This window comes from Ferdinandcohnia sp. Marseille-Q9671, from assembly GCF_976954385.1.
On sequence record NZ_CDRJTA010000001.1, the window covers coordinates 2,074,609 to 2,189,951 of the forward strand.

General features: G+C 38.3%; 95 protein-coding genes, 2 pseudogenes and 2 riboswitches (1 of these 99 running past the window's edge). Of the genes and pseudogenes, 25 read left to right on the plus strand and 72 right to left on the minus strand.

The features are described from left to right. Positions 1 to 588 carry the 5' portion of a carbohydrate ABC transporter permease gene (locus ACWNMY_RS10335; protein WP_449538143.1) on the minus strand. Its footprint begins 273 nt before the window's first position, so the window shows 588 of its 861 coding nt (coding positions 1–588); it begins with the start codon at positions 586 to 588; the stop codon falls past the left edge of the window. A gap of 350 nt (positions 589 to 938) precedes the next feature. Next, the gene (locus ACWNMY_RS10340; RefSeq protein WP_449538144.1) at positions 939 to 2,246 is read right to left on the minus strand and encodes an ABC transporter substrate-binding protein; all 1,308 of its coding nucleotides are present in this window, start codon (positions 2,244 to 2,246) and stop codon (positions 939 to 941) included. Positions 2,247 to 2,681: 435 nt separating this feature from the next. Here ACWNMY_RS10340 and ACWNMY_RS10345 point away from each other — a divergent pair, with 435 nt between their 5' ends. The 3 genes from ACWNMY_RS10345 to ACWNMY_RS10355 all read left to right on the plus strand — a co-directional run bounded on the left by ACWNMY_RS10345 (position 2,682) and on the right by ACWNMY_RS10355 (position 5,851). Next, a complete protein-coding gene (locus ACWNMY_RS10345) occupies positions 2,682 to 3,257 on the plus strand; it encodes a TetR/AcrR family transcriptional regulator (protein ID WP_449538145.1) in 576 nt (191 codons plus the stop codon). 94 nt (positions 3,258 to 3,351) lie between these two features. Beyond that, positions 3,352 to 5,574 (plus strand): YhgE/Pip family protein, encoded by a 2,223-nt coding sequence (locus ACWNMY_RS10350; protein ID WP_449538146.1) that lies wholly within the window; start codon positions 3,352 to 3,354, stop codon positions 5,572 to 5,574. A 118-nt stretch (positions 5,575 to 5,692) separates the two neighbouring features. Next, entirely contained in the window at positions 5,693 to 5,851 is a 159-nt protein-coding gene (locus ACWNMY_RS10355) for a hypothetical protein (protein ID WP_449538448.1), read from the plus strand. A 100-nt stretch (positions 5,852 to 5,951) separates the two neighbouring features. On the opposite strand, the gene ACWNMY_RS10360 is transcribed toward ACWNMY_RS10355, so the two are convergent. The 5 genes from ACWNMY_RS10360 to ACWNMY_RS10380 form a co-directional block, all read right to left on the minus strand. After that, entirely contained in the window at positions 5,952 to 6,908 is a 957-nt protein-coding gene (locus ACWNMY_RS10360) for an L-threonine 3-dehydrogenase (RefSeq protein WP_449538147.1), read from the minus strand. 35 nt (positions 6,909 to 6,943) lie between these two features. After that, positions 6,944 to 8,134: a glycine C-acetyltransferase gene (locus ACWNMY_RS10365; RefSeq protein ID WP_449538148.1), complete on the minus strand. Its 1,191-nt coding sequence runs from the start codon at positions 8,132 to 8,134 to the stop codon at positions 6,944 to 6,946. A gap of 255 nt (positions 8,135 to 8,389) precedes the next feature. Then, positions 8,390 to 9,547 (minus strand): anhydro-N-acetylmuramic acid kinase, encoded by a 1,158-nt coding sequence (locus tag ACWNMY_RS10370; RefSeq protein WP_449538149.1) that lies wholly within the window; start codon positions 9,545 to 9,547, stop codon positions 8,390 to 8,392. A gap of 19 nt (positions 9,548 to 9,566) precedes the next feature. After that, entirely contained in the window at positions 9,567 to 10,613 is a 1,047-nt protein-coding gene (locus tag ACWNMY_RS10375) for a serine hydrolase domain-containing protein (RefSeq protein WP_449538150.1), read from the minus strand. Between the two features lie 13 nt (positions 10,614 to 10,626). Next, complete coding sequence (locus ACWNMY_RS10380) at positions 10,627 to 11,577, minus strand: GNAT family N-acetyltransferase (RefSeq protein WP_449538151.1); 951 nt, start codon at positions 11,575 to 11,577, stop codon at positions 10,627 to 10,629. A 407-nt stretch (positions 11,578 to 11,984) separates the two neighbouring features. On the opposite strand from ACWNMY_RS10380, the gene ACWNMY_RS10385 reads away from it, so the two are divergent. Then, complete coding sequence (locus ACWNMY_RS10385; RefSeq protein ID WP_449538152.1) at positions 11,985 to 14,621, plus strand: glycosyl hydrolase family 18 protein; 2,637 nt, start codon at positions 11,985 to 11,987, stop codon at positions 14,619 to 14,621. A 60-nt stretch (positions 14,622 to 14,681) separates the two neighbouring features. Here the strand turns inward: ACWNMY_RS10385 and ACWNMY_RS10390 are convergent, their stop codons facing one another. From ACWNMY_RS10390 to ACWNMY_RS10435, 10 genes are all read right to left on the minus strand, one after another. Then, complete coding sequence (locus tag ACWNMY_RS10390; protein ID WP_449538153.1) at positions 14,682 to 15,656, minus strand: N-acetylglucosamine kinase; 975 nt, start codon at positions 15,654 to 15,656, stop codon at positions 14,682 to 14,684. 65 nt (positions 15,657 to 15,721) lie between these two features. Continuing rightward, entirely contained in the window at positions 15,722 to 16,591 is an 870-nt protein-coding gene (locus ACWNMY_RS10395) for a MurR/RpiR family transcriptional regulator (protein ID WP_449538154.1), read from the minus strand. A gap of 154 nt (positions 16,592 to 16,745) precedes the next feature. Further along, positions 16,746 to 17,693 (minus strand): GNAT family N-acetyltransferase, encoded by a 948-nt coding sequence (locus ACWNMY_RS10400; RefSeq protein WP_449538155.1) that lies wholly within the window; start codon positions 17,691 to 17,693, stop codon positions 16,746 to 16,748. 1 nt (position 17,694) lies between these two features. Next, a complete protein-coding gene (gene murQ / locus ACWNMY_RS10405) occupies positions 17,695 to 18,609 on the minus strand; it encodes an N-acetylmuramic acid 6-phosphate etherase (RefSeq protein WP_449538156.1) in 915 nt (304 codons plus the stop codon). Between the two features lie 13 nt (positions 18,610 to 18,622). Then, complete coding sequence (locus ACWNMY_RS10410; RefSeq protein ID WP_449538157.1) at positions 18,623 to 19,771, minus strand: exo-beta-N-acetylmuramidase NamZ family protein; 1,149 nt, start codon at positions 19,769 to 19,771, stop codon at positions 18,623 to 18,625. Between the two features lie 59 nt (positions 19,772 to 19,830). Continuing rightward, positions 19,831 to 20,445 (minus strand): YesL family protein, encoded by a 615-nt coding sequence (locus ACWNMY_RS10415; protein WP_449538158.1) that lies wholly within the window; start codon positions 20,443 to 20,445, stop codon positions 19,831 to 19,833. 204 nt (positions 20,446 to 20,649) lie between these two features. Beyond that, the gene (locus ACWNMY_RS10420; RefSeq protein WP_449538159.1) at positions 20,650 to 22,248 is read right to left on the minus strand and encodes an extracellular solute-binding protein; all 1,599 of its coding nucleotides are present in this window, start codon (positions 22,246 to 22,248) and stop codon (positions 20,650 to 20,652) included. Between the two features lie 112 nt (positions 22,249 to 22,360). Beyond that, entirely contained in the window at positions 22,361 to 23,284 is a 924-nt protein-coding gene (locus tag ACWNMY_RS10425; protein ID WP_449538160.1) for a carbohydrate ABC transporter permease, read from the minus strand. Positions 23,285 to 23,297: 13 nt separating this feature from the next. Then, a complete protein-coding gene (locus ACWNMY_RS10430; protein WP_449538161.1) occupies positions 23,298 to 24,275 on the minus strand; it encodes an ABC transporter permease in 978 nt (325 codons plus the stop codon). Positions 24,276 to 24,381: 106 nt separating this feature from the next. Further along, positions 24,382 to 25,092 carry a PIG-L deacetylase family protein gene (locus ACWNMY_RS10435; protein WP_449538162.1) on the minus strand — a complete coding sequence of 237 codons (711 nt, stop codon included), beginning with the start codon at positions 25,090 to 25,092 and terminating at the stop codon, positions 24,382 to 24,384. A gap of 698 nt (positions 25,093 to 25,790) precedes the next feature. On the opposite strand from ACWNMY_RS10435, the pseudogene ACWNMY_RS10440 reads away from it, so the two are divergent. Then, positions 25,791 to 27,088 (plus strand): annotated as a pseudogene (locus tag ACWNMY_RS10440) (IS3 family transposase); the annotation flags it as partial. Between the two features lie 85 nt (positions 27,089 to 27,173). On the opposite strand, the gene murQ (ACWNMY_RS10445) reads toward ACWNMY_RS10440, so the two are convergent. The 7 genes from murQ (ACWNMY_RS10445) to ACWNMY_RS10475 form a co-directional block, all read right to left on the minus strand. Next, complete coding sequence (murQ, locus tag ACWNMY_RS10445; protein ID WP_449538163.1) at positions 27,174 to 28,085, minus strand: N-acetylmuramic acid 6-phosphate etherase; 912 nt, start codon at positions 28,083 to 28,085, stop codon at positions 27,174 to 27,176. 74 nt (positions 28,086 to 28,159) lie between these two features. Further along, on the minus strand, positions 28,160 to 28,780 hold the full coding sequence (locus ACWNMY_RS10450; protein ID WP_449538164.1) for a YesL family protein: 621 nt from the start codon (positions 28,778 to 28,780) through the stop codon (positions 28,160 to 28,162). 37 nt (positions 28,781 to 28,817) lie between these two features. Next, positions 28,818 to 29,714 (minus strand): carbohydrate ABC transporter permease, encoded by an 897-nt coding sequence (locus ACWNMY_RS10455; RefSeq protein WP_449538165.1) that lies wholly within the window; start codon positions 29,712 to 29,714, stop codon positions 28,818 to 28,820. A 12-nt stretch (positions 29,715 to 29,726) separates the two neighbouring features. Next, positions 29,727 to 30,686, minus strand: coding sequence for an ABC transporter permease (locus tag ACWNMY_RS10460; RefSeq protein WP_449538166.1), 960 nt, complete (start codon positions 30,684 to 30,686; stop codon positions 29,727 to 29,729). 66 nt (positions 30,687 to 30,752) lie between these two features. After that, positions 30,753 to 32,366 (minus strand): extracellular solute-binding protein, encoded by a 1,614-nt coding sequence (locus ACWNMY_RS10465; RefSeq protein WP_449538167.1) that lies wholly within the window; start codon positions 32,364 to 32,366, stop codon positions 30,753 to 30,755. Positions 32,367 to 32,457: 91 nt separating this feature from the next. After that, positions 32,458 to 34,068 (minus strand): beta-N-acetylhexosaminidase, encoded by a 1,611-nt coding sequence (nagZ, locus tag ACWNMY_RS10470; protein WP_449538168.1) that lies wholly within the window; start codon positions 34,066 to 34,068, stop codon positions 32,458 to 32,460. Positions 34,069 to 34,094: 26 nt separating this feature from the next. Continuing rightward, positions 34,095 to 35,972, minus strand: coding sequence for a family 20 glycosylhydrolase (locus ACWNMY_RS10475; protein WP_449538169.1), 1,878 nt, complete (start codon positions 35,970 to 35,972; stop codon positions 34,095 to 34,097). 304 nt (positions 35,973 to 36,276) lie between these two features. Between ACWNMY_RS10475 and ACWNMY_RS10480 the strand changes: the two genes are divergently transcribed. Continuing rightward, positions 36,277 to 37,650 (plus strand): dipeptidase, encoded by a 1,374-nt coding sequence (locus tag ACWNMY_RS10480; RefSeq protein WP_449538170.1) that lies wholly within the window; start codon positions 36,277 to 36,279, stop codon positions 37,648 to 37,650. A gap of 160 nt (positions 37,651 to 37,810) precedes the next feature. Further along, complete coding sequence (locus ACWNMY_RS10485) at positions 37,811 to 38,518, plus strand: YwaF family protein (RefSeq protein WP_449538171.1); 708 nt, start codon at positions 37,811 to 37,813, stop codon at positions 38,516 to 38,518. A 112-nt stretch (positions 38,519 to 38,630) separates the two neighbouring features. Here the strand turns inward: ACWNMY_RS10485 and ACWNMY_RS10490 are convergent, their stop codons facing one another. From ACWNMY_RS10490 to ACWNMY_RS10505, 4 genes are all read right to left on the minus strand, one after another. After that, positions 38,631 to 39,575 (minus strand): aminoimidazole riboside kinase, encoded by a 945-nt coding sequence (locus ACWNMY_RS10490; protein WP_449538172.1) that lies wholly within the window; start codon positions 39,573 to 39,575, stop codon positions 38,631 to 38,633. A 398-nt stretch (positions 39,576 to 39,973) separates the two neighbouring features. Continuing rightward, a complete protein-coding gene (locus tag ACWNMY_RS10495) occupies positions 39,974 to 41,419 on the minus strand; it encodes a glycoside hydrolase family 32 protein (protein WP_449538173.1) in 1,446 nt (481 codons plus the stop codon). A 50-nt stretch (positions 41,420 to 41,469) separates the two neighbouring features. After that, a complete protein-coding gene (locus ACWNMY_RS10500) occupies positions 41,470 to 42,873 on the minus strand; it encodes a sucrose-specific PTS transporter subunit IIBC (RefSeq protein WP_449538174.1) in 1,404 nt (467 codons plus the stop codon). 137 nt (positions 42,874 to 43,010) lie between these two features. Then, entirely contained in the window at positions 43,011 to 43,997 is a 987-nt protein-coding gene (locus ACWNMY_RS10505) for a LacI family DNA-binding transcriptional regulator (RefSeq protein ID WP_449538175.1), read from the minus strand. Between the two features lie 253 nt (positions 43,998 to 44,250). Here ACWNMY_RS10505 and ACWNMY_RS10510 point away from each other — a divergent pair, with 253 nt between their 5' ends. Beyond that, positions 44,251 to 45,084 (plus strand): GNAT family N-acetyltransferase, encoded by an 834-nt coding sequence (locus ACWNMY_RS10510; RefSeq protein ID WP_449538176.1) that lies wholly within the window; start codon positions 44,251 to 44,253, stop codon positions 45,082 to 45,084. A 40-nt stretch (positions 45,085 to 45,124) separates the two neighbouring features. Here ACWNMY_RS10510 and ACWNMY_RS10515 read toward each other — a convergent pair whose 3' ends face one another. The 4 genes from ACWNMY_RS10515 to ACWNMY_RS10530 form a co-directional block, all read right to left on the minus strand. After that, positions 45,125 to 45,598 carry a GNAT family N-acetyltransferase gene (locus ACWNMY_RS10515; protein ID WP_449538177.1) on the minus strand — a complete coding sequence of 158 codons (474 nt, stop codon included), beginning with the start codon at positions 45,596 to 45,598 and terminating at the stop codon, positions 45,125 to 45,127. Positions 45,599 to 45,613: 15 nt separating this feature from the next. Next, positions 45,614 to 46,441 carry a tryptophan 2,3-dioxygenase gene (kynA, locus tag ACWNMY_RS10520; protein ID WP_449538178.1) on the minus strand — a complete coding sequence of 276 codons (828 nt, stop codon included), beginning with the start codon at positions 46,439 to 46,441 and terminating at the stop codon, positions 45,614 to 45,616. Positions 46,442 to 46,723: 282 nt separating this feature from the next. Next, positions 46,724 to 47,173 carry a threonine/serine exporter family protein gene (locus tag ACWNMY_RS10525; RefSeq protein ID WP_449538179.1) on the minus strand — a complete coding sequence of 150 codons (450 nt, stop codon included), beginning with the start codon at positions 47,171 to 47,173 and terminating at the stop codon, positions 46,724 to 46,726. 86 nt (positions 47,174 to 47,259) lie between these two features. Continuing rightward, positions 47,260 to 48,003, minus strand: coding sequence for a threonine/serine exporter family protein (locus ACWNMY_RS10530; RefSeq protein ID WP_449538180.1), 744 nt, complete (start codon positions 48,001 to 48,003; stop codon positions 47,260 to 47,262). Between the two features lie 282 nt (positions 48,004 to 48,285). On the opposite strand from ACWNMY_RS10530, the gene ACWNMY_RS10535 reads away from it, so the two are divergent. Continuing rightward, a complete protein-coding gene (locus ACWNMY_RS10535) occupies positions 48,286 to 49,953 on the plus strand; it encodes a glutamine--tRNA ligase/YqeY domain fusion protein (protein ID WP_449538437.1) in 1,668 nt (555 codons plus the stop codon). 46 nt (positions 49,954 to 49,999) lie between these two features. On the opposite strand, the gene ACWNMY_RS10540 is transcribed toward ACWNMY_RS10535, so the two are convergent. Next, positions 50,000 to 51,718 (minus strand): ABC transporter ATP-binding protein, encoded by a 1,719-nt coding sequence (locus tag ACWNMY_RS10540; RefSeq protein ID WP_449538181.1) that lies wholly within the window; start codon positions 51,716 to 51,718, stop codon positions 50,000 to 50,002. A gap of 319 nt (positions 51,719 to 52,037) precedes the next feature. Here ACWNMY_RS10540 and ACWNMY_RS10545 point away from each other — a divergent pair, with 319 nt between their 5' ends. Then, positions 52,038 to 54,125 carry a hypothetical protein gene (locus ACWNMY_RS10545; protein WP_449538182.1) on the plus strand — a complete coding sequence of 696 codons (2,088 nt, stop codon included), beginning with the start codon at positions 52,038 to 52,040 and terminating at the stop codon, positions 54,123 to 54,125. Between the two features lie 38 nt (positions 54,126 to 54,163). On the opposite strand, the gene ACWNMY_RS10550 is transcribed toward ACWNMY_RS10545, so the two are convergent. The 3 genes from ACWNMY_RS10550 to ACWNMY_RS10560 are packed head-to-tail and all read right to left on the minus strand — an operon-like array spanning position 54,164 to position 57,705. Further along, positions 54,164 to 56,026 carry a PTS fructose transporter subunit IIABC gene (locus ACWNMY_RS10550; protein WP_449538183.1) on the minus strand — a complete coding sequence of 621 codons (1,863 nt, stop codon included), beginning with the start codon at positions 56,024 to 56,026 and terminating at the stop codon, positions 54,164 to 54,166. Positions 56,027 to 56,041: 15 nt separating this feature from the next. Continuing rightward, positions 56,042 to 56,953, minus strand: a complete 912-nt coding sequence (pfkB, locus tag ACWNMY_RS10555) for a 1-phosphofructokinase (protein ID WP_449538184.1) — start codon at positions 56,951 to 56,953, stop codon at positions 56,042 to 56,044. Next, positions 56,950 to 57,705, minus strand: coding sequence for a DeoR/GlpR family DNA-binding transcription regulator (locus tag ACWNMY_RS10560; RefSeq protein WP_449538185.1), 756 nt, complete (start codon positions 57,703 to 57,705; stop codon positions 56,950 to 56,952). The genes pfkB and ACWNMY_RS10560 overlap by 4 nt, the downstream gene beginning before the upstream one ends. A gap of 151 nt (positions 57,706 to 57,856) precedes the next feature. Next, a riboswitch (guanidine-I (ykkC/yxkD leader) is annotated at positions 57,857 to 57,968 on the plus strand. A gap of 65 nt (positions 57,969 to 58,033) precedes the next feature. Here ACWNMY_RS10560 and ACWNMY_RS10565 point away from each other — a divergent pair. Together ACWNMY_RS10565 and ACWNMY_RS10570 are read left to right on the plus strand one after the other, a co-directional pair. Next, the gene (locus tag ACWNMY_RS10565) at positions 58,034 to 58,375 is read left to right on the plus strand and encodes a DMT family transporter (RefSeq protein WP_449538186.1); all 342 of its coding nucleotides are present in this window, start codon (positions 58,034 to 58,036) and stop codon (positions 58,373 to 58,375) included. Further along, on the plus strand, positions 58,375 to 58,689 hold the full coding sequence (locus ACWNMY_RS10570) for a DMT family transporter (RefSeq protein WP_449538187.1): 315 nt from the start codon (positions 58,375 to 58,377) through the stop codon (positions 58,687 to 58,689). Before ACWNMY_RS10565 ends, ACWNMY_RS10570 begins: the two co-directional genes overlap by 1 nt. A gap of 95 nt (positions 58,690 to 58,784) precedes the next feature. Here the strand turns inward: ACWNMY_RS10570 and ACWNMY_RS10575 are convergent, their stop codons facing one another. Then, positions 58,785 to 59,690 (minus strand): LysR family transcriptional regulator, encoded by a 906-nt coding sequence (locus ACWNMY_RS10575; RefSeq protein ID WP_449538188.1) that lies wholly within the window; start codon positions 59,688 to 59,690, stop codon positions 58,785 to 58,787. 178 nt (positions 59,691 to 59,868) lie between these two features. On the opposite strand from ACWNMY_RS10575, the gene gdhA reads away from it, so the two are divergent. Beyond that, positions 59,869 to 61,248, plus strand: a complete 1,380-nt coding sequence (gdhA, locus tag ACWNMY_RS10580) for an NADP-specific glutamate dehydrogenase (RefSeq protein ID WP_449538438.1) — start codon at positions 59,869 to 59,871, stop codon at positions 61,246 to 61,248. Positions 61,249 to 61,326: 78 nt separating this feature from the next. Here gdhA and odhB read toward each other — a convergent pair whose 3' ends face one another. Together odhB and ACWNMY_RS10590 are read right to left on the minus strand one after the other, a co-directional pair. Next, positions 61,327 to 62,592 carry a 2-oxoglutarate dehydrogenase complex dihydrolipoyllysine-residue succinyltransferase gene (gene odhB, locus ACWNMY_RS10585; RefSeq protein WP_449538189.1) on the minus strand — a complete coding sequence of 422 codons (1,266 nt, stop codon included), beginning with the start codon at positions 62,590 to 62,592 and terminating at the stop codon, positions 61,327 to 61,329. Beyond that, on the minus strand, positions 62,589 to 65,429 hold the full coding sequence (locus ACWNMY_RS10590) for a 2-oxoglutarate dehydrogenase E1 component (protein ID WP_449538190.1): 2,841 nt from the start codon (positions 65,427 to 65,429) through the stop codon (positions 62,589 to 62,591). The genes odhB and ACWNMY_RS10590 overlap by 4 nt, the downstream gene beginning before the upstream one ends. Before the next feature lie 698 nt (positions 65,430 to 66,127). Here ACWNMY_RS10590 and ACWNMY_RS10595 point away from each other — a divergent pair. Then, the gene (locus tag ACWNMY_RS10595) at positions 66,128 to 66,820 is read left to right on the plus strand and encodes a Crp/Fnr family transcriptional regulator (protein ID WP_449538191.1); all 693 of its coding nucleotides are present in this window, start codon (positions 66,128 to 66,130) and stop codon (positions 66,818 to 66,820) included. Positions 66,821 to 67,003: 183 nt separating this feature from the next. Here the strand turns inward: ACWNMY_RS10595 and ACWNMY_RS10600 are convergent, their stop codons facing one another. The 13 genes from ACWNMY_RS10600 to ACWNMY_RS10660 form a co-directional block, all read right to left on the minus strand. After that, positions 67,004 to 68,317: a murein hydrolase activator EnvC family protein gene (locus tag ACWNMY_RS10600; RefSeq protein WP_449538192.1), complete on the minus strand. Its 1,314-nt coding sequence runs from the start codon at positions 68,315 to 68,317 to the stop codon at positions 67,004 to 67,006. A 302-nt stretch (positions 68,318 to 68,619) separates the two neighbouring features. Continuing rightward, the gene (locus ACWNMY_RS10605; protein WP_449538193.1) at positions 68,620 to 68,829 is read right to left on the minus strand and encodes a hypothetical protein; all 210 of its coding nucleotides are present in this window, start codon (positions 68,827 to 68,829) and stop codon (positions 68,620 to 68,622) included. A gap of 18 nt (positions 68,830 to 68,847) precedes the next feature. After that, on the minus strand, positions 68,848 to 69,555 hold the full coding sequence (locus ACWNMY_RS10610; protein ID WP_449538194.1) for an aspartate/glutamate racemase family protein: 708 nt from the start codon (positions 69,553 to 69,555) through the stop codon (positions 68,848 to 68,850). Positions 69,556 to 69,590: 35 nt separating this feature from the next. Beyond that, on the minus strand, positions 69,591 to 70,376 hold the full coding sequence (locus tag ACWNMY_RS10615; protein ID WP_449538195.1) for a C39 family peptidase: 786 nt from the start codon (positions 70,374 to 70,376) through the stop codon (positions 69,591 to 69,593). An 80-nt stretch (positions 70,377 to 70,456) separates the two neighbouring features. Next, positions 70,457 to 72,304 carry an asparagine synthase (glutamine-hydrolyzing) gene (gene asnB, locus ACWNMY_RS10620; RefSeq protein WP_449538196.1) on the minus strand — a complete coding sequence of 616 codons (1,848 nt, stop codon included), beginning with the start codon at positions 72,302 to 72,304 and terminating at the stop codon, positions 70,457 to 70,459. Positions 72,305 to 72,367: 63 nt separating this feature from the next. Next, positions 72,368 to 73,948 carry a Mur ligase family protein gene (locus ACWNMY_RS10625; protein ID WP_449538197.1) on the minus strand — a complete coding sequence of 527 codons (1,581 nt, stop codon included), beginning with the start codon at positions 73,946 to 73,948 and terminating at the stop codon, positions 72,368 to 72,370. A gap of 95 nt (positions 73,949 to 74,043) precedes the next feature. Beyond that, entirely contained in the window at positions 74,044 to 75,222 is a 1,179-nt protein-coding gene (locus tag ACWNMY_RS10630; RefSeq protein ID WP_449538198.1) for a carboxylate--amine ligase, read from the minus strand. A gap of 627 nt (positions 75,223 to 75,849) precedes the next feature. Next, the gene (locus ACWNMY_RS10635; RefSeq protein WP_449538199.1) at positions 75,850 to 76,617 is read right to left on the minus strand and encodes an NRDE family protein; all 768 of its coding nucleotides are present in this window, start codon (positions 76,615 to 76,617) and stop codon (positions 75,850 to 75,852) included. A 505-nt stretch (positions 76,618 to 77,122) separates the two neighbouring features. After that, on the minus strand, positions 77,123 to 78,823 hold the full coding sequence (gene acsA, locus ACWNMY_RS10640) for an acetate--CoA ligase (RefSeq protein WP_449538200.1): 1,701 nt from the start codon (positions 78,821 to 78,823) through the stop codon (positions 77,123 to 77,125). Between the two features lie 15 nt (positions 78,824 to 78,838). Continuing rightward, on the minus strand, positions 78,839 to 79,558 hold the full coding sequence (locus ACWNMY_RS10645) for an ABC transporter ATP-binding protein (protein WP_449538201.1): 720 nt from the start codon (positions 79,556 to 79,558) through the stop codon (positions 78,839 to 78,841). A 20-nt stretch (positions 79,559 to 79,578) separates the two neighbouring features. Next, entirely contained in the window at positions 79,579 to 80,409 is an 831-nt protein-coding gene (locus ACWNMY_RS10650; protein ID WP_449538202.1) for an ABC transporter permease, read from the minus strand. A gap of 50 nt (positions 80,410 to 80,459) precedes the next feature. Next, a complete protein-coding gene (locus tag ACWNMY_RS10655; protein WP_449538203.1) occupies positions 80,460 to 81,455 on the minus strand; it encodes an aliphatic sulfonate ABC transporter substrate-binding protein in 996 nt (331 codons plus the stop codon). A 139-nt stretch (positions 81,456 to 81,594) separates the two neighbouring features. Then, on the minus strand, positions 81,595 to 83,394 hold the full coding sequence (locus tag ACWNMY_RS10660) for a PLP-dependent aspartate aminotransferase family protein (RefSeq protein ID WP_449538204.1): 1,800 nt from the start codon (positions 83,392 to 83,394) through the stop codon (positions 81,595 to 81,597). Between the two features lie 116 nt (positions 83,395 to 83,510). Continuing rightward, a riboswitch (SAM riboswitch) is annotated at positions 83,511 to 83,620 on the minus strand. Between the two features lie 349 nt (positions 83,621 to 83,969). Here ACWNMY_RS10660 and ACWNMY_RS10665 point away from each other — a divergent pair. Next, positions 83,970 to 84,473, plus strand: a complete 504-nt coding sequence (locus tag ACWNMY_RS10665) for a DoxX family membrane protein (RefSeq protein ID WP_449538205.1) — start codon at positions 83,970 to 83,972, stop codon at positions 84,471 to 84,473. 44 nt (positions 84,474 to 84,517) lie between these two features. Here ACWNMY_RS10665 and ACWNMY_RS10670 read toward each other — a convergent pair whose 3' ends face one another. Beyond that, a complete protein-coding gene (locus ACWNMY_RS10670) occupies positions 84,518 to 84,667 on the minus strand; it encodes a hypothetical protein (protein ID WP_449538206.1) in 150 nt (49 codons plus the stop codon). Between the two features lie 99 nt (positions 84,668 to 84,766). Between ACWNMY_RS10670 and ACWNMY_RS10675 the strand changes: the two genes are divergently transcribed. Further along, the gene (locus ACWNMY_RS10675; protein WP_449538207.1) at positions 84,767 to 85,684 is read left to right on the plus strand and encodes an aldo/keto reductase; all 918 of its coding nucleotides are present in this window, start codon (positions 84,767 to 84,769) and stop codon (positions 85,682 to 85,684) included. A gap of 37 nt (positions 85,685 to 85,721) precedes the next feature. Here the strand turns inward: ACWNMY_RS10675 and ftsZ are convergent. After that, positions 85,722 to 86,672: pseudogene (gene ftsZ / locus ACWNMY_RS10680) on the minus strand (cell division protein FtsZ); the annotation flags it as partial. A 197-nt stretch (positions 86,673 to 86,869) separates the two neighbouring features. Between ftsZ and ACWNMY_RS10685 the strand changes: the two are divergent. Continuing rightward, complete coding sequence (locus tag ACWNMY_RS10685) at positions 86,870 to 87,865, plus strand: LysM peptidoglycan-binding domain-containing protein (protein ID WP_449538208.1); 996 nt, start codon at positions 86,870 to 86,872, stop codon at positions 87,863 to 87,865. Between the two features lie 36 nt (positions 87,866 to 87,901). Here the strand turns inward: ACWNMY_RS10685 and ACWNMY_RS10690 are convergent, their stop codons facing one another. From ACWNMY_RS10690 to ACWNMY_RS10715, 6 genes are all read right to left on the minus strand, one after another. Beyond that, positions 87,902 to 88,612: a GntR family transcriptional regulator gene (locus tag ACWNMY_RS10690; protein ID WP_449538209.1), complete on the minus strand. Its 711-nt coding sequence runs from the start codon at positions 88,610 to 88,612 to the stop codon at positions 87,902 to 87,904. A gap of 170 nt (positions 88,613 to 88,782) precedes the next feature. After that, positions 88,783 to 89,787, minus strand: a complete 1,005-nt coding sequence (locus ACWNMY_RS10695) for a DUF3231 family protein (protein ID WP_449538210.1) — start codon at positions 89,785 to 89,787, stop codon at positions 88,783 to 88,785. A gap of 100 nt (positions 89,788 to 89,887) precedes the next feature. Then, on the minus strand, positions 89,888 to 90,937 hold the full coding sequence (locus tag ACWNMY_RS10700; RefSeq protein WP_449538211.1) for a lactonase family protein: 1,050 nt from the start codon (positions 90,935 to 90,937) through the stop codon (positions 89,888 to 89,890). 189 nt (positions 90,938 to 91,126) lie between these two features. Further along, positions 91,127 to 91,993, minus strand: a complete 867-nt coding sequence (locus ACWNMY_RS10705) for a Cof-type HAD-IIB family hydrolase (protein ID WP_449538212.1) — start codon at positions 91,991 to 91,993, stop codon at positions 91,127 to 91,129. A 208-nt stretch (positions 91,994 to 92,201) separates the two neighbouring features. Continuing rightward, positions 92,202 to 93,545: a branched-chain amino acid transport system II carrier protein gene (gene brnQ / locus ACWNMY_RS10710; RefSeq protein ID WP_449538213.1), complete on the minus strand. Its 1,344-nt coding sequence runs from the start codon at positions 93,543 to 93,545 to the stop codon at positions 92,202 to 92,204. Positions 93,546 to 94,104: 559 nt separating this feature from the next. Continuing rightward, positions 94,105 to 94,770 (minus strand): phosphatase PAP2 family protein, encoded by a 666-nt coding sequence (locus tag ACWNMY_RS10715; protein WP_449538214.1) that lies wholly within the window; start codon positions 94,768 to 94,770, stop codon positions 94,105 to 94,107. Between the two features lie 135 nt (positions 94,771 to 94,905). Between ACWNMY_RS10715 and ACWNMY_RS10720 the strand changes: the two genes are divergently transcribed. After that, on the plus strand, positions 94,906 to 95,607 hold the full coding sequence (locus ACWNMY_RS10720) for a metallophosphoesterase family protein (protein WP_449538215.1): 702 nt from the start codon (positions 94,906 to 94,908) through the stop codon (positions 95,605 to 95,607). Here the strand turns inward: ACWNMY_RS10720 and ACWNMY_RS10725 are convergent. After that, on the minus strand, positions 95,595 to 96,521 hold the full coding sequence (locus ACWNMY_RS10725; protein ID WP_449538216.1) for a LysR family transcriptional regulator: 927 nt from the start codon (positions 96,519 to 96,521) through the stop codon (positions 95,595 to 95,597). The two genes, ACWNMY_RS10720 and ACWNMY_RS10725, sit on opposite strands and share 13 nt — an antisense overlap. 118 nt (positions 96,522 to 96,639) lie before the next feature. Between ACWNMY_RS10725 and ACWNMY_RS10730 the strand changes: the two genes are divergently transcribed. From ACWNMY_RS10730 to ACWNMY_RS10740, 3 genes are all read left to right on the plus strand, one after another. Then, positions 96,640 to 97,830, plus strand: coding sequence for a coenzyme F420-0:L-glutamate ligase (locus ACWNMY_RS10730; protein WP_449538217.1), 1,191 nt, complete (start codon positions 96,640 to 96,642; stop codon positions 97,828 to 97,830). A 140-nt stretch (positions 97,831 to 97,970) separates the two neighbouring features. Next, on the plus strand, positions 97,971 to 98,120 hold the full coding sequence (gene sda, locus ACWNMY_RS10735; protein WP_449538218.1) for a sporulation histidine kinase inhibitor Sda: 150 nt from the start codon (positions 97,971 to 97,973) through the stop codon (positions 98,118 to 98,120). A gap of 102 nt (positions 98,121 to 98,222) precedes the next feature. Further along, complete coding sequence (locus ACWNMY_RS10740) at positions 98,223 to 99,083, plus strand: mechanosensitive ion channel family protein (RefSeq protein ID WP_449538219.1); 861 nt, start codon at positions 98,223 to 98,225, stop codon at positions 99,081 to 99,083. Positions 99,084 to 99,135: 52 nt separating this feature from the next. On the opposite strand, the gene ACWNMY_RS10745 is transcribed toward ACWNMY_RS10740, so the two are convergent. From ACWNMY_RS10745 to ACWNMY_RS10755, 3 genes are all read right to left on the minus strand, one after another. After that, complete coding sequence (locus ACWNMY_RS10745) at positions 99,136 to 100,404, minus strand: cytosine deaminase (protein ID WP_449538220.1); 1,269 nt, start codon at positions 100,402 to 100,404, stop codon at positions 99,136 to 99,138. After that, positions 100,394 to 101,647 (minus strand): cytosine permease, encoded by a 1,254-nt coding sequence (gene codB / locus ACWNMY_RS10750; RefSeq protein WP_449538221.1) that lies wholly within the window; start codon positions 101,645 to 101,647, stop codon positions 100,394 to 100,396. The genes ACWNMY_RS10745 and codB overlap by 11 nt, the downstream gene beginning before the upstream one ends. Before the next feature lie 383 nt (positions 101,648 to 102,030). Next, positions 102,031 to 102,609 (minus strand): uracil-DNA glycosylase, encoded by a 579-nt coding sequence (locus tag ACWNMY_RS10755; protein WP_449538222.1) that lies wholly within the window; start codon positions 102,607 to 102,609, stop codon positions 102,031 to 102,033. A gap of 151 nt (positions 102,610 to 102,760) precedes the next feature. Here ACWNMY_RS10755 and ACWNMY_RS10760 point away from each other — a divergent pair, with 151 nt between their 5' ends. Then, positions 102,761 to 103,231 (plus strand): hypothetical protein, encoded by a 471-nt coding sequence (locus ACWNMY_RS10760; RefSeq protein ID WP_449538223.1) that lies wholly within the window; start codon positions 102,761 to 102,763, stop codon positions 103,229 to 103,231. An 82-nt stretch (positions 103,232 to 103,313) separates the two neighbouring features. Here the strand turns inward: ACWNMY_RS10760 and ACWNMY_RS10765 are convergent, their stop codons facing one another. From ACWNMY_RS10765 to ACWNMY_RS10775, 3 genes are read right to left on the minus strand one after another with little or no spacing between them, the layout of a single operon-like run. Next, entirely contained in the window at positions 103,314 to 105,155 is a 1,842-nt protein-coding gene (locus tag ACWNMY_RS10765) for an ABC transporter ATP-binding protein (protein ID WP_449538224.1), read from the minus strand. After that, on the minus strand, positions 105,152 to 106,891 hold the full coding sequence (locus ACWNMY_RS10770; RefSeq protein ID WP_449538225.1) for an ABC transporter ATP-binding protein: 1,740 nt from the start codon (positions 106,889 to 106,891) through the stop codon (positions 105,152 to 105,154). The genes ACWNMY_RS10765 and ACWNMY_RS10770 overlap by 4 nt, the downstream gene beginning before the upstream one ends. Before the next feature lie 11 nt (positions 106,892 to 106,902). After that, a complete protein-coding gene (locus ACWNMY_RS10775) occupies positions 106,903 to 107,367 on the minus strand; it encodes a PadR family transcriptional regulator (protein WP_449538226.1) in 465 nt (154 codons plus the stop codon). 425 nt (positions 107,368 to 107,792) lie between these two features. Here ACWNMY_RS10775 and ACWNMY_RS10780 point away from each other — a divergent pair, with 425 nt between their 5' ends. Next, positions 107,793 to 109,193 (plus strand): purine-cytosine permease family protein, encoded by a 1,401-nt coding sequence (locus ACWNMY_RS10780; protein ID WP_449538227.1) that lies wholly within the window; start codon positions 107,793 to 107,795, stop codon positions 109,191 to 109,193. Between the two features lie 85 nt (positions 109,194 to 109,278). On the opposite strand, the gene hprK is transcribed toward ACWNMY_RS10780, so the two are convergent. Together hprK and ACWNMY_RS10790 are read right to left on the minus strand one after the other, a co-directional pair. Further along, entirely contained in the window at positions 109,279 to 110,214 is a 936-nt protein-coding gene (hprK, locus tag ACWNMY_RS10785; protein WP_449538228.1) for an HPr(Ser) kinase/phosphatase, read from the minus strand. A 119-nt stretch (positions 110,215 to 110,333) separates the two neighbouring features. After that, on the minus strand, positions 110,334 to 111,188 hold the full coding sequence (locus tag ACWNMY_RS10790; RefSeq protein ID WP_449538229.1) for a sulfurtransferase: 855 nt from the start codon (positions 111,186 to 111,188) through the stop codon (positions 110,334 to 110,336). A gap of 227 nt (positions 111,189 to 111,415) precedes the next feature. Between ACWNMY_RS10790 and rluF the strand changes: the two genes are divergently transcribed. Further along, positions 111,416 to 112,123, plus strand: a complete 708-nt coding sequence (gene rluF / locus ACWNMY_RS10795) for a 23S rRNA pseudouridine(2604) synthase RluF (protein ID WP_449538230.1) — start codon at positions 111,416 to 111,418, stop codon at positions 112,121 to 112,123. Positions 112,124 to 112,233: 110 nt separating this feature from the next. Here the strand turns inward: rluF and ACWNMY_RS10800 are convergent, their stop codons facing one another. After that, positions 112,234 to 112,590 (minus strand): nucleotide excision repair endonuclease, encoded by a 357-nt coding sequence (locus tag ACWNMY_RS10800; protein ID WP_449538231.1) that lies wholly within the window; start codon positions 112,588 to 112,590, stop codon positions 112,234 to 112,236. Between the two features lie 272 nt (positions 112,591 to 112,862). Here ACWNMY_RS10800 and ACWNMY_RS10805 point away from each other — a divergent pair, with 272 nt between their 5' ends. Further along, on the plus strand, positions 112,863 to 113,267 hold the full coding sequence (locus tag ACWNMY_RS10805; RefSeq protein ID WP_449538232.1) for a cupredoxin domain-containing protein: 405 nt from the start codon (positions 112,863 to 112,865) through the stop codon (positions 113,265 to 113,267). An 83-nt stretch (positions 113,268 to 113,350) separates the two neighbouring features. Here ACWNMY_RS10805 and ACWNMY_RS10810 read toward each other — a convergent pair whose 3' ends face one another. Together ACWNMY_RS10810 and ACWNMY_RS10815 are read right to left on the minus strand one after the other, a co-directional pair. Further along, positions 113,351 to 113,941 (minus strand): hypothetical protein, encoded by a 591-nt coding sequence (locus ACWNMY_RS10810; RefSeq protein WP_449538233.1) that lies wholly within the window; start codon positions 113,939 to 113,941, stop codon positions 113,351 to 113,353. Between the two features lie 12 nt (positions 113,942 to 113,953). Beyond that, on the minus strand, positions 113,954 to 115,126 hold the full coding sequence (locus ACWNMY_RS10815; protein ID WP_449538234.1) for an Alp7A family actin-like protein: 1,173 nt from the start codon (positions 115,124 to 115,126) through the stop codon (positions 113,954 to 113,956). Positions 115,127 to 115,343: the final 217 nt, after the last annotated feature.

The window sequence follows — 115,343 nt, forward strand, 5'->3', positions numbered from 1 at the left end:
CTTAAAACGTTGGAAGCTATTTGCACCATCAATTTCAGCAGCTTCTAGTAGCTCTTGTGGAACACTTTCTAAATAAGAAATATAAATAATCATGATATAACCAGCCATTTGCCAACTCATGAGAATGACTAGTGCCCAGAAACCTGTTGTGTCCGTTGATAACCAGCCTTTGAAAGCCATAATACCAGTCAAGTCTCCGATGCTCGCAAATACCTTCATGAAGATAAATTGCCAAATGAACCCAAGAATAAGTCCGCCAATTAAATTCGGCATGAAAAAGATTGTACGTAAAATATTATTTGTCTTTAACTTTTGTGTAACGAGTAAAGCTAATGAAAGTCCAAAAAAGTTAATAAGGAAGATAGATATGACAGAGAACTTAATAGTGAACCATAATGAATCTCTGAATTCTTGATCTTGTATTAACTTCTGATAATGTTCTAGTCCTACAAACTCGGTAATCTTAATTCCATTCCAGTTTGTAAAAGAGTAATAGGTTCCAAAAATTAATGGTGTGATTACAACAACTCCAAGTGCTAACAGGGTTGGGGCTAGAAATAACCAATACCATAGATTCCGGTTTCGCATAGTATAATACCTCCAATTAATCGAAATCCCGAAACTTTCTTAATAGGGAAGGAGGCACACACTCGCCTCCGCTTTTCTATTTTGTCTAGCTCCGGCTCGTAGCGACTAGCGAGACTTCCCTCGCCCTCCGTACGATAAGCTCAACATCGGCTCGCTTTGCTCACCGTGTTTCCTTTATCTCCATAAGGAACACAGACTAAGTTCGCCACGTCCTGTGGCAACGTCTGTGTGACCTACATCGTGTAGGCCTCAGTCTGTACGTCGCTATACACTCGCCTCCGCTTTTCTTGTTATAAAACTAGAAAACAAAGCAACTTGTGTGCCTTGTTTTCTATTTTTTTATCTATCTATTATTTTCTTGTGTCTTCCCACGAAGCTTTAGATTCCTTCACAAGGTCATCCCAGCTCATTTCGCCGCTAATATATTTTTGGATATTCGTACCAAGTTGTTGCTCTCCCCAACCAGTTGGATAACCCATGAATACCCAAGGAATTGTTCTTCCTTCTGTTGAATACTCATATACTGCTTTTCCTAGTGGATCAGAAACCTTCGTAGCGTCAAATCCTTCATAAGCAGGAATAAATTTAAAGTCTTCTAATACTGTTGTTTTACCTTCTTCAGACGTATATAACCAATCTAAGAAGTCCTTAGCTGCTTTTACTTCTGCATCGTCTTTATTGCTATTTACAGCCCAGTACATTGGAATACCTACTGGAATTGAGTCTTCTTTATAGCCTTCTACCGGAATTGGTAAAATACTTACACCGTTGTTCGCAAGCTCTTCATCAATACCTGCGATAGAACCATATACCCAGTTACCTTGTTGAATCATTGCTACTCGGCCTGTTGAGAATAATTCTTCTACTTGCATTGCATAGTCTAAGCTTACAGTTGGTTGAACAGAATACTCATTTTGTAGATCTAACACTTTCTTAAATGCATCACCATATTCAAATTCTACTGAACTAGAATCAAAAGTTTCTAGTACATTACCATCAAATTCTGGAGATAAGAATGTGTTTGAAAGATGTAAACCTGTTACCCATTTTTCTTTTCCTGGTAACGCAAATACTGCATCTAAACCTAATTCATCCTTCTTGCTATCTAATGTTTTAACTGCATCTTCTAAAGCAGCTAATGTAGTAATTTCATCTGGATTAATCCCAGCTTCTTCAAATACTGCTGTATTGTAAATCAGACCATATCCTTCTTGGTTAAAAGGAAGTCCTAATACTTTGTCATCCTTAGTAACTCCGTCAAGAGTTCCTTCTAATGCAACACCAGCCGCTGCTGTATCTGAAAGATCAGCTAAACTATCGTTCCAGTCTGCTACGTCCTGTGGTCCACCAATGTTATAGATTGTTGGCTCTTCACCTGAAGCAAATTTAGAGCGAAGTGCTGCACCGTAATCTTCTCCGCCACCAACAGTTGTAATGTTAATCTTTACACCATCATTCGCTTCTTCATATTGCTTTGCTACTGCCTCAAATTGCTCTTTGAATTCTACTTTGAATTGGAAGATATCAACTGTTACTGCATCCTTTGAATCGCTTCCACTATCTTTTGAACCTTCTTCATTTGAAGAGCATCCTACTAATGCAACACTTACCAAGAATAGTAGTGCCAAAAATGCAGGAACAAGTTTCTTTGCCTTCATTTGTAAAACCCCCAATTTTCATTTTTGAAAAGATGTAATCGTGCACGTTTTAGGAAACCGTTTGCATTAAAATGGGTAATTTTGTCGAAAATACTACTTTTTACTCCGAATTAATCAAACGCTTTCAAACTGAGATGCAGAAGAAAACTCATTGATGGTAAAGGATTCTGAACTACTTGAAATATCTCTGCTAACTTTGTGCAAACGATTGCATTACTCTTACAAGATTTATATTAGCATGGGCAAAAAAAAATTACAACTAAAAAAATGTAAACGTATTTAAAATTGTAAAACAATAGATAATCCCTCCACATCTAAATCTCTGCTAGAAGAATTTTGTACTTGCAATGGTTTATTTGATATGATATATTTCTCAATGCTAATTAAATGACCAGATTTCTCATTCGGTCAAAAATAATAAATATGGGGTGGTCAATGGTGGCAATTGATAGGAGACAGTTAATTATCGAAGCTGCTACAAAATCATTCTCTTTATTCGGGTACAAGGCGACAACAATGGACCAAGTTGCGAAGCTCGCCAACGTTGGAAAGGGTACAATCTATACCTTTTTTAAAAACAAAGAGGAATTATTTGATGAAATCATTAGTACCCTGATTCGCGATATGAAAGCTGTGGCCGAAGAAGCAATGGACAAAAACAATACGTTTTTTGAAAATGCACACCGGGTACTTTTTCAATTGCTTGAATTTCGGAAGTCCCATCAATTAACGATTAAGCTTTTTCAGGAAGAAAGAGATATTGGGACACAAGCGGTTGTAGAGGTGGTACAACGCGTCGAGCAAGCCATTATTAACTATATGAGCGGCATCATTCAAGAAGCTATTGATCGCAATGAAATCAAACCCTGTAATCCTGAAATAACAGCATTTGTGATGTTAAAGCTGTATGTTTCCTTAATCTTTGACTGGGAACGAAATCATAAGCCATTAGCAAAAGAAGAAATCTCAAATCTATTTAAGCTGTACTTTTTTAATGGGTTAGAAAAATAATCATACCTTGGGTCCTCAAGTAGAGTACCCATCTTATTTGGTTTAAAATGACCAAATGAACAAAACGGTCAATTATTAGGAGGTTGAAAATAGTATGAAGGGATCTTCCTTTATAGCTGAAGTAAAACAAATTCTATCAAATCGAAAAGTTCTCATTCCAATTTTAGCTGTTGCCTTTGTTCCGGTACTTTATGCTGGAATGTTCCTTTGGGCATTCTGGGATCCATATGACCATATGGAAGACTTACCGGTAGCTATCGTAAACGAGGATGCAGGAGCTGAATTTGAAGGGGACCAATTGCAGCTTGGAAAAGAGTTAACTGATAAGCTCTCAGTTAATAACACCTTTGATTTTCACTTTGTTTCAAAGGAAGATGGATATAAGGGGCTTGAAAATAGGGATTATTATTTATTGGTTGAGATACCTAAAGATTTTTCAACGAATGCAACTACGTTGTTAGATAGCAACCCTCAAAAATTAGAACTACATTATGTACCAAATGAAAGCACAAACTTTTTATCTTCACAAATCGGAGAAACAGCGATAGAAAAAATTAAAGCAGAAATCTCTAAAAACGTCACAGCCACCTATGCGCAAACCATGTTTGATAAGGTTAAGAGTGTAGCTGATGGTCTTACTCAAGCAGGTGAGGGATCTGAACAACTTGCGGAAGGGGTTGCTCGATTACATGACGGTTCAAAAACTTTAGAAGAAAATTTAAAAGTGCTAGCTTCCAAATCAGTTGAATTTACAGAAGGTGTGGAAAAAGCGTCATCCGGTGCAAGCGATCTTGCCACTGGTACAGACCAAGTAAAAGCTGGACTTAGTGAAATGAACGAAAAACTTCCCTCTTTAATAGATGGAACCAATCAAGTTCAAGATGGGGTTACTCTAATGAAGGAAGAGCTTCCGAAGCAAATAGCTGAAAGCATATCAACTCAGCTTAACGACAGTGTTAGCAAGGTTGATCAAGGCATTGATGAGCTTGAAACAAAACTTAACACCGGCCTATCAACTCAACTTACAAATGGGATAGCAACCTCTCTTTCTGGTCAGCTTGCTGATCAAATGATTGAGTCTCAAACGCAACAAATGGGGCAACTTAAAGCTTCACTCGAAAGTAAATTAGGAAGCGAACAAGCTTCAGCTATAATCCAACAAATGTCTCAAGGACAGCCATCGAAAGAGCAGCTACAACAGCAACTTCAACAGCAATTGACAGAACAACTTGAACCTGGCATCACAGCAGGCGTTGCAAATGGATTAAATCAAGGATTCACTGAGTTCAAAACCGGACTTCACCAGCAATTCGGTGCCGCTACAGCCGGTCTAGAGGATCAATTACTATCTCAAACCAGCCCTTCCTTTAATCGCCTATCGGCTGGACTTCAAGAGATAAATGAGGGGCAAGTCAGCCTACAACAAGGAGTTAGCCAATTATATAACGGATCCATTGCACTTAACAGTGGCGCTCAGCAATTAACATCAGGAATGGGGCAATTAACAAATGGTTCTGGTCAGCTACAAGATGGGGCTGGAAAGCTTGCAGAAGGCTCGAAGGAACTAGATGAAGGTACAGTTCAACTTGTTGATGGTTCGAATGAACTTGCCGATAAACTAACAGAAGGTGCTGAGCAGGCAAACTCTGTTAAAGCTACTGACGAAACGTACGATATGATGGGAGAACCCGTTACTGTGAAAAAACAAGAAATTAACACAGTACCGAACTATGGAACTGGGTTTGCACCATACTTTATCTCCCTCGGTTTATTTGTTGGGGCTTTGCTTATGTCCATCGTATTTAAACTTAAAGAACCTGTTGTTCAACCCAAAAATGCATTCCGCTGGTTCATTAGCAAGTTTGGTGTATTAGCAATTGTCGGTATTGTTCAGGCAATCCTAGTTGATATGATTTTAATTGTAGGCCTAAAAATTGAAGTCGCAAGTACCCCATTGTTCTTTGTAACTTCCCTTATCACAAGCTTTACCTTCTTAGCCTTAATTCAAATGCTTGTGACTATGATGGGTGACCCTGGTCGTTTTATTGCGATTATCGTTCTCATTTTACAATTAACAACAAGTGCTGGAACGTTCCCACTTGAGTTAATTCCGAATGCATTACAGCCAATCAGTACAACGTTACCAATGACTTATTCAGTTCAGGCATTTAAGGCAGTTATATCAAGTGGTGACTTTTCCTATATGTGGCACAACAACGCCATACTTTTAAGTTATATGGTTGCCTTTATGATTATTACAATTGGGTATTTTGTAGCAAAAATAAAAAAACAAAACGTACAGGTTGAAATGAATTAATTAGTAGATGTGTAGCTAGGGATATCGAGTCCCTAGCTTTTCTAGTAACAGACGAATAGTAACAGGAAACTAACTAAATAATAAATGTTACTTCTATTAAAAATTGAGGAGAGATATTTTGTCACTAAGTCGTCAAGCAAAAAAGAATAATAGTTCTACTATACAAACAGATGTTGCAAGAACAGATCCACAAAAGGTTAAACAGGAAATCCAAAAGGATATAAGCCAAGGACAAGGTGCCATGACTTCCCGAGAAGCAGGCGGAATGCGTGATTGAAAAACCACTTTTTAGTGGTTTTTATTTTTCTCTATCTATATTTCCGAAAATAAAAAAGGAGTATGAATTCCTCCCAGAATTCATACTCCCCCAATTATAATCATGCCTCTTTTACAAGTTTTACACTTAATTTATCAAGCATATCCTTTGTCATTGTTTCAAGATTGTATTGTGCCTTAAAGCCCCATTCTTCCTTAGCGGCAGTAGCATCAATTGAATTTGGCCAACTTTCAGCAATTGCTTGGCGTACAGGGTCAACCTCATAGTTCATTACAAACTCAGGTATATGCTTCTTAATTTCTGCTGCGATTTGCTCTGGTGCAAAGCTCATTGCCGTCACATTGAAGGCATTTCGATGTTTTAACTTGCACTCGTCAGCCTCCATCAGATCAATTATTGCTGTAAGTGCATCAGGCATATACATCATATCCATATACGTACCTTCGGCAATATAGGATGTGTAACGTTTATTTTTAAGTGCTTCATAATAAATCTCAACCGCATAGTCCGTTGTACCACCACCGGGTGGTGTCACGTACGAAATTAATCCTGGGAAGCGTAGCCCCCTCGTATCGACACAAAACTTATGATTATAGTAATCACATAGCAATTCACCTGATACCTTATTCACACCATACATTGTCGTGGGACGTTGAATGGTATCCTGTGGTGTACCATCTTTTGGTGTAGAAGGACCAAAGGCTCCAATTGAACTTGGCGTAAAAAATTTACAACGAAGCTCACGTGCAACCTCTAATGCATTCACAAGACCACCCATATTTAGATTCCAAGCAAGCAACGGTTTTGCTTCAGCCGTTGCAGATAACAGTGCTGCTAAATGGATAAGCGTGTCTGCATCGTACTTTTTCGTGATATCAAACATAGCCTTCGCATCAGTGACATCCAACAGTTCAAACGGACCAGAATGTACAACCTCACAATCCAACTTGCGTATATCTGTAGCAATGACATTGTCTGCTCCATAAATCTCGCGCATTTTGGTTACAAGCTCTGACCCGATTTGTCCAAGAGCCCCCGTTACAACGATTTTCTCCATATCTATTCCCCCAAGTTGGTCCCATGACCATCTTATTAGATAATGTTCATTTCCTTACCTACATTTACATAAATAGCAACCGCCTGATCAAGCATTTCCTTCGTATGTGCCGCTGTAGGCATATTACGTACCCGTCCTGTTCCTTGAGGCACAGTTGGGAATACGATTGATTTTGCGTACACGCCTTCTTCATTTAGCCTTTTACTAAATTCTTGCGTTTTCACTTCTTCACCAATTATTACGGGTGTAATTGGAGTCTCACTATGACCAATATCAAAGCCACGTGCTTTTAACTCCTTTTTAAAGTAGTTTGCATTTTCCCAAAGCTTATCATGGAGCTCTGTGCTTTCCATTAGAATATCAATGGCTTTTGTAGCAGCTACCACATCTGCTGGTGGCAATGCTGTTGAGAAAAGGAATGGTCTGCTTCGTACCTTTAACCAATCAATTAGCTCCTGTTTTCCAGCGACATACCCTCCTACAACACCAATTGCTTTCGAGAGAGTACCAATTTGGAAGTCAACCTTATCTGAAAGCCCGAAATGTTTAACAGTTCCAGCACCCTTTCCTAGTACACCTGAACCGTGAGCATCATCAACATATGTAATTAGGTTGAATTCTTCAGCTATTTCAACGATTTCAGGTAACTTCGCAACATCTCCATCCATGGAGAATACGCCGTCAGTGATGACCATCACTTTTTTATATAATCCAGATTCAGTTGCTTCTTTTGCCTTCGCACGCAAGTCATCCATATCTGAGTGGTTCACACGGATAATTTTCGCTTTAGAAAGTCGGCAACCATCAATAATAGACGCATGGTTTAATTCATCAGATAGAATGGCATCATTCTTATCCATCACAGCTGAAATTGCTGCCATATTACAGTTAAATCCTGATTGATAGGCAATCGCTGCTTCTGTATGTTTAAATTCAGCAAGCTTTTCTTCTAGTTTTACGTGAAGGTCGAGTGTCCCGTTAATTGTTCGAACAGCACCCGCTCCTACTCCATATTCTTTAATTGCTTCTAGGGCAACCTCTTTTAAGCGGTTATCTGTCGCTAAGCCTAAGTAGTTGTTAGAGGATAGGTTAATCAGTTCTCTTCCATTGATTTTAATGATAGGTCCGTTTGCACCTTGAAGAGGATCAATTACATTGTAGAGACCTTTCTTCTTCAAATCCTCCAAGTTTTCATGCAAAAATGAGTCTAATACCTTCGACATCATAATCCTCCTTTGTCTATTTACAAAAAACAACTGTATTTGTCAGGAATACAAACGCACTCTTAAAAATCCTTTTATATCAACATTTATACTTCATACTTTAACATATTATTCATGAAATGTTTATACCCAGTGGACACTTTTTCTTATTATTATTATATTATTTGTTACTTTTGGTTTTGTGATTCGACTTTTGGTTATTTTTGGTCAAATAAATAAAAAAAGACCATAATTGGCCTTTTAGTTAAAGCGATCTATTTACCATGCCATCTTCCCCATCACCACACCATTTTTTGCACCTGTAGCGGATGGTAGATTGTTTGTTCTTTTTTGATAGCATTGATAGCCAAGTAATGCAAATGCAATTGCCTCCTTTGCTTCCGCTGGAACCCCAACCTCATCGGAACTCCTAACATTAATTTCTACCGGGAGATGGTGTGCCATTCTGTCCATGAGGGTCCGGTTAAATCTTCCTCCACCACTTACAAGGACCTCTTGTAAATCACAACTTTTCTGGTGCCTCCTAATATCATTTGAGATTGTAATAGCGGTAAGTTCTGTAATGGTTGCAATTTTATCTACATTCGCAATTGATTCTGCATCTCGCCATATTTTTTGGGCAAATTCTCTTCCGAACAGCTCTCTACCCGTACTCTTAGGAGGTGATTGCTTAAAATACGGATGCTCCAGCAGTTCCTGTAGCAACGTTTCATTTATTTTCCCTTTCGCTGCAAACCTCCCATTATGGTCATACGTATGTGCGCCATCTGTAGCCCACTCTGTAAACATATCGATTACCATATTCCCTGGGCCCGTATCATATGCAATGACGTCCTCTTCTTTCCCGTTTTTTGGAAGAATGGTTACATTCGATATCCCACCTATGTTTAAGAGAACTCTTCCAAACTCCTTTTCTTGAAAGAGGACGTAGTCAACATAAGGAACTAGAGGTGCACCTTGACCACCAGCTGCCATATCACGTGTTCGAAAATCACCGACAGTCAAAATACCTGTTCGCTCCGCGATTACACCAATATCGCCTATCTGAAGGGTAGAAGTGATTTTCCTTTCCTCTATCTCAATCGGGTCAGGCTGGTGATATATGGTTTGTCCATGTGAGCTGATTAGTAAAATATCATCATGTGACATGCCAGATTGACGAATAACCTTTGTTGCTGCTTCCGCGAACATTTCTCCTAATAGCATATTCATCACAGATATATCTTCTAATCTAGCTTTACTAGGATCACATAAATGTAGAATTTTTTGCCGGATTTCTCTAGAGAAAGAGTCCGAAATAAACCCTACGTTCCTTACACTTGGCTTATGACCATCTGTTATCTCTACCAAAGCCGCATCAATGCCATCTAATGACGTACCCGACATTAAGCCCACAACATAATCTTGTTTCGGCATCTGATCTACCCTTTCCATCTTAAAAGTATGAACGTATGATAGTATGTAATCTTGGTCGTAGACGTACTATATGCGAGTGGCGCCCGAAGTGAACACGATTCGTTAAAAGAAGGACAGTCAGATTTACTTTAGAATCAAACCAAATACTAGTACCCGTGAAACCTGTGTGACCATAGGAACCTTCTGAAAACAAATCTCCACAAGAGGAAAGAACGGGACTTTTTAAAATCCATCCCAGCCCTCTGTACTCATTATCAAAGGGTGTGTAGTTTTTTCTAGATAATTCGAGAACAGCCTCAGACAGGATTTTTTTCCCTTTGTACATTCCGTTGTTTTCTATCATTTTGGCATATTTTTGAAGGTCCTGTACGGTTGAAAACAATCCAGCATGACCGCTAATTCCGCCCATTGATTCTGTATTATCGTCATGAACAATTCCACATTTATATTGCTTCCATTTCTCACTATATTCTGTGGCCGCATACCTTTCCTTTGTAAATGTTGGGTTAAAACCTGTTTCAAACATCTCAAGTGGGTCAAACAACTCTTTCTTTACAAAGCTTTCAAACTTTTGCTCAGTCACTTTTTCAATAATTCGATATAGAGTAATCAGTCCTAAATCACTATAAATGACCTTCGTACCAGTTGCTACTTCAAGCGATTCATCATAGATGCGTTGGAGAATTTGATCTGTTGACAAGTTCTCTGCATAATACTGCCTATGCGCAGGAAGACCTGATGTATGCGTTAACAAATGTCGGAGCGTAATAGACTCTTTCCCGTTTTTTGAAAACTGCGGTAGGAAAAAGGCAACTGAGTCATCTAACCGAATTTCTCCTTGGTCAATAAGCTTTAATAGAATAGGTAATGTCGCGACCACCTTTGTTAAAGAAGCTAGGTCGAACACAGTGTCTTTCCTCATCGGCAATACGTTTGGATATACAGCACTATTTCCAATAGCCTCCTCTAGAAGAAGTCCTCCATTATGAGAGACACTAATCACAGCGCCAGGAATATGTTGTAAATCAATTTCCTTTTGAAGAAATTCAAGAACTTTCTCCTTCATGTCCATACCTCCCTTATATCTTCTTAAAGTAAGAGTGATAGCTTTTACAAACCTCAAACCCTAGTTTATTATAAAAGCTCACCAATCCCGTCCAGTCTATCACGATGTCAGTAACATGACGCTTGTGCAAATAAGAAACAGCTGCTTCCACAATGAAAAGTCCGTACCCATGTTTTCGCTCAGTTGGATCTATACCAAGAGGGCCAATACCACCCAGTTCTTGTCTATATAACGGTGACCAGTATACATTTTGTGCTATCTCTGGTGATTTGGAATCATTAATTCTGCAAAAACCGATAATCTGGTTCTTCTTTTTTAAAAGAACAAACTCTCTACCTTGGCCACCCGTTTCGAAATATTTAATCGCCTCATATTCCCATCTTCCTGGAAAACAACGTTTCAAAAAGGATAAAAATTCTTCTTTCTCTTCTAATTTTAAAAGGGAATGCTCCACTCCTTCTTTTGAGGGAGTTTCTCTTGTATGTCTTTCACTATGACAGTCTAAATCATATTCCGTTGAGCTTGGTATGTAGCCACGCTTTTCAAACCAGGTACGTACTGCTTCATAATGGAGTGGAATACCCGGAAAATAATGATATGTATCTTTTCCAAGCCAAAGATGAGTCATTCCGCTTTCTTTTAACTTGTGTTCGGCATGCTGTAGCAGCTTCTCTCCAATGCCTCGATTACGATAGTTTTGGTCAACAAGTAGAACTTGAATCCAACCTGTTTCTTTCCCAATACCTACATCTATTTTATCCTGCCATCTCTTTGAAACCACAAAACCTACTACTCGATTCTCATCATTTATTGCAATAAGTGAACCATCCATAAACACATTACAATCATCAAAGCTATTTTGTTTGAATAATTCTTTTCTCATCGGAAAATCGATACCTATTTCCTGATTCCAAAGACTCACTAACTCTTCCAACCTATCACTATTCCAACTCTCATATTTCATAGATTAATCTCCTTTATAAAAATTTATATAGGATTGACTTGTTGTTATGAACAGTACAGGCGAAATTTGGTTTCACCCACCATCTATTTATATGTTATCACAATTAAAAAATACTTTAAATAAAATAATAATTTAGTACTACGTTAATATTATTGAAACAATAATTCAATGGTGGTACACTTGATTTACATGAAGGGCTATCGTCCCTTTCATGAGACATAGCTAAATAGGATGATAGATACACAGGAGGTGATTGTATAAGGAATAGTAGAACAAATTGAAAGGACATCCTGTTATAACAGCCACGACAAGTTACTGCATTATTCCCTCAAGATTACACACAAGAGCTATTTACCTTTCAACACAAAATTCTAATTCAGCACTTATTACTAAGGAGATGAAGATATTTGACTAAATTTTCCGGAATTTTTATTCTTTTTATCGTTATTTTCGGAAGCGTTTTCACAAATGTGTATGCACAAGATAAAAATACTACCTCCACATCTTATATTGATGTTACTACAATCGAGGAAGGCGGAAATTCAGTAAAGGGCAGTGCTACGATAACTGCTATTCCCGATTCGACGAAACAGGTTGTAAGTGCACAGTTTTTTGCAAAGGCAATTAATGAGGCCGAAACAACTTATTACCCCTATGCAAAATTGTCTAAGGCACCCTTCACTTGGAGTTGGGCTACCGGAGACCCTTGGGTACCAGATGGAGAATATAGCTTACGAGTCGATTTCACTTATGCTTCTGGAGAAGTTGAAACCGTCACAAGAAACATTTTTGTCAAGAATTATGCGGAGCCTACCTCCCCTGCATCACCTAAAGACTTAATAGTCACATCTCGATCAACTTCAACTGTAGATTTGAGTTGGACGGCATCCACTTCTACCAAACTATTTAACTATGAAGTCTACCATAATGGAACCAAAGTTGGTGAAACAACAAATACTTCTTATGAAGTTGCGGGTCTTGCTGCTGAAGATCTACATGACTTCAGAGTAAAGGCAAAAGACATATACAATAATGTCTCTATTGATGACAATACCATTTCCGTCTTAACAAGCGATACCATCCAATCCCAGCCTTTTATTAGTGAAATCAACGCTCCGGAACCAAATGGCGCTACACCTAGAAGTGAAGGATATTCCGGATCGATCAATCTATCGGTAGATATTGAAGATTCTAGTGTTGAAAGTGTTGAATTCTTTGTAAAAACAACTGCAGCACCTGAAAGTGCGTACTGGAAATTCCCTGTAACAAAGAAGGATGGTGATATGTATAATGTTAGCTGGGATACAACATCTGCACCTGAGGGTACTGCAATTATTAAAGCAGTTGCTACGGATTCAAATGGTCAAAAAACAACCGTAACAAGAATATTCCTTGTGGATAATGTGATTGAAGGCTATGTTCCACCACAATGGGACCCTGCTGATACACCACCACAAAACTACATCATCGCATATTTAGCTGGCTGGGCAACACTAAGCGGTTTTGATATTATGCATGATTTAGATGCTAGTAGATTGACACATGTAAACTATGCGTTCGGACTTGTTGGCACAGATCATAAAATTAAGATGAGTGACCCAGTCAATGACCCTATCAATTTTGGAGAACTTCGTAAATTAAAGGAAAAGTATCCACATTTAAAAACAACAATTGCAGTCGGTGGCTGGGGTGGTTCTGCGAACTTCTCTGAAGCTGCAGCAACCGAAGAAGCTAGAACTATTTTTGCTGATAGTTTAGTAGACTTTATCATTGAACATGGGTTTGATGGCGTTGATTTAGATTGGGAATACCCGGTAAGCGGTGGAGGACCAGGTACATACCCTAACCCAGCTGACAAGGAAAACTATCCTCTTCTTTTAGAAAAGATTCGTGAAAAGCTAGATGAACAAGAAGAAAAGGATCGAACTCACTACACATTATCGATCGCTGGAGCTGCTAATACAGGCTTCGTGAACAATACACAGCTTGGGTTATCTCAACAATACTTGGATTATGTTCAAATCATGACATATGACATCCATGGAACATGGGAACCTCTTGCTGACCTTAACGCTCCTTTGTATGATGATAACGGTAGAACCTGGAGTGTAGATAAGGCTGTAACTGCCTATTTAGATGCAGGTGTACCAGCAGAAAAAATCGTCATGGGTACTCCGTTCTACGGGTATCGTTACAATGTAACCTCAAGCGAAAACAACGGGTTAGGTCAACCATATGAAGGAAGTGGTTCAGCAACATATAGCCGTATTATTCGTGATGATTATTTGAATAATGGATATGAGCGCTTCTGGGATGAAGGTACGCAGACACCTTATCTATTTAACGCAGAGGAATCGATTTTCATATCCTATGATGATCCGGAATCACTAACGATTAAAGCGGAATACATTCGTGAACGTGGGCTTGGAGGAGCTATGATTTGGGAAGTTAGCCAGGATCATGGTGTCGATTTATTAGATTCTCTTTACCAGGTACTAAAGAATCCTATTGATCCTTCTGAAATTGGGTTAGAGAAGATTACGATGACGGTTTCTAAGGAAACACTTCTGCAAAACTCGCATGAAGAGGTTAATCTCCAAGGTACTCTTGCTAACCGGAAAGAGGCAGATTTAACGGGCGCAGAGATTCAATGGTTCATATCAAACTCTGAGGTTGCAGACATCGAAAATGGTACACTAACTGCAAAAAATGCGGGAACAACTGACATCTATGCAATTGTTACCCTTAATGGTAAAGAAATTCAAACAGATGTCATTACGATAATAGTTGAAGTAACAGCTGCATCAATGATTGAACAAATTGTTAGTTTGGAACAAAACGGAGTAATTGAACATTCATTATTCAAACAGTTAACAAATAAACTTAAAACAGCACAGCACCACTACCAAAAGGGACATATCAAACAAGCAATCAAACATTTAGATGACTTCCAAAAACACCTCAGTAAAGGTAAAGCTTATGACGAAGTAAAAACCATGCTAGAGAGTAATGTAAAGGCACTTGAAGTAGCGTATTCTAAGTAATTTTTCGGGAAGAGAATAACAAAAGGTTTTCTAGATTCACAACCTAGAAAACCTTTTGTTTTACCTATTCTTACTGAACCTTTCTATAAAACCACTGTTAACATCTACTCCCTCTTCAAGTAAACCAGCAATCACTGCACCACCAACAGGTTCAATACCCGGTCTAACTAGCTTTGTATGAAGGCCACCTCTCTTCAATACCCCCTCTATCGGCTCCTTAAATAAATCAAGACGATTAAAAAGGCCACCTGCCAGTACTACCGGTATCTCACTCTTTCGCTCCTGTTCGGTAAATAGCTTCTCAATCAAACACGATACCGATTCACCTATATGGACTGCATTCTTTCGTATAATTGCTTGTGCTACTGAATCTCCATTATCTGCTGCTGCAAATACATATTTACTTAAAGAAGCTATCAACTCTTTGGGGTTTATCGCTTGATAGATGGTATGTATAATATCGGGAAGCTTTTGCACTTGAAAATGTTCACAAAGTAATGACTCGATCTGAGTAGAATGACTTAATCCATCATAAGCAGTAAAGGCTGACTGCAACCCCTCACTACCTACAGCAAAACCACTGCCCCCCTCACCGAGTAAATATCCCCAACCACCAACACGATCGAATTCCCCTTCCGAGTTAAGCCCCAATGTAATGGAACCTGTACCTGCAATCTGGACAATTCCTGGCTTTCCTAAAGTCCCTGAATATAACGCAGTGATTGCATCATTGTTCACCGTTACTGGAATCGACTCAGGTAATAAAGATTCTAGTAGCTGTTTCATCTCTTTACGTGCTGATGGGTGATCAACCCCGGACATCCCTGCATACACCCTCTTTATCTGTAAAAAGACAGCATCACTTTGACTTTTTAATGTCTCTAGAAGGCGGCCTAGTTCAAGCTTTAAGTCCTCCTTCTTTACATTATTTGGATTAGATGCACCTACTGTTGCTTCTGCAAGTACCTCTCCAGTCTCGCTTGCAATGACTCCTTTTGTCTTTGTTCCACCACCATCAATTCCTAAAATAAACATAATTTTAGCCTCCTTTTCGAAAAAAAGACTAACCCATACACGAGTTAGTCCTTTTACTTGTTTACTTAACTGTTCTTTTTATTACGGCTCATTAAGAACTCCACAGCTTCTCGTGTTGCATTCAAATGCATAATCGTATCATCATATTGTAACGAAGCTACGCACATAAAGAGGATATCTATCACTTGTAGCTGCGCAATACGAGAGGATGTTGCACCACTTCTAAAAGTAGTCTCCTTGGTAACAGACGTATATAATTTAATATCCGCATAATTCGTAACTACCGGACTCCCATACTTTGTGAGACTGATTGTAGTTGCTTGTTTTTCTTTTGCAAGTTGCAGTACTCGAGCAACCTCTTTTGTTTCCCCTGAAAAGGAAATTCCAACAACAACATCATCGCTTTCTGCATTTGCAACTTGTGTAGCCGCCATGTGCATATCTGCAAAGGCGTAAGCTGTTTTATTTATTCTAAGAAACTTTTGCTGTGCATCCTGGGCAATGATGCTTGACGCCCCGACACCAATAAAATGGATTTTCCTTGCATTCCTCACTACCTCAATAGCCTTCTTTAGCTCATCAACGTTTAGTAATTCAGCAGTTTCACGAATTGTTTGGATACTATTATTTGTCATTTTTTCAATAACGGATTCAATGGATTCATTTGGTTCGATATCACTAAATCCAGTATTAGTTGTTTTCTGTAGATCTCCTGCAATTCGTAGCTTTAAATCCTGGAATCCCTTAAGGTTAAGTGATTTACAAAGCCTTATGACTGCTGCACCACTCGTTGAACTTCTCTTACCTAGTTCATTTGCAGTTAATGAAATTGCCTCCTGAGGGTTATCAATAATATAACTAGCAATTTTCTTTTCAGAAGGTGGTAATAGCGGTAGCATCTCTGTGAGAATTACAAGTCCTCCATTTGTTGCCATACATGTATCAGCTCATTTCTTTTTATCTAGTACGTTATTTGATAAAGATCTCATCCATTACTATTATAATGTCAATTTTACCGGGCAAGTGTCCCATAGAAATTATATACTATTTCCGCTTACATCCTCTAGTAGTAAAGGTTACAATTACTGCTTAAATATCCTTTTTCATCACATGAAATGTACGTGTAATGTTGAAACCTGTTTTTTTATAGAGATATCCTGCTGACGTCTTTTCTCCTGTCCATAGGAACCACGCGCCATGTAAACTTTCTGCCTTCATATTATGTAAGCATAGATGCAATAAAATTTTCCCTAACCCTTTGCCTTGTTGTTCTGGATCAACACCAAACGGCCCAAAGCGATCAGGTACTTGTTCGTATCCACCATAAATACAGAATCCAACAATTTTGCTGTCCTGTCTTGCAACGAGAATCCGTTCCATTGGCAAGCCTTGCAGAACACCCTCACGAATTGCCCTACCCCAATCCGGGTTAAATGCCACATTTGCGAATTGAATCACATCATAAAGGTCTTTATCCTCGGCCTTAGAGAACGTATAACCTTCAGCTTCCCTTTCTTTGACAAGGTTTCTTATTTCATCTGAAAGCTTGAAATCTACTAAATTGCGATCCATTGCTATTGGGGAGTAGAGTCTCGCAAACCCTTGGCTTTGTAAGAATTGATAGGCTTCTGGATATGCATCCTCATCAATACCAGGCATAATATAATTGGGAGCATATGATGAAAAGAAGACGTGTTTCCGATTATTTTCCTGTAAAAATTCAATAGCCTCTTTCATCAATTGAGCTCCAACACCTGTTCTTTGATGCCCTTTGTCTACGAAAAAGAAAGGAATCCATCCGTTATCAGGTTCTAAGTCTGTGCCATACATCGGTAAAAGTCTTCGAACCGCATACACACATCCTACTAATTTATTATTTTCGTACGCTAGCCTCATTCCTTGCGGATCAAAGTTTGCGTCGAGTAGGACGAGATTACGGAACCGTTTAGACGTAATAGGATCTTTCCAAAGAGTTTGATTCCAAAGTTCGACGATTTGTACTTCATCACCTGATTGATAATATCTATATAATACCATGTTAATTCACTCCCCCATTTGCAATATCAATGGCCTTGCGAACAAATCCATTTGCTGATTGAATATACCCTTTTGCCTGTTCAAAGGTTGCACCTGTTTTAATCATGACAATAGCTGGTTTCACCTCATAGTTCGTAATTTCCAGCATCTCTTCAGCTTTACTATATGGTACACCCGTAATCGTTGATACAATACTTTTAGCCCGCTCCTGAAGTTTAATATTACTAACCTTTAAATCTACCATAAGGTTTTCATATACTTTTCCCACCTTTATCATGGTTGAAGTTGTAATCATATTCAAAATCAGTTTATGAGCCGTTGCTGCCTTCATCCGAGTTGATCCCGTTACTACCTCTGGGCCAGTTTCAACCTCAATGGCAATGTCCGCATGCTCGCTAATCTTTGCATTCTTATTACTTGTAAGACTAACGGTCTTAGCACCAACCTGTTTTGCGTACTGAAGAGCCCCAATTACGTAAGGTGTTCTACCACTTGCAGCAATCCCTATTACCACATCAATACTTGTTAGATTTCTTTCTTCTAGATCCTTAGCACCTAGTGTACTGTCATCTTCTGCACCTTCCACTGCTTTAATGAACGCATTTTCCCCTCCAGCTATAATAGCTTGCACAAGATCTGGGGGAGTGCTAAAAGTTGGTGGACATTCAACTGCATCAAGAATCCCAATTCTTCCACTCGTACCGGCTCCTATATAAAATAACCTTCCTCCGCGAATTAAAGATTGGTAGACCGTTTCAACAGCCGATTCCACTTCTGGTAACACATCTTCTACACGGTAGGCAACGGTCTTATCCTCATCGTTAATGGTTTTTAAGATTTCCATCGTAGACATCGTATCGATATGTGCGGAGTTTTGGTTTCTCATTTCTGTCGTTAGCGTTGATATATTTGTCATATAGTTATCCATCCTATTTATACAAGAGATATGGTTCTCTTTGTTTTTTGAAAGAAGCTACCTGCACTTCACACCCCTCCAAGAATGCACGTGAAGTTCCTTGCAGAATATGATCCCGTAACTTTTTTGTTCCTGCCAGAAGATCAAAAAAGTATTTACCATCACTCGTACTACTAAAACTGAAATCATTTGGATACATTTCAGCTATTGTTTCTATAAGTAAAATTCCTGCTTCCAAAGAATGTAATTTTCGTCTCTCAGCTACATGCAATTGTATTCCGCCACATATTTCATCTTTATGCTTCTGATAGGTAGGAATAAACGATGTAGGGCGTGCTATCACGCCTGATACCATTTTTTGATTAAAAGCCTTTGCTATTTTATGACCATCCATAAATGGTGCACCAACATATTCAAAGGGCCTAGTTGTACCTCTGCCTTCTGAAAGATTTGTACCCTCTACAAGACATGTTCCGGGATATAATATAGTCATATCGATATTCGTTGTATTAGGAGAAGGGGGTACCCAAAATAAACCAGTTTCATCATGGTACATATGTCTATTCCAAGCTTGCATTGGAATGACAGTTAATTCGCAATCATATCCAAATTCATGTTTAAAGAGTAAAGCGAGTTCTCCTACGGTCATACCGTGTCTGTTTGGGATTGGAAGTAATCCAACAAATGATCTGACATTCTCTTCCACCAGATTACCTTCTGTTTCCACACCTGAAACAGGATTTGGTCGATCTAACACTACAAATTCTTTTCCTAGCTCCGCGCATGCTTCCATTACATATGCCATTGTATAAATGAATGTATAATACCTTGAACCGATATCCTGAAGGTCAAAGACGACAACATCAACAGGGTCCAACATTTCTTTACTAGGTTTTCTACTTGCACCGTACAAACTATATACAGGTAAGCCCGTATACGGGTCTATTGACGACTCTACCTTCTCGCCTTCCTTCACATCTCCACGTATACCATGCTCTGGGGCATACAAAGCTACTAACTTAATGTCTGCATGTTCATAAAAAAGGTCAATTGAAGGAACGAGGTTTTGGTTGACACCTGTTATATTGGTTACAAGCCCAATCCGCTTACCCTTATACCTCTCAAATTGACTCTCTAAAAAAACATCTAATCCAATCTTCATTAAATCACTCCTTCCAATTCTGTTTCTCTAACTTGAGCTCAAATTTTCCTGTGTAGTCATTATTGGGTCTCTTCTTTCGGAAATGATTTAATGGAAATCCACATCAGCACATAGCAAAGTATGGAACCACCAAAATAAATAGTTAAAATAGGAACCATACGTAATAGTGTGAGGACCAAAAGACTACCTGTTACCATCATTAGCGTTTGTAAAGGACGGCCAATGGCCATGATCAATGCATATTTAATATATTCCAAGGTTTTAAACTGATAATGAACGAAAATCGGAAAAATATAGAGTAGAACTATAAAATATAGCAAAAAAAGAAATAAAAATAAGAAAGATAGTAACTGTGTAATGACTCCCTCAGACGATTGGAAGAATCGAAGGTCAAGATACAGCAATGCACCAATTAACACCAGTACATAACCAATTACATTTGACTGTATAAATTCAGTCTTGTAATTCTGCCAAAATGTTTTAAATATCGGAACGTCCTTTTCACCGAGCATCCATTTCCGCACAACAGAAAACATCGCGGCTGTTGCTGGAAAGAAGCCGAGAAGTAGGACTCCTACTAAAGAAAAGGCAACCCAAAGCACATTTATATATAAAACTCGTGTAATTACCTCCGCTATTCTATATACCTTCCAAATCAATCCCTCGAAACTCATTACATTCACCTCAAAAGAATGTGCCTTAATTGGGACAAGGGGACCTGTCCCTCTGACCCATTTTACATAGTTTTTCAGTGTCTAGCTTCAGGCGCCATCGGCTCGAGGTCATAAGCCAAACGCTTCGGAAGGTAAAATGCACCTTCTGTCAGCGCTTGTCTTATGCTTGTCGCCGATAGACGGGCGCCTTGCGCTTTTCATATATTATTTAGCTTCAGCCCAACGGTCATATGCTGCTTGGTTGATCTCAGCTAATTCATCTGCACCTAGTTGTTTTAATGTTTTTACAAAGTTATCCCATTCGCCATCAATTGCTGTTTGACCAGAAACGAACTTTGCTTCCATTTGTTCAAGATAAGACTCTAAATCTGGTAAAATCGTATTAATTCTAGCTTGCTCATCTTCTGTGAAATACACTTGTGGGAAAGGTACTTCCGCATATGGTAAGTATTCCTCTTCAATCCATCCAGAAATTAAGTGAATGGTTGGATTATCCTCTTTTGCGAAAAATTCTTGTTCTAATACCATTGGAACTGGAGTACCAGCACCCGGAGCATGCTGTGCATTAGCTTGAGTTGTGTTCATGCCTTCCGGAGCCAATAGCTTCCAGTTTCCATTATCATCCCATTCCCAGTTCTCACCTTCCACACCTAGACGTGCAAGGTATGTACCTTCTTCAGAATACATATGATCTAACCAGCGCATAGTTGCTTCTGGATGTTCATTGTCAGATGTAATAGCAGCGCGCCCTCTCTTAATTTCGGAAAGCTTTGTCATAAGCTTATTGCTATTTAAATCACTTGTTAATGGTGGTAATAATGGATAATTTGACCCTAATGCAGGATCAGCATAGCCTACCATTACAATTGGCCACGTTGGGAATACCCCTACTTGGTCTGCTGCTCCCTTCGCCACATATTGTTCCCATGTATGAGAGAATACTTGTTGGTCGAGAAGCTTTTCAGAATATAAACGGTTTAAGTATTTTAAGTATTCCTTATACCCATCTTGAACGAACGCATAACCAACTTCACCGTCATTTTCAAAAATTCCACCTTGTTGGTTAATTCCAAAAGCCGGTAAGAAGTGATATCTAAGTTCTGCGACACTTGAAGCAGTTAATGGGATTTCGTCTGCTTCACCATTGCCATTCATATCAGTTTCTTTATATTTTTTTAATAACTCGTAAACCTCTTCTGTTGTATCTGGTCTTTCTTCAATACCTAATTCCTTAAGCCAGTACCCATTCATCCACATTATTGGTGTTTGAGAGGTTGTAGATGTATCAATACCTGGTAATGCATAAATATGTCCATCTGGAGCCGTGATAGACGATTTTAAATCTGGGTATTTTTCCATTACCTTTTTAAGATTTGGCGCATATTGGTCAATAAGATCTTCAAGTGGAGCTAACATCCCTTGTGAACCATAGTCTACCTCTTCAGCTGCCGTAAAGTTACCACCAAAAAAGACATCTGGAAGCTGCATACTTGTAAATGCTAATTGTTTTTGTTGTGGATATTGATCTGATGTTGACGTTCTATATTCAAAATCGATATTTGTAAGCTCATTCATCTTCTTGAAGAAGTTCATATCTCCCCAGTTTGGTTGAAGGGGGGAGCTCTGTCCCATCATTTCTAACTTCAGTGGTTCCGTAACGATAGGATATCCAGTGTCGTTGAGATTCTTCGGAGCTTCTTTTTTACCTGATGCCTCTTCTTTGTTTGAACAAGCTCCTAAAAGTAACCCTGAAGCTAAAAGCATTGTACCTGTGGCAATTGATATTTGCTTTTTAAATTTCACAAACAATCCCCCTTAAATGTTCAGTAAGTTGTAATAGACTCATTCATTTATTCAGTAACACTATACATTTTTCTTGACCCTCACCCCCTATTTAATCGTCTGATGCATTTGGTTATCCTTTAACAGAGCCTATCATGACACCCTTTAAGAAGAAGCGCTGTAGGAATGGGTAAGCAATTAGAAGTGGAGCAGCAGATACAATCATAACCGCGTATTTTACGACACTAGCAATTCGCGCTTGTTCTCCAATCGCTTCTACATTTCCACCTTGCATCATTAGTTCTGTTGCGATTTCTTGCTGTATTAAAATTTCCCTTAAAATAAGCTGAAGTGGGAAAAGTTCTCGATCCGTTAGGTAAATAAGTCCTGCAAAGTATTGATTCCAGTGGCCAACTCCGTAGAATAACGCCATTACTGCAATGATTGGAGCCGATAATGGCAGTACAATTTGAAAGAATGTTCGGAACACTGATGCGCCATCGACCTCTGCTGCTTCCTCTAATCCCCTTGGAATGGTTACCTTAAAGAATGTCATCGTCACGATAATATTCCACACGGAGGCTGCGCCAGGTATGACCATCGCCCAAATGGTATTAACCATTCCTAAATCTCGTACTAATAAGTATGTTGGGACAAGACCACCATCAAAGAACATCGTAAAAATTAACATTGCCATAATAACACCTTTACCCACGAGCTCAGTACGAGATAGTGCATACGCACAAGGTAGAGTGACAGCTAGGTTAATGAGTGTGCCTAATAGTGTATAGAATATGGTGTTACGATAACCAACCCAGATTTCTTTGCTTTCAAAGACCCTCTGAAATCCTTCAAACGTAATATCCTTTGGAAATAGCCACATCTCACCCGAATTTACAAAACTCGGATTACTAATTGAGGCACTGACGATATAGATTAGTGGGTACATGATAATAATGATGAAGAACCAAACGAGAATCTTATTGCAAATATCGAATAGTCGATCCGACCTAGTTTCAATTATTTTGTTTTTCTTGTTCTGACTCTTGATTTTCATGCTGGATACTCCTTTACCATAGACTTGTACCCGTTCTTCTTGCGAGTCTATTAAATACGATTAAGATAATAAAGTTAATGACAGAGTTAAATAATCCTACTGCAGTAGAATAACTAAACTGTCCATTCAATAATCCAATATCATACACATACGTTTGGATTACTTGAGAAGCTTCTAGGTTCAACGGATTTTGCATTAATAATATCTTTTCAAAGCCAACAGACATAAAGTTACCCATATTCAAAATTAATAGAATAACTATCGTTGGCAAGATTCCCGGTAGATTGATATGCCAAATTCGTTGCCATCGGGTCGCTCCATCTACCTTTGCAGCTTCATGTAGCTGTGGATCAATTCCCGCAAGTGCTGCTAGGTATATAATTGCTCCCCATCCAAGATTTTGCCATTCACCAGAAAAAACAAATATCGTTTTAAACCATGCTGGGCTTGTCATAAAGTTAATAGGTTCAAAGCCTAATAGTTGGATAAAATGATTTATGATTCCAGTTAATGGGTCTAAAAAAGCGATTATCATCCCAACAAATACAACGACCGAAATAAAGTGTGGCGCATACGTGATAGTTTGCGCAGCCTTTTTAAATTTCCCATCTCGTAATTCATTTAGGGACAGAGCGACGATAATTGAAACAGGGAATAGCAATAACTGATACAAATTAATAGATAAGGTATTCCACATTAAATCCCAGAAATAATAAGATTCAAAGAATCGAATAAAATGGTCAAAACCAACCCATTCACTACCTAAAATTCCGTCTACAGCTCTAAAATTCTTAAAGGCAATCTGAACACCATACATTGGGTAGTACTTAAATACCAGAAAATAAATAATTGCCGGTGCAAGTAATACATATAACTGCCAATGCTTAATGATTTTCCCCATTCTTTGACTTCGTACCTTACGTTGTTTTGGAACCTTCTTCGAAATGTTAGAAGCTATTTTTTGGGTCTCTGCATTCATTTCACTGTTCATACGAGTTATGACAACCCCTCTCTCATTCTATATAAGGGATAAATCCTTGACCTCTACAATTCCTTGTAAATCTATCAAGGAGTAGAACGGGGAATTATTCAGCACATCAGATTTCATGTCCAGGAATAAACCCTCTTCTTACATTTCCTCCAGTAGGAAACTTTAGTGTTTGTGAATACTTTGCTCGGCTTACACACCCTCTAACTGTTCCTAATGCTTTGTAATAATCGTAGTAACGGAACGACTTAGAATTCATAATAAACCAGTAGTTAGATAACGCTTCCAAATATGTGTCAAATTCTTCGGATACATCTACGAATATATCAGGTACATACCCTTCCATGTCCTCCCAGTTCTCACTGTGATAGAATGGATAGAAATGAGGTGCTAGGCCATCTAGATCGAACCCTGGAAGACCCGCTTTTAATTGAGCTGCTTCTACAATTCTAGGGCAAAGTTCATGATCCGGATGGATGCTGTTTACCCAATGAGTGATAACAACAGTAGGACGAAGCTTGCGCATTAGAGTAGCTACACGCGTAACAATTTCATCATCAAATGTTAACTCTGCATCCTTGTAATCTAGCGTTATACTTTTTCCACCTAGGATTTCAGCAACTTTTTCCGCTTCCTCGATCTTTTGCTTGCGGTATTCTTCTACCGATAGATGTGGTGGATTTCCTTTTTCACCGGCAGTTAAGTGTACAAACGTTACATCCCAACCTGCTTTTGCATATTTATGTGCAATCGCGCCACCTTGAATTTCAACATCCCCACAGTGAGCCCCTACTAATACCAAATGCTTTTTATTTTCCATATCCTATTACCCCTCTCCTATTTTTGCTATATGTATTTCTTCCTAAAAGATAACTCTGATACCCCGCAAACACTATAGTAGATAATTACCATTTATTTAAAGATATCACAAAAAATGTAGTTTTAAAATAAAAAATTAAAATATTTAGAATTAACTTGATTTTTTATTTTAAAATTAGTCTTCACTGTTTGTTAACGCTTTCAAAGAACCTTACTATATCCTCTTCTAAACTTATTACCTATAATTAGTATAGCATGGAATAATTAGTTTTGAAATGTAATTTTAAATAAAAATATAATTTTTGTATTAATATTTCAAACTTATCTATCATATCCTTACTGGATGGCAATAAAATAAGGCTGACTCATAATGATATGCTCCCCCTTAGGTAGACAGATTAAAAAATATAATCTGTTTTACCTTAGGGGGAGTTTTTTATGTCCAATAAAATCTATTCTAGTCAGTTTAAGTATGAAGTAGTAACAGCTTATAAGAACGAAGATTATACAGTTAAAGAACTCACCGAGAGATATCAAATACCTAAAGTTACTTTATATAAATGGGTAGAGATATTTGATAAAGATGGGGAAAAAGGATTTGAATACTCTAGCACCTGGAAGTCCTATTCTAAAGAGGTGAAATTAGCCGCTGTTCTAGATTACACATCGGGGGAATATTCACAATATGAGATTGTTCGAAAGTATGAAATTTCAAGTAGAAGTGTCCTTCAGAGGTGGATTTCCAAGTATAATAGTCATAGAGAATTAAAGGATACGTCGAAGGGAAGGACGAGCTCTATGACTAAAGGGAGACAAACTACTTGGGTTGAACGAATTGAAATAGTAATGGATTGTATAGGGAACGGGAAGGATTTTAAGAAAACAGCTGAGGCTTATGAAGTATCCTATCAACAGGTATATCAATGGGTTAGGAAGTATGAAAATGGTGGAGATGAAGCGCTTAAGGATAATCGTGGTAGAAAAAAAGAAGAAACTGAGTTAACTCCAGAGGATAAGATCAAGTTACAGATGAGAAAGTTAGAAAGAGAAAATGAACGTTTGCGTGCGGAGAATTTGTTCTTAAAAAAGTTAGAGGAGATCGAAAGGAGGCGAAAATAAGCCAAATCCGATTTGAGGACAAGTACATCGCTATTAAGGAACTTCATGAGAAAGAAAATCTAAGCATCTTGTTACTTTGTGATATCGCTGGTATTACACGGGCAGCTTACTATAAGTGGCTAAAGCGTACTCCTTCTGAACGGGAACTACAGAATGAAGAAATTATTAAAGAGATGAAAGACCTTCATGAAGAGGTAGAAGGCATCTATGGATATCGGAGAATGACGATGACCATTAATAGAAAACTTGGGCAAAACTTCAACCACAAACGTTTTTATAGACTAATGAAAGTCGCTGGTATACAGTCTGTCATCCGGCAAAAGAAGAAACGTTATAAGCACTCTATCCCTCAACATGTTGCAGAAAATGTATTAAACCGCGAGTTCACGGCTGAAAAACCAAATGAAAAATGGGTAACTGATGTCACGGAATTTAAATATGGAACATCAAAGAAGGCCTATTTAAGCGCTATTCGTGATCTATATGATGGATCGATTGTGAGTTATGTATTAGGACATTCAAATAACAATAAACTTGTTTTTAAGACCCTCGATCAAGCTACACAATTGTTGGATGGAGACCATCCACTTATTCATAGCGATCGTGGTTTCCAATACACTTCTAACGGATTCAAAAGCAGAATAGACAAGGCAGAGATGACACAAAGCATGTCCAGAGTTGGAAGATGCATTGATAATGGACCTATGGAATCATTTTGGGGAACGCTTAAATGCGAGAAGTATTATTTGCGTAAGTATGGGACTTTTGAAGAATTATCTAAAGCGATAGACGAGTATATATTTTTCTATAATCATAATAGATATCAAAAACGACTAAACGGCCTCAGCCCTATGGAATATAGAGCTAAAGCCGCTTAGGTCATTTTTTATTATTTCCACTGTCTACTTGACAGGGGGCAGTTCATAAAGTGAGTCAGCCCTTCTTATTAGTAAACCTCTCAATCTAAACTTCTTTACTCGCTAATTCAATTGCATTTCTAACAAAACCGTTAGACAGTCGAATATATTTTTTCGCTGTGTCATAAGAAACCCCTGTTTTTATCATTACAATGGATGGTTTCACCTCATACTTAGTAAGTTCTAATACCTCTTCTACCTTGTTAATTGGTTCATTCGTTATTGTAGACACGATATTTTTTGCACGTTCTCTCAACTTTACATTACTGGCATTCAAATCTACCATTAAATTTTCAAATACTTTACCCAGTTTTATCATGGTTGAAGTTGTAATCATATTTAGTACCATTTTGTGGGCAGTTGCTGCTTTCATACGGGTTGATCCCGTGATTAATTCTGCGCCGGTTATTACTTCTATCGCCACATCAGCGTATTTGCTAATAATTGAATTTTGATTACTTGATACACTTATCGTTTTCACACCAATTTGTTTTGCATATTGAAGGGCACCAACTACAAAAGGAGTTCTGCCACTAGCTGCAATCCCAATTACCACATCAATGTTGGTAAGCCTTTTTTCTTCTAAATTCCTTGCACCTAAATGTAAATCATCCTCTGCACCTTCTACAGCCTCTACGAGAGCATGGTCTCCTCCTGCTATAATTCCTTGAATGAGTTCGGGAGGAGTCCTATATGTTGGTGGACATTCCACTGCATCCAGGATTCCTAACCTTCCACTCGTACCCGCTCCTACATAAAATAATCTGCCACCCTTTTTGATAGATTCACAAACTATATGAACAGTTGCTTCGATTTCTGGTAATACAGCCGCAACACTAGATGCTACAGTTTTGTCCTCTTTATTAATAGTCCTCAATATCTCTTGAGTTGTCATTTGATCGATAGTAGCGCTGTTCTCATTTCTCGATTCAGTCGATAAGTTTGCGATTTTAATCATATGTTTACCATCCCAATCACCGTGAATTGTTGTTCATTTATATTTTTTACAACGTGAATAAACCACTATTACCCTTACAAGTCAGCTGCTTTTTCATACTTTGGAAAGGTTTTTACTGATCCCCACATAACGACGTAGGCGATAACACTTCCCCCAAAAAAGAAAAGCAAAACTGGGATAAATGTAAAGACTAAGTAAGTACTACTAATAATGACCGCAAGTAAAAATATCGTTAAGATTGGGTGAACTATCCCAATCACAAATGACCATTTAAAATACTGTTTTATCCTTAAATTAAAATGAACAAATAGAGGAAAAATATATAAAAGGATAATAAAATACATTAGAAAAAGCGCTATAACCCCATAACTAGCTATAAAATATGGCAGACTATCTTGACTCCTTAAAATTTGGAATTCTATCGTTAATAGATAACCAATTACAAATAAACAAAGTCCTATTATATTGGACTTAATAAAACCCTCTTTATATGCTTTACAGAATACCTTAGAGACTTCGACATCTTTCTCTCCTAATGTCCATTTCCGAACAACAGCAAATAAAGCTACAGTTGCTGGCATGAAGCCAAAAATGATGAATCCAAGTAGTGTAAATGTAACCCACAACAAGTTTAGGTAAGCAAATCTAGTTATCCATACACACAATCGATAATAGCCACTTACTAAGCTATTCATGCTCTTCCCCCCTAAACCTAGATCATATTGTGATGCTTTATTCTTTTACAGATCCAATTAGCACACCTTTCACAAAAAATCTTTGTAAAAATGGGTACACAATTAGCAATGGTAAAGCCGATACAATGATAACTGAATATTTTACTAGTGAAGCAGTTTTTACTTGCTCGACAAATGATTCAGCACTTCCACCGCCACCTGCAATACCTTCAGCACTTACCTCATTTAAAATCAAGATTTGTCGTAGAATTAACTGTAATGGATATAAATCTTCATCCGATAGGTAAATTAATGCATTAAAGTACTGGTTCCATAATCCCACAGCATGGAAAAGTGCCATTACGGCAATAATCGGTAACGACAGGGGTAATACCACCTTACGGAAGATAATAAAATCTGACGCGCCATCTATCTTAGAGGCTTCAACAAGTTGATCTGGTATCGTTTGTTCAAAAAAGGTCTTGGCTACTAGTATCGACCACGCTCCAACTACACCTGGAATGACAATTGCCCATAATGTGTTCAACATTCCAAGAGATTGAACAACTAGGTACGTTGGTATCAATCCACCGTTAAATAACATAGTAATTAGTACGAGCCATAACAGTACTTTCTTTCCTTTAAGTTCTTTCCTAGATAATGCATATGCACATGGAAGAAGAACAACTAGGTGAAATAAGGTACCAACAAGGGTATATATGATTGTGTTTTTATAACCAACCCAAATTGCATCATTTTGAAAAACTCGCTGAAAGCCAGCAAATGAAATATCTACAGGCCATAACCACATACGACCAGAATTTACAGCATCCGGATCGCTTATGGATGCACTTATTACAAAAATTAATGGATACACAATCATTAACGTAATAATCGCAACAAAAATTGTATTTATTACATCAAATGCTTTATCTGATAAACTAAATGTTTTCATTGGCTCCACCTCTTACCACAAGCTATTGTTACTAACTCGTCTTGCTAAATAATTGACGAGAACTAGTAAAATAATATTAATAACAGAATCAAACAATCCAATAGCGGCTGCAAAGCTATATTGTCCTTCTATTAACCCTGTTTGATAAACAAAAGTTTGAATGATATCAGATGTCTCGGCATTTAATGAATTTTGCATGAGGAGAACCTTTTCAAAACCAATAGACATGAAGCTTCCGATATTTAATATAAATAACACCACAATTGTAGGGAAAATCGATGGAACGTTAATATGAATGATTCTCTGGAATCTAGTAGCACCATCTACCTTTGCTGCCTCATGCAATTCTGGATTCACTCCTGCTAATGCGGCTAAGTAGATGATTGTCCCCCAACCAAGTGATTGCCACTGTCCAGACCAGACATATATATGACGAAACCAATCTGGGCTGGTTAAAAACTGAATCGGCTCACCACCGAGAAAACTAACAATATGATTGACAAGACCAGTTATCGGATCTAAAAATGCAACTAACATCCCAACAACAACAACTACTGAAATAAAGTGTGGGGCATATGTAAGCGTTTGGGCCCATCTTTTAAATGGTCCATTTTTTAGCTCATTTAAAGCGAGGGCAAAGATGATTGGTAATGGAAAAAGTAGTAATCCATAGGTACTTAAGATGATGGTATTTTTTAATAGCCTCCAAAAATAATAAGAGTTAAAGAAACGCTCAAAGTGCTCAAAGCCAATCCACGGGCTCCCCATTATACCAAGATTTGCGTAGAAGTCTTTAAATGCAATTTGAACGCCGTACATAGGTATGTAGTGAAATATTACAAAATAAGTAAGTGCTGGAAGTAAGAAAACATATAATTGCCAATTTAATAGAAAGTTCTTTTTGGCACGTTTTATCCTGCTACCGGCATACACCGGTGTTTGCGCTTTTATTGTTTCTGGTTTAGCCTCCATCGTGAAACCTCCTTACCAAATAAATTAAGGGGAAGAGGCTTCTCCCCCCCAATTTATAATTAGTTATTACTCCGCTTTATAACGGTCATATGCTGCTTGGTGAATTTCCATATATTCATCAAGTCCCATATTCCCAATCGTCTCAACATAGGTATCCCATTCTGAAAATGAAAGGTCTCCAGAAATAAATTTATCCCTTTGCTCAGCTACGTATTTATTAATATCCGCCCCCGTAGAGGATAGGAATCTGCTCTCATCTTCTGTATATAAGAAAGCTGGCCAAATTTCTTCAGGAACATATGGTGTAATTTTTTCAGCCGCCTCTAAAGATGTCGGGGCATTCTCAGAGCCTTGGAAATATTCTTGCTTGATAATACCTTGTACACCACCTAGCCAAGTTAAGTATTTCGCAATTTCCTGTTCCATCGTTAATCCTTCTGAACTATTTAAAATCTTATCGGAATAAACATAACTTCCGTCAGCCGTTTTCTCATATGTTTCTCCCTCTACTCCCATGTAGTAGAGTCTTGCACCTTCATCACTATAGAAGTAATCCATCCATCTAACTGTCGCTGCTGGATTTGGATTTTCACTTGTAATGACAAAGTTACCAATAGATGAAACAGCAGGCGCAACCTTTGAAAACTCTTGATGCCCATTAGGGCCCTTTAATGCTGCAGCACTTACATAGTCACCACCAATTTCATCTCCAAATAGCTCAATTGGATCATAAAATACTGTACTTGCATAATTTCCTTCTGAAGCATTTGCTAAATATTGGCCCCAGTCAATTGAGAAAATATTTTGTTCAACCAAACCTTCTGAATATAGTTTATGAACATATTCTAGCAATGCTTTATAATCATCTGATGTTGCATAAAACCTAACTTCATCCTCATCTTGAGGGTTTACATCTATATTTGCATTTCTTACTCCTTTGTTACTAACTCCGAAAGAACCTTGCAACCAGGACACAAATTCTGCCATGCTCGTTCCACCATATGGGATTTTACCTGTCTTCTCCTTAGTAGCCTTTAGGAACTCATAGAATTCATCCGTTGTTTCTGGTACATCCATGCCTACTGTATCTAGTGCTTCTTGGCTAAACCAAGGTCTACTAGCAATACGAACTGACATAAAATCAGGTGAAACAATTGACGGTAGGGAGTAAATATTTCCATCCGGGAACGTAATTGCTTTACGTATCTCCGGATTCTCATCCATTAACTTTTTTAAATTGGGAGCATACTGATCAATTAAGTCATTTAATTTAACAAATGTCCCCTGTTTACCATATTTAAAAATATCCAGAGTGGGCATTGACGATAAGAAAAAGACATCTGGAAGATTTCCACCCGCTAATGCAAGGTTTCTCTTTTCTTCCAAAGAGTCAGTTTGTATTTGTTCCCACTCAAGCTCAACATTCGTCATTTCTGCATAAGTGTTCCATATCAAAATATCATTCCAGTCGGAATTTACATTCTGTGCTGACTTACCTGTAAAGAATTTTAACTTTAAAGGGTCTTTAACAATTGGAAAACCAGTTTCATTTAAATTGGCTAATGCCTCTTTATCTACCTTTTGATTTTCTTCCTTATCTGTGGATGCATTATTGCTACATGCTGATAGAAGTATTACAAACACTGTAAGTACCAAAAATAATTGCTTTGTCAATTTCATACTATAAATCCCCCTTCAGTAATTGGTAGCTTTTTTGATTTCAAAAATTATGGGTACGTTTCTACAACTCCATTACAAAGTCTTACTATTTTTATCCTTCTTCTACTCTCTTTTTAATTGTTACTGGTAGCCTACCTCTCACTACTTCTTGACCGAAGATCGCACCTGCTGCAACCTTAAGAGCAGGATACGTAAATTCATACGTATTTAAATAGACAGGTACATCCGGTAAATATCCAAAATCATATGGGCTTCTCATAGCAATGACAATCACTGATTCATTCACTTCTATAAGTCTTTCAAGTAAGGTTATTTGTTTGCTACCTGGCGTAATAGTTAAGGTACCTACAACAACCGTGTCATAATGACGTACCTTTTCAACAATTGACTCTACCTCTTCTTCGTCTAATGAACTTGGGAATTGGTGAATATCTGCAGTTGGTTCAAATTCTTTAATTGCCTGCCCTAATGAAAGGTTTGCATATCGCTTATCCTCTACCTGCATGGTTGTTCCATTATCAGGATGCACTACTAGTATTCTTTTATTTTCATTGATTGGAAGTGGTAGAATGCCTTTATTTTTAACAATGGTTACACTGTCCTTGTAGGCATTATAAGCAACTTGTTCGTGTTGTTTACTACCCACAATCTCAGATACGACCGGTTCCCCTTCTAGGTAAATGTCATCCCAGCTTACATAACTTTCTTTTAGGACATTAATTCTATGAATTGCTTGATCAAGATCTTTCTCCAGAAGTTCTCCAGTCTCAATTGCATTCATAATCTCCTTAATTGCTCCTACTTGTCTGTCAAGCGTATGAGAGATCATTACATAATCTACACCAGCCCTTAATGCTGCGACCGCTCCCTTTTCAGTTCCAATTCCATGTAGGATTGCATTCATTTCCATGCAGTCTGTCGTTACTACACCTTGAAACCCTAGTTTTTCTCGTAATAATCCGGTTATTACCCTCCTAGAAATAGTGGCCGGTACGCCTGGTTCTGTTTCGATTGATGGAAAATACACATGAGCAGTCATGATTGTATCTGCTCCAACCTCAATACATTCTCTAAATGGCTTTAATTCAATTTCCTCTAGGCGCTCTAACCCATGTGGGATTATGGGCAAATCTAAGTGAGAATCCACATTTGTATCTCCGTGGCCTGGGAAATGCTTTAATGTAGTTGCTACCCCCGCCTCTTGCATTCCTTGCATGGTCGATTTTCCAAGTCTTGAAACAAGATCTACAGACTCTCCAAATGAGCGTACTCCAATGACAGGATTATCAGGGTTATTGTTTACATCTAGTACCGGCGCTAGGTTCCAGTTAATTCCCAGGGCCTTTAATTCTTTACCCGTAGCAACCCCCACATGGTAGGCATGACTTGAACTATCCGTTGCACCTAACGTCATTGCACCTGGAAGAATTGTAGTTCCTTCTCCTAAACGACGAACTACTCCATTCTCTTGGTCTACACATATTAACAACGGATGTGTATAGCCAGCCTTTTTCGCTTCACGCTGTAGTTCCGTAGTAAGTGTCAGCACTTCTTTTGGTGTTCCAATATTTCTTCCAAATAAAATAATGGCTCCAATATGATAGGTATGTATTAACTCTCTTATTTCTTGTGGAACCGTAATTCCATTAAATCCAACAACGAGTAACTGTCCTACTTTTTTTGCTAATTTTGTTCGATCCAAATTGGCACCTTCTTTCTTAAAATTCCTCAGGTTAAGTTTCCTGCTGTGACAATTCTTCGGTAGATATTCCGACCGATAGAGCCTTCAGGCATCTTATATGGCCCTTCAAAATAAAGACGTTCTTCTTCAAGCTCCTCAATTTTACTTATTTGGCCAGTCAGCCATTCTTGAATTCTGTGCTGCGCAGTCTCCAGTCGTGCTAGTAATCCTCCATAACGAAGATCGATAACTTCCCAACCGAAAGACTTATTTACTGAAAGCCACAATTTCCTATGTTTTACTCGGAGTTTTTTTGTTTTTTCTATTAAATTAGCTATCTCTTCTTGTAGGGATTCCATCTTCTTTTTATCCAAAGCATCATATGCTTCTTTTAAATGAATTCCTAATTCTGACTTACTACTAAGTACGCTTGCAAGGTGCTCGTAAAACTCAAACATCTCTTGCCATTCCCTATTTTCTTGAGCAGCCTTCTGCAATCTGGGAACTAGCTCTCCATAATGCTGGTTCATTGGTAATCCGCGTATATTCTCGTCATATAAGCCAATCAAGACATCCTGCCAAAGCAAAAACTTTGATGGATTTGATTCATGTAAATTTTTTTTTGAAACTCCCGGTGTTTCGTCAAAATGGTTTAGCAGCATAAAATCACTGTATCTTCCACCTGTACAAAACCTAAATCTTTCTTCTAACACTTGTTGGTTTACTGTTTTTTGGTAAGAATGCTCCGCAAACAGTTGTAGGATAGGCAATGATGTTGCGAGTGGGGTCTCAGCACCATTATCTCCCCACATTGTTGCAAAAACCTCATTAATCCCTTCTTTCTTACAAGCTGTTAAAGCAGCCTCTGTCGTCGCAATTGCCTTACCGTAATTTGGTGCTATTCCGTTCCAGGTCCAAACCCCTCCTGCAAAAATAGGATTGGAACCTAGATCCTTATGTTTTTGAATAAATGTTCTATAAAATTCTTCATCTGAATGATAATAATCCCAATATACCAGCTGGGAGTTTGGGATTGATTTTATGACATCCTGAGGAATTTTAGCGTCTAAATCATAATAACCACCAAACTTTGACCCTAAGCGAAAGTACATGTCACTCCATATCATTGACTGTAGACCAAGCTCTTCCGTAATAGTGACGACCCTTTCCAGATGCGTATTCATGATGGCAAATCGTTCTTCGTAACCGTTTTTATCTAAATATCTTCCCAAACCTAATTGGTGTGCTTCGTCCATTCCAATATGGATTCTTTTTGACCGGAAAGGTCTCGAAGCAGCTTTAATAATTTTTTCTAAAAACTGATATGTTTCAGGCTCACCTACAAGTAGAATATCTGCTGTATCTCGTATATTCGAAGCGTAATTCCATTTCAAGGCTTCGGTTAAGTGAGCGAGTGTTTGAATACATGGAATCATTTCAACCCCTAACGCAGAAGCATATTCATCACACTCTTTGAGTTCTTCCTCGGTGTACCTTCCTCTCATGTAACCGAAGTAGGGTAACTCCTTCACCTCGTATGTATCCTCTGTATAGACCATTAGTACGTTCAAACCCATTACGGCCATTTTTCGCAATAGGTTCTTTATCTCGTTTACAGTTAATACACCATTTCTGGAGGCATCTAACATAGCACCTGTCATCGTGAATTGAGGCTCTTCGGTTATTTCAAAGGTTTTACTTTTTTCAATGCTTTCAAGCCACAAACCAAGACCCCGAAAAAAGTGTATGTCCTTCTCAAAATAAATTTCACCTCGATTAGATTCATTTTTGACCAATATTGGACCTTTTCTTTGAATGATGTTAACATCATGGCCATCCTTTGCCTCATGAAATGATAATTCTCGTGAAAGAATATGTATGCCCTCTTTGATAGTCTCTGTATCACCAGTAAATCTAATTTTCATATAAAGTCCCCCCTTGTACCATTGAAAATAATGTGAATGACCTAAAGGTAATAACTTATTGGTAGCGTTTACATGTTGTTTAGCATTTTTCTGAATAATGTGTATTATTTCCATTTATACGATAACACATAAAACAAGAAATTGAAATATTATTTTAAATAAATGTAATTTAATTTGTTTGTTTGTTTCAAATATTGGTTATTTATAGTAAATATTTGACCCATTTTACCATCTGTTTGTATACGAATTACAAAATTTTCGGTATTCTAAAAGAAGTAAAACCAATTTATAGGAGGTTTCAAAATTGAATTCGAACATCCAATCCTACCTAAAAGAAAACCGAGATTCACAGCTTAAAGAGCTTTTTGATTTCCTATCAATTCCAAGCATCAGTGCTCTACCTGATCACAAAGAAGATGTAAACCGCACTGCGAATTGGGTAGCTGAAGCACTCACGAAAATTGGAATGGAAAACGTAGAAATACATCCGACAAAGGGCCACCCAGTTGTATATGGGGAATGGCTTCATGCTGAAGGAAAGCCAACTGTATTGATTTATGGACATTATGATGTTCAACCAGTTGATCCCCTTCATTTATGGGACAGCCCTCCGTTTGATCCAGAGATTCGCGATGAAAAAATCTTCGCACGTGGAGCTAGTGATGACAAAGGACAAACGTTCATGCACCTTAAAGCATTGGAAGCTATTTTAAAAACCGAAGGAACTTTGCCTCTAAATTTCAAATTCTGTATTGAAGGAGAAGAAGAGGTCGGAAGTCCAAATCTTCCTGATTTTGTTGAGGAGCATAAAGAACTACTAGCTGCTGATGTGATTGTTATTTCTGACACCAGCATGAATGAACGAGGAAAGCCGACGATTTGTTATGGTGTTAGAGGTTTAGCAGGTGTACAAATTGATGTGAAGGGTTCATCCAGTGACCTCCATTCAGGTCTGTATGGTGGCGGTGTACATAATCCAATTAATGCGCTTGTTCAGTTATTAGACTCGTTCCATAGTGAAGACGGAAAGATAACGGTTGAAGGATTCTATGATCAAGTACTTCCATTAACAGATGAGGAAAAGAAAGCATATGAGGAATTAAACTTCGACGAGGAAAAACAACGTCAAGAACTAGGGGTTCCCGCTCTATTTGGAGAAGCAGGCTATAGCTATCTGGAAAGAACATGGGTCCGTCCAACACTTGACATTAATGGAATTTACGGTGGGTTCCAGGGTGACGGAATCAAAACGGTTATTCCATCAGAAGCACACGCAAAAATCACGTGTCGACTTGTACCAAATCAAGACCCTGATGTAATCATCGATCAACTAAAACAACATATTGAAAAAAATAAACCAGTTGGCGTGGAAGTAAGTGTGACACCTTTTGATAAAGGAGCACCTTATGTGACTCCATTTGATCATCCCGCTATACAAGCAGCAAGTCGCGCATATGAAGAAGTATATAAAGTGCCAACTTCGTTTACACGTGGGGGCGGTTCATTGCCAATTATCGCCACACTGGATCAAGTTCTCCATGCTCCAATCGTACTTATGGGCTTTGGACTACCAACTGAAAACTTCCATGCACCAAATGAGCATTTCCATCTTGAGAATTTTGACAAAGGGATGGAAACATTGTGTACGTACTGGTTTGAACTAGAGAAATCATTATAAAAAACAAGGTGGATCCCCGGATCCACCTTTTCTTATTGTGGCAGGAGAAAATCTGGCTTGTAAAATGGGCATTGACTGCAAGTCCCCACGGTCTACACCTCTACCTGTGTGGAATAGAATAGTAAAACACCATATTTTTATAAAAGAATGGGGTGATAGTATGTTTTCAGTTTCAGAAATGCAGACATTTGGGTTGTTCTCTGTACCACATCTCACTGTACTTTTGCTCTTTTTGGGGATTTCCTTTTTTCTTATTTCCTTACGAGATTACCTAACTCCTTATCAATCAGTCATCAAGTGGACATTCGTTAGCATCTTAGTGTTGAGTGAGGTTTCCCACCAAATATGGGTAGTGGCGACAGACCAGTGGGAAATTGGCGACCTTCCTTTGCACCTCTGTTCAATCAGCACCTTTATCTGTCTCTATTTATTCCTGAAGCCAAGCAAAAAAGCATTTTATTTGGTGTTCTTTACTGGGTTACTTCCTCCTATTCTCAGCATGGTTACTCCTGAACTGGTTTATCAATTCCCTCATTATCGATTTCTAAAATACTTCCTTCATCACGCAACAATTTCTTGGTCTGTCATTTACTTTGTTTTTTACGTGGGCTATCGAGTCCCTAAAAAAGCCGTATGGACTGCCTTTCTACTTCTCAATCTCATTGCCGTCCCTATTTTTATTGTCAATCTCCTTCTTGATACAAACTTCTTTTATTTAGCAAATCCAACTGAATCCAAAACGATTTTGTCCTTCTTCGGTTCAGGTATCATGTATTATATTACGCTTGAAATCGCCGCACTTGTCGTATTCTTTATTACGTATATCCCAATGTGGATTCTAGTGAAAAAAGAAGAAAAAGGGTCTTAGCATTGAAAAAAGCCATTAAGCATGATGACTTAATGGCTTGGATATTTTCTATTTATTTACTTTTGGGTAAAATTGGGTGGGACAGGGTTCCTGTCCCCCTGACCCACTGCCCTTATGATAAAAATTCTTTTACCTGCTCTAATGTAGGTAGTGCGGTCATAGCGCCTTTTTGTGAGACGGCAAGCGCGCCAGACACACTTGCAAAGGAAGCAATTTCCTTGATGTCTTCCACTGTGTAGTCCGTTATTTTTTTATCTCTTTCACTAAATTGATAAAGCAAGCCAGATACAAATGCGTCACCGGCACCTGTCGTATCAACACTTTCTACCTTTCTCGCCGCTACAAAGATTGATTCACCTTGGAAAAATGCATGTACTCCTTCTTTTCCCAATGTAATGAAAAGAAGTGGGATATTATAGTGAGCTAATTTTTCAACCCCCTGCTGAATATCCGTTTCACCTGTGATGAATTCCAATTCCACCTCTGATAGTTTTACAACATCTGCCTCGCTAAGCATGGAGGTAATTTTTTGCTTCGCTACCTCTAGATCCTTCCAAAGCATTGGTCGTAAATTCGGATCATAGGAAACAACGAGCTCTTTTTCCTTTGCTAATTGTAGTGCCTTTTTCGTTGCAGATTCCGCTGGGTCATCAATTAATGAAATAGACCCAAAGTGAAATACATTATGTTCATCAAAAAGGGATGTTGGAATCTCCTCAGACGTCAAAAAGCGGTCTGCGCTTTTTTCAATATAAAAGGAAAACTCCCGCTCCCCATCTTCTCCTAACGTAACAAACACAAGCCCTGTCCGAACTTCCTTCGATAGAAACATGGCATTCGTTTGTACATTGTAGTCTTCTAACGTTTGTTTTAAAAAGTTTCCAAGGACATCGTCCCCAACCTTCCCAATGAAGGAAGACTTCGCACCAAGCCGTGCTGCACCTACAGCAACATTTGCAGGAGCACCGCCAGGACTTTTTAAAAACTGCATATTCTCTTGATCAAGTGGGATAAAATCAATTAACGCCTCACCTAAACATATAACTCCCTGTTTCATCGCTTCACTTTCTTTCGTTAGTAGTTGATTCTATTCTTATATTATAATCTTACGGATTCTTTCATCCTCGAAGACATGATTCAGGATTTGCATGGTAAGCCAGCTCCTAGATTCTCTCATGACGTACATGCTTCAGGCTTTTCACCTCTATCATTTACCGCTACACCTTTCTTAACGTACATGCTTCGCATTTTTCACCGTAAGCTTGTACCGCTACACCTTTCTTAACGTACACGCTTCGGGCTTTTCACCCCAAACATGTACCACTAGACTATTCTTAACGTACACGCTTTAGGCTTATCACCTCTATCAAGTACCGCTACACCTTTCTTAACGGACATGCTCTGAACATTTCCAAAGAATGTATCGCAACTTCACGAACTATTTAAAACCCAACCTCAAACCAAATCCCATTTCTTCAGATCAAACTGCAAATGTCCATCTGTTGAAAAGGTAATCGCCTTGTTGTTAATTTCCGGGAAATAACGAGCTGTAAATACCTCTTCCCCGTCATTGACAAAAATTTCAATTGAAGAGGTGTCTAAAAACACCTGTAGGTTTCGTAGTTCATCAATCTGGCAGGATCTCGTTTCAATGGTACCATCCTTAAAGTTTTTTCGTCGCAAATGCATCTTCTTATCTAATAGCGAGTATTTCAAGCTTGCATTCCCTCGGAAGTCGATTGTAAACGAGTCAAACTTCCCTAATATCTCCTGAATTAGCATTTCAACAGCTGAACCTTCAACCTTTTCCAATGTAACATTTGAAGAAGTAACTTCAACCTTGTCAGCAGCTACTTCATTTTTTCGTAACTGCTGTAGTTCTTCAACAGGCTGTTGGTACACCTTATCACCTTTTACTGTTAATACGCGTGGCAATGTCATGGCATGAATCCACCCGTTTTTTATTGTAGGCTGATCTTGCTCATTTTCATCTGTAATGCCCATCCATGCAAAAAGTAGCCTTCTGCCTTTTTCGTCAAGGGTAGTCTGTGGTGCATAAAAATCAAAACCTCGATCAAGTTCAGTAAACGTACCGTGGTTGTAGTGTTTTCTTTCATAGTCTAATTGACCGATAAAATACCCAGCTTGAAACAAGTTGTGATACAAATCTCCTTCTGGATCAAGTCCTTGAGGAGAAACGAGTAAAACATCCTTTCCATCTAACTCAAACAGGTCCGGACACTCCCACATATAGCCAAACAGCCCTAACTCATTCATGTTAGAGCCAGTAATAGCTCCGTGGAACTCCCAAGTTTTTAAATTGCTTGAAGAATACAGTACAACCTTTCCTTGTTCCGCCTCATCTTGCGCACCCAATACCATATACCATGTATTGCCGTGTTTCCAAACCTTTGGGTCACGGAAATGTGCGGTATAGCCCTCTGGAAGGTGAATCACAGGACCTTTTTTCTCAAATGTTATTCCATCTTCGGAGACAGCCATACATTGATATGTCTCACGTTCTCCCTCTTCATCCTTTACATTTCCTGTATAAAACAAAACCATGGTTCCTTCATGCTCAATCGCACTTCCAGAATAACAGCCATTTTTTTCGTACCACTCGCTTGGTGCAAGTGCAATTGGCTCATGCTTCCAGTTTACGAGGTCTTTTGATGTATAATGACCCCAGAATTTCGCTCCATGAGAGGTTTCAAACGGATTCCACTGATAGAATAAATGATATTTGTCTTTAAAGTGGATAAAACCATTTGGGTCATTCAACAGCCCTACTGGTGGCATGAGGTGAAAATGCAATCGATATGGGTCAGTTTCGACCATATCTTTATGTTGTTCCACTTCTAAATTTGCTTTTTCCACTAGGTTTCTTTCATGCTGATTCATGTTGAACTCCTTATAAAAGAAGGCAAGTAATGAATACTTGCCTCCCCTTTTTATTTTGAAACTTTATCTAGCATTTTATCTGAATAACCGAACATCCAAGTAAGAGCAAATGCTACTGCAACAGCTACTACGTTAACAAGGATATACAGTAAAATTTGTCCATTTAGGTATAGTAGTGTACCTGGGATAACCGTGATCGCCATACCGGTAGCCTTTAGTCCTAAAATTGAAGCAAGGAAACCACCTACTCCTCCTCCGATAAGTCCCATAATAAATGGTTTTACATAGCGAAGGTTAACCCCGAAAATAGCCGGTTCTGTAATCCCTAAAAACGCCGAGAATGTTGATGGTAATGCTAAAGCTTTTAATTTTGCCGATTTTGTTTTTAATCCTACTGCTAATGCGGCTCCACCTTGAGCGGCAGTTGCACAAGTAACAATTGCGTTGTATGGGTTAAAGCCAAATCTTTCAAGCAATTGAATTTCTAACAGGTTGAATATATGGTGAACTCCTGTTACCACGATTACTTGGTTTAAGAAACCGATAATGAGTCCTGCTAAGCCAAATGGCCATTCTAATACAGCAACCGTTATATCCAAAATTCCATTTTCAATTGTATGGAAGATCGGTCCGATTATGAAAAGTGCCAATGTAATCATGACTAGTAATGTTAAAAATGGAGTAACAATTAAATCCAATGCCTCAGGAACACGTTTTCTGATTTGTTTTTCAAGCTTTGCTCCTACAAACCCCGCAATAAAAGCAGGAATAACTGAACCTTGATACCCTACTACAGGAATAAATCCTAAGAACATGATTGGTTCGACATCTCCACCTGCAACTCCCCACGCATTTGGTAACGAAGGACTTACAAGCATCAATCCTAATACAAGACCAATGGTTGGATTACCACCAAATACACGGAATGTAGACCAGGCCACAAGTGCTGGTAAGAACACAAATGCTGTATCAGTTAGAATCTGCGTAAATAAAATAAAGTTTTCTGAGATATCCGCAGGTGTTAAGCCAAACAATGCTAGAATCTGTTCTTGCATGACTAAACCCCGTACCCCCATGAAGAGACCAGTAGCAACTAATGCTGGGATGATGGGTACAAATACATCACCAAATGCACGTATCGCACGTTGAAGGGCATTGCCACTTTTAGCTGCTTCCTTTGATTGATCTGCTTTCGTCGTGGTTTCAACTCCAAGCTTTTCAACTTCTTCATAGATGCGGTTTACCGTTCCAGTACCTAAGATTACTTGGAACTGACCCGAGTTAAAGAATGCACCTTTTACCTTATCGATATTCTCAACCTTTTCTTGGTTGATTTTTTCTTTATCTTGAACCATAATTCGTAATCTTGTTGCACAATGTGCTGCAGATTGAATATTTTCTTTACCACCAATTGCTTCAATAATTTCTTCAGCAATCCGACGATTTTCTGACATTCTATATCACCTCTAAAATATAGTGTTTGTATGGAATCGATTACACATGTATTAAAAAAATAGGTAATCGATTACATATTTCTATAAAAAATATATGCTGCAATGTGTAATCGATTACACATTGCTAACGAAACCGATTATATACTTTCTCTGATAATTAGTCTATAGTTAATTTGTTTTTTTTCTGAGGAAATCCCTTCCTGTATCATTTGCATTAAGGTCTTGGCGGCCTCTACTCCAGCATGTTCACTTAATAAATCAACTGTCGTGAGTTTTGGAACTACATACTTTGATAAATCTGATGCTCCCATACCTGTTAAAGCAACATCATCCGGAATTTTGTACCCTTGTTCCTTTAAATACTCCATCGCTCCAACCGCTATCCGGTCAGTTACGGCTACAATTGCTGTAGGCTTTTCTTCAGATGTCTCAAATAGCTCCCTAGCTAGCGCATAACCTGATTCAATCGTGAAGGTTCCTTTTTGGATCCACTCATCTTTACACGGTAACTTATTATGTTTTAGCGCATCCATATAGCCGGCTTTTCTTTTGTAACCCACTTCGTAATCTGATTCATCAACACCGATAAACGCAATTTTTTTGTGTCCCTTCTCAATTAAAAGGCTTGTGATATCCTTGGCTGCCTGGTAGTTATTATTAATAACAGATGGAACGCCATCCATTTCCTGACCTGTTGAGACAAATGGAATCTGCAGCTTCTTTATTTCGTTCAAAAGTTCTTTTTCTCTGTTCGTAGCAAGTAGAATGATTCCATCAACTTGCTTACTCTTTAAAAGCTTTACATACTCGATTTCCTTTTCAGGCTCTAGATTTGTATTAGCCAATAATATTTGATAGCCATGTCTGGCTAGTTCTTCACTTATTCCATTTACGATTCTACTCGCACTCTCTGTACTCAACTTCGGTAAAATAACCCCAATTACATTGGATTGTTTTGTTCGTAACGCTTTTGCGTGTTCGCTTGGTACATATCCTGTTTCTTCAATGATCTTCATGATTCGTTTCCGAACATCATCACTTACATATCCAGAATTATTAAGTACACGTGAAACAGTTGCACTAGACACATTTGCTAGCCTAGCTATTTCTTTCATTGTAATCATATCATTTCCTCCATTTTGCCCGTTACACACGTCTATATCTCCTCTTATTTTACACAAATCTAAGGAAGACAAAAGGCTTTTCTCCTTTTGTTTTATTTGGAAAAAATTTCTGTTTTTGTATTCGCATATCATTTATAATGATGTTGAAAAGATGAATGGGGGTGTTTTGTTACGAAGAGACGAGCTGCATTTCTGCTTTTGGATTGTTTTTTTACTTTAAAAACAAATCCAAGTAGATCGTGAGGAATATATGATGATTAATCAGCTTGAAGCAAGTGAGTATGGTATCGTAAAACCATTGCTCCCAGGTCTAGAGAACCATCCCGTCCTTAATGGCGTCATTGATGGTAATAACCCAGGTGAAATTTATGTAGATACTATGAATGATCCAAAAACGGCTTTTATTTGGGCAAAAAATGAAATGTTTTACCTATGCGGTAAGGTTGACAATCAAGAGTTTAATACAGAGCTTGAGGAATTTATTGCATCCACAATTCGTGTAGAGGCACTTCCCTTGGAGGATACCTTAAATCTTGAAATTTATCCAAATCATGAATGGAGTCCTTCTATTGAGAGGATTTTTAGGAGGGTCTCACTACTTCAAGGAGAACGCATTCCTTTTGTCTTTCATAAAGAATGGTACAACTCTAAAGATAACAAAGGAATACCAAACGGTTATGAGATAAGAATGATTGATGAAAGCCTTCTTCAACTAGATGAAGCGCATGTGATTAAAGATGAAATCATGAAATTTTGGGGACCCTCCCTCGATTCCTTTTTCAAAAAAGGATTTGGGTATGCGGTTGTACAAGATACAACCGTCATTGGAACATGCTTATCTGTTTTCGTTTCAAAAAACGAGTATGAAATCGGAATAAACACTTATGATTCTACTCATCGTGGGAAAGGTCTAGCTACAGCTATGGCGCGGGCATTTATTGAGGAATGCCTTAGACGTGGGATTACTCCACACTGGACAACGGAATCATTTCGAAAGGACTCCATTGTAATTGCCAAAAAGGTTGGATTTGAACAACTCGAAAGCTACCCTGTCTATTATTTGCCGTTTGAGAAATTTATTTTATAAAGAGATAAGGGAATCTGCCCTGTGGTAGATTCCCTTTTTTCTAGATAACAAACTCCTGAATGGACCAGTTTCTTTCGTTAAATCGTTCCTCATAGTCGCCATTCGTACATTTTGCTATTACGTACCTCCAAAAAGCACGAGCTCTCTCATTTTTCTCAGATTGCGTCACATGCCATCTTCCAGGAAACATCGAAAATATCTGTTCAGCTACAGCCGTTCCGATTCCCTTTCCTTCATAGCCCCTCATGACAAAAAATTCTTCGATACAATTAGGTTCATCTTCTGTCTGACTGTGAACTAATGCAAATCCTGCAAGCAGCCCATCCACCTTAATAAAAAAGGCATGATGATTTTCCTTTTCCCAATAATCATCCAAGGTGAAACGGTCAAACATCCCTAACTCATTAAACCGTATGTTACTCATATACTTCGTAAATTCATAAATATAAAATTGCATAAGATTATGCAAGACTTCCTCTTCCTCTTGTAAAACTGCTTTAAGTTCAATATCCATTTCCACTTAACGCTCCTATAGTTTTGTTCGAATACTCCAAAGCTCTGGGAAGAAGCGATGGTCGATGACCTGTTTTAAGTATTCAACCCCCGCCGATCCACCCGTTCCTCTTTTATATCCAATAATTCGTTCAACCGTTATCATATGGTTGTAGCGCCACTGCTGCTGACGAGATTCAATATCGACCAGTTTCTCTGCGAGTTCATACAAGTCCCAATATGTATCTACATGTTGATAGACTGCTAGCCACGCTTGTTCCACACTACTATTCGCTATATAATCCTTTGTCCAATCCCTTTCCAAGCATTCCTTCTCAATTGGCAAACCTCTTTTAGAGAGTGCTAGAATCGCAGCATCATAGATACTTCTTTCCTGAAGTGCTGTCTCTACCTTTTTGTAGATTTCCGGTTGATGCTTATAGACACCTAACACATTCGCTTTCTTATGTCCTAACGCAAACTCTATTAATCGATTTTGATAGGATTGAAAGCCCGAGGACTTTCCGAGCTTCCCTCTAAATTCCATGTACTCAGAAGGCGTCAACGTGGAGAGGACATCCCATGATTGTATTAACTGTTGTTGAATTCTCGAAACTCTCGAAAGCATCTTAAAAGCAGGTTCAAGCTCATTTTTTAAAATAGATTCCTTGGCTGCCTTCACCTCATGTAGGATCAGCTTCATCCATAACTCACTCGTTTGGTGGATGATGATGAAAAGCATCTCATCGTGATGGTCTGATAAGCGGTGTTGACTATCAAGCAAGGTATCCAACTGAAGGTAATCGCCATAGGTCATATCCTTTGATAAATCGTTATAAATGCCGTCATTCTGCTTTGGTTTCATACACTTCTCCTTTCATTTATGAAAGTTGTGCCCAATTCGAATATATGTGTTGACTCATTGAAAATATGTACCTACCTGGATAATAAATGCTACTTTCAAGAAGTCACAACTCTATTTTCTCTAAAAAAAGTAAAAAATCCTTTATTTGCGGTGAGTTTTTGAGTTCTATCGATTTTATTTCCTGTCTATTGACTTTAACCAATTCCCACTACTAAAAATGCCTCCTGGAATAAACTCCCGAAGGCATACTTCTATATCTATTTTGATGAGGTTTGCACTACTTTATTTTTCCTGAACGAGGGTAGCCTTCTTTTTTTTCCTACTAATTAACTGATTCAATACTTCTGATAACACGAGCCCGAATGCGATCGCGCCTGAAATCATGAATGCTCGCGCTGCAAGCGGCAAGGCGGTTGAATAGTCATTTTCAACAAATTTCCTCATTGCATCATATGAAATACCACCTGGCACTAACGGAATAATTCCGACGATACTGTATATAATCACTGGGTTTTTATACATTTTCGCAAAAATATGGCTGATGATTGCAACTAGGAACGAAGCAGCAAGTGTTGCATAAACCGCATCAACACCTTTAAAAAATAAAAAGATATATAACATCCAACCAATCATTCCGACTAGCCCACATTTTAAGAGTGATCTTAGCGGAACATTGAAGATGATACCAAATGTGCTTGAAGCAACTAAGCTTGTAATCAAATGGTCAAGCATTTTATACTCCTTTCAACATAGAAAAACATATGGTGCCTGAAGCTAGACTCCGAAAACTAATAAAGAATTTTATATTTCCTTGTTCTTTAGAAGATGGCTAGAACAACAGCAATCCCTGTACCGATTGCAAAGGCAGTTAGAAATGCCTCCGCTCCCTTTGAAATACCTGAAATAAGGTGGCCTGCAATTAAGTCCCGTACTGCATTTGTAATGAGCAAACCTGGAACAAGTGGCATGACCGAGCCAATGATAATTTTATCGAGCTCCGCACCTACCCCTGATATGATAAACAAATATGCAACTGTTCCGATTAAAAATGATGCCATAAACTCCGCAAAAAATTTGATTTTCACTAACCTGTGAAGGTAGATAAAAAAAGCAAACCCAACTCCACCAGCGACACAGGCTGGGATGAAATCCGTCCAGGTCCCAAGGAACATGATTGTAAAACAGCCACTCGCAAGGGCGGATGCCAAAATTTGAATCCAAACTGGATAGGAAAGATCCTTTTTTGAAAGTTCTTTTAGTTGTGTGTTCGCCTGTTCTATCGTCACCTCACCGCTAGTTATCTTACGTGAGATGCCATTAACGAGAACGACCTTCTCCAAATCTGTGGATCGATCATTAATCCGGATTAAATTCGTTGGTTCTGTATCGCCTGTCGAAAAAATAATCGCGGTTGGTGTTACATAACTATGAGACGTCAAAAGCCCGAAAGCTGCTGCCATTCGGTTCATCGTATCTTCGACTCGGTACGTCTCTGCCCCGCTTTCTAGCATTATTTTACCCGCTAACAGACAGATCTCCACAATTTCACTCTTTTTTTCCATAAACATCGCTCCGATAAAAATCTAATTCCTAGTCTTTAAACGTTTGTGCCAAAACTTCCTTTGAAACTAGGCATTCCCTTTATTCACTGAATAAGGTTAAAAAATGACATATTGTACAGCTTAAATGAAAGACATCCTCATAATCAACTCAAACTTTGGCAAACATGAGAATAATGGAAATAAATCTTGATTTATGATATATTCATCAATTATAGTACCGTTCAAAAAGAAGCGAAACAAGCGATACTTTTGAACGTCCAGTATAGGTTAACGAAAGAGGTTATGGCCGTGGAGAATAATAACGTTTCAAATTTTATTAGGAATATCATAATCGACGATCTAGAAACAGGAAAACGCGACAATGTCGTGACCCGATTTCCTCCAGAACCAAACGGGTATTTACATATCGGACATGCTAAATCAATCGTGCTGAATTTTGATTTAGCAGATGAATTCAAAGGGAAAACAAACCTTCGATTCGATGATACGAACCCTTTGAAAGAGGATATTGAGTTTGTTAACTCAATAAAAGAGGATGTAAAATGGCTTGGGTATGACTGGGATGGTTTATTTTTTGCTTCAGATTACTTTGAAGAAATGTACGATCGGGCTGTTTTATTAATTAAAAAGGGCCTTGCGTATGTCGACGATTTAAGTGCAGATGAAATCCGTGAGTACCGCGGAACATTAACAGAGCCTGGTAAAGAAAGTCCATACCGAGACCGTACGATTGAGGAAAACCTCGAGTTATTTGAAAATATGCGCGCTGGTAAGTACGGAAACGGCGAAAAAGTGTTACGCGCGAAAATTGATATGAAATCACCAAATATCAATCTACGTGACCCTGTTATTTATCGGATTTCCCATACGACTCATCATAATACAGGAGACAAATGGTGCATCTATCCATTGTACGCTTTTGCTCATCCGATTGAGGATGCAATTGAAGGTGTCACTCATTCAATTTGTACCATTGAATTTGAAGACCAACGCCCATTCTACAATTGGGTTGTGGAGCAATGTGCAATGGAAAGCAAACCACAACAAATTGAGTTCGGTCGCATCAATTTAACGAATACTGTGATGAGTAAACGTAAGTTGAAGCAACTTGTAGAGGAAGGCTATGTTGATGGGTGGGACGACCCGCGTATGCCAACAATATCTGGACTTAGAAGAAAAGGCTATACACCAGAAGCAATCCGTACATTCTGCCGTGAGCTGGGAGTAGCAAAAAACAATGGTACCGTTGATACACAAATGCTTGAGCATTTTGTGCGTGAGGATTTAAAACTAAAAGCACCTCGAACAATGGGTGTCATCAATCCGCTAAAGGTGGTCATCACAAACTATCCTGAAGGCGAAGTAGAAATGCTAGATGCGGAAATTAATCCTGAAAATCCTGAAATGGGTACAAGACAGATTCCATTTTCACGTGAGATATATATTGAGCAAGAAGATTTCATGGAGAATCCTCCTAAGAAATACTTCCGTCTGTTCCCTGGTAACGAGGTTCGTTTAAAGCATGCGTACTTTATTAAATGTGAAGAAGTCATTAAAGATGAAGAAGGAAATGTAATCGAGCTTCATTGTACGTATGACCCTGAAACGAAGAGTGGTACTGGCTTTACTGGTCGTAAAGTAAAAGGTACGATTCACTGGGTTGAGGCTACACAAGCTGTCCCTGCTGAATTCCGTCTCTATGAGCCACTTATTCTTGATGAGGAAGAAAATGCGGAAGAAGAGGAAGGCAAGACGTTCCTTGATCACGTAAATCCAAAATCACTTGAAATTGTGAATGGCTTTGTAGAACCTAACATGAAGGATGTAGAGCCACAGGATAAATTCCAATTCTTCAGACATGGTTACTTTAATGTTGATCCAAAACACACAACAAAAGACCATCTTGTCTTTAACCGAATTGTTTCATTAAAGAGTTCATTTAAGCTTTAAAAAAGAAGACTCGATCGTCAAAATATGACGATCGAGTCTTTTTCATTTAAGACTGATACTGTACCTGATGTAGATTTGCAAAAATGCCACCTTTTTCAAGTAACTCATCATGTCCTCCCTGTTCTGCGATTCCGTCCTCTGTTACAACAACAATTCGGTCCGCATTGCGAATTGTAGCAAGACGATGGGCAATTACAAGTGTTGTACGATTCTTCGAAAGCTCTGTAAGTGCCTTTTGAATGATTTGTTCTGTTTCTGTATCTAGAGCCGACGTCGCTTCATCAAGAATCAAAATCGGTGGATTCTTTAAAAACATACGAGCAATGGCAATCCGTTGCTTCTGGCCACCAGAGAGCTTTAGTCCTCTTTCTCCTACCTGTGTTTCATAGCCATCCGGTAATCCTGCGATAAAGTCCTCTAAATGGGCACGTTTTGCCGCTTCTTCAATTTGTTCATTCGTTGCATTAAGCATTCCATATGCAATATTCTCACGGAGTGTTCCGGTGAAAAGAAACACATCCTGCTGAACGATTCCAATTTGAGAACGCAATGATTTTTTCGTCATTTTTCGAATGTCGATTCCATCAATTGAGATTGAACCGCCATTTACATCATAAAAACGAGGGATTAACGAGCAAATTGTTGTTTTCCCCGCCCCCGATGGACCTACGAAGGCTACCGTTTCACCAGCATGTATCTGCAAATCTATATTTTTTAGAACTGGTCCCTGCTTGTCACCATAGCCAAACGTAACTTGGTCAAACGTAATATCACCACGAAGAGATGGAACAGTAATCGCATCTTTTACATCCTCTACTTCTGGTTCCATATCAAGTAATTCTGTAAAGCGCTTGAAACCAGCCATTCCCTTTGGATAAAGCTCCAATAATGCACTAATTTTATCAATTGGTTTAAATAGAACATTTACATATAACACAAATCCGACTAATTCACCGTAGGAAAGCTGATTGTTGTAGCTTAACCAAGCACCAACTACTAACACAATAAGCACGAACAAACGTGTCATGAGGTAAATACCTGCTGATGTATATCCCATTACTTTATAAGCTCCAAGCTTTGATTGACGAAACTTACGATTATCAACTTTAAAACGTGAAATCTCAAACTCTTCATTTGTGAAGGATTGCACTACACGTGCTCCCGCCACACTATCCTCCACCCGTGCATTCACATCCGCAATATTGCTATACATCGCTTTCCACGCACGATTCATACGTACATTTGAGAAAGCAATAAGCCAGACCAAAAATGGAACCACAATAATCGCAATCAAAGCTAGCTTCACATTAATCGTTAGCATAATCCAGAAGGCGCCCACAAATGTCATGATGGCAATAAACAAGTCCTCTGGTCCATGATGGGCAAGCTCACCAATATCAAATAAATCATTGGTGATTCGGCTCATAATATGACCTGTTTTGGTATTGTCAAAAAAACGAAACGATTGCTTTTGGACATGTTGAAACAGCTGCTGCCTCATGTCTGTCTCTATATTGATTCCAAGTTTGTGCCCCCAATAGTTAACGATAAATTGAAGACCCGTACTTACAAAATATAAAATTAGAAGTCCTATACTCACCCAAAGGATGACGGACCAATTGCCCTTGGGCAATAGTGAGTCGATAAAAAACTGAACCGCAAGTGGAAACGCTAGTTCTAAAATTGCCACAACAATCGCACAGCTAAAGTCAATTAGAAACAGTTTCCGATGTGGCTTGTAATATGTAAAAAAACGTTGTATCATCCTTCTCTCTCCTTATACCTTCCCAAAATCCTGTCTATACGAATTATAAGCTGTCACACCTGAATTTGCCAAACTATTTTGTTACTCGAAATTCTTTTTTATCTGCGATACATGCTTGTTTTACTTTCTCCTTCAGTATGTACCTCGAGGACCTTCTTGACCTACACACTTCTCTCCTTTTTCCTCTTGCTTGTACCTCGAGACCAATCTTAATCCAAACGCCCCACATTTACCAAACCTCCGTTTCCTTCACCAAAAAGAACCGTCCCTTAAATTCTTGAATAGGATATAGAAATAACAAAATGGGATGGTGAACAAAATGGATATACCGACGATTTTATCGGGGCCAATCCTGCGACGTGTTGAGCCTTCTCACATTTATATATGGGTCGCATTAAGCAAGAGATATAAAATTAGTGCAAAGTTATATCAAATTGAGCATACAAATGGGACAGATTATGCCTATCATGAATTGAAGAGTATTTCAGAAGCAACTACCATTCGTGTTGGAAAAAAATTATTTCTGAGCCTAATTAAGATTTCCCCTCAAGAAAATGAATTTCCTTCTAATAGTCTATTAGGTTATAATCTCCTTTTTCATAAAAACTCAGAGATCTTTGATTTACATGACTTTGGATTACTAACAAAAGACGAAAAGTCCATTACCTATGGAGACCTCGAGTTCCCGAGTTTCTACATTTCCACTCAAGAACAATCGAACATCCTTTATGGATCGTGTCGGAAACTACACGGGAAAGGAGAAGATGCACTTAGTCAAGGGGATACCACTTTAGAAACACATTACCTAGATCTGGAGAAACGCCCTAGTTCACTCTTTTTAATGGGTGATCAAATCTATGCAGATGATGTACCTGATCCAATCTTTCCCATCATGCACCATGCAGGGAAAAGACTAATAGGGCGAAGAGAAAATCTTGCTTACCTAGAGCCCCGTCTTAAAGAAAATTCCTTTCTGAATTCAATACACCAAATCCGTGGCAGGCAATATATTATGGAGAAGTTTAGCAAATTCACGTCTGCCCACTCTCATAATCATGCGATGACCTTAGGGGAGTATGCCGCTTTATATCTACTGTCCTGGTCACCCGAATTATGGAATTATTATTTAGATGGAAAGGAATTCCCCTCTTTTGAAGAACGGATTCAAAAAAAGGAGATTTACCTTATTCACGAGGACATCTCTGTTCAAAAGAAAAGACGAGAAAAGGAAGTAGCCGTACACGAGTCAAGGTATAACGAGCAATTGGTTGACGTGAAGGAAACCTACGAGACCCTTACATCAGTTAGACGGCTGCTTGCCAACATACCGACTTACATGATTTTTGATGACCACGATATCACAGATGATTGGAATATTAGCCACGATTGGAAACAAAATGTATTTCAATCCAATTTAGGGAGACATATAATTGCAAACGGTCTCGCAGCATACTGGTTGTTTCAAGGCTGGGGAAACGATCCTGAAGCATTTGATCATTCCTTTTTACGAAAGATGGCGAAATATTTTAGTACCTATGACACGACATCTATTTCTCACAACAATTGGGAAAAGGAAATGTGGAAATTCAATAGGTGGAACTTTGTTGCCCCGGTTAAACCAAAGGCTATCTTCCTTGATACTCGTACACAGCGTAAATACGATCATACCCCGCTTCCTGTGTCATTAGGCAGGAATATTGAGGAAAAGGACCGTCCTCCCCAATTAATCGGGAAACAGGGCTGGCAGACTATTACTACCTGTTTGTTTGCAAGTGGCTGGAATAGAGGAGAACAACTACTTGTTGTTTCCCCTGCACCCGTCTATGGTATTGGTTTAATTGAGTCTTTTCTTACCGAATATATCTATCCATTACGAACAATTGGGGTCCCTGTCACAACTGCTTTTGACTTTGAATCGTGGAAATATAACGGTGAAGGATTTAGCGAATTACTTTATCAAATTAAAGCATGGGGACCAAGTGATTGTTTAATTTTATCTGGAGATGTTCATTATGCTTTTACAATTACAACGAATATAGAATTTCCTGATGGCGAGAACTTACGGCTTCATCAGTTCACAAGCAGCCCAATGAATAATATGAGTTTTTCAGGCTTACAGGGTGGGTTAATGAAGGCTATCGTGACAATCAATGCAGCCAAAAGAAGAAACAAAGAGATTAATAGATACTGTACAGAAACCTATGATATCGTTAAAGAAGATAAGGATCATCCATGTCCAACCAAATTTACATGGAAAGAAAAAATTCGGTATCTATCTAGCAGTCAAGGCCCTATCATTGAAACTGAAAATAACTTAGGGCACCTCACTCTCACTCCAACCTCTGCGGACAACGCTTTACTAAAAAACAAGCATACACTCTCTTTTAACCAAATTCCATTGAACTAAAATAACCCCGTGCTAAACCATGCACGGGGTATCACATTTTATTTCATTGGTTTTTTTAAAAAGCCTACTAAAAGAGCCGTTACAATTGTTCCAATGATAATTGATAAGATATATAACGCCCAGCTACCCGTCACAAATGGAATAACAAAAATTCCACCGTGAGGAGCAGGTAAACCAATACCAAACACCATTGTAAGAGCTCCAGTGATTGCTGAACCAATTACCGCTGAAGGGATGACACGACCAGGGTCAGCTGCTGCAAATGGTATGGCACCTTCTGTAATAAATGATGCTCCCATGAAATAAGCTGTTTTTCCTGCTTCACGTTCTTGTTTGGAGAATTTATTTTTAAATAAGGTTGTCGCTAAAGCAAGTCCAAGTGGTGGAGTCATCCCAGCTGCCATAATTGCTGCGTGTGGTGCATAGTTTCCAGCATCAATCATCGCAATTCCAAATGTAAATGCTGCCTTATTAATAGGACCACCCATATCTATCGACATCATTCCACCTAAAATTAAACCAAGTACAACTAAGTTTCCTGTACCTAGACCTTCAAGCCAGCCTGTTAGCCCGTCCATCACTGATTTTAAAGGACCAACAAGTACATACATAATGGCACCCGTAATCAAGATCCCAAAGAATGGATAGATCAATACTGGTTTCAGCCCTTCAAAGGAAGAAGGTAAACCAGAGAAGACTTTCTTCACTAGCAGCACAACATAACCAGCTAGGAAACCTGCGATAAGCCCTCCTAAAAATCCAGCATCCCCTGAAGTTGCCATGAGTCCGCCAATCATACCCGGAGCTAATCCTGGTCGGTCCGCAATACTCATGGCGATAAATCCAGCTAACACAGGTATCATTAATTTAAAGGCATTTGCGCTTCCAATTGTCATTAATGCTTCTGCAATTGGGTTGTAAGAAGCATCGTTGGGATCAGAAGCATTGATGCCAAACACAAAGGAAATCGCAATTAACAAGCCGCCCCCTACAACAAACGGAAGCATATTGGAAACACCATTCATTAAATGCTTGTAAAAGCCGCTTCTCTCTCCACCTTCTGCCTTTTGTTTCGTAGTTTGCTCAGCTTGGTAAATTGGTGCATCCTGATTAAGGGCTCTTGTTAGCAGTTCCTCTGGTTTACGAATTCCTTGGGCAACGGGAACTTGAATAACCTTTTTCCCATTAAATCGAGCCATATCTACCTGCTTGTCAGCAGCTACAATAATAGCTTCTGCCTCTTCAATGTCTGCTTGTGTAAGGGCATTTTTCACACCTGTAGATCCGTTTGTTTCAACTTTAAAATCAATGTTCATTTCTTTTGCTTTCGCTTTTAACGCGTCTGCTGCCATATACGTATGTGCAATACCAGTTGGACAGGCAGTTACAGCAAGTACCTTTTTCTGGCCTGCTTTTTTCTCAACCGGTGCTTCTTCTTCCTCAGACTCATTTTCCTTTTCATTGATAACATCAATAAGTTCATCTGGTGATTGAACCTTCATTAGTTTTTCACGAAACTCAATATCCATTAGTAAAGAAGACAAGCGTGATAATGTTTCTAAATGAGCATTATTTGCTCCTTCACTAGCAGCAATCATGAAAAATAGATGACTTGGCTGTCCATCTAATGACTCATAATCAATACCAGCAATAGAACGTCCAAAAGCAATTGCTGGTGTACTTACTGCTGCAGTCTTTGCATGTGGGATCGCAATACCTTCGCCGATTCCAGTGGTACTTTGACTCTCCCTTGTTACTATCGCTTGTTTAAATTGTTCTTTATCTTGAAGTCTTCCAGCTTCATCAAGCTTTGAGACCAATTCATCAATTACCTCTTCTTTTGCTGAGGAAGAAAGTTCAATAATGACCGTGTCTTTCTTCAATAAATCCGTAATTCTCATGCTGCATGTTCCTCTCTACAATTTTATGACCTGCACCTGTGAAATCAATTCTTCTATTTTTGATTGCGAGCATAATCCTTCTGAATAGGCTGTTGCACTGCCAGCAGCTGCTCCGAACTGAAATGCTTCTTTCACATTCTGGCTTCTCGAAAAAGCTGCAATAAACCCGGCTACAACAGAGTCTCCTGCTCCTACCGAATTAACTAGCTTTCCTTCTGGAATATTTGCAAAATAGACATGGTCCTTCACAAATAATAAGCTGCCTTGAGCAGCCATTGAAACGATGACATGCTCAGCACCCATTTCAATGAGCTTCTTTCCGTATGGTATGGCTTCTTTTGCATTGTTTATTTCAACACCGAATATGTCGCCAAGCTCATGGTGATTAGGTTTAATTAAAAACGGCTTGTAAGGAAGTACTTCTACTAATAAGTCCTTTGTTGCGTCAACCACAACTTTCACTTGCTTGTCCTCAAGATTTTTCACCACTTGCTTATATAAGGTAGATGGCAATGTTGACGGTATACTTCCCGCAAGAACCAATACATCACCTTTTTGTAGTTGGTTACATTTTTCTAGAAGCTGAGTAAGCTCATCAGGTGTAATCGTAGGACCTGCCCCATTTATCTCTGTTTCAACTTTTGAATGAAGTTTTACATTAATTCTTGTATCGCCACTAACCGTGACAAAATCTGTCTTAATATTTCTTTCCGTTAAGGTATTAATCAAGTATTGTCCTGTAAAACCGCCAACAAATCCTAAAGCAATACTCTCCATACCGACGTTTTGCAGAACCGTGGAAACATTTATTCCCTTTCCACCAGGGCTTTTTCGATTATGTGTAATTCGATTTAAGTCCCCCACTTTAAACTCGTCTACCTCGATAAAATAATCGATTGAGGGATTTAACGTACATGTGTATATCATGTTGTCACGACCTTTACGTTGGTTTGTTCCTTATATAATGTATGATCATTCTTGGTTAATCCATCATCCGTTATGATGTGAACTTCATTTAAAGAAGACACCTTTGAAAAAGAAACCTCATTAAACTTCGTATGGTCAGCTAAAATATAATGTTCCTTTGATAAGGACATTACTGTTTGTTTAACTAGTGCTTCTTCAGGGTCAGGTGTGGTCAACCCATACTTCACATCAATCCCATTCACACCTAGGAAGCATTTATCAAAACGATAAAGTTGTAAACTTGATAAAGCACGACTTCCAATTAATGCTTTTGTTTGAGGCTTTACAATTCCACCAATTAAATAAGTGATAATCCCTTTTTCAAGTAAGGGTTCTATTAAATTCACTCCATTTGTTACAACAATTAACCCCTCTTGCTTTAGAAAAGGAATCATCTGTAGGGTGGTTGTCCCTGCATCAAGAAAAAGAGAGTCACCATTTTGAATTAGCTGTGATGCATACTTCGCGATTGCCCTTTTCTCCTTAAGATTCTTATCCGTCTTTTCTACATAGCTCGGTTCTTTACGGTTACCTATGACTAAGGATGCACCACCGTGGATCCTAATTAATTTATTCTCATTTTCAAGCTGAACCAAATCACGTCGGATTGTCGATTCAGATGAACTCGTCTTTTCAATTAGCTCCTGCAGCTTTACAACACCATGCTCGTTAAGCAATGCTAATATAACTTGATGTCTTTCTGGAGTTAACATCCTGTCACTTCCTTACTGGATTGTACTCTCATTATAGTGAAACCATTTTCACAAATCAACCAAAAACATTCAATTACATCCACTTTCAGTCACAAGTAAATTTTCCCTCTTCAACCCACAAAGCATCTATTGTATAATAAGTACAGTTTAATAAAAGGTTTTCTAGGGTTCCGTAGCTTCTAGCTAGTCTGGTCCGAGAGAAAACTCATAGCTGTTTAAAATACAAACTTGCTATGCCACGGAGGGATAAAAGCCTGGGAGATTATACATTTGTTATAATCTCTTAGGCTTTTTCTTTTTTTAGAAAGAATATTCAGGGGGTTAAAAAATGAATAATGAATGGTTGAAAGTATTTTTTGCTGCTTTTTTTGAAGTGTTCTGGGTGATTGGTTTAAAGCATGCTGATAATGTTTGGGAATGGATTGGTACAGCTATCGCTATTTTTATAAGCTTTTATGCATTAATTGCAGCCGGCAAGAAGCTTCCTGTTGGAACAGCCTATGCCGTATTCGTAGGACTCGGAACTGCCGGAACTGTAGTGTCGGAGGTTCTGTTTTTCAATGAACCACTAAAAGTAGAAAAACTACTGCTAATTGGAGTGTTATTGGTAGGTGTGATTGGGCTTAAGCTTGTCACTAAAGAAGAAAATACGGAAGGAGCACAAAGCTAATGGCATGGTTATCACTTGTAATTGCAGGTCTTTTCGAAATGGCTGGGGTAGTTTTGATCAATCGACTTCATGAAAAACGCAATTGGCAATCCCTTGTACTGTTGTTAGCTTCTTTCGGAGGGAGTTTCGTCTTTCTAAGCATAGCGATGAAAACATTGCCCATGGGTACTGCATATGCTGTATGGACCGGGATTGGTGCTTCAGGTGGTGCAATATTAGGTATGATCTTATATGGTGAGCCTAAGGACTGGAAACGTTTCTTATTTATTGCACTTATTATCGGCTCAGCTGTTGGCTTAAAGTTAGTTGAATAGAAAAAAAAGGGGAGCGTCCATTATGACTGGTCGCCCCCTTATTTATCATGTTTCCACAAAAAACGACAGCTTCTCCCTATTTCCGAGGAAATACATCAATATTGAAACTTGTCTAAAAATGAGAAATAATCCTTTAAAAAATCATGGAATAATTGTTCCGTTGGGAGCAATTTTCGCTCCTTGGGAATAATAATTCCTACGGAACGGGTTACCTCAGGATCTACGATTGGTATCTTCACAGTTGAGCGTGGTACATTTTCAATTAACGTTACCTCAGGAATTAACGTTACTCCTAGACCAGCTGAAACAAGTCCCTTAATTGCATCAATATCTTCTCCCTCAAACGAAACAGTCGGTTGGAAGCCTAACTGATTGCAGGCTTTTACAATTATGTCTCGTAAGACATATCCATTCGGAAATAATACAAATTGTTCTTCCTGCAACTGACTCAGACTTAATGATTTATTTGTTGCTAGCGGATGTGACCGATGGAGAAGTGCTACCATTTTATCTGTAAATAATGTAGTACCTGTGATCTTTTTTTCTTGACTTGGTACAGGGCCAAGCAACGCCATATCGATTTCACCAATTTTTACTCGTTCAATAAGGGAATAATAGTTACCTTGTGATAACGCAAACTTTACTTGAGGATGTTTATCACGGAATGCTGATATGACTGTTGGCAAAGTATATGCAGCTAAACTACTTGGAAACCCAATTCGAATCGTTCCTCGTTCAGGATCTAGATATTCTTCAATCTCACGTTTTGCATTATCAAGTACGTTTAATGCTTGCTCTACATGGTCCAGAAAGACTCTTCCTATCGGTGTTAATTTCACATTTCTTCCGTCTCTAATAAACAAATCTACACCTAATTCAGCTTCTAGATTAAATAATTGTCGACTTACAGCAGACTGTGCAATATGCATGGAATTTGCCGCTTCAGTGACGTGTTCTCTCTTTGCTACTTCTATAAAATACGTTAGCTGTCTGAGTTCCAATCGGCTATTCCCTCCATTCATCTAATTTCGGCATAACTTATATCTTTTATTAATATTGTTAAGATTAATTATTCATTATAAAATATTTGATATCAAGTATAACTATATAAAATTTTATTATTCCGTAAATTTAAATTAAAAATATATAGCAAAGAAAGGGTGAATGTACACGATGGCTATGATCGAACAGTCTATTCCTGTACCAGAACTTAAAGAAGCAACCGATTATATGAACAAAGTATATGAGGAGGTTAAGAAACGTAACCCTCATGAGCCCGAGTTTCACCAAGCGGTAAAGGAAATATTCCTTTCACTCGTACCTGTATTTGCTAAAAACCCTAAATATATGGAACATTCTATTTTAGAAAGAATCGTAGAACCGGAACGTATGATTACTTTTCGAGTGCCTTGGGTTGATGATCAAGGTAAAGTACACGTAAATCGTGGCTTTCGTGTTCAGTTTAATAGTGCAATCGGCCCTTACAAAGGCGGTTTACGCTTCCACCCTTCTGTAAATTCAAGTATCATTAAATTTCTTGGTTTTGAACAAATCTTAAAAAATTCCCTAACTGGCCTACCTATCGGTGGTGGTAAAGGTGGATCTGATTTTGATCCGAAAGGTAAATCAGATAATGAAATCATGCGTTTTACACAAAGCTTCATGACAGAATTAAGCAATCATATCGGACCTGATGTCGATGTACCTGCGGGCGACATTGGTGTTGGTGCTAGAGAAATCGGATTTATGTTTGGTCAGTACAAAAAGCTTCGTGGTGGCTTTGAAGCTGGTGTCCTTACCGGAAAAGCTCCTGGCTATGGTGGAAGCCTAGGTCGTACAGAAGCTACAGGTTATGGTACTGTCTACTTTGTTGAGGAAATGTTGAAAGAACAAGGCCTCTCTTTTGAAGGTAGCACTGTTGTTATTTCTGGTTCTGGTAATGTTTCTATTTACGCAATCGAAAAAGCACAGCAACTAGGAGCAAAAGTTGTAGCATGTAGCGATTCAAATGGTTATATCTATGATGAAAACGGCTTAGATTTAAAAACGATTAAACGTCTCAAAGAAGTAGAGCGTAAGCGAATTAAGGAATATGTTTTGGAACATCCACATGCAGAATACGTAGAAGGCTGCACAAATATTTGGTCCGTTCCATGTGACATTGCCTTACCTTGTGCAACGCAAAATGAAATAGACTATGATTCAGCTCAAACACTAATTTCAAATGGTGTAAAAGCTATTGGTGAAGGTGCTAACATGCCCTCAACATTAGAGGCAATTGATTTATTCCTTGAAAACAATGTCCTTTTCGGACCTGCTAAAGCTGTTAATGCTGGTGGAGTTGCTGTATCAGCACTTGAAATGTCACAAAATAGCATGAGACTTTCTTGGTCGTTTGAAGAAGTTGATAGCAAGCTACAGGATATCATGGCCTCTATTTACCGAAACAGCATGGAAGCTGCTGAAGAATACGGACATCCTGGTAATCTTGTATATGGAGCAAACATCGCTGGCTTCATTAAAGTTGCTGACGCAATGATCGCTCAAGGAGTCATCTAAAATTATATAAAATTCACTAACAACTATTGAAAAGGCACATACCCCTATTGGAGCATGTGCCTTTTCACGTTTTACTGTTTATCCTTCTAATAATAGGTCTTCTGGATCTTCTAGTAATTGTTTAACCTTTACAAGGAATCCTACAGCATCCTTACCATCGATAATTCTGTGGTCATAGGATAATGCAACATACATCATTGGTCTTACCTCTACCGTATCATTCTTTTCATCAACCACAACAGGACGTTTTTGGATTTTATGCATCCCTAAAATACCAACCTGTGGCGCATTAATAATTGGTGTTGAGTTCAAGGAACCAAATGTACCACCGTTCGTGATTGTGAATGTTCCACCTTGAAGATCACTTAAGCCTAATTGGTTGTTTCTAGCCTTTTCTGCAAGGCGGCCAATTTCTGCTTCAATACCTGCAAAGCTTAAACGGTCTGCGTTTCTGACGACTGGTACAACTAAGCCTTCCTCAGCAGATACAGCGATACCAATGTCATAGAACTTTTTAAGAAGAATATCATTTCCTTGGATTTCTGCATTAACGTATGGGTATGCCTTTAATGCACCGATAACTGCTTTTGTAAAGAATGACATGAAACCAAGCTTCACGCCATGCTTTTTGAAAAATGCATCTTTGCGACGAGCTCTTACTTCCATAACTGCTGTCATATCGATTTCATTAAATGTAGTTAACATTGCAGCAGTATGCTGTGCTTCTACAAGGCGTTTCGCGATTGTCTGACGACGTCTTGACATTTTGATACGTTCAACGTTCTCTTCATTCACAACAGGTGCTGGTGCAGCAGGTTGTTTCGCAACAGGCGCTTGTTGGGCTGGCGCAGCTTGTGCTTGTTTATATGCCTCCACACCTTCAACACGAACACGGCCCAGTGGATCTTTATATGGAACTTCATTTAAATCGATACCTAATTCTCTAGCTCTCTTTCTAGCAGCAGGTGAAGCAATGGCTTGTTTGCCTTTTTCTTCTCCAACTTGTTCTGCGGCTACAGCTTCTGGTTTTACTTCTGCTGTTTCCTGTGCTTTAGGCTCTTCACTTGGTGTTACAGCTGGTGCAGGAGCGGATTCACTAGTTGCAGATCCATTTTCATCAAGCTTTGCGATAACCTGTCCAACTTCTACATTATCTCCTGGTTGGAATAAAAATTCCTTAATAACACCAGTATGTTCACTATTAATCTCAACATTTACTTTATCTGTTTCAAGCTCAGCGATTGATTCGCCCTTATTAACGACTTCGCCTTCTTTTTTTAACCATTCAACAATTGTTCCTTCTGTTATGGACTCAGCTAATTCAGGTACTTTAATTTCTATCATTGCTGATTCCCTCCTTTGTCTGTAAGCAATGCATCGTTCATAATCCAAGCTTGTTCTGCTTTGTGAATATCTGGGTCACCCGTAGCTGGACTTGAACGCTTTGGTCTACCAATATAATCAAGTTTTATGTTATCTGAAAGAAGCTCTAGTAGTACAGAGTGTAGAGCTGGCCACGCACCCATGTTTTTAGGTTCTTCTTGAACCCAAACAACTTCTGTAAGGTTTGGATACTGACTTACTAATTCCTGAAGCTCTTTCTTAGGGAATGGATAAAGCTGTTCCACTCTCGCAATATGCAACGTTTGTGCCTTTTCAGCAGGTAATGTTGCCGCTTCATTTGCTAAATCAATTGCTACCTTACCACTGCATAGTACTAATCGAGTCACCTTGTCCTTCTCCGTTCCCATACCAGGCTGCTCTAACAATGGCTTGAAGTTTCCATTGCTTAGCTCAGAAGCGGGTGAACCAGTTTGTGGGTGACGAAGCAGACTTTTTGGTGTCATGACAATTAGTGGTCTCGCTTCTTCCGTCTCAGAAAGTAAAGATTGTCTTCTTAATAGATGGAAATATTGGGCTGCGCTAGTTACGTTTGCAACAATCCAGTTATTCTCCCCTGCTGCATTTAGGAATCTCTCTAGTCGTCCACTTGAATGCTCAGGACCTTGCCCTTCATATCCATGTGGTAAAAGCATAACTAGACTCGACTTTTGCCCCCATTTTGCATGTCCTGATGAGATGAACTGGTCAATGATCGGCTGGGCAACGTTTACAAAATCTCCGAATTGTGCTTCCCAAAGAACAAGTGCACTCTCATTGTGAACACTGTACCCATATTCAAATCCAAGAACAGCCGTTTCAGATAATGGACTGTTATAGATTGAGAATGACGCTTTTGCCTCAGGTATATTGTGTAAAGGTACAAACTTTTCATTTGTCTCATAATCATTTAATGCTACATGACGATGTGCAAATGTTCCCCTCTCACTATCTTGGCCGGTTAAACGAACTGTCTTTCCTTCAGCAAGTACAGATGCAAAAGCCAATGTTTCTGCTAATGCCCAATCCACTTTATTGTCGTCCTCAAGTGCGATCTCACGTCTCTTTAAAATACGCTCAAGCTTTGGATAGACAGTTAGGTCTTTTGGCCACTCTAACATTCCTTTATTGATGCTTTGTAAAAGGTCAGCAGGTACTGATGTATCAAATTCTGGAATAGTAGATAAAGCTTTTGGTTTCTTCGGCTTAACTCTTTCCTCATTCTCTACAAAATCATCAAAAATCGATTGAAGACCTTGCATGAACTCTTCACGTTTCTGTGTAAGTTCTTCTTTTGTCATCACGTTTTGAGCAACTAAATCATTGCCATATTTATCCGCAATTACTGGATGATTTGCAATCATCTTATATAAGATTGGTTGAGTTACGTGTGGATCATCCATTTCGTTGTGTCCAAAACGTCTGTACCCAACTAAGTCAATTAGAATATCTCTTTCAAAGCGCTTACGATACTGATAAGCAAAGTGTATCGCTGAAAGACACGCTTCTGGGTCATCCGCATTTACACGTATGATTGGTATCTCATACCCCTTCGCAAGATCACTTGCAAAACGAGTTGAACGAGAATCCGTGTTATTTGTTGTAAACCCTACCATATTGTTTGCAATAATATGAACCGTTCCACCAGTTTCATATCCTTTTAATCGGCTTAAGTTTAATGTTTCAGCAACTACACCCTCACCAGGGAATGCCGCATCACCATGAATTAGGACACTAATCGCACTTTGTTTATCCTGCACTGGGTACCCTGGATTCTTTGTATTGTCCTGTGCAGCACGAGTAATTCCTAATACAACTGGATTAACGAATTCTAGATGACTTGGATTGTTTGCCAAGTTAATACGAGTTGTATGTTCCTTAGGACCCTTGTACTTACGATCTGCTCCTAAGTGGTATTTTACGTCTCCAGACCATCCATAGTTAATCCCTCTAGATCCTTCTGAAGGAAATAGGTCTTTATTAGGTGAATGGTGGAATTCAGAAAAAATGAGCTCATACGGCTTATGAAGAACATGTGCTAACACATTAAGACGACCACGGTGGGCCATTCCTATCATAATATTATCGGTTCCATCCTCACTACCATCTTGAATTAAACGTTCAAGCATCGGTACAAGCATATCTAACCCTTCGATTGAGAAACGCTTTTGACCAACGAATGTTTTGTGTAAGAACTTCTCAAAACCGTCTACATTCATCAAACGCTCTGCTAGTTGTTTCTTTTCAGTTGGACTAAGTTTTAACCCAACTCCATGGATTTCAACTTGATCACGAAGCCAGTTTCTTTCGACTTCATCATCAACATGAGCAAATTCATATGCAATTGTTTGAGTATATACAGATTTCAAATATAGATAAGCATCCCATCCTGTTTTTACAGTAGATGGTGCTTCCTCCCAAATATAGGTTGCTGGGATTGCTTGTAAATCTTCTTTTGTAAGATTATAATGATCGGGCTCTAAAAGGCTTGTATCCGGCTTTGGTCTTGTACGAAGCGGATAAATATCAGCAGCTAAATGCCCATATGCACGAATATTTTTTAACAACTTACTACCAGAAGTAATTGTTTTGATCGTTTTCGGTGATATTCCTTCACTTACTAACTCCGCTGTTGCTGCTTGCTCATCTGTTGGTGGTGCCCCAAGCTCTTCAAAAAGCGCTTTCACAGAAGAGTCCACAGAACTTGGATCATTCTTGTACTTTTCATACATGTCAAATACATAACCCATGTTCGGGCCATAGAATGACTCCCACACATTTTTCCTTTGTTGATTATCCATTTGTAATTAAGCCTCCATATTACATGTTGTAATATTTGTATAGACAATATTAGTATATTTGATAGATATTGACATCTACCTTAGTATACCTATTTTCCCACTAATTTCTAGTGAAAATTCTTCCTATCCCCTTTAAATAAAAAAACCTTAAAAATAGGCAAAATAAAGGTCATTATATGGTCATTATTCTTATCAAATATGTTATTCTTATCTTATAGATGAAATAAGAAAGTTTCCTTGATATAAATCAAGTTTTAGAGAGATTTTTACCATTATCATTATTGGAAAAAACATAAAGTGAAACTTCTACTGTTCGTACATCATTCCTCTAGAAGTAAAGGGAACTAATTAAAGATACCCTAGCGTATTTACGCCAGGGCTTTTACTTTATTTAGCCGGGTTTTACCCACCCTACGTTATCATCAACTACTTATAGTGGTTTGAGATTTATACTTACAGGTAAAGGTTAACTTGTCGATTTCGACTTTCATAACCTTTACCCGTTTACACTTCAGTAATCTAGCTTAGCACCTCACCACTTGAGGTCAACTAACTGTATCAAGAAAAGTCAAAGATGACTTTTTGGAGATTACTGTCGTGACTGAGGAAGTCGCTTATGCTTTTTTATAAGGTAGGTATACTAAGTACAACAGGAGTCCGCATTTTATGGGCATTTGAAAGGAGAAAAAGTGTTCTGTATGATTAGCAGTCCACATGATCCAAGCTATATTAGTCTAGTACCTATTTTTCAAGGATTGAATGAGAAGGAATTGAAAATTTTAAAGAATGTTACTCAAATTCGTGAATACCGAAAAGGAGACATTATTTTCAGAGAAGGTGAGCCTTCAGAGACTCTATATATCATTAGTGAAGGCTTAATAAAAATCACAAAAGTAGCGGAAGATGGTAAGGAACAAATTGTTCGTTTATTATTCCCGTATGACTTTTTTGGTCATTCCGCCATGCTTCAAGCAGAAAATCATTATGCAAACGCTGTTGCGATTAACGATACAATTATATATACCATTCAAAAACAGGATTTTTTAAATACGTTAGAACGCAATCACAAAATGACACTACGCTTTATGCGAGCATTAAATGAGAGAATTTACCAAGCGGATGAGTGGATGAGTCTATTGAGTCTCATGGAGGTTGAACAGAGACTGGCGAGTGTTATCTTATTGTTCAATAACCGAGTTCAATCCGAAGACGGACGTTTTAAACTTCCGATTACGAAACGGGTACTTGCCTCTCTTATTGGTACAACACCCGAAACCATCAGCCGCAAGTTTGTGAAATTTGTTTCTGAGAATCTAATCGAATTGACGGGTCAAAGAGATATTCATATCTTAGACCTTGAAGGTTTAAAAAAGAAGGCAAAAACATTGTAAGCCCACTCCTGTGGGCTTATTTTATTTCGTCGAAAAGTTGGTGTGAAGAGCCTTAACTTAAACCATATAATTGCGATTCGACTCATATCTTCTTCTCTTTGGTACATTTAGCTGATACAGAAGACAACTCTACCATTTCAAGAATAAAAAAATGCCTGACCCATCGGCCAGGCGTATTAGTTATTAAAATGATACATAATTAAGTGGGTTTACTGCGTTTGAGTGTCCTCCACTATACTGGGTTGGACTATAAGGACCATCATAGATTTCAAAGTGAAGATGTGGTCCTGTTGAATGACCAGTATTACCCATGTAACCAATCAGTGTACCTTGCTCAACTCGGTCGTATTGACCAACAAAGCGCTCTTGTAAATGCGCATATACAGTTGTCATTTGACGTCCATTAATATAATGGGTAATCATGATAACATTTCCATAACTGCTTTCCAGACGTGAGCGTGTAACTGTTCCGCCCGCCGCAGCATAAATTGGAATATTTCCTGGTCGCCCACCTTTCCCAATATCAATACCAAAGTGCATACTGCCACCGCGCATACCAAACCCTGAGGTCAATCTACCTGTTGTTGGGTTAATAAATGCACCATTGTTTACAACTGGTGGTGCAGCCGGTGGTGGAGGTGGTGTTTTACCCGCTGCTTCAGCCTCTTTTCGCTGTCTTTCAGCCTCTTGACGTTGTCTTTCTAGTTCTTCTTGCTGTTTATTCCAAGCTGCAATTTCAAGTTGAATCGCCTTTTCCTGTGCAGCAAGTAATTCACCTACATCCTCTAAGGACTCAAGCTCTTTATGCATTTCTTGTTCTTCAACCTCAAGCTGTGCCATAACCTTGTTTTGTTCTTGAATTTGCGCTTGGAGTTGAACCTGTAGTCGATCAAGCTCTTTTAGTTGTTCTTCATGAAGGGCAAGGAGATTCTTAACTTCTGTCTGATTGTCCTTAAGCTGTTTAATGTCAGCCTGATGCTCAGTCATGATTTCTTTGTCGGCTTGTACAAATGCAGATACTGCACTAACGCGATTAATAAAATCATTAAAGCTCTTTGCACCAAGTAACACATCTAAGTAACTAACCATTCCGCCACTTTGCTGAAGGGTACGCATCCGGTCCTTTAGAAGCTCGTCCCGTTTTTGAATTCGATCTTCAAGAACTTCCATTTCCTTTTCAATACGCTCAATCTCATCGGTCGTTTCCTGAATTTGTGCTTTCGTACCTTCAATTTTACTTCTCGTTTCGCCAACAGCTACATCAAGCCTGTTAATTTCCTCTTTAACAGTAGCTTGTTTGCCTTTAATCTCACTTATAGCATCTTCCTTTTGTGTGATTTCAGACTCTACTTCAGATTTTTTTTCCTGTACTTCTTTCTTTTCACTCTCTAGCTTTTCATTTGCTTGAATCGCTAATACAGTATTAGGCATAGATGTTAGTAAACCACCAAATCCTATCGCTATACCCATCCCAATCATGAGAAGTTTCCGTTTCAATGAATAGCAACCCCCTTCTACCAAACTAGCATTCTACCAATTTTTTCACCGTACATATCATATTTTGTTAGATAATCACATAATTTGTATTATATCATAAAAATTCGACTCAATACGTCAAAGTATTATTACAAATATATTTCATAACCCATTGAAAATACTCACCTTTGTAAAGATTTTTCGACATAATCGAAAATCCTTTTTACATACACAAGAAAACTCGCCTACTAGATTTTAGGCGAGTTCTTCGTAACAACTTCCCTGCTCGAACAGGGTTCGTTATCTTATTGTCTAGGAATTGGTTATAGAACGTCTTTACCATGATGCCCCTCGGAATGGATATGAACCACATACCACGACTTTCCATCTCCACATATATCTCCTGATTCATGTAAACTAGCGTTTGGCATTATTGTCTTAATAATGTCCACTTCCTCCGGTGTGAGCCTTAATTCTCTACTCACTCTTCCGTCCTTAAATGAATCCAGTAAAAATGACTCGAAGTCCTTCACCATGACCCACCCCACATCTTATTTAAGACGCTTTCCGGAACGGACGATACACCTTTCCACTAATACATTCATCGCATCAATGCTACGACTTTCAGCAACCTTACTTAATTTTATACAGGATAGTTCTGTACATGCTAGAATGACACATTTACAATTTTCTTCTTCGACAAGCTGCTCAATTAACTGCTCAAGTCCACTAGAGTCAACATCTAAATCACTTTTTACATTGTTATATATGATATCCATGACCTTTTCTTGTAACCTATCATTTGGTGTATGAAAATCAAGCTTGTACTTTTTGCATACATCTTCATAGATTTTACTGCGAATCGTTCCGTTCGTTGCAAGAATGCCGACTTTCGAACCTTCGCCATACATATCATGGATTTCCTTTATTGTTTCTTCAACCATATTAATGATTGGAATACTCGTTAACTTTTGAAGTTCATCATAAAAGTAATGTGATGTGTTACAAGGAATCGCAATATTTGCAACCCCTGCAGCTTCTAAAAGTTTAAAGTCTCCCTTAATGGATTGTAAAAAAGTTTCACCCGTATTGGTAAGGATCGCGTGTGTTCTGTCCGGGAGCGTTGCATGGTTAAGAATCACCATATTGATATGGTCTTGATCCTTATGAGCGTATGTTCGGCTGACAATTTTGTCAAAGAAAACGGAGGTAGCTTTTGGGCCCATGCCCCCGATTATTCCTAAGCTTTTTTGTTCCATCGTTTGCACCTAGTTTCACGTTTCATTATCACTTCTTATCTCACCGTCATTGCATGGCTTCCAAGATCATAAAAGCTTTCAAAAAAAGCATCCGCATTATATGTCACCTGGCCTTGCAACGGGTTCATAACATGCACCTTATCACCCACATACCCATTTAGAACAACAGCATGTAAATTTGTAGGTGCAATAAATTTTTTATCTGTATTATGGAGATTCCAAGAATAATTCAATTTAACCTTACTTAGATCTAATGTCACCCAAATCACGACAGGGTTACCCATTTCAAGCTCCTTCATGATCTCCTCACGAGTACTACCACTTAGATCAACTGGCTTCAGTCCAGAGTCAACCTCTCCTAAATAGGTCGTAGCAGCTTGGACGATTGGCGGAGCGTATGAGAAGAAGCCGTTTTCTTCTCTTGGATTTCCTGCATATGCTTTATATGGATTTGCCCCAAATAATACATCGGCTTTAGTGACAAACGGCTCTTTTGGCAAATAGTGATCAGCCATGTCCAATTTAGACACATCATGGCCGTAAAAATTCAACACAGAGGTTAAGGACGTAATTTCGCACCCATTCGGTAACTCAGGTAACTGCATCACCTTTTCTACCGGAATAAATACTTCTATTTCACCGTTAACAACTTTTCGATAAGGATTGGATTCCTGTGCATATACATGCTGCAACCCGGTTAGTGCTCCATCCGCACCAGCAAGAACACTTCTAGCGATTCCTTTAACTGTTTCGACATTAAACAGTAGGTAAATAACACATATGAGATTCAAAAATAATAGACCTGTTACTATTTTTTTCACTACTATCTACCCCTTTAGTAAATGCTCTAGCAAAGGAAATCACTAGCAATCATTCTTACTATATGTGAGAAATACAAACTTTATAACTCGATGAAAAATTTCTTGTACCATACTAGGAACACATATACAGTCCAAATGTATCTAGCATAGTTTTGTCTTTCATGGTAGTGGTCATCAAGATACTTGATAAGCTCATCTGTATGGAAGAATTCCTTAGCAATGTCAGACTGGAACATTTCCTTCACGATGTTGTAGTATTTTTCCTCACGAAGCCAGTGTCTAATCGGTACCGGGAAGCCAACCTTCTCACGATTTGCCCACTCATCTGGGAGCACCTTTTTAGACGCCGCTCTTAGGGCGTATTTCGTGTCAATTTCATTCACTCGTAAGTTACTAGGAAGCTGTGATGCCATCGACATCACTTCTTTATCCAAAAATGGTACCCGTAATTCGATTGAATGTGCCATACTCATTTTGTCTGCTTTTAGCAGGATGTCACCTGGCAGCCATAGTTTTAGGTCTAAATACTGCATTTTGGTTACATCGTCTTTCCCTTTTACTTCATCATATACTTTCTTCGTTATATTTTGAATAGAAGGGCCGGTTTGATACTCTTCTTTTAATACCTTTCGCGCATCCTCTTCCTCAAATACCTTCGCTTGGCCAATGAACTTTTCCTCTACTTTTTGACCACCCTTTACTAGGAAGTTTGTGATCTTATTATTCGGAAGTGCACTGCTTATCACAGAAGCAGCACGACGAATGGCAAATGGAATCTTTTCGTATTTTTCCAGTTTTGCAGACTTCTGGTACCACACATATCCGCCGAATATTTCATCTGCTCCTTCTCCTGACAATACAACCGTTACATGTTCACTTGCTAATTTCGATAGGAAATATAATGGAACAGATGATAGATTGGATTGCGGTTCGTCCATATGATATTGAATCGTTGACAGATTTTCAAAGGCTTCATCTGCATTCATCAGCTTTTTAAAATTTTCAATGTCAAGAATATCAGATAAATCCTTGGCTAAATTGGTTTCATTGAAAATACCCTCATAGTCTTGAAACCCTACAGAAAATGTTTTATTTGGCTTTAACAGAGCCGTGATATAACTTGAGTCAATCCCACCTGAAAGGAAAGAACCAACTTTTACATCACTTATTTTATGATAGTTGACAGATTCTTTTAATGTATTGTTTATTTCTTCAATATAATGCTCAAGTCCCTTATCTTTCGAATTAAAGTCAATTTTCCAATAAGGCTTGATGTCTATATTTCCCTTTTTGTAGATCATATAGTGACCTGGCTTTAGTTTGTATACACCTTTAAAGAAAGTTTCATCTAATACAGAATATTGGAAGGTTAAATAGGGCTTTAATGCATCTTTATTTAACTCTTTCTTAAATGCCGGTTGCTTTAAAAACGACTTAATTTCTGAACCAAATACGAGGGAGTTGTCTGTTGTATTTTGCGTATAGTATAAAGGCTTAATCCCAAAGAAGTCACGTGCTAAAAACATGGATTCATCGTTTTTATCCCAAATCGCAAACGCGAACATACCACGTACCTTTTGCAATAGATCTACACCGTATTCTTCGTAAGCATGGATAATAACTTCACTATCTGCATCACATTTAAAAATATGTCCTTTAGCTAGAAGATCTTCACGAAGCTCTTGATAGTTATAGATTTCCCCATTAAAAACTAGTACACAGCTTCCGTCTTCATTGTACATTGGCTGACTACCTTCTTCAGACAAATCAATAATACTAAGACGTCTAAAGCCTAGTGTTGCATGGTCATCCGTGAAGTAATCTCCACTGTCTGGTCCTCTATGAATAATTGTATCCATCATGTCATTAATTGTTTTCACTTTATCTATTTCAAGCTTTGAGTCAGCAAACCCAACGAAGCCACACATATTCAATCACCTTTATTTTTCAAATTTTTATGTTCATACTTAGAAGCAATTGCCCCGTTGTAACTAGCTATCACTACGTCCGATCATTTGTTTCTGTTCCTTAGAGAGTCCCGCTACGCGATTTCGTAAAGGATAGAAAAGTGTTTGCAATGAGAGACCTGGTCTCATTTTTGCAATTTGTTGGAGAGCTACCCCTGCACCGTAATCCATACCTTGTGCACCCGCTAAAATCACAACATCATCTTGCTTAGCATCCGATAAGGCGTGTGAAATTGCATCGTCTAACTCTTCATACAGATGGACCTTAATTCCCGCATCAGACATGACTTCTTGGAATACGGCTGTTTCTTCCTCTGTTACCGTATCTTTAGATGTTACATGAGACACGCTCTTCGTAGCAATGACCTCATTAAACCCAAGCGTTTTTGCCCACTTTACGATAGCTTCTGCATTTTCGCGGTTCACAGTCGGACCTCGTTCACCTCGAATTGCATACACTAGATGAAGATCTTTGTAGTCCATGTATTTAAGAGTCTGTAGTGTAACATCAATGTTTCCAGCATTCGCAAAATGATCGTCAATAATTTTAAAATCATCTTCATAAATGAATTCAAAACGACGTTCCACGCCTCCAAAATTCTTTAACCCTTTTTGAATAGAGGTAATGGACACACCTGAGAGAAGTCCTATTGCAATGGCTACCATCGCGTTATATACAGAATGTAATCCTGGAACAGACAATTCAATCTCAAATTCACCAGGAGCTATTTCATAATTATAGCGAGAAAATGGCTTTAAAATCTTAATTGTAAACTTCGCTCTACCCGTGGTCAAATCCAAATTTTCGCAGGAAATATGCCCTTCTTTGTTATCTAAGCCAAAGGTGATAACTTGTGCCTTTGTTTGATCGATAAGTGAGGAAGAATACGGGCAATCTAAGTTCAAAATTGCATGGCTCTTTTCACTTGCATGACGGATCAAACCTGACTTAATTTCAAAATATTTTTCAAATGAACCGTGTGAATCAATATGTTCACGACTTACATTATTTAATGTAACAATATCATAATCAACCTTTTCTACACGATGAGCCTCTAATGCATTCGATGAAACCTCCATCGTAACATGTGATACATCGCGGTCTACCATTTGCCCTAAATAAAATTGCAAGTCTAGTGATTCAGGGGTAGTTAATTCAGAAGGAATGGAAAAATCATCAATCTTAATCGAAACTGTACCTATTAAGCCTGTTCGAAAGCCTTCTTCTTCTAAAATTGCATTCGTCATAAATGAAGTTGTTGTCTTTCCGTTTGTTGCTGTAATCCCAATCATATTCATCTTTTCAGATGGTCTTCCATAAAACTCATCAGCAAGTCTCGCCAATGCAATTCTACTATTACGTACAACAATTTGAGGTATTTCTAGATCTTCCTGGATATCCTCAACGACCGCTGCAACAGCTCCATTAGAAATAGCTTGAGCTAGATATTTATGTCCGTCCGTTTTATAACCCTTAATACATACGAATAGGTGTCCGTCCTTTACCTTTCCAGAATGATAAGATAATCCACTGATTTCTATGTCCTTTTCATTAATGGTTTTTAGAACCTCAACCGCTGAAAGAAGCTCATTTAATCGAACCATTTAATTCCCTCTTTTCCTTTTATCAAATCTACCTTGGCGTATTCTCGTTCAACTGGGTTTGACCCAAACAATTTTACGAAAACTTTTCAATAAAATTATTGTTTCTTTTTAGATTTCTTGCCCGCAATCATCTTCACAAATGACAAGGCTGGTTTGGGATCGTTTAAGTCCCAAATGGCATAGGCCTTTGGCTTAAGATATGAGCGAAGCACTTGACCAACTGTTAGCTGCCCTGTTTTCACGTATCCTTTTACTGCATAAAAATCCTCATAGGCATACCAGAAGACTCGATTAGTATCATGCTCAACTGCCTGAGGCGGCAGAGGATTTCCGATTAACTCACGGTACGTGATATACGGGAAGTTAACCCCAACCTTGTATAATAATTGATTAAGGTTTGTAATCCTTACATTTAATTCAATTAAATAATATTTGCCGGTTTCGGCATCTTTTTTAAACTCTATCTCCACAAACCCCTTATAACCAATTGCTTCTAAAAAGCGGGAACCAATTTCATAGAGCTCTGGCACATATTTCTGCATGGTATACACTGAAGCACCAAAGTTAATTGGATATTGACGTAACTTTTGGCAAGTAACCCAGTGTGTAACCTTTGCATCTTGATTCAAATATGCATCAAAGGTGTACATATGGTCATCAAACCCAGGGATGATTCGTTGAACAATCACCTCTTGTTTTGCCTCTTTTGCTTTTTGCAGAGCCTCGTCTAGCTCTTCTCGGTTGTTTACGATGAATAGTTTTTTTCGAAAAATCGATACAAAAGTTGGTGAATCTGTTGGCTTTACAACACATGGGTATTTAATAATTTCTTCGATTTTCCCATAAAAATTTTCTTCATTTACACGAACCGTTTCTGGAACGAGCATTCCATGTTCTCTCGCTAATTGATGAAGAAGCTCCTTATCCATTGCTTTTGTATAAAGACCTTGTTTTGTCTGAGGAATGAGATAGAACTCCTTTAACTCATCCAGATATTGGTCGATTACTTCAACGTAGTTATCATGACATGGAATAAGGACAGGCTTTGCTGTTTGCTTTCGTGCATATCCCTTTAGAAAGTCGATGAACCCTTCTGTATCCTTCTTGTAATGTGGTGCAATGACATGTTCCGAACAATATTTCGAATCTGCACCATACGTGTTTTCATACGAATAATCAACTGCAACTGTATGTACACCATGAATGCCTAAGCACCGTATTGTACTTAATCCTATATAATAATTGCATCCTAAAATGACTGCTTTATGATTCATTTTATCGATCTCCCTATTATCTATATCTATTACGTCAGATTTCTCTGATCCTTCAATGCACATTCTGTCTATATCAAGATACGACACTTTTATATACTTCAATTTTCGACAATTATCACAGTATTCATATTGACACAGAATAAAGGGTGTTTCAAGCTAGAATATAGCTTTACGACCGCTTGTCATGGTGCTGTAACATTCTTGAAAAATTGAGGCCCACACGAAGTGGATCACAAAGTCGGTGTACTGGATGAGGCGCCCTTATTCTTTGTTCTTATTATAGAGCTGTTACGGGCAGTACCCTCATCTAAACTACTTAGTTTAGATGAGGGTGCTACTGCCCGTTAATAAGAGATAAATAAAGTACAGCTATATAATTTCGTACTCCATTTCCCTTTTTCGACTTATTACCACAATCTCTATTATCCTTATTTAGTAGAAGTCTTTTCTTAAGGTTATGAATGCAAATGAGTATACTATTCGTGGCGGTTCGAACCCCTTGGCTAAATAAAAGATAAGGGTCCGACATACGCCTCATTTTTTCGATACGCCATATTCTCATCTGATTAATAGTAGATTTATCTTCTTTCTTTCATTATATACGAACGGTCGTTGCGGGACGGCGATTTATGATTCATTTTGACGATGGATTGGAAATCGATACTCTTTGTCCTGGTAGTGCGTATCCGTGTGCACCCGCTCCACATAGTGTACATCTGTATCTGATAATAAGAGAATGGTCGAGCTTCTCGTCCCGTAGCCTTGTGCTTTGATAAATAACGGTGATAGGATTCGTTCCCATTCTAACGCAACTCCGGTCTTTGGTAGGTGGTCATCATGAGGACGGTCTGTATTTCGAAGAAGTTCTAGCAACCTTTCCACTAGATTTTTTTGATTTAGCAGCTTTGAAAGCCCCTCTTTTCCTTTTACAACCTTTGGCCATTCTGTATCTAGTAAATGATTGCTTAACCCATGGACTCCTGGCTTTAGTTCTTTAAGGTGTTTCTCAACATTTGAATAATAATAAAGATTACTAGGATCGCCTACTAAGAGGTTATAACCTGGAAAGTTTGAATTTACTTCCGCTAGTTCTTTCATATAATCCGCAATTTTCCCCTTGTAGGTGAGAGCATCCGTAACAAGCTTTCCTCGTGATTGTTTCCCGTCTGTATTCTCTGCAGGATTTCGATAGTTTGTTAAAGCAGCAAATCGCCCTAACTTAGTTACTCCCATCCAGGTTCCCTTCTTTTCTAAATCCCTACCGGCTAAAAGGCTCGGATGGTCCTCCCAGAAATGAATAGGAGCTGTCGGGCGCTGATAAAACTCATCCCGGTTAGAAGCCATTATCACCTTATAGACCGGGTGCATCCGGTAAGCAAACAGTACTAAACACATGTAACCACCGCCCTTTTTCAAAAAGTATAACATTTATTGCCTTTTCAAGCGAAGGTCCCCGTGCCATATCTGGCATGATACTTTGGGTGCTATTCCTTTAACCAGTGGGCTCCATTAAAGTCTGAACTTTGGATACATCTGTACGGCCTTGTTCCATAAAATTGAGCATCATCGCTTGCATGTGCCGTGAAACGCTTCTTGCCATACACGCTCTGCTGCTTTTCCCGCAAGTGTGACAATAAGGCCACCACGGTCATTGCCGATGCCCTCGGGTACGGCCGATTCCCTATTGGAGAAAAGCCATATTTATCACACTCAAATCCAACAAATGCCCAAAATTAAAATGCCCATAGATATGACGACTTAAGGCTTGTTAATGTTTCACATGCTTTTACCCTATTAACAACCCTGGCGTTTCACAAATGACATTATCTAAAATCCCAAATCACAAAAAAGCAAGGGCACTCCACCCCTGCTTCACTAAAATTACTCAACTCGTATTAGTTTATATTTTTTGAAGCTCACGGGCCTTTAGCTCTCTTCGTAAAATCTTTCCGCTAATCTTTGTTTTGGGAAGTTCGTCCAAGACTTCAATTTCCCTTGGTGCAGCATGAGCTGCAAGCTTCTGTTTTACAAAAACCCTGATATTTTCCAGTAAATCTGGTGAGGAAGTATATCCATTTTTAAGAACGATAAAAGCTTTTACTATTTCTCCTCGAACAGGATCTGGCTTTCCAATTACTCCAGCCTCTGCAACAGCTTCGTGCTCAATCAGTTTGCTTTCAACCTCGAAAGGACCAATCCGTTCCCCGGAAGAATTAATCATATCATCGCTTCGTCCCTGGAAAAACACATATCCATCCTCGTCTTGAACAGCTAAATCCCCAGAAACATACCAGCCATTTATAAAATAGGAGTTATATTTTTCTTCATTTCTCCAAACTTCTCTCATGATTGACGGCCATGATGCTTTAATACCTAAATGGCCAATTTGTCCTTTTGGAACTGGCACTCCGTTATCATCAAGTATTGCAACTTCAATTCCAGGTATCGGTCTTCCCATTGAGCCTGGTTTAATCACCTCTGATGGCAAATTAGCAATCAGTTGCCCCCCTGTTTCTGTCATCCACCAGGTATCATGTATCCTTTTTCCGAGTGCCTCTATTCCCCAGACAATAACTTCAGGATTGAGCGGTTCACCTACACTTAATATATGACGCAATGAGCCTAGGTCATATTTTCTTAGTACCTCCGACCCTTCAGCTTTCAGCATCCGAAATGCTGTAGGTGCACTATACCAAACTGTTACCTTTGCTCTTTCTATTGTTGAATACCAAGAATCCGCATTAAATCTTCCGCCATTTACAACAACGGTCGCCCGGTTTAGCCAAGGTGAAAATATACCGTATACTGTTCCGGTTACCCAGCCAGGATGAGCTGTACACCAATAAATATCATCCTCTTTTATATCGAGAACCCATTTTCCTGTTTGATATTGTTGAATCATTGCTCGATGGGCATGAATAATGCCTTTGGGCTTTCCAGTAGATCCACTTGTATAGTGGATATTAAGTCGGTCATCCAAACTCAACCATTCGGTGATGTCGTCCTCTCTTGGGGTTTCTTCCAACTCTTTTACAAGGGATATTTCACTTTCCTTGCATTTTTCTGGTCCTTCGGTGATGAACACTGTTTCTAATGAAGGCAACTCATGCTTAGGAACCCTCTTTACCAACTCCGAGTCTGTTAGTAGAAAACGGCCTTCACAGTCAGAAATACGATCCTTTACCGCTTCTTCCATAAAGGCCTCAAATAATGGTCCTGCAACTGCCCCAAGCTTAATCGCTGCAATCATCGCAATATAGCAATCTGGATTTTTTGGTAAAAAGATAAACACGACGTCTCCCTTTTTCACCCCATGTTTTTTTAACACAGTTGCAAGGTGGTCTGATTTTTCCTTCACATCTTTAAACGTTAAAATCTGTTCCTCTTCTTCATCAAAATACTGAAGGGCGACCTTGTCTCCATACCCTTCCACTACATGGCGGTCGATACATTCATACGCCATGTTTACTTTTCCTGTTTGTGACCAGCTAAACTCTGTTTCAACATCCTTCCAAGAAAAATGTTGATAGACTTCTTGATAGTTTGGTAGATTATATGCTCCATCAAAAGGCTTTATCGCTTCCAATTGTAAGGCTGTCATGCAGTAACTTCCCTTCTAGTTTACATTTAAAAGTCCCAATATTTCGGCCTTCAATTGGGCCAACTTAATATCTCCACGGGACCTTGGTTTGGAATCCTCAATCTTAATCGTTTGATAGATTTCTCCAGGCTGTCCTTTTAATACGACAATCCGATCACAGAGATAAAGAGCTTCATCGATATCGTGAGTTACGAGAATCATAGTTGATTGATAAGTATTCCAAATGGTTAAGAGCAAATCCTGTAACTGCATTTTTGTAAAGGCATCTAACGCGCTGAATGGTTCATCAAGTAGCAAAACCTCTGGTGCTGTAATAAGGGCACGAGCTATCGATACTCTCTGTGCCATCCCTCCAGAAATATCCTTTGGATAGTGGCTTTCAAAACCCTGTAAGCCTACAAGTCTTACATATTCTTGTGCTTTTTCTATCCTTTCCTTATCATTTCTTAGACCAAATGAGATGTTCTCAATTACTGTCAACCAGGGCATTAAACGAGATTCTTGAAAAATAACGCCTACCTTTTCATGTACAGATTGGATAATGTCACCGTTGATTTTTACTTCACCTGAATAACCAGGGTCGAGACCTGATAGCACTCTTAGTAACGTACTTTTGCCACATCCACTTGTACCTAAAACACCAATGATTTCACCTTTTTTCGTTTCAAAACTTACATTGGCAAATCCAGCCGTACCATTTGAAAAAGTTCTCGAAACATTTTTAACTGCTAGCATTCTTTTTCATCCTTTCGGGCTTACTTCACAAAGCTATCCTGCCAATGAAGCGTTTTTTCCTCTGTTTTTTTCAAAATAGAGTCCGTTATTTTACCTAAAATAGCAAATAATACAATACTCGCAATAACTGTCTCTGGAGAATAGGAGTTTTGACCAACCACGAGTAAATACCCAATTCCCTGACTTGCTCCCATTAATTCAGCTGCGACAACAAACATCCATCCTAACCCTAAACCGCTTCGAATCCCAACTAAGAAGGAAGGAAGTGACGCAGGCAATATGACCTTTCTAATTAACTCAAACGTTGTAAAATTGTAGATTTTCCCAACTTCGATTAGTTTTCGATCTACACCCTGAATGCCTGATACAATATTTAAATAAACCGGGAAAAACACTCCTACAGCAATTAGTGTGATTTTTGAGGGCTCAGCAATACCCATCCAAAGGATAAATAGTGGTACCCAAGCAAGAGATGGAATGGAACGAAACGCTTGGAGCATTGGATCTAATAATTGCTCAGCTATTCGAAAATAGCCTACTAGTGAACCAAGTACTACAGCAGAAACTACCCCAATAAGAAATCCAAAAAAGATTCGATATAGGGTAATCCCGATGTGGCCCCAAAGGCTTCCATCTCCAGCAAATTCAATAATTTTTGCCAGGATGACCGTCGGTGCAGGCATAAGATGCGCCTCAAGGATTCCAATATGGCTTAAATACTGCCAAACAACGAGTAGAGCCGCGGGAAGTATACTACCAAGTAGGATGACTTTTACATTTCCTGATAATGTAATCTGGGGCTTTGTTTTCACTTTTATTTGTCTTGCTACCGCCTCTCCTTTAGTGCTCATGTTACCTCCTCCTATCACGAGGGTGTGCCAGAATAAAAATGGCACCTCCCCTATTGTTTAATGACCTTCTCAGCAAACGTAGGATTAATTAATTCTTGAATGATTTTTCCTAACTCAACATCCTTTGATATGATTTCCTGCGCTTGAAGAACCTTACCAGCTTCTGTTAAAGCTTCAATCTGAGTTTCCCCTGGAACCGGATTCGAAAAATCATTCCGTTCATTTAGTTGTTTATTAGCTACTTCAAGATCTATATTTGCAGATTTTGCAAGAATTTCTGCTGTCTCTTCTGGATTTTCTAGCACCCATGTACGAGCCTTTTCATACACTTCTATTACTTTCTCAACGTATTTAGGGTATTTTTCCGCAAATTCAGAGCGAACATTTAAAGTTCCATACGTATTAAAATCAGCATTTCGGTAAAAAAGCTTAGCATCTGTTTCGATTTCGACTCTAGCCATATGGGGATCTAATCCTGACCATGCATCTACTTGACCTGTTGACAATGCCCCTGCTCCGTCTCCATGTTGTAGGTTAATAATCTCAACATCTGATGGACGTAATCCTTCTTCGTCTAAAGCACGCAAGAGGAAAATATAAGGGTCAGTCCCGATAGTTGCTGCAATCTTCTTTCCTTTTAAATCACTTACACTTTGAATCTCTGAATCTTTATTTGCGACAAGTGCAGTCCACTCCGGCTTCGAGTAAATATAAACCGATTCAATTGGTGCGCCCTTTGCCTTAGCCATTAATGCTGCAGCACCAGCGGAAGAACCAAAATCTGCACTGCCACTGTTTAAGAATTCTAGTGCTTTATTGCTTCCCTGGCTAAGAACAAACTCAACTTCAATTCCTTCTTCCTTAAATGCTTCTTCAGCCCAGCCAAACTCTTTTAACACAAGACTTGTTGGCGAGTAAAAGGCATAGTCTAGTGTGATTTTTTTAGGTTTTTCATCTCCTTGGCCTGCTTTACTTGTGCTTGTTGAACAACCAACAATTCCGACTACTAGAAGTAAAGCAATAAAAATAAGACTAGTTTTTTTCATTATTTTTCTCCCTTTTTAAAGTGACTTTAATAAAATCAAATACTCCTTGGCGCTATGAGTAACGAATTTTTTAGGTCTCCACAATGTGAGACAAGAAGGCATTACATTAGTCAAGGGCATAACCCCCGACTAAGTATTGTTAAATTTCACACGCGAATGTGACGATAGATCCCCGTAAACGCTGTGCCTCTTTATATGTACAACGATTGTGAACGACTTCAATGCCTGCTTCTGCTGCAATTTGCGCTGCCTTAGGTGAAATAACCCCTTCTTGGAGCCAGAAGATTCTCGGCTTCACTTTCGCTGCTTCCTTAGCAAGTTCAATTGCCGCCTCTGGACTTCTGAATACTTGCACTACATCAATCTCAAATGGTACTTCTTTTAAGTTTGGATAAGCCTTTTCCCCAAGAACCTCAGTTTCCCTAGGATTTACTGGAACTATTTTATAGCCTAGGCGCTGCATCTTCCGTGCTAAACGATTGCTCGGACGGGCTGGATTACTGCTTAAGCCGACAACTGCCAATGTCTTCTGCCTTTGTGATTCTATCCCATTTGTCTCTTCACGAACGATTGGTGACTGTAGTGCCCAACGGATTACCCCTTCATCATTTATAACAACTTCTCCCTTTTCCTCACCTTTTGACGAAAGGCCCGTTGCCTCATAAAATGCTCGATCAAGGTCATTTTGTAGATCACGGATCGATTCAATACCCACCGATAGACGAACTAAATCTTCAGAAACGCCTGTGAGAAGGAGCTCTTCTGCACTTAATTGCTGGTGTGTTGTAGAAGCCGGATGGATAATTAAAGACTTAGCATCACCTACATTAGCGACATGTGACCATAGTGCTACGTTATCAATTACCTTTCTCCCTGCATCTCTTCCACCTTTAATTCCAAAGTTAACGATTGAACCTGAACCATTTTTTAAATATTTCTTTGCGAGGTCATAGGATGGATGATCCTCTAGACCTGGATACGATACCCACTCGACTGCTGGATGATTTTTTAAATAGGTTGCTAGTTCTACTGCATTTTGGTTATGTTTTTCAATCCGTAAATGAAGTGTTTCAAGTCCTTGTAGCAAATAAAAAGCATTTTGCGGACTTAAGCATGAGCCAAAATCACGTAGAAGCTGTACACGAAGCTTTTGACTAAATGCTAATGTTCCAAAATCGAATGCATATCTTACACCGTTATAGCTCCTATCTGGTTCTGTAAATCCTGGGAACTTTGGATTATTCCAATTAAAACGACCTCCATCTACTACAAGACCGCCAATTGTTGTACCATGTCCACCAATCCATTTTGTCGCGGAGTGAATCACGATATCTGCACCCCATGTAATGGGTTTACAAATATATGGAGAAGCAAATGTATTGTCAATGATGAGTGGAATCTCCGCTTCATGTGCTACAGCTGCTACAGCTTCTACATCTAGTACCTGCAGACTTGGGTTTCCAATAATTTCAGCAAATACTGCTTTCGTATTCGGGGTAATTGCTTTTCTAAAATTCTCAGGATCCTTCGAATCTACAAAGTGCACCTTAATACCGTATTTGGGTAGTGTTGTAGAAAATAGGTTGTAAGTACCTCCATATAGATTTGTAGCGGCAACAATTTCATCACCAGCTTCCGCAATGTTCATAATTGCTAACGCGATGGCTGCCATACCTGAGGAAGTTGCAACTGCTGCGACACCATCTTCCAAAAGGGCAATTCTTTTTTCCAATACATCTACGGTTGGATTTCCGATTCTTGAATAGATATTCCCTGGTTCATCAAGTGCAAATAAACTCCTTGCATGTTCGGAATTGTGGAAAACATACGAACTCGTTTGATAAATCGGCACTGTTCTAGATCCAGTCGTTGGATCTGGCGACTGTCCCCCATGTAATAATAGTGTCTCTAAGTCATAGCTTTCGAATTGTTCAGTCATATGTATACCTCCAGTATTTTTATATGAAAACTAGGAATAATACTAATGCAACTCCAATCTTTCACATCCAGTAAATTAAAAAAAGCCCTCTTCAGAAAGAAGAGGGCTTAATCCTCCTCTTATCTGCCAGGTATTTCTACCTGCTGGAATTAGCACCTTTTCAAGAATAATCTTGAAGGTTGCCGGGTTTCGTAGGGCCATGTCCCTCCACCGCTCTGGATAAGAGTCCTTTATTAAATTAATACGTTCCTGTTTTGCTTCATAAAAGGATTATAGTATGGGGAAAAACCAATGTCAAACACTTTTTAAATATTATACCTTATTTGAATTTTTATTTAGATTCTTACTTTCCCTCTAAACCCTATGTATGTACCTGTAAAATAAGACCTAAAATCTATTTATGTCTTTTTTGTGAAGCCTATTGCTTTTCTTGCAAATCCGATGTATATTAAGAGTGTAGAAAGTTAGTGAAAAACTTCACAAACTAACTACAACAAGCTGGCAGCTCAAGCAATTATATTTTTTTACAATGCTTTGTGAAAAACTTCACAAATATATGATAAGGGGAGATTAAAATGAGAGAATTTTTAAAAGGACCTAAAATGGCAGTTATATGGACAGTATTACGAATTTGGTTAGGTATTCAATGGCTAAATGCTGGTTTTCATAAATTAACAGATGGATTTGATGCAGGTGGCTTCCTACAAGGTGCACTAGCTAAAGCTGGTGGCGATCACCCTGCAGTAGCAGGCTGGTACGCAACATTCCTTGAAGGCTTTGCAGTACCGAATGTAGAAATATTCAACGTACTCATTCCTTGGGGCGAAGTACTAGTTGGTCTTGGACTGATTCTAGGAGCTGCAACTATCCCAGCATTACTAGCAGGTGCATTCATGAACCTAAACTTCCTACTTGCGGGAACTGTAAGCACAAACCCAGTACTTTACACAGTTGCAATGATTCTACTATTTGCAGGCGCTGCTACTTACTACTTCGGTGTAGACAGATTCGCAGTTCCTTATTTAACTAAGTTCATGAACGAGAAAAAAGGCACAAAAACAGCAGCGAAAGTTGCGTAACTACTACTAAAAAGTGTTCCTCACAACGAGGAACACTTTTTTATTTATTCATCATCAATCTCGCCGTCACCGATTTCATCTTCTTCTTCGATTTCTTCAATCTGTTCGCCTTCTTCAGGCATTTCGTCGTCACCACAGCCCACTAACGAGAACATAGGAACTGCTAAAAACAAAAGCATTAAGAACTTTTTCATCACTGAAAACCTCCTTTCTTCTAGACTTTCCATTCACAAAAGAAATATGTAAACTAGTGTAAGGGAACACTAATATCTCTAATAAGGAGGAGACCAATCATGCGAAAAATAAAACTAGGAACCAGCTCATTACAGGTACCAGTTATAGCAGTAGGCTGTATGAGAATTAAATCATTAGAAAAAAAGGATGCGGAACAATTTGTTCAATCTGCATTAGAACAAGGAGCAAACTTTTTTGACCATGCCGATATTTATGGCGGTGGGGCTTGCGAGGAAATATTTGCAGATGCGATACATATGAACGATGATATTCGAGAAAGTATAATCCTTCAGTCAAAATGCGGAATTCGTAAGGGAATGTTTGATTTTTCAAAAGAACATATTTTGCACTCTGTTGACGGGATCTTAAAACGACTCAACACCGACTACCTCGATGTATTATTATTACACCGTCCTGATGCTCTTGTAGAACCCGAAGAGGTAGCTGAGGCATTTGATAGATTGGAATCGTCAGGCAAGGTGCGTCACTTTGGTGTTTCCAACCAAAATCCAATGCAAATTCAGTTATTACAGAAATTTGTAAAGCAACCGATTGTAGCAAATCAGTTGCAGCTTAGTATTACGAATTCACATATGATATCAAATGGCATCAATGTAAATATGCAAAATGACTCTGCCATTAATCGCGATGGAAGTGTTCTTGATTTTTGTAGACTGCATGACATTACAATACAACCTTGGTCGCCATTCCAATTTGGTTTCTTTGAGGGTGTTTTCCTCGGAAATGAAAAGTTCCCAGAATTAAATAAAAAAATGGATGAGATTGCAGAGAAATATGGAGTAACCAATACTACTATTGCGATTGCATGGATATTGCGACATCCCGCAAATATGCAACCTGTGACTGGTACGATGAATATTGACCGTTTAAAGGATTGTATAAAAGCAAGCGAAGTTAACCTAACCCGCGAAGAATGGTATGAGATCTATCAAGCTGCTGGTAATGTACTCCCATAAAAATAAGGACAAGTGCAAACTTGTCCTTGGTTTTTTATTCGGTAAAACCCGTTGCAATAACTGTCACGATAATTTCATCTTTTAAATTATCATTAATTACGGATCCAAAAATCATATTTAAGTCCTCGTGAGTCGTAGAAGCAATCACATCAGCAGCCTCTTGAATTTCAAAAAGGCTTAGGTTACGTCCTCCTGTAATATTTAAAATAACACCACGTGCACCACTGATTGAGGTTTCAAGCAATGGACTATTGATTGCTTTATGTGCTGCTTCAACTGCACGTCCGTCACCCTTCGCAATTCCAATTCCCATAAGAGCAGTTCCTTTATGGGACATTACTGTTTTAACATCTGCAAAGTCAAGATTGATTAAACCTGGTACAGCAATGAGGTCAGAAATACCCTGTACGCCTCGTAGAAGAACATTATCTGCTTCTCGAAACGCTTCAAGCATCGGTGTCCGTTTATCCACGATTTCTAGTAAGCGTTCATTTGGAATAATGATTAGGGTATCGACAGCTTCTTTCATGGCATCAATGCCTGCATCTGCATTTACTGCTCTCTTTCGTCCTTCGAAACGAAACGGTCGAGTAACCACACCGATTGTTAAGGATCCTAGCTTCTTAGCAATTCTTGCTATTTCTGGCGCTGCCCCTGTTCCTGTTCCACCACCCATTCCAGCAGTAACAAAGACCATATCCGCTCCTCTAAGAGCCTCCTCTATTTCTCGCTCACTTTCTTCCACAGCTCTCATACCAATTTGGGGATTTGCACCTGCTCCAAGTCCTCTTGTTAATGATGCACCGATTTGAATCGTTATTTCTGCTTTTGACTGATTAAGAGCCTGTCCATCTGTATTTACTGCGATGAACTCAACGCCTTCGACACCTGCCTCTATCATCCGGTTCACGGCATTATTCCCACCACCGCCAACACCTATTACCTTAATTTTCGCAAACTGATCTATGTATGTATCCAATTCTAACATGACTTTTCCTCCTAACCGCCCATTGCCCCTATACGTAAAGACAATCGAGTGTATACTATATCCTTCGTAGTACTACTTCTCTTTTTGTCACTGATTTCCTTTATTAATTAAGAAAAGAACTTTTCCATACTGCTGTAAGCATAATATTGAGTTAGTTTTACAAACTAATACAAAGAACAAAAGAAAGGGACACAATCATGAAAAAATGGATTTCTCTTACGATATGCATGCTCTTTATTGTATTCCTGTTGGATATACCAGCTCAGGCGGCCAATACGAGTCCAAACAATATCTATGTTATTGAGGCAGGCGATACATTGCCCGGAATTGCTGAAAAGTTTAAAACGACTACAGTTGAGTTAAAAAAGACAAACGGATTACAATCTGATTTATTAGTAGTCGGGCAAAAGGTACGGGTACCCATTACATATGAAGTATCAACCGGGGATTCTTTACAAAAGATTGCCGCAATGTTCGATTCATCACCAGAGCATATCAAATCAACTAACAAACTTTCTACTTCACAAGTATATCCAGGGCAAATCCTTAGAATCACACCAAAGGAATTGAGTATACAGGGTGAACATATTCTAATGACAAAGGACGAGTTTAAAGATTGGCTTCTGAATAACAAATTTAAACGAAAAATCAGCCTGATTCAACAGCACCACACGTGGATTCCATCATACGACCGATTTAATGGTACGAATCATTTTCAGTTGTTAAAGGGGATGGAGAATTACCATAAAAACAAAATGGGTTGGAAACATATCGCACAAAACATCACGACTTTTCCTGATGGAAAAATTGCGGTTTCAAGGCCTTTTAACATTGCTCCTGAAGGAACGATTGGAAAAAGGGCCAATTCTGTAGGTATCGCTATTGAGCACATTGGAAATTTTGACATCGGCAAGGATGTCATGACAAAAGAACAAAAGGATACCATTGTGTTTGTGAATGCCCTACTTAGCCTTAAGTTTGGATTAACACCTTCAATTGATACAATCACTTATCATCACTGGTGGGATTTAAAAACAGGGGCAAGGGTACTTGATAAAGGCCCTGATTATAATGTAAAAACATGTCCTGGAACAGGCTTTTTCGGTGGGAATTCAACTACGAGTGCACAAAAGCACTTCTATCCACTCATAAAAAGCAAAATGGAGGAATTACAAAAAGAACTACAACAATGAATGAACGGTAGCCATCAGGCTACCGCTTTTTCTTGTTTATCGAACCATGACATTTTCCTTCTGAAAATATTCAGGATTCTGCAATTTAAAATCATACATATGTTGAATTCCTTTTGTTACATGTTCATTCGTTATGGCTTCAGCAGCTTCTGCATCTTTCCTTTTTAAGGCATCGTAAATCGACCTATGTTCATCTAGTATAGCTTCCCACATGCAGGGTTCAGCTGTTATCAAACGTAACATTCTCACCCTTTTATATTGTCCATTCATTTGGTCAATTCCTTGCCAAATACGACTCAACCCAAGTCCTTTATAGATAAGTTCATGAAATTGATCATCTTGTGCTAAAAAATCGATTGCATTTTCCTCTCGAAGAGCTATCTCTTGCATAGTTAATGATTTCTCTAACTGATAGATTGTCTCTGCCGTTACCTTTTCAGTAGCCTCTCTAACGACAGCGAGTTCTACCGCCTTTCTCATAAATCTTGATTCTTCAATAGATTTTGGATCAATCAAAGACACAAATGTCCCAATTTGTGGCTTTATCTCAATTAACTCTTCCTTAGCTAACTGCATCAAAGCTTCTCTAATTGGTGTTCTGCTCACATTTAACTGGGCACCTATGTCACTTTCTGAGATTGGTGTACCTGGTAGTAAAGATAAATCTATTATTTTTTCATATAGATAAGAGTACACATACTGTCTTCTCGAACCCCCATCCATTCTTCTCGCTCCGCTATATTTCATGATTTCTCTCCTCTTGAATGTATATACATGTATCTGCTTTTCATAAAATAGTAATCTACTATAATTTTATACTAAAACGCTTACATTATATAGACCTACTTTTTAAAAAAGTATATTTACACCGTTTGCTAACCAGAAAGACGACCGTCTCCTCGACAGCCGTCCTCTTATTACTTCTGTATAAGTTGTTCGCGGTCATCTGCCTGTGGTGGCTCCTCTAACCATCCATTCTTTATCATAATATTAGCGCCATCCTCAGCGTATAAAGCAATCTCGGGGATTAAAGAGGCGTATTTCATACCTATATCTCTCCTAGGGCTTGCTCCCATTGCCACTCCATAGTTTCCGACTCCAGCAGCGACCATTGCGGATACATGGAACATGATGAGTTTATCAGAGAAAACAGTAGTCGTAGAATCAGTAACTGCTGAATCCCAAACCATCGGAGCAGGTAAGTCTTCCTTTCTCAGAAAGTCCCCAAAGATATCAATATGCTTTTGAGCAACTTTCATTCCTCTCTTTAAGTATTCTTTCACGTCTTCATCAGTCGCTGTTTGTGCAAATCCTATCATGAGGGCCTTGCCAATGGAGTTCGTTTGAATATTTATAAAGAGATTTGTGATTTCCACAGAAGTAAGCGCCCTCTTTTTTCCAAAAAACCCCGCTAAAAACTGTTGTTTTTCCACAAAATCCACTTTATCAGGAAGAGTAATATAAGGTGGTTTTATGTAGGTACCCTGATTTAGCATAGTATCCCTTGTTAAGTCCTGCATCATGACCCCTTCATTTAGGACCCGTTTATGGAATTCAACCACATCTGGACGTGTAACGAGACCCAATGCCGTTCCACTAGCAGCCATCGCAAGTATAGACATTTGACGTAAGTACATCGAAACAAATGTGTCTGAAAATAGCCTTGGAGCTTGCACATCTACATCCTTCTCTGTGAAGCCCACTGGAATAGGGAAGCCCTCCCTCTTAAAAAGGGCCTCTAGTGTAGAAATATTTGAAGTTGTAATCTGAATTACTTTTTCGATATGCTTTTTAATATCCTGATCTTCTACCTTCTCTAAAAAATGCTTGTTTACACAAACAGCTAGGCTATCGTTTATATATTGCGACCATAAGGTAGACATCTCTGCAGCTGTTAACCTAATCTTATTTTTATCCTCCATTTTTCTACCCCCTATTATATTTAGGATAGTATTCCCAAAGACTAGATAGCTTTATCATACAAAATAAAAAAGCCATGGCAAGGCCAGGCTTTTCCTCTACTTAAACATGTAAAAACTTCAAACAAACTGGGTATGGCACCGTAATATCTGATTCAACTACTGATAATTTTCCTGTTGCTTCATCTCTTGTATACAATACAAGATTACTGGATTCTTGATTTGATGCTATAAGGAATTTTTCGGTTGGATCCAAAACAAAATCTCTTGGCCAATCGCCTTCTGTTGACGTATGTTCAATAAATGTAAGCTTACCGGATTCCTCATTCACACGAAAAACTGCAATGCTATTATGTCCTCGATTTGAAACATAAACAAACTTTCCATCACCAGATAGATGAATGGCACTTCCTTGATTATTTTCTGTAAAATCCTCTGGAATTGTGGAAATATATTGAATCTCTGTAAATTCACCATTGCTACTGTCGTAGGATAGTGCAATAACCTCAGAACTAAGCTCTGTCATGATGTATGCGTACTTTCCATTTGGATGAAAGCTAATATGTCTTGGGCCGCTGCCTGGACGAACAGATAAACGACTTACCTCACGTAGAGCCCCATTATTTAATTCATACGTCATCAGTTGATCAATCCCTAAATCAACTGCCACTACATATTTTTCGTCAGGAGTAAAACCAGAAAAATGAGTGTGTGGCTTTTCTTGTCTTTCATGTGGTCCTGAACCCTCATGCTTGCCTACAGATAAAGAGGCCTCTACCAACCCATTTTCTTGATTAACTGAATACAACTCAATAGTACCCTTATGATAGTTAGCAGTAACAACTTTGTTATTTGCTTGGTTCACACTTACATGACATGGTGATGCACCTATGTCTAGCAGATTATTTAAAAGAGTAAGCTCTCCTGTTTGGCTATTAACGGAGTAACCTGCTACGCCACCCGACTCCCCATCTTTTATGACAGAGTATAAAAAGCGATTATCCTCACTTACAGTTACATACGTAGGATTGCCTAAAGTTGCGACTAGCTTCACATCTTTTACTTTCGATTCCTCTGTATTCAATGTAAAGGAATAAATTCCTTTGCTATCTCCTTTAGTATATGTTCCAACATATCCAATAAACTGACTCATTTAAATACCCCTTTCGTTCCATATGTAATTGGCTGACCACGTTATCGATACTAGTATTTACTTTATCATCTCACTATCACAAATTGAAGTCTTAAGTGGGGTCAATCACTAAAAAGAGAGGACAAGGTAACACTACAGAGAACCATTCTTTTTCAACCTATGTTCTAACTTTGAATTCTTCATTCTCTCTTATAGACCATATTCCTTAAGCATCTCTTCTATCGCGAATGCAACACCATTCTCCACATTTGTTTTTGTGATGTAATCACAACACTTTATAATTTCTTCTTCAGCATTTCCCATTGCAACACCACGACCAGCTAGTTCTAGCATGCTTTTATCGTTTAAATTATCTCCTAAAGCCATGACATCTTTCATATCAATACCCATACTTTGCGCTAAGTCCTTAAGGGCTAACCCTTTCTGAGCATCCGGATGGTTGAATTCAAGATTCAAAGGACCCGAAGATGTAATAACGACACCTTTTTCATCTTTAAGTTCATTGAAGACCTTTTTATGATTTTCCTCTTTAAGTGCTAAGCTTAAGAGCTTGTATACTTTAAGATTTGGGAGGGCTTTTAGTTGCTCATAATTCTCAATAAACTGTACCTTTTCATTTTGGAAACGCAGTTCAACTTTATGTCTGATTTCTTCTTCAGTGAGTTCGGGATATGCCATCTTCCACCATTTCGTCATTGTCTCAATAAACCTATCTCTTCCAAAAGAATACAGGCCTTGGTTGGTGAAAAACTCCGTATACATTCCCCCCTTTTCACACGCAACATAAATGTCATGACATACATTTTCATCCATTGGAATATCTCGTAGGGTGTCTCCATTTATATCACAGGTACTCGCCCCGTTAAGCGTTATAAACGGGCATGAAATACCGACTTCCTTAAGAAGCATGTTTGCAGCATCATACGATCTCCCTGTTGCGACAACAAACTTAACACCTTTATCTATCGCCTTTCGTATCGCCTTTGCATTCGCTTCACTTATCTTACTGTTCTCGTTTAACAATGTCCCATCTAAATCTGAAGCAATAAGTTTCATTTTTCAATTCCCTCTCTGCTTTAAAATGTAAAAAACCTAAATAAGTTGTTTCCTCTTCTCACGATAGAAACATCCTTACTTAGGTTTTGCCTACTTTACTAGTCACAATCCTACTAATTAATAGTTTATATTCATTATTATAACAAGTTAAAAAAGAAATAACAAAGAAACAAAAACACGGGTACGGATATCCGCACCCATGTGTTGCTTATTCTTCTATCGGATCTGGATTAAGTACGCCGTTTTTTATAATGCTTATTACATACCCGATGACTCCACCAATAACGGCAGGTACAATCCAGCCTAATCCTACTGAATACCATGGAAGTATTGCAGCAAATACGTCATTTATCGCCGTAAATTTCACTCCTGCTGCATTCAGTCCATCATTAATACTTAGGATAAATGTAACAAAGATACTAACTTGATATACTTCCTTCCTACCTTTAAATAGAGGATGTAAGAAGGTTAATACCATTAAACACATTGCTAATGGATAAAGTGCTACCAATACCGGTATAGAGAAACCAATAATAGTAGTTAGACCAAAGTTTGAAATCACTGCACTGAACAACGTAAAGATAACTACCCATTGCTTGTAAGAAAGAGCTGGTATTAATTTAGTAAAATAAGCAGAACATGATGTAATCAATCCTATACTAGTTGTTAAACAAGCAGCAATTACGATTACAGCTAGGATAACCTTTCCGTACCAACCGAAAAAGTGTTGAGAAGCCGCCGCTAAAATTGAACCACCGTTTTCTAAAATTCCTAGACCCTCAACACTGGTTGCACCTAAAAATGCAAGTGAAGAATAAATAGTCGCTAATAATACCCCAGCAACTAGTGCAACTTTACCAGTTGAAACCATGATTTGTTTTCTGGATGTTGCTCCACGATCTTTCACGATGTTAATGACAATAATTCCAAATACAAAAGCTGCAAGTGCATCCATTGTGTTATAACCCTCTTGGAAACCTTTAAAGAAACTATTTGACATGTAAGCGTCTGTCGGTTCTTGTATTGCGCCAATTGGGTTAACAAAGGCAGCAATAATAAGAATCGCTATTACAACCAATAAAATAGGTGTCAGCATCTTCCCAACAATATCTACAATTTTGCTAGATTTTAACGAGAAGTATAATGTTACTCCGAAAAACACAATTGTAAAAATAAGTAATGGAAAATAGCTTGTTTGATTTTGTAGAAAAGGAACGATTCCAATTTCATAAGCTACTGTATTTGTTCTCGGAATTGCAAATAAAGGACCAATTGTTAAATATAAAGCAATAGTAAAAAAGATTCCATATACGGGATTTACACGTCCTGCTAATGATTGCAAATCGCTTTTACCCGAGAAAGCTAAGGCTAACACTCCTAGAACTGGTAGACCAACTCCGGTGATGATAAAGCCTAGATTTGCAGTAAAGACATTGTCCCCTGCTAATTGACCCAATTGTGGAGGAAAAATTAAATTCCCTGCTCCAAAAAATAATGCAAATAACATAAATCCAACTGCTATCGTGTTGGCGAATGAACCCCTAGATGACATATTTATTCCTCCTATACTGATAAAGCAATCCAGCTTATGGACCATATTAGTATAAACTATTCTAAAAAGCATTTACACAGGTCCCTGAATTTTTATATTGAACTGAAAAGCTAGTTATTTCGAGTTAATACACAGTAATATATCACAGAAAAACCGGAAGAGCAACACTTTTCAGAAAATAAAGTTATATTAAAATATTTATATAATAGTAAATGTAAGTAGTGGAATTTAATACCACAATATCTTTATACAGTGCTTTAACACGAAAATATCATTATATAAAAACACACAAAAAGACCCTTCAGTTCTAAATAGAACTAAAAGGTCCTTTCTGTAAGATCTTAATAAGTATTTTGTAAGAAATTTGCCTTTTTGACGTATTACCTTACTACAGTATTGGCCCCACCTTCGCCACATACCATGATGACCACACATGCCATCCACCTAACCTTATTATAAATGGAAGCGTTTACAATTACAATGTAAACCTTTCTTCAATTTTCGACAACCCTTGCAAAATTGTTCATTTCTTTCCTATTAAGAAAACTCCAATCGTTACTCATCTCGGCTCCAGCCTATACTGTTTTAGTGCTCTCCTTTCCTTAAAACGTTGAAAGAACCAAATTGAAAAACCTAGCCAAGTAGCACTCGCAAAGTACCCTCCTATAATATCTGTTGGATAATGAACCCCTACATATATTCTGCTTACCCCAATCCCTAAAACCATTATCGCGCTCCCTAAAAGTAAAGCTGAACGCCCCCGTCTGACATGAACATGACGCCACAGTAGGAAAGTAACAGTCCCATAAAAAGTAAAAGCATTCATGGCATGTCCACTTGGAAAGCTATAGCCTGAAATTTCGACTAGACGATGAAAATCTGGTCTTGCCCGCTCGAATATCTCTTTTAATAGTAAATTTAGGAGGGCTGAGCCAACCAAAGCCGCTACAAATAAGACTAATTCATGACGGTTCTTAAAGACCTTATATAGAAGAAACAGAATTAAAATGGACAAGATAATTACCACAGGCGTAGATCCAACAAATGAAAGAAATTTCATAATCGTTGTAAGTTGGTTCGACTCGAAGCTTTGAATGAAGGCAATAATTTTACTATCAAAACGAATAATTTCATTTCCACTGACAAAATAAGCGAGGAAGCCAAATACAAGTAGAGAAATACAACAAAGTATAAAAGCAATTGATAACTGGCTTTTTAATCCCATTTGTAACCACTTCTTTCCCATTTAATGGCTTTATTATTTTATGGTTACAGTTGGTTTATACATAGTGTATCTTCCTATTATATAGAATATGGTAGAATAGGAAGATGTACTTTTGTTCAAAAGGGTTGTGAGAAAATGAAGCGAATGCTTGCGATTAGTGATATACACGGTGATATAGACAAATTTGAACGGCTTCTAAAGCTCGTTAACTATCAACAAGAAGAAGACCAGCTTTTGTTATTAGGTGATTATGTTGATCGTGGGCCTCATTCAAGAGCAGTTTTAGATAAAGTCATTCGGTTGAGGGATGAGGGGGCAATTGCGCTTATAGGAAATCATGAAAAAATGATGCTTGAAGCCTTTCGAGCCGATTCAATGAGTGTGAAACGATGGTTTTACAATGGCGGGATTAAAACATTACAAAATTACGGGTATTACATAGAAAAGGATGACGCCAAGTATTGGTATACAACGGAAGAAATGCCAAACCTTCTTCAGATAAATGAAGATATCCGTCCACATATTGAAATACTAAAAGAATTTCCTTATTTCTATGAAACGGATACACATATTTTTGTCCATGCTGGCGTCCACCCGGAAACATCTTTGGAATTGACAGAACCACATTTATTAGTCTGGATTCGAGAAGAATTCCACAACGGCTACTCTGGAAAAAAGACCGTTGTATTCGGTCATACCCCCACAACTTATTTACATCAAAGTAATGATATTTATTTCGGCAAAAACAATATCATTGGGATTGATGGCGGTTGTGCATATGGTGGGAGACTGTATTGCTATGATGCTACAAACTCCCAAGTTTATTATGTAGAGTAAGGTTGAAGGGTCGGTTTTAAACCGTCTCTTCTTTTTGATTCAATAATTTCCAAAAACTTGGTTGACGCCGGTGACAACGGCACATTCTTCACATAACAGATACCTATACTTCGTTTTGGGATACTCTCCTCCAGCTTCACTTCTTGTAGAATGCCATTATGTAAATATTCCAGTGAAAATTCTTTGGTTACACAGGCAATTCCTAGGTTTATTTTAGCGAACTCCAATAATAAGTCGTGAGATCCTAGTTCAAACTCCGGTGCTATTCTTAACCCACAAGATAACAAGAACTCTTCAACATACCTACGAGATATTGAATTGGGTTCCAAAAAAATCAATGGGTGTTTAACTAATTCACTCATACCCACAACCTTAGGCAGATGCTTTTGATAGTTCTCCCCACAAACAAAAATATCGTGAATATCCATGCAGGGGATTTGTTCGAGTGAAGGTTCATCCACCGGGAAATTACAGATAGCGATGTCCACTTCTCCTACTTTTAATAACGAACAAAGCTCCTGTGTTGTCCCATTAACAATCTTAAATTTGATGTTTGGATATTCTGTATGAAACCTCTCTAGGGATGGCAGTAAGAAATATTTTGAAATCGTATCTCCAACCCCTATCTTTAATTCACCCTTTGATAAATTTTTAATTTCCAAGATCATCTCTTCACCCACATTAATGAGGTTTATTGCTGAACGTACATAGTCAAATAATAGACTTCCTTCATTTGTAAGTGTCACCCCTTTGGGCGTTCGATTAAAGAGTCTCGAATCTATCTCTTTTTCCAGTTGCATGATTGCCTGGCTAACAGCTGGTTGAGTCATAAAAAGCTCTTTTGCTGCCTTTGAAAAGCTTCCATTTTTAGCTACGATGCTAAATACCCTATATAAATCTAGTTTACTTATCATATAAATTCTCCTAATACCTACTATTAGCTTTATTAATTTTACTTATATCATGTAATAGATGTATAGTACAAGTAGATATTATTTACATTAACCTTATCAGCATGTAGGAGTGATTTTTTTGGAAAGAGTAGTTGGAACAGTTGTAAGAGGTTTACGTGGTCCTATCATCAACAAAGGGGATAACATTGAACAAATTGTCGTCGATAGCGTATTAACAGCTTCAGAGGTTGAAGGCTTTGACATTCAAGATAAAGATATTGTAACCATCACAGAGTCCATTGTTGCTCGAGCTCAAGGAAACTATGCTACGATAGATCATATCGCACAAGATGTTCAAGCAAAATTTGGCGATGACACAGTTGGTGTAATTTTCCCAATCCTAAGCCGTAATCGCTTTGCTATTTGTCTCCGCGGTATTGCAAAAGGCGCTAAAAAAGTTGTCTTAATGCTAAGCTATCCTTCAGATGAAGTAGGAAATCATTTAGTAGATTTAGATTTACTAGATGAAAAAGGTGTTAATCCTTGGACGGATGTTTTAACTGAACAGCAATTTCGTGAACTATTTGGACACAACAAACATACATTTACTGGTGTAGATTACATAGATTATTATAAATCCATAGTAGAAGAGTACGGTGTAGAATGTGAAGTCATCTTCTCTAACAATCCAAAAACGATCTTAGATTACACAAAGAGCGTTCTTACTTGTGACATTCACACAAGATTTCGTACGAAGAGAATTTTAAAAGCAAATGGCGGCGAAAAGATTTACAGTCTTGATAATATCTTAGCTGAATCAATCAACGGTAGTGGTTGTAATGAAGAATATGGATTACTCGGTTCTAATAAAGCAACAGAGGAAAGTGTGAAGCTCTTCCCTCGTAATTGCCAACCTATTGTTGACAAAATCCAAGCATTACTTCAAGAAAAAACAGGTAAAAATGTTGAAGTCATGATCTATGGTGATGGTGCATTCAAAGATCCAGTGGGGAAAATTTGGGAACTTGCGGATCCAGTTGTTTCTCCAGCATACACAGCGGGTCTTGAAGGTACACCAAATGAGGTCAAACTTAAATATCTCGCTGATAACAACTTTGCAGATCTAAAGGGAGAAGAACTTAAAAAGGCCATTTCTGAGTTTATTTCAAATAAAGAAGGCGACCTTGTAGGTCAAATGGAGGCACAAGGTACAACACCTCGTAGACTTACAGACCTAATCGGATCTCTTTCAGATTTAACCTCTGGAAGCGGAGATAAAGGTACTCCATTTATCTACATTCAAGGTTACTTTGATAACTATACAAAATAAGCATTTCTTTACAGTCCCCTATTTTTCTTGATAGGGGATTTTTATTTGTATCTTTCCTTAATGGAAATACATGTTTCATAGCATGTCAGAAGTGGTACTACATTGTAAGACATATAATCCTTACAAATGGAGGTAATGGTATGCGCTCGTTAACTAACATGGAAATACTCTATGCCTACAAGGAAGCACTGGTATTACAGCTTGATAGGGAATTCATAAAATTACTCGAACTAGAACTAAAAAGACGTCTTACTTCTTCTTGTATATGTATCTATAACCACCAGTTTTAACCGTGACATTTTTTCATGTCTATGTTATAAAAGTGAATAGGTTAATTTGGGTAACCTGTAATAGAGAACCCACAAAAGTTGATTGGTAGGAAGGATGATAATTTGTTTGATTTAGATAATATTAACTGGGAAGGTTTACTTCTTAGTACTGGATTAATCATTGTAAAAATCATTGGAATATTTATTGCATTTGCCATAATAAAAAAGATTGGAAACAAAATTATTGACCGTACGTTTTCTAAACTTTTACAAAAACAAGATATTACAAAAGGTCGTGCCTTCACATTACAAAGGCTTATGGAGAATATCCTGTCATATGCCTTAATTTTTATTCTTGTCGCTTCATTATTTAGCATTTTTGGGCTATCTGTGGCAAGTCTGATTGCGGGTGCTGGTATAGTTGGCCTTGCAGTTGGTTTCGGAGCTCAAGGACTGGTGAGTGACGTCGTTACTGGTTTTTTCTTATTGTTAGAAAAACAAATAGATGTTAATGATTATGTCACGATTGGTGGGATTGATGGGATTGTAGAAGCTGTAGGATTACGAACAACTCAAATACGAAGCTTTGATGGAACACTAAACTATATTCCAAATCGTGATATTACAAGTGTAAGTAATCATTCACGGGGAAATATGCGTGCACTAGTGGATATAGGGGTATCTTATGATGAAGATATCGATAAAACTATTACCGTCATGCAAACAGCTTGTGATCAAGTAGCTGCTGAGAATCCAGTCATAACAGAAGGTCCAAATGTAATTGGGGTTCAGGCTTTTGGTGCATCAGACGTTGTTTTACGTGTAATTGCTAAAACAGAGAATGGCGAACAGTGGGGCGTTGAACGCCAGATACGAAAAGCCATAAAAGAGGCATTTGATGCCAATGGCATAGAAATTCCTTTCCCTCATCAAGTTACAATTCATAAAAATGGTGAGAATCCAGAAAAAATGCGACAAGCATAAAACAAGATAAATAAAGGGCAATCAGTCAACTAGACTGGTTGCCCCTTTTCGTCTATCTAGTAAATGTGACTAGCTCTGTTTTATCTAGAGTAATCATTGTTTCACTTGGCTTTGTTTCGGCAATTATTTTTCCGTTTCTGAAAGAGTAACGTACCTTAGCCTGTTTTCGAATCGTTTCATATTCATCTTCAGCAGAAAGAACAATAAAGTTCGCTGGCTTCCCTTCTTCTATCCCATACTGATCTTCAATTTGTAATGTTTTTGCACTATTTTTTGTGATGAGATCAATCGAGTTTACAATTTGCTCATAACCCATCAATTGTGATGCATGGATTCCCATATGCAATACCTGAAGCATATTCCCTGTTCCAAGCGGATACCATGGATCAAAAATGTCATCATGGCCAAAGCAGACATTCAACCCCGCTTCTAGAAGTTCTTTTACACGAGTCAGTCCTCGTCGTTTTGGATACGTATCAAATCGTCCCTGTAAATGAATGTTCACAAGTGGATTAGAAACAAAGTTGATATTCGAGAGATTTAATAATCTGAATAGCTTATACGTATAAGCATCATTATAGGAACCCATTGCGGTTGTGTGACTTGCAGTTGTGCGTTCTCCAAGTCCGCGCTCATAAGCTTCCTTTGCCACAACTTCAACGAATCTAGACTGCTCATCATCGATTTCATCACAATGAATATCAATTAGCCGATCATACTTTTCGGCAAGATCGAACGCAATTTTTAACGAGTCGACGCCATATTCTCGCGTGAATTCAAAATGAGGAATTCCACCAACGACATCTGCGCCCATTTTTAGTGCCTCTTCAAGTAATTCTGCTCCATTCGGGTAGGATAAGATTCCTTCCTGTGGAAATGCAACAAGTTGAATATCAACAAAGTCCTTCATTTCATGTTTCACTTCAAGCATCGCTTTTAATGCTGTTAATGTAGGATCCGTTACGTCAACATGTGTACGAACATGTTGAATTCCCTGAGCAATTTGCCATTTAATCGCTGTTTTTGACCGAACTTTTACATCTTCATGGGTTAACGTTTCTTTCCGCTGTGACCAGCGCTGAATTCCCTCGAATAGAGTCCCGCTCAAATTCCACTCTGGCTCACCTGCCGTTAAGGTTGTATCTAAATGAATATGTGGCTCGATAAAAGGCGGTAACACGAGCGCACCGTTAACATCTACTATCTCTTCATTGTTTCCTATATCATCAAGATTTTGTGTGATTTTTTCAAACTTGCCATCTTTTATGACAAGATGCCAACGTCCTTCTTTTCCTCGTAATGTAGCATTTTTAATATTCAACAGTCATCACCTTTGCTTCCTTATTGATTGGTATAACCTTCATTAATACTAGATAACTAATAGCAGTTCCTAGTAACGCATTTAGTGGTGTAATTCCCGGCAATACTTGGGCTAAACCTACGCCTACAGCCCATGCAAGAATGGAAATCCAATTCACAGATGCAAATTTCATATTTTCATAAGCACCATATTCTCTACGTTTTATGAAAAAGTAGTCCGTAATAATGATAGCTCCTATGGATGGAATCGCAGCACCTAGTAGTGTTAAAAAGCCAACAAAGTTGTTGTACATCCACATTGCCATGATTGTCCCTACTATGCCGTTTACTACAACAAAGACTTTCTTCGGAATCTTTGTGATATTAGCGAATCCTAATCCAGAAGCATATAGCGCGTTATCATTTGTCGTCCAGATATTTAGACCTAGAACGATGATTGCTGGAATCATTAATCCTTGTAGGAACATGACCTCTGAAATATCACCTAGCCCATAAGACATTGACCCGATTGCACCAAACAAGAACATAAGCGAATTTCCTAAAAAGAAGGCAATGACTGTTGCAAAGACTGCGGAACGGGACGTTTTTGCAAACCTTACGAAATCAGGTGTTAATGTTCCAGCACTAATGAATGATCCGATGCAAATCGTGAGTGCAGCTGAAATTGTTAAGGATACAGTTGGTTTGTATTCCATTAGGGCACCTAACCCACCTAGTGATTTAGTTGCTTCAACTGCAGAATAACTACCAAGTATTGCAATTGCTGGTACTGCGATGAAACCTAAAATAACTAATGCCTTCATTCCAAATATGGATGTTATTGTCATAGCAAGTCCGAAGATAAAAATTAATGCATACACATTCCAGTCCATTGCATTTGCAACTGGTACTGCGAACATAGCTACACCTACTCCATACCACCCCACCTGTGTAAATCCTAATAAAAAGGAAGGTAGATATGATCCCTTATCACCGAATGCGTACTTGGCTAAAAGGTGCGTAGATAACCCTGTCTTTGATGCTATATAAGCGAGGACACCTGTATACAAACCAAGTGCTAGGTTTCCTCCTAATACAACTAAGATAAATTGAGTAAAGGTCAAGCCCATTCCCAATTCTCCACCTGCAAGCATACTTGCAGAGAAAAATGTAAGGCCTAACATGACTGATAATGTCTTCCAAAACCCATTTCGACTAGATTGTGGTACTGCTTGCCATGAGAACTCTGAATCTACTTTCTTCATTACTTGATTCCTCCTGTATGATCATTTCTGATACCAGAAGCAAGCAGAAAAAAAAGAGGCTAATCACCAGTTATCCTGACAATTAGCCTCTTCATCTATTAAACGTACACAGGAAAAGTTCGCACACATATCCCCATGTCTTCTAATAGAATCCGCCGTCCTTGTCAGCCTCTCTGGACTGAATTAAAGGTACCAGTTATTTAATTACATTTATTATTTCAGAAAATTATATATACGTCAATACAAAATTTTCGAACCATATTTGCTATATCAATAAAATAACCGCCACCATTTAATAATGAAGCTGCTTTTTGTCATAAATGAGAAATGAATTAGAAAGGACAGGTTTTATAATCCCGCTCCTTACTTAAAAACTGAATTTTTCAGGAAAGTAGTTTCTGAAGCTCTGATGCCACTAACTCCATATCCTCAAGAAGGAGCGGATATAAATTTGGTCGTCTCCTTACAGCTAAAGGATGATAGCCTACAGTTGCTTGGTATCCATTTACCAGATGCCATTTTCCTCTTAGTCCCTTCACATCAAGCTCTTGATTCTGGAAAAAGGATTGAACAGCTACATTGCCTAGACAAATAATTAGCTTCGGTTTTTTCATATCTAGCTGTTCATGCAAATGGTTCATGCAGATTTCCCGTGTTTTCTCCTTCTCATAAGCCCGTACCGGTCTTCTTTTTAATATATAGGTAACATATATATCCTCTTTTGCAAGGCCAGCTTCGTGAACCACCGTTTGTAGAGTCTGTCTTGTACCACAAACCATATGATTTCCATCGCGGTCTTCACGAGCACCTGGATTATCTAATACAATCATAATCGGTGCCTGTGGATTTCCCTCCCCCCAAACCATTCTTGACCCTTGCAAATAGAGCCCACATTCCTTGCAATCCTTTTGGGCATTTGGCGTTGGATCTTCTGGCCACATTTCCGGGCAAAATGATTTCACTTTTCCCTCACGCTCCTTGCTGTCTAGGATACCCAAGTTAAAATGAATTTTGACAGGGATTAATAAATCATGAATAAATACATAAAAATACCAAATAATACATTTGTAGAAAAGTGATTCTAATACATGTAATAGGCAGGGGGAGACACTTATGTTTCATAGGAGGAGACACTTCGTATTTAATATTTTTATAATATTGATCCCGTGGCTAACCTTATTATTCATTGGAAAGCGTAATTTTAAACGATATTCTGTAGCAGGTATCTTTATTGTTATCTTTGAAATCATCAATCATTTATACGGCCATAGACGTAAATGGTGGGCATTTTTTGATAGGCCAAGATCCTTTATAAAGGATGAGCTTCCGTTTAGTGTAGGCCCTTATATGCCTCTGTCTATGTGGTTGCTAAAGCTATCCTTTGGAAACTTTAAAAAGTTTATTCTTCTTAATGTATTAGCCGACGGTATTTTCGCTTTTCTTGGTATGGATATTCTGAAGAAAATGAAAATAATTAGGCTCAATGGTTTAAACCGACTTCAATTTTTCCTCTATATCCACTATAAGGCTTATATATTATATGGTGTACAGTACTTGTTTGAACGTTTTAAAGGATACAGATAGTACATATAGAATCAATAAAATAGCGCCCATCCCTTCTATTCGGGATAGGCGCGTAGTATTGCAGATTTACCTCACAACTTGATTATACAGATGGGCTCATTCGTGAACGAAGATTAAACTGGCTGTCATACATATCAAAATAATACCCTTTCTTTTGTAAGAGCTCGTTGTGTGTACCTGACTCTATGATTTCCCCTTGGTGGATAACCAATATGCGATCCGCATTTTCAATCGTCTTTAAACGATGAGCAATAATGAAGCTTGTTCGTCCTTCCGTTAAACGATTAATTCCCTTTTGAATTTCAATCTCAGTATTTGTATCAATGCTTGACGTAGCTTCATCCAGTATTAAAATATCCGAATCCGCCAATATAGCCCGGGCAATGGCTAATAATTGGCGCTGCCCTTGACTTAAATTGGATCCACCAGACATTATTGGCGTATGATATCCTTCAGGCAAATGCTTTATAAATTGATGTGCCGATGCCATCTTAGCTGCAGCGATTACTTCTTCATCACTCGCCTCTATTCGTCCATACCTAATATTCTCCATAATCGTTCCTGAAAATAAGAACGTATCTTGAAGAACCACACCAATTTTTTTACGTAATCCACTAATTTGATAGTCACGAATATCCCGACCATCTACCATTAATTCACCTTTTGTTACATCATAAAATCTCGAAAGCAAATTTATAATGGTTGTCTTTCCAGATCCAGTGGGGCCTACAAGAGCAATCTTTTCCCCTGCTTTTACATGAAAATGAATATCTTTTAGAATCGGTTTTTCCTCTTCATATCCGAAGTGAACATGTGAAAAAGTAACATCACCTTTTAAGGAATCTACAACAATAGGATTTTCCTTGTCTACTACATCTGGAGTTTCATCCATTATCTCAAACACTCGCTCCGCACCTGCTATCGCAGACTGGAACATATTTAATAGATTGGAAAGCTGATTAATTGGTCTGAAAAACTGTCGAGAGTAAAGAACAAAAGCACCAATGATACCAACAGTCGTTAGGTCATAAACCGCCAATAATGCCCCTATAGCAATGACAAGGCCAAGACCTAGATTGTTGATAAAGTTATTAACTGGGCCAAGGTATCCAGAAACAGTGTCAGCATCCATGGCTGATTGGCGCAATCTCTCATTTATCTCCGAAAATTGACGATTCATTTTCTCTTCCTTACCGAAGAGCCTTATGACTTCATTCCCTGATATAGATTCTTCAACAACACCGTTTAACGCGCCTAGATCACGCTGTCTTTTAATAAAGTGACTACTACTATATTTTATTAATTTCTTTGTCGTAAAAATCATTAATGGGATGACAAGGAGAGTAACAATGGCAAGTATCCAATTTAGCGAAAACATCGCAATGGATACTCCTGTCACCATTAAAACCGATGAAAGGATCTGGATAACACTTTGGCTTAATGCATTATTCAAACTATCAATATCATTTGTCACCCTGCTCATGAGATCGCCATGTGCTCGCTTATCAAAAAACTTTAAAGATAAGGTGTGAAACTTATCGAATAAATCCTGTCGTAGGTTCCGTATCGTTTGTAAGGAGACTCGAACCATCATGAAGGTTTGCAACCAAGTAAACAATGCTGTTGCTACAAAGACGACAGTCAACAACCCTAAAAATCTAACTGTTCCTTTAATATCCTTTGGAATGATATAGTCATCAATGATAATCCCAATCATATAGGGACCTAGAAGACTTAATAATGTAGTCAGAACGACAAAGACAATTGACGCAAGTAAAGCGATTCGTTGATCCTTCATCAACTTCCAAATCCGTCTTAATGTCCCCTTACTATCCTTTGCTTTCACAACTGGACCATTAAGTCCTCTCGGTCCACGCGCTCTATTTATTATATTGGGATTTGACTGTGCAGATGGTTTACTCATCCTGAAACAGCCTCCCTTCCACTCTGTGAAGTATAGATTCTATGATAAACCTTATTCTTTGTCAGTAATTCTTCATGAGTTCCACTAGCCTCTATTTCCCCATCTTCAAACACAAGTATTTGATCAGCATTCATAACGGAGGAAATCTTAGATGAAATGATAAAGACGGTTGTAGTAGAAAAGCTTTTTTGCAGCGCCTGTTGTACAGATGCTTCAGATAACGCATCAATCGCAGAAGTCGAGTCATCAAGAACAAGAATTCTTGGCTGGCGAATAAAAGCACGAGCCATTGACAACCTCTGCCTCTGCCCACCAGATAAATTTGTCGCTCCCTGCATAAGGGTATGATTAAAACCTTCATCGAGTCTATCAATAAATTCAGATGCAGCAGCCCAAGAAGCAGCTTGCTCCATGTCACTTTTCGTTATGTCTTCTTTTCCAAAGCGTAAATTTTCCTCAATCGTTCCAGAAAACAAGGTTGCCTTTTGTGGAACAAATCCGATTGCTGCTCGGAGTTCCTCAAGAGACAATTCTTTACTATTAACCCCATCAAGGAAAATAGCCCCTGAATCGGGATCATAAAGCCGAGGCAGTAACTTAACGAGTGTTGATTTCCCGCTGCCAGTTGAACCAATAATACCTATCGTTTGTCCAGGCTTCGCTTTAAATGAAACGTTATGCAGCACATTATTTCCATTTTTGCTGTAACTAAAGCTTACCTCTTTAAATTCAATTTCACCTTGTATCTCATGACTTGGATACGGATTTTCAGGCTCCCTAATGTCAATTTCTGTTTCAAGAACTTCAACAATTCGACCTGCAGAAGGAAAAGAACGCGCAATTTGCATAAGTACGTGGCTACTACTAATTAATCCGTTCATCATAATGTTTAAATAGTTTATAAAGGCTAATATAACACCCACTTGAAGTGTACCTTCATTTACCTTGATGACACCCATCCATAACCCTGCAATGATTCCAATATTAACAACAAACATCATGATTGGCATAAGCGTTAGTATTAGTTGCTCGGCTGACATATTTCGTTTCATTAAAGCATTATTAACGGCTGTAAAATGGGAACTTTCGTATTCTTGACGATCAAATGCCTTTATTACTCGAATACCTGCTAATGTTTCTTGCAGTTTTGTATTCACCTTGTCCATTGCTTTTTGTACATTCATAAAAAGCTTTCCGGATTTTATTGAAAAGAAATAAATAAAACCAATTAAAATTGGAATTGTGATTAATAAGATTGGAAATAATTCGCGTGCGGTAAACCAAACAATGACAACAGATCCGAAAAACAATAACGGTCCCCGTACAAAGATACGTAAGGTCATGATCACAGAATGCTGTACTGTCGTTATATCATTTGTCACAATGGTTATTAATTTCCCCGCTCCAAATGAATCAACATTATGACTCGAAAATTGTCCTGTTTTTTTAAACACATCACGTCGGATATCAGTGGCAAAATTAACTGCCGTTTTTGCGGCATAAATAGAGCTTCCCATTCCACCAATTAATCCGATCACTGCACATAGTAACATCACTAATCCAAGTTTTATGACGTAGCTATTATCTTGATCTGCAATCCCTGTATCAATTAATTTTTGCATAATTGTGGGTTGCAACAGATCCATTGATACTTCAATAAACATGAAAAGTGGTGCTAAAATAGCAAAAAATAGATATGGTTTTATATACGTTAATAATTTTTTTATTGCACCCATGAATGTTCCCCTTACCCCATAAAGTTCTTTTTCAAGCGTGTGGTCATTTCATCAAGAAAAGCAATAAGATCCTGTATGCCATCTGGATTGCCGCGCTTATGTTTTACAACTTTTTTAAGTTCTTTTTCCCATCGATCCAGCGCTGCCCGTAGTTGTGTGGATTCCTCAGAATTTTTCCATACCATTCTTTCTTTCCACTCATTCCAGAACCCTTCTTCAGCATGAGTAGCAGCCTCTTTAATCCGTTTGATTCCGTTCTCATTAATCAAATAAACCTTCTTACCTGACTCAATCGTAAGTTCAATTAAATTCTGATCAACCAATTCTTGAAGGGCCGGATATACTGTACCAGCACTTGCTGTATATGCACCATCCGAGCGTTCCTCTAACTCCTTCATAATTTGATACCCGTGCATGGATTCTTCGTTGAGTAAATGCAAAATCGCAAATTGAACAAACCCTCTCCGTCGCCTCATTATATCTCCCCTTTTTTATATCGACAATTATAATCGATATATCGTTTTGAATCAATCGTAATATAAGAATATGGCGTTTTATGAAATAAGTACTAAGTTGAATGAATGTCGTAAAAGAGAGTACCTTTTTACACTTAGCTTTTTTAATATGACAAATCAAAGATCTACATTCTGTTGGAAAAACGCACGTTTAAAGGTGCTTACTGTCTTATTATTCGGCATTCGGCATTAATACTAAGATAAATGCGGGATAGGACGACCTCATGTTCTCTCAACCTATTTAATCCCGAAATATGCTGTTTTATCACATTTGATTGATATCTACCATAACTGATATGATAGTGAATAGGTAATTGAATGATTCAACTGTATTTTTCAAAAGTAATATGATTGTGAAATCATTCACAAAAAAAGGAGTTGATAAGATGGGATCTGATACAAGTAAGGGTCAGAACCATAAAAAAGAGCTGAGTGATGATTATTCATTAGATAGAGTCCCTGTAAACAAAAGAAATATGGGTTGGCTAAGTATTACGAATATCACTTTTGGAATTGCAACAGCTATTTTTTATTTTCAAATGGGGAGTGTGATGGCACTCCAATTTGGTGCAATTAACGCCATTATATCTGCAATCTATGCCATAATAGTTGCTGGTATTCTTGGTACCTTTATCGCATATTTATCTGCAAAATCAGGAATGAACGTTAATCTTTTATCAAGGGGCGGCGGATTTGGTTATATTGGCGCATCTTTGACCTCCATTATTTACGCTACTAACTTTATAATGTACTGTGCGCTAGAAGGCCTTATTTTAGTTGCAGCGGTACACGAATTCTTCCCAAGTATACCTGAATGGGCTTTAATCCTATTCTTTGGTACCGTTGTAATTCCTCTTAACTGGTTTGGAATTAAACAATTAGATAAATTACAAAAATGGTCATTACCGTTATTCGGGGTATTTTTACTTGCTGCAATTGTTGTAGCGGCTATGAAACCATCTATTTATGACGGAAGCTTTTGGTCCTACATGCCAGAAAATGTACAAGTTGGAGGTACTGCCCTTCTACTCTGTATTGGGATGCAGCACGGAATTATGGGGTTAACACCTTTACTTGCGTCTGATTATGCTCGCTTCCTTAAACCTAAGGACATCAAAATCGGAAGTTTCGCAATTGGGTTTGTCCCACAGATATTTTGTTTCGGTGTAATGGGCGGACTCGGAATTTGGTTTGGTGTTCGATTAGGAGAGCCCAATCCAGGAGTATATATTGTACTATTGCTTGGTATTTGGGGTGCATTGTTTACCATGATAACTCAACTACGAATAAATGTTACAAATATCTATAGTGGATCTTTATCACTTTCCAACTTTTTTGAAAATGTGTTTCATTTTAAGCCTGGAAGACGCTTTTGGGTCGTTGTTACAGGCGTTTCGGCAATTGCATTAATGCTTGCCGATATAGTAAATCATCTTAATACTGTATTAACCTTCCAAGGGGTTTTTCTATTATCTTGGGCGTCCATTTTAGTGACAGATGCTATATTCATTAAGAAAGTTTTAAAGATTGGCCCTGGGTATTATGAGTCTAGACAAGAGTACTTGCATAAATGGAACCCAGTTGGCGTTGGTTCGCTACTGGTCTCATGCAGTCTTGGTACGGTTGCTGCACTAGGATATATGGGAACATTCCTACAAAGCACAGCAGCATTTTTTGCTAGCATTCTTGCATCTATCCTCACGATTATTTGGGCAATCGTGACAAAAGGAAAGTATTATATTAAAGAAGAAGCCAATGACATTGAAAAAGAAGAATACATTGCTTAGTGTTTTTGATCCCTCTACGAAAGATTGTAGAGGGATTTCTCTATATATAGAGCTTCACGTATTGGTATGAGAAGCTCTATTTATATTAGTCAATACTAGCATTTGTCATGTCTGCTTCGATTCTACTCATGAACTCTTCTGCTGCATTGTATCCCTGCTGCTTCAAATACCAGTTATTTGCAGCTGCTTCGATTAGCCCCGCTACATCACGTCCAGGTTGGAGTTGAATTTCAATAGATGGGATTTTTACACCCATATACTCTGTAACTTGTATTTCTTGGTCCAAATCATTATATAGCTCATCTTTTTCCCATTTGGTTAGATGTATATCAAGAGTTATCCTAGTTTCATCTTGGAAGGCCTTTCGACCATACATACGAACTACATTCAATAATCCAATACTACGAAGAGCCAAAAACTCCTTCGTCTTCTCGTCATGAGTACCGAGAATCGTCTGCGGACTGAGCTTTTTCAGGACTACGATATCATCTGCTACAAGTCGATGCCCCCGTCGAATCAAAGTGTGAGCCATCTCGCTCTTCCCTACCCCAGAGCTTCCACGCAGGAGGATTCCAATTCCAGATACATTCATACAAACCCCATGTATCGTCACTTCTTGCGCTAATTCCTTTACCAAAAATGTATCCAATTTCGTAATAAAATCTGAGGTGATTTCTGGCTGATTTGTGACTAATAAAGGTATCCCTTGTTCAATACAGTGTTGTCTAAGATAGGTAAGGCCTTCCTCTCCACACGTTACAATAAAGCAAGGTGGATGATACTTTACAATATTTCCAATGCGGATTCTGCGTTCCTCTTTACTTAATTTATGTAAGTACGTGACTTCCTTTTTACCTAATATTTGAACCTGCTCTGTTGGGAAAAAGTCAAAATGACCAACAAACTCCAAGCCTGGACGATGCACTCGTGGTTGCGCAATCAATTTCTGTAGTTGATCTTCACCTGCCAGAACCTTTAACGAAAACCTTTGAACCAAGCTTTCAACTGTTATATTTTTCACTTACTATTTCACCGTCCATTTAGCTTTTTACCAAAAGTATACGTAAGAATAATCAAATCGTCATCCAATTAGACCTTTTTCCATGTTTAGGGTCTTCCTCCTAGACGACGACAAAGCTCTTATTCTTCAATAAATTGCTCTCTTCCTTTTATTACAGGATTCTCTTGATATGACACCCAATCACTATAGCTTCCTGCATATAGCTTTACATTTTTAAATCCAGCTATTTTTAATGAGATAAAGTTAGGAGTGGCCGTTACTCCTGATCCACAATAGACAATAACAGGCTGGTCTTGTTCAAGTTCAATAAATCTATTCTTCTGTTCTTGACTATTTTTAAATGTCCCTTTCTCCATACCTTCTGTCCAACTTTTATTTATTGCACCTGGTATATGTCCTGCAATTCGATCTATGGGTTCCACTTCACCAAGATAGCGGCTTTCATCTCTTGAATCAATTAGTATCGGAGACTTTTTCTTTTGTTCAACAATGGCTTTTACATCTTCATAAGATGCCAGCATATCATGTTGAATTTGCATGTCAAATACAGCAGACTTGCTCTCAGGCACTTTCCTAGTCGTTTCATAGCCTGCACGAATCCAACCTTCGTAGCCCTCATTTAACACAAATACTTTCCTATGCCCTAAATAAGTAAGCAACCACCAAAATCGAGACGCATACTGGCCATCTCCATCATCGTACGCAATAACTATCTTTGAATGGTCAATTCCTGCCTTCTCAACGTCTTCCTTAAATTGCTCCAAATCCGGAAGTGGATGCCTTCCTCCATGTTCTAATACAGGTCCTGATAACTGTTTTTCTAAGTCGAAATAAAAGGAACCAGGGATATGACTTTCTAGATATAGCGTTTCTCCCTTATCAGGTTTACCTAGTTCAAACCGGCAATCTACTATTATTACCTCATTGTTTAGCAGTTCCCCAATGAGCCATTCTTTCGAAACTGTAAATTTCATTATAAGCCCCCATCCATGTAATCTAATTTTCTTATTATGTAGATTATACACTACATATGGAGTCCTATAATACGTGACCTAGCTTATCTGCTATAGATTTACATATATTTTTCGTTTATAATCTGCAGGTGGGTTAAAATGCGAAATATGATATACCCCTATGTATCTAAATGGGGTTTTTAACCAAATAATAGAATATACTACTTCTCACGTAAGGATGGTCTAACATGCGCATCAATAAATATATTAGCGAATCTGGAATCGCATCTAGACGGCAGGCAGATAAGTTGATAAGTGATGGTAGAGTCACAATCAATGGTAAACGAGCAAAAATAGGAAGCCAGGTAGAACCTGGGGATGATGTTCTGGTTAATGGCTCACGCATTAGTGTGGCAAGAAACAATGTCTATCTTGCTTTAAATAAACCTGTAGGTATCACAAGTACAACTGAAAAAAAAGTAAAGGGCAATATTGTGGATTTGGTTAATCATCCATTACGCGTTTTTAATATCGGACGATTAGACAAAGACTCTGAGGGATTAATTCTTCTTACGAACGATGGTGACATCGTAAACGAAATTTTACGTGTAGAAGGTAAGCATGAAAAAGAATATATCGTATCGGTAGATAAACCAATAACGGCTGAATTTTTAAAAAAGATGTCAGAGGGTGTAAAAATCTTAGGGACAAAAACTCTTCCCTGTAAAGTTAGACAGATATCACAATTTGAGTTTAATATTATTCTGACACAGGGATTAAATCGCCAAATTCGTCGTATGTGTGAAGCATTGGGATATGAAGTCTATCGATTACAGAGAATTCGTATCATGAATATTCATTTAGGGAATCTTCCACCAGGACAATGGAGAGATCTAACAAAGAAGGAGAAAACTCAATTATTTAGAGAACTAGAATATGAGCCAAAAGAATGGTAAGAAACATAATAATGCTGGTGGATGCGAGAAAATAACGGACACCAAGATATATAGGAAAAGGCAATAAGAAGTCATAAGTATGCTTATTGCCTTTTTACATATAATCAGCGTTATTTATAAAATACCTTGTCTATATTGTACTTTGATTTTAGTTCATTAATAATATACGTTTCATAAATCTCTCTATATACAGGATCCTCAATTACACAAACCTCTATCCTCGTTACTTCTTCTCTATGCTCTTTAATTGGGGATACAGAATCCTCAAAGTGCTTCTTAATTCGCGGTCTCAACTTTCTTGCTTTACCAACGAATAATAGCTCCTGCTGCTTATTATAGAACATATAAATGCCGCCCTTATCTCTAGGGATAAGATGAAATTCAGTAAATCCATAAATATTACTTAACTCTGGATTCGTCTTTTTAGTAATTGTCACATCTGGTTTTGGTATCGTTATATTTATCATGTCTTCATATCCTCCTTCACTTTCTTTCTATTGTCTACCATATCACAAACCATTAAACCCCTGCTTATTTTGATTCAATTTAGTCTTTATCTAAAAAATTTATGCAGCAACGTCATAAGACTCATTTATTTATTTTCAAAGCTTCCCAACTATCAACATTTCTTTGACCTAGGTCAAAGAAAACAAAAAAATTGTTTCTTACAATATAAGTAGTTAAACGAAATCAAATTTTGTTTAACACATATTAGTCCATTATAAAGGAGATAAATCCAATGAAAAAATGGGGATTATTAGTAGCAATTGGCGCCTTAACACTAAGCTTAGCAGCTTGTGGCGGTTCAGATGAGGAAGCGAGTACTACCGACAGTAGTAAAGAAACTGTCGAAGCAACTGCAACTTCTGGTGTAGAGGAATTTACAATCACTGCAACCAACTGGGAATTTGCTTCAGATAAGGAATTAACCATCAAAAAGGGATCAAAAGTCAAACTTAATTTAGTTAACGAAGAAGGAGTTCATACAATCGGTAACGATGAATTAGGAATTGATCTTAGCGACAAAAACCCAGTTGAGTTTACAGCAGATGCTACAGGTGAGTTTATGTTGGTTTGTTCAACTATTTGTGGTGCTACAGATGATCATGAAGCAATGACAATTACATTAAAAGTAACAGAATAGTTATATACCTAATTAGTATGGAGTCTCTTACCGAAACTCTCACATCAGTCCTTGTGTTTGGTGAGACTCCACACTTTACATACCTATTTATTCATACGACTAAGAAAATCCCCTAATAAACTATCTAAATCTTCCTCTTGGTCATTACGTTTTTCTTCTATTTCTGTCGGCTCACTTTGTACAGCCTTTTCCCAATCGAATTCATCTAGATCATCATCAAACGGCTCTTCATCAGATGTAACGGCTACTTCTTCATGTGCACTTCCCTTTGTCCCTACGTCTATTTCTTGCGTATTCACTATCTCTTCTTGTAAATATAATGCTTCATTAATATCTAATGATTTACTGTTTAAAGAAGCAAGCAAGGAAGCGGTGCGAATTGGATCTGTTAATAGATGATAAATAATACTACCTAACAGCGCCTCAGAATGCTCATGTTTCAACCAATCGCGCTGTGATTTACTTAACCGATGGGGTAAAGGAACTGTAATGGTCTCGCGTTCCCTTGAATAATTCTGTCCTACCCCTTGCATGACAAACTCTGCTATTTTACTTGAAAAATTTCGTCTTTCTGTTTCCTTCAACTTTTGCAAATGCTTTAATAGGTGATCTGGCACATCTGAGGGAACTCGAAATGAAATAGCTTGTCCACGTTTAATCTCACTTGGTTTCATAGTATCACCTTATTATTTCTTCACGGTTTCTTGCGGTGTCTTTTGTTTCTCTAGTTTCTTAGCATAGTCTGTAATTAGCTTATAATATGCATTTGCCATCATCCAAATGCTTTCTTTCTCATCCTCAAAGAATTCAATATTATATCCATCCAAATTATTATTTAAGGTTTTGATATATTCTTTTAGAACATTTGCTCCACCACCGACAAAGTAGCAAATTTCTGTTTGGGAATTCTTTTGCCAAACATTACGCAATAATCGATATTGTTTCTTCGCTAATTCGAGTAGGATTCGATCAGTTATTCCATGAACGCTTGTCCTGCTTCCTTTTACCATGATATGATTTCGATCATTTTTTCTCGTAATAATATCGACTACGTCACGACGACTATCTAATTCCACACCATGCTTTGATCTAATTTCTTCCCTAATCGCTTCTAGTGATTCCGATACGCCTAGGTTAAAGCCTTGTGCTTTATCATCATCGACATTTCGATCCTTAATAACTGCAATATCTGTCGAAAGTCCGCCTATATCTTGAATGATGATTCGTTTATCAATTAAATCCTTATTTACAATTTTAAGGCTATTATCCATTACTAGATTAATATACGCAGCAAATCCTTCAGGATAAATTTTTACTTCATTAAATTTAAGATTTACTTTCAAACCTTGGTATTTTGGGGTTACAAGAAACTCTACTTGGTGGACTGACCCCACTAATTTAGAGCGATATCCTGTATCCTTACCTTCCTTCACTTCGCGCAGCGGCAGACCGGTACCCAGTGTATAATTTGCATCAATTACATTTTTAACTCGTGAGAAAACTTGTGAATTTTCTTCCTTCACTGCATCTAGTGCAAGTGTTGCAAAAAGCATGACCAACGTTTGATCTTCTTCTGATTTAGCACTTCCTGGATCCAATTCAGTTGCATTGCCACTCTTTGTTGCTAGATGCCCTACGCGGTAGATTGCATTGTTTTCCTTTAATGCAGGTGAGTGTACCTTAATATGTATTCCTTGAAGGGGATCTTTCATATCTAATTCTTCTATTCCAATAACAGGGCGGTCCTCCGTATCTCTTGCCACTATGTTTGGAATATTTAATTCAGCTTCTAACTCCCCAAAGATTGCTTTGATAGAATCATTACCAACATCTACAGCTGCAATTCTAGACTTAGTCATGTCATCATCCCTTTTCATTTTTTTAAACAAAATAGAAATATAGACTATTCCATTTATTTAAGAGTATAGGACGTTAGCACATACTTCAATGAGCTCCGTCAAAAAGAAACGAAACTGTAAACATCTTGTAAACTATCGCTTTTTGTAAACAACTTCGTAAACATTAGCGACAAAACTGTTTACACGTTGCTGCCACTTCATGTGTACAGGTTTGTAT

What these genes read in the sequence shown, in the direction of transcription:
- ACWNMY_RS10340 (WP_449538144.1), bottom strand. Translation starts at nt 2,246, where the DNA reads ATGAAGGCAAAGAAACTTGTTCCTGCATTTTTGGCACTACTATTCTTG.
- ACWNMY_RS10345 (WP_449538145.1), top strand. Translation starts at nt 2,682, where the DNA reads ATGGTGGCAATTGATAGGAGACAGTTAATTATCGAAGCTGCTACAAAA.
- ACWNMY_RS10350 (WP_449538146.1), top strand. Translation starts at nt 3,352, where the DNA reads ATGAAGGGATCTTCCTTTATAGCTGAAGTAAAACAAATTCTATCAAAT.
- ACWNMY_RS10360 (WP_449538147.1), bottom strand. Translation starts at nt 6,908, where the DNA reads ATGGAGAAAATCGTTGTAACGGGGGCTCTTGGACAAATCGGGTCAGAG.
- ACWNMY_RS10365 (WP_449538148.1), bottom strand. Translation starts at nt 8,134, where the DNA reads ATGATGTCGAAGGTATTAGACTCATTTTTGCATGAAAACTTGGAGGAT.
- ACWNMY_RS10370 (WP_449538149.1), bottom strand. Translation starts at nt 9,547, where the DNA reads ATGCCGAAACAAGATTATGTTGTGGGCTTAATGTCGGGTACGTCATTA.
- ACWNMY_RS10375 (WP_449538150.1), bottom strand. Translation starts at nt 10,613, where the DNA reads ATGAAGGAGAAAGTTCTTGAATTTCTTCAAAAGGAAATTGATTTACAA.
- ACWNMY_RS10380 (WP_449538151.1), bottom strand. Translation starts at nt 11,577, where the DNA reads ATGAAATATGAGAGTTGGAATAGTGATAGGTTGGAAGAGTTAGTGAGT.
- ACWNMY_RS10390 (WP_449538153.1), bottom strand. Translation starts at nt 15,656, where the DNA reads ATGTTTATTTTAGGAATTGATGGTGGTGGAACAAAGACAAAAGGAGTC.
- ACWNMY_RS10395 (WP_449538154.1), bottom strand. Translation starts at nt 16,591, where the DNA reads ATGGCAACAAATGGAGGACTTGTAATTCTCACAGAGATGCTACCGCTA.
- ACWNMY_RS10400 (WP_449538155.1), bottom strand. Translation starts at nt 17,693, where the DNA reads ATGGTATTATATAGATATTATCAATCAGGTGATGAAGTACAAATCGTC.
- murQ (WP_449538156.1), bottom strand. Translation starts at nt 18,609, where the DNA reads ATGACAAATATATCAACGCTAACGACAGAAATGAGAAACCAAAACTCC.
- ACWNMY_RS10410 (WP_449538157.1), bottom strand. Translation starts at nt 19,771, where the DNA reads ATGAAGATTGGATTAGATGTTTTTTTAGAGAGTCAATTTGAGAGGTAT.
- ACWNMY_RS10415 (WP_449538158.1), bottom strand. Translation starts at nt 20,445, where the DNA reads ATGAGTTTCGAGGGATTGATTTGGAAGGTATATAGAATAGCGGAGGTA.
- ACWNMY_RS10425 (WP_449538160.1), bottom strand. Translation starts at nt 23,284, where the DNA reads ATGAAAATCAAGAGTCAGAACAAGAAAAACAAAATAATTGAAACTAGG.
- ACWNMY_RS10430 (WP_449538161.1), bottom strand. Translation starts at nt 24,275, where the DNA reads ATGAACAGTGAAATGAATGCAGAGACCCAAAAAATAGCTTCTAACATT.
- ACWNMY_RS10435 (WP_449538162.1), bottom strand. Translation starts at nt 25,092, where the DNA reads ATGGAAAATAAAAAGCATTTGGTATTAGTAGGGGCTCACTGTGGGGAT.
- murQ (WP_449538163.1), bottom strand. Translation starts at nt 28,085, where the DNA reads ATGATTAAAATCGCAAACTTATCGACTGAATCGAGAAATGAGAACAGC.
- ACWNMY_RS10450 (WP_449538164.1), bottom strand. Translation starts at nt 28,780, where the DNA reads ATGAATAGCTTAGTAAGTGGCTATTATCGATTGTGTGTATGGATAACT.
- ACWNMY_RS10455 (WP_449538165.1), bottom strand. Translation starts at nt 29,714, where the DNA reads ATGAAAACATTTAGTTTATCAGATAAAGCATTTGATGTAATAAATACA.
- ACWNMY_RS10460 (WP_449538166.1), bottom strand. Translation starts at nt 30,686, where the DNA reads ATGGAGGCTAAACCAGAAACAATAAAAGCGCAAACACCGGTGTATGCC.
- ACWNMY_RS10465 (WP_449538167.1), bottom strand. Translation starts at nt 32,366, where the DNA reads ATGAAATTGACAAAGCAATTATTTTTGGTACTTACAGTGTTTGTAATA.
- ACWNMY_RS10475 (WP_449538169.1), bottom strand. Translation starts at nt 35,972, where the DNA reads ATGAAAATTAGATTTACTGGTGATACAGAGACTATCAAAGAGGGCATA.
- ACWNMY_RS10485 (WP_449538171.1), top strand. Translation starts at nt 37,811, where the DNA reads ATGTTTTCAGTTTCAGAAATGCAGACATTTGGGTTGTTCTCTGTACCA.
- ACWNMY_RS10490 (WP_449538172.1), bottom strand. Translation starts at nt 39,575, where the DNA reads ATGAAACAGGGAGTTATATGTTTAGGTGAGGCGTTAATTGATTTTATC.
- ACWNMY_RS10495 (WP_449538173.1), bottom strand. Translation starts at nt 41,419, where the DNA reads ATGAATCAGCATGAAAGAAACCTAGTGGAAAAAGCAAATTTAGAAGTG.
- ACWNMY_RS10500 (WP_449538174.1), bottom strand. Translation starts at nt 42,873, where the DNA reads ATGTCAGAAAATCGTCGGATTGCTGAAGAAATTATTGAAGCAATTGGT.
- ACWNMY_RS10505 (WP_449538175.1), bottom strand. Translation starts at nt 43,997, where the DNA reads ATGATTACAATGAAAGAAATAGCTAGGCTAGCAAATGTGTCTAGTGCA.
- ACWNMY_RS10510 (WP_449538176.1), top strand. Translation starts at nt 44,251, where the DNA reads ATGATTAATCAGCTTGAAGCAAGTGAGTATGGTATCGTAAAACCATTG.
- ACWNMY_RS10515 (WP_449538177.1), bottom strand. Translation starts at nt 45,598, where the DNA reads ATGGATATTGAACTTAAAGCAGTTTTACAAGAGGAAGAGGAAGTCTTG.
- kynA (WP_449538178.1), bottom strand. Translation starts at nt 46,441, where the DNA reads ATGAAACCAAAGCAGAATGACGGCATTTATAACGATTTATCAAAGGAT.
- ACWNMY_RS10525 (WP_449538179.1), bottom strand. Translation starts at nt 47,173, where the DNA reads ATGCTTGACCATTTGATTACAAGCTTAGTTGCTTCAAGCACATTTGGT.
- ACWNMY_RS10530 (WP_449538180.1), bottom strand. Translation starts at nt 48,003, where the DNA reads ATGGAAAAAAAGAGTGAAATTGTGGAGATCTGTCTGTTAGCGGGTAAA.
- ACWNMY_RS10535 (WP_449538437.1), top strand. Translation starts at nt 48,286, where the DNA reads ATGGCCGTGGAGAATAATAACGTTTCAAATTTTATTAGGAATATCATA.
- ACWNMY_RS10540 (WP_449538181.1), bottom strand. Translation starts at nt 51,718, where the DNA reads ATGATACAACGTTTTTTTACATATTACAAGCCACATCGGAAACTGTTT.
- ACWNMY_RS10545 (WP_449538182.1), top strand. Translation starts at nt 52,038, where the DNA reads ATGGATATACCGACGATTTTATCGGGGCCAATCCTGCGACGTGTTGAG.
- ACWNMY_RS10550 (WP_449538183.1), bottom strand. Translation starts at nt 56,026, where the DNA reads ATGAGAATTACGGATTTATTGAAGAAAGACACGGTCATTATTGAACTT.
- pfkB (WP_449538184.1), bottom strand. Translation starts at nt 56,953, where the DNA reads ATGATATACACATGTACGTTAAATCCCTCAATCGATTATTTTATCGAG.
- ACWNMY_RS10560 (WP_449538185.1), bottom strand. Translation starts at nt 57,705, where the DNA reads ATGTTAACTCCAGAAAGACATCAAGTTATATTAGCATTGCTTAACGAG.
- ACWNMY_RS10565 (WP_449538186.1), top strand. Translation starts at nt 58,034, where the DNA reads ATGAATAATGAATGGTTGAAAGTATTTTTTGCTGCTTTTTTTGAAGTG.
- ACWNMY_RS10570 (WP_449538187.1), top strand. Translation starts at nt 58,375, where the DNA reads ATGGCATGGTTATCACTTGTAATTGCAGGTCTTTTCGAAATGGCTGGG.
- gdhA (WP_449538438.1), top strand. Translation starts at nt 59,869, where the DNA reads ATGATCGAACAGTCTATTCCTGTACCAGAACTTAAAGAAGCAACCGAT.
- odhB (WP_449538189.1), bottom strand. Translation starts at nt 62,592, where the DNA reads ATGATAGAAATTAAAGTACCTGAATTAGCTGAGTCCATAACAGAAGGA.
- ACWNMY_RS10590 (WP_449538190.1), bottom strand. Translation starts at nt 65,429, where the DNA reads ATGGATAATCAACAAAGGAAAAATGTGTGGGAGTCATTCTATGGCCCG.
- ACWNMY_RS10595 (WP_449538191.1), top strand. Translation starts at nt 66,128, where the DNA reads ATGATTAGCAGTCCACATGATCCAAGCTATATTAGTCTAGTACCTATT.
- ACWNMY_RS10610 (WP_449538194.1), bottom strand. Translation starts at nt 69,555, where the DNA reads ATGGAACAAAAAAGCTTAGGAATAATCGGGGGCATGGGCCCAAAAGCT.
- asnB (WP_449538196.1), bottom strand. Translation starts at nt 72,304, where the DNA reads ATGTGTGGCTTCGTTGGGTTTGCTGACTCAAAGCTTGAAATAGATAAA.
- ACWNMY_RS10625 (WP_449538197.1), bottom strand. Translation starts at nt 73,948, where the DNA reads ATGGTTCGATTAAATGAGCTTCTTTCAGCGGTTGAGGTTCTAAAAACC.
- ACWNMY_RS10630 (WP_449538198.1), bottom strand. Translation starts at nt 75,222, where the DNA reads ATGAATCATAAAGCAGTCATTTTAGGATGCAATTATTATATAGGATTA.
- ACWNMY_RS10635 (WP_449538199.1), bottom strand. Translation starts at nt 76,617, where the DNA reads ATGTGTTTAGTACTGTTTGCTTACCGGATGCACCCGGTCTATAAGGTG.
- acsA (WP_449538200.1), bottom strand. Translation starts at nt 78,823, where the DNA reads ATGACAGCCTTACAATTGGAAGCGATAAAGCCTTTTGATGGAGCATAT.
- ACWNMY_RS10645 (WP_449538201.1), bottom strand. Translation starts at nt 79,558, where the DNA reads ATGCTAGCAGTTAAAAATGTTTCGAGAACTTTTTCAAATGGTACGGCT.
- ACWNMY_RS10650 (WP_449538202.1), bottom strand. Translation starts at nt 80,409, where the DNA reads ATGAGCACTAAAGGAGAGGCGGTAGCAAGACAAATAAAAGTGAAAACA.
- ACWNMY_RS10655 (WP_449538203.1), bottom strand. Translation starts at nt 81,455, where the DNA reads ATGAAAAAAACTAGTCTTATTTTTATTGCTTTACTTCTAGTAGTCGGA.
- ACWNMY_RS10660 (WP_449538204.1), bottom strand. Translation starts at nt 83,394, where the DNA reads ATGACTGAACAATTCGAAAGCTATGACTTAGAGACACTATTATTACAT.
- ACWNMY_RS10665 (WP_449538205.1), top strand. Translation starts at nt 83,970, where the DNA reads ATGAGAGAATTTTTAAAAGGACCTAAAATGGCAGTTATATGGACAGTA.
- ACWNMY_RS10670 (WP_449538206.1), bottom strand. Translation starts at nt 84,667, where the DNA reads ATGAAAAAGTTCTTAATGCTTTTGTTTTTAGCAGTTCCTATGTTCTCG.
- ACWNMY_RS10675 (WP_449538207.1), top strand. Translation starts at nt 84,767, where the DNA reads ATGCGAAAAATAAAACTAGGAACCAGCTCATTACAGGTACCAGTTATA.
- ACWNMY_RS10685 (WP_449538208.1), top strand. Translation starts at nt 86,870, where the DNA reads ATGAAAAAATGGATTTCTCTTACGATATGCATGCTCTTTATTGTATTC.
- ACWNMY_RS10690 (WP_449538209.1), bottom strand. Translation starts at nt 88,612, where the DNA reads ATGAAATATAGCGGAGCGAGAAGAATGGATGGGGGTTCGAGAAGACAG.
- ACWNMY_RS10695 (WP_449538210.1), bottom strand. Translation starts at nt 89,787, where the DNA reads ATGGAGGATAAAAATAAGATTAGGTTAACAGCTGCAGAGATGTCTACC.
- ACWNMY_RS10700 (WP_449538211.1), bottom strand. Translation starts at nt 90,937, where the DNA reads ATGAGTCAGTTTATTGGATATGTTGGAACATATACTAAAGGAGATAGC.
- ACWNMY_RS10705 (WP_449538212.1), bottom strand. Translation starts at nt 91,993, where the DNA reads ATGAAACTTATTGCTTCAGATTTAGATGGGACATTGTTAAACGAGAAC.
- brnQ (WP_449538213.1), bottom strand. Translation starts at nt 93,545, where the DNA reads ATGTCATCTAGGGGTTCATTCGCCAACACGATAGCAGTTGGATTTATG.
- ACWNMY_RS10715 (WP_449538214.1), bottom strand. Translation starts at nt 94,770, where the DNA reads ATGGGATTAAAAAGCCAGTTATCAATTGCTTTTATACTTTGTTGTATT.
- ACWNMY_RS10720 (WP_449538215.1), top strand. Translation starts at nt 94,906, where the DNA reads ATGAAGCGAATGCTTGCGATTAGTGATATACACGGTGATATAGACAAA.
- ACWNMY_RS10725 (WP_449538216.1), bottom strand. Translation starts at nt 96,521, where the DNA reads ATGATAAGTAAACTAGATTTATATAGGGTATTTAGCATCGTAGCTAAA.
- sda (WP_449538218.1), top strand. Translation starts at nt 97,971, where the DNA reads ATGCGCTCGTTAACTAACATGGAAATACTCTATGCCTACAAGGAAGCA.
- codB (WP_449538221.1), bottom strand. Translation starts at nt 101,647, where the DNA reads ATGAAGAAAGTAGATTCAGAGTTCTCATGGCAAGCAGTACCACAATCT.
- ACWNMY_RS10760 (WP_449538223.1), top strand. Translation starts at nt 102,761, where the DNA reads ATGTTTCATAGGAGGAGACACTTCGTATTTAATATTTTTATAATATTG.
- ACWNMY_RS10765 (WP_449538224.1), bottom strand. Translation starts at nt 105,155, where the DNA reads ATGAGTAAACCATCTGCACAGTCAAATCCCAATATAATAAATAGAGCG.
- ACWNMY_RS10770 (WP_449538225.1), bottom strand. Translation starts at nt 106,891, where the DNA reads ATGGGTGCAATAAAAAAATTATTAACGTATATAAAACCATATCTATTT.
- ACWNMY_RS10775 (WP_449538226.1), bottom strand. Translation starts at nt 107,367, where the DNA reads ATGAGGCGACGGAGAGGGTTTGTTCAATTTGCGATTTTGCATTTACTC.
- ACWNMY_RS10780 (WP_449538227.1), top strand. Translation starts at nt 107,793, where the DNA reads ATGGGATCTGATACAAGTAAGGGTCAGAACCATAAAAAAGAGCTGAGT.
- ACWNMY_RS10790 (WP_449538229.1), bottom strand. Translation starts at nt 111,188, where the DNA reads ATGAAATTTACAGTTTCGAAAGAATGGCTCATTGGGGAACTGCTAAAC.
- rluF (WP_449538230.1), top strand. Translation starts at nt 111,416, where the DNA reads ATGCGCATCAATAAATATATTAGCGAATCTGGAATCGCATCTAGACGG.
- ACWNMY_RS10800 (WP_449538231.1), bottom strand. Translation starts at nt 112,590, where the DNA reads ATGATAAATATAACGATACCAAAACCAGATGTGACAATTACTAAAAAG.
- ACWNMY_RS10805 (WP_449538232.1), top strand. Translation starts at nt 112,863, where the DNA reads ATGAAAAAATGGGGATTATTAGTAGCAATTGGCGCCTTAACACTAAGC.
- ACWNMY_RS10810 (WP_449538233.1), bottom strand. Translation starts at nt 113,941, where the DNA reads ATGAAACCAAGTGAGATTAAACGTGGACAAGCTATTTCATTTCGAGTT.
- ACWNMY_RS10815 (WP_449538234.1), bottom strand. Translation starts at nt 115,126, where the DNA reads ATGACTAAGTCTAGAATTGCAGCTGTAGATGTTGGTAATGATTCTATC.